The following is a 110,476-nucleotide window of genomic DNA, read 5'->3' as shown; positions in this document are numbered from 1 at the left end:
GCGGCGGCATCCTGGGCATCGGCGACAAGCTGTACGCCATTCCGTGGAGCGCGCTGACCTTGGATACCGACCGCAAGTGCTTCGTGCTGAATGTGGACAAGGACGTCCTCAAGAACGCGGAGGGGTTCGACAAGGACAATTGGCCCAGCATGGCGGACGAGACCTGGGCGCGCGGCATCCATCAGTACTACAACCAACCCCCGTACTGGTAAACCGAACAGCGAGGACGGGATGCTTCGCGAAGGCAGACTGGTCGCGGTTTCTTCCTGCTTCAACGACGCTGTCGTCAGTTGTGCGGGGCTGCTCGCCGCGCGTCCGGACAGCACCGTTCTGACGGTGTACTCCGGCTTGCCGTTGGTGGCCGACGCGATCAGCGCGGCGGACCGCGACTGCGGTGTCAAGAACGGCCGGCAGGCCGTTCTTGACCGCCGCGCCCGCAACGATCGCGCCTTGTCGCTGCTTGGCGTGCGGGGCGTGCAGATGGATTTGCTGCACGACGAGTATCTGGAAAGCAGCGAGGAGGGACGCCTGACGGGCGCGTTGGCCGCGGCGGTGTCCGCCCTGCGGCCGCGTGTCGTTCTGATGCCGCTTGGGCTGTGCAGTGCCGCGCACGTGCGCGTGTCCGAGGCTTGCCTGACCTTGCGCGCGCTGTTCCACCGCGTGGAGTGGGTGACCTACGAAGAGGTCGCGGAGGCCGAGCCGGGGGCCGTCCAGCAACGCCTGGCCGATTTGCTGGGCCGCAGGATCCTGGCCTCGCCGCTGGATGTCGGGCCGGAGGTTGACGTCGGCCGCGCCCGGCAACGCGCATTGGCCGCACGCAGCAGCCTGGCGCTTGATCCGCTCGACGTGCAGCCTGACATGTCGCTGGCAGGCGCGTCGGCCTTCCGTCCCGAACGCTACTGGCGCCTGTCGTGGCGGCGTGACAAGGTTTGAGGCGTAGAGCGGATTGAGGCATCCTTGCGCCGCAAACCGTCTCATCCTTATCGAGCATTGATGAACGATTGCGCATCCCGGACGATGGTCAGGTTGCGCCGGCCGCCGCGCCTCGCTATGGTGCGAGGCATGCGGCGGCTTTCGCGCCGACGTCCCCTACAACTTCGGAAACCATAATGAGTTCGAACGCAGCCGACGCGCGAGGCCGGTCACGCTGGGGCACCGCCCTGGCGATTTTGCTGTTGATTGGCGCGGTGGTCGCGGTACTGGCGCTGGCCGCCACCCGCGTGGTCGAGCAGCGCATCGCCAGCATTCTGGGTCCGCGCAGCCAGGTCGGCGACGTGCAGGTTGGCCTGCGTCAGGTGGTGCTGACCGACGTCGCCGTGCCGGGCGCGTCCGGGCAGCCTGGCGCGCGTGCCCGGCGCGTTGAACTTGATCCGGAATGGACCGCGTTCCTGCGCCGCGAGGCCGTGTTCAAGCGGATCATCGTCGATGGTTTCGACTTCGCCGTGGTGCGCAGCCCCGACGGCGACATGCAGATTTCCCCCGCGCTGCAGGCGGCGCTGCGCGCCGGCGACGGCGATGGCAAGACCCGGCGTAACGGTCCCATCCGCGTGGCCGAGCTCATCCTGCGCGGCGGCCGCCTGGATTATCTGGACGGCGCAGTGTCCAAGCCGCCGCATCGCATTCCGTTCAAGGACGTACAGGCTCACCTTCAGCCCGTCATGATACCTGGCGACGGCACGGCCAGCGACCTGGAGTTCACCGGCAAGGTCGAAGACAACCGCAACGGCGAAGCCACCGTGCGGGCAAAGGGCAAGCTGGTGGTGGGCGGTGCGGACGCCGACATCACGGTGGCGGTGCGCAACATGGATATCCGCCATGCGGCGCCCTATCTGGCCGATAACGGCGCGGGCTCGCTGTCCGGCGGCTCCATGGACCTGGACATGAAGACGGCCATCGCGCGCCGCGAACTCAAGGCGTCGGGCACCGTGGCGTTGCACAACCTGAAATTCAGCGGCGACGGCAGCCTGTTTTCTTTGCCGCGCAAGGCGGTGCTGGCGGCCATGAAGGACAAGAGCGGAGTCATCCGGTTTGAATTCGCACTGGCAGGCAGCCTCGACAACCCCAAGTTCTCGGTCACGCGCGGCTTTTCGGCTCAGGTGGCGCGCGGGTTCGGGCACGCCATCGGGGTAGGGGCAGAAGGCGCGGCGGAAGGGGTGGCGGGCGCCGTCAAGGAACTGGGCGACGCGCTGTCGGACATGCTGAGCCCGAAGCCCTGATCTGCCGTCGCCCGGCTTGCCGTTGCCGCCGGCCGCGGCTACGGCACAGGCCGCGCCCGGCCGACCCGCGCGCCCATCACCATCTCCGTCACCCAGTTCACCAGGATCGACGTATAGGCCTGCTGCGAGGCTTTGTCGGTCAGCGCATGGTCCGCGCCGTCCAGGATGCGGTGCGTCAGCGAATGCGACCTGCGAAACGCCGACCGGTAGTTCATGATCGTGGAGTGCGGGATATAGACATCGTGCTCAGCCTCCACGATCAGCACATCGCCCGTGAAGTTGGCGCAACACGACAGCGCGCGGTTGCTTTCGGGTTCGATGTGGGAGTTGCGGTAGGCGCGCAGGGTCTCGCGGTTGAGCTGGTTCTTGGGCAGCATCCATTCGTCGTCGCGGTACAGCGCGGGCACGTGCAGGCCCAGCCAGCGCACGCGGCGCAGCCCGGTCAGGATGGCGGCCAGGTAGCCGCCGTAGCTGCTGCCAACCACGGCCACCGAGCCGCTGTCCAGGGACGGATGCGCGGCCAGCCGGTCGTAGGCGGCCATCACGTCGCGCAGGTTGTCGTCGCGCGAGACCTGCATCTGCTGCGCCTGCGTGGCGGCATGGCCGCGCAGGTCGAACGTGAGGCAGACGCAGCCCAGCGCGGCGATGCCCTTGGCGCGGGCCAGGTCGAATTTCTGGTCGCCGCCCCAGCCGTGAATGAACAGCACGCCCGGAACCTTGCTTTCGGGCGTGAGAAAGGTGCCGGCCAGCCGCTGGTCCGCCACCTCGATATCGATTGGGTCGCTAAAGGCGGCCATTGTCGTCCTCCAGAATGCCCCCCGATTTGGTGATCATACCCACGGCGGAATCCTCGCCGCGATACACGTACTGCTCCGACGTGGGCGCCGGTTCGTCCGCGCCGTAGCGTTCGCGCGTAAAGGCGGACACCGACTTGAGCGACGGGGACAGCATGAACGCCTGCAATGCGGAAAGCTCCGCGATGCTGGCGCCGCCGGCTCGCCACGATTGCTCGAGCACGCCCGCGCGGGGCTCGCCGCGGGCATTCTGGCCGATCGCCACGTCGTAGTTGCGGCGCGACGCGAAAAAATCGGGATACGCGGTGGACACTGCCGTGTCGTAACGGCAGCTCAGGTCCACTGCCTGCCGTTCCTCGTCAGACAGGTTCAACGCCCGCAGTTCGTCGAACCCGCCGCGCGCGAATGTCAGCGCCGAGCCGCCGTACACCGGCTCGCCGTTGTTGTCCCGGGTGAGGCTTTGCGTGCCCACGTACGACGCTTCCAGCTTGCCCACGCGAATCCAGCCCACACTGTAGGTCGCGATCTGCGCCAGGTCTTCTTCCAGCACCAGCCCCAGCCGGCGCATGGTGGCGGCGTCCTGGCCGTTCAGCGCGGCGCGAAGTTCCTGCGCATTGCGCACGACGACCTGGCCGCGCCCGGCGTTGGCGTCGGCCGGCTTGAGCCGCAGCGCGCCCGCCTGCAGCAGGCGTTCGCCCGCGCGGTGCGCATCGTCCAGCGTGAACGCGGTGTACCCCCGCAACACGACCTCATCCAGCTCGCCGGCCAGGGGCCGCACCCAGCCCTGCGGCGCTTTTGCCTGCGCGTCGACGACGCCGTGGGTGATGGATTTGGTCGCCACGAAGGCGTGCGGCGTCACCCCGCCAAACAAGTCGGCCGCGCGCGTGATGCCCAGCTTGTTCGCGCGGGCCAGGCTGGTGATGCTGCGGTCGGGCACGTAGTAGGGCGGCGGCTCGCCACGATTGCGGGTCGGCCGGAAGTCCGGCACGAAGCGCCGGCCCAGCAATGCCGCGATCCGCAATGCCAGCGCCTCCTGCGATGCAATTTCATGCTCGGACGCGCCGGTTCGCCGGGGGTAGGCGGCGACGGTGCCTGCTGAGTCGGGTTGGGATCGATTCATGGCGGGCCTCATGGCAGATGGCGAGCCTGACCGGGGGGAGCGGCTTCTCCCTTGCGTTTGCGCATGCCCAGTTTCAGCTCGATCAAGGGATAGGCCACCAGCGCCAGGCACAACGGCGCCAGCGCATACACCGCGCGGTACGCCAGCGCCGCGCCGAGCACTTCGGTAGGCGGAATCTGGGATCCCAGCGCGGCCACGAAGATGGCCTCGGTGGTGCCCAGGCCGCCGGGCACGCGGGTGATGACTGACGCGAAGCTGGTGCACAACAGGATGCCGAGCACCGCGGGGTAGGTCGCCTTGCCCTGCAACAGCACAAAGCAGATGGCGCCCATCAGGGACCAGGACAGCGCGGCCACGGCGCATTGCGCCACCGCCATGCGGGCGCGCGGCAAGGTGATGTGGTGGCCCATCCAGGTGACGCTGCGGCGCTTGGCCCGCGCACATGTCACCACGTAGGCGATCCCCAGCGCCAGCAGGGCCAGGCCCAACAGACGCAACATCCCGGAGCCGATTTCCCAGCCTGCCGGCACCGGCACCACGCCCAAGGCGAACACGATGCCCGCCAGCCAGGCATAGCCGATCCAGTTCGATGCCGCCGCAAACAGGGCGACGCGCGTCGCCACGGACTTCCGGCAGCCCAGCCGGGTGTACAGCCGCAGACGGGCGCCCAAGCCGCCCACCAGCACGCCCAGGTTCAGGTTCAGCGCGTAGCTCAACATGGCCACGCCCAGCGCCTTGGGCGCGGGCAGGTGATGCCGCGTGTACTTTTTGCCGAGCAGGTCCAGGCTGCCATAGGCAAGGTAACCCGCCACCACCAGGCCGGCCGCAATGGCAATGGTCTGGCCGGGAATCTTGCGCATCGCCACCCACACCTGCGGCCAATCCACGGACCGCCCGAAGTAATAAAGCAGGCCGGCCACCACGATCAGGACCAGCACGGGCAGAATGCGCTTGATCCGCGGCCAGCGGCGCCGCAGGGCCCGCATGGGCGACGAGTGCAGGATCTTCATGCCGTCTCCCTGCCGGTGTCCGCCGTGACGGTCTGCAGGCGCGGCTTGTGCGCCGGGAGGCTGCCGGCCCATGCGGGAAAGCGCCGCAGAAAGTGGAACACCACCACCCCGAGCCACAGGCGGCGCAACCGGCGCCGCGAGTTCTTGGGCATTTCGACGGGGCGGCAGTCCTCTGCAATCAGCCGGTCCAGGCTCTTGCGCAGGGCCGCATTCAGCGACACGTCGCGCACCACGACGTTGGCTTCCAGATTGAGCGCAAGGCTCAGGGGGTCCAGATTGCTGGAGCCGATCGTCGACCAGTCCTCGTCCACGCACGCCACCTTGCCGTGCAGCGGCTGCTTGCAGTACTCGTGGATCTCCACGCCGTTGTCCATCAGGTAGTCGTAGAGCATCGAGGCGGCCAGCCGGGCGACCAGCACGTCGGGTTCGCCCTGCAGCAGCAGGCGCACGCGCACCCCGCGGCGGGCCGCCTTCACCAGATCGCGCAGCAGGTGGTAGCCAGGAAAGAAGTACGCATTGGCGATCAGCACGTCCGAGCGTGCCGAGCGCACGCCCGCGCGGTAGTAGCGTTCAATGTCGCTGCGATGACTGACGTTGTCGCGCACCACGAGCCGGCCCCCGCCGTCGCCGGCGGGCAGCGGATCCATGCGCGCGGGACGGCGCCGCAGCCCGCGCTTGCCCTTGCCGAGCGCCGCGCGCGCGTAGTCGGCAATGTCGGCCGCCAGCGGGCCTTCCACCAGAACGGCGTAGTCCTGTTTCGCTTCCGGTCCGTAATCGGGCAGGTGGTCTGCGGAAAAGTTGATGCCGCCGATGAAGGAGCGTTGCCGGTCGACGGCCACGATCTTGCGGTGCATGCGCCGGAACACGTTCGTGCGCACGCCCAGAAAGCGCGGACGCGGATCAAAGACGTGAAAGCGGACGCCGGCCTCGGTCATGGCGCCGATGAAGGCCTCGCTCAGTTCGTCGGAGCCGTAGCCATCGACCAGCAGGTCGACGCTGACGCCCCGGCGCGCCGCGCGGATGAGGGCCTGCTGGATCTCTTTGCCGACCACGTCGTCGAACAGGATGAAGGTTTCCACCAGCACTTCGCTGGCCGCCGAATCAATGGCCTCGACGACCGCGGGAAAGTACTCCGTGCCGTTTTCCAGCAGGGTGTATCGGTTGTTTTCGCGCCAGCCCAGGTTCATAGCGCAATCTCCGCGCAAATTGGCACATGATCGGAAAGGCGAGACCACACGCGGTACGCCAGCGGCACCGGCTGCCAGTCACGCACGCTGCGCACATAGATGCGGTCCAGCCGCAACAGCGGCCAGCGCGCGGGAAACGTCCGCGCGGGCCGGCCCAGGCGCGAGGTGAACACCTCCGACGTCCCACACTCGCGCATCAAAGCATCAGCGCGCAGCCGCCAGTCGTTGAAGTCGCCGGCAATCAGCAGCGGGTCGTCGGCCGGCACGTCGTTCGACACCAGCTTGCACAAGCGGCGCAGTTGCTCGCCGCGATGACGCTCGAGCAGGCCCAGATGCACGCATATCGCATGCACGGGCGAGGCGAGGGCAGGGGGCCGCAGCACGCAGTGCAGCAGACCGCGCCCCTCGTGGCCGTCCACGCTCACGTCGTGGTTGTGGTGACTTTCGATCGGGTAGCGCGACAGGATGGCATTGCCATGGTGACCTTCTGGATAAACGGCGTTCTGGCCGTAGGCAAAGTCCGTCCACAGCGTGTCGGCCAGGAACTCATACTGGGACTGCGCCGGCCATGACTCGTGGCGGCCGGCATGCGTCTGATGTTCACCCAGGACTTCCTGCAGGAACACCACGTCCGGCTTTGCGGTGCGCAATGCCTCCCGCAGGTCGTGCAGCATGAAGCGGCGGTTGAAACTGGTAAAGCCCTTGTGGGTATTGACCGTCAGCACCGTCAGCGTCGTGGTGTCGAGGGAATGCGAAGCGGGCATGAAAACTCCGGCAGATGCGATCTGGCGGAGGGAGCAAGCGGCGTGCCTGGCGCGTAACGAAACGTATAAGGACACGACTTGTTTTGATGGCGGCGGCGCGCGCAGACGCATGAGCAAATGAGAAATCAGCATTTCTCAAGCCCATCGGCGCGGCCCTACTATCCGCAGCTTCGATCCGGGCCGAACGCGAGCCCGGCTTGCGCATCACCCGTCGCGCGTTTCTGCCGATAAACATCATGACCGAACTGCTTCGCATCGAAAACCTTACCGTGGACCTGCCGGCCGGCGCCGACCGGCCGCATGCGCTCAAGGGCCTGACGCTGGCGGTCAACCTGGGCGAAATCGTCTGCGTCGTCGGGGAAAGCGGATCGGGCAAATCGCTGACGGCCGGCACGATTCTCGGCCTGCTGCCGCAAGGGGTGCACGCCAGCGCCGGCCGCGTGCTCTGGGAAGGGCAGGACTTGCTGAAGCTTGCGCCCGATGCGCTGCGCCGGCTGCGCGGCCAGCGCATCGGCATGATCTTCCAGGAACCGATGACCGCGCTCAATCCGCTGCGCACCATTGGCGACCAGATCGCCGAGGTGTTCCGCACGCACACGCGGCTGTCACGCGCCGTGATCCGTCAGCGCACGCTGGACCTGCTGGAATCCGTCCGGCTGCCCGACCCCGTGCAGGCGCTGGGCGCCTATCCGCACGAGCTGTCGGGCGGACAGCGGCAGCGCGCGATGATCGCCATGGCGCTGGCGCTGGAACCGGAGCTGCTGATTGCCGACGAACCGACAACCGCGCTGGACGTCACGACGCAGGCGCAGATCCTGCACCTGATCCACGACCTGCAGCGCCGCAAGGGTACGGCGGTCCTTTTCATTACGCACGATTTTGGCGTGGTGGCCGAGATTGCCGACCGCGTCGCCGTCATGCAGCGCGGCGAACTGGTGGAAAGCGGCACGGCCGATCAGGTGCTGGAACATCCGCGCCATCCGTACACCCGCGCGCTCATCGCCGCGGTGCCGCCGCTGGCGCCCGCGCCGGTCCGCGTCGACCTTCACGGGAACGCGCCTGCAATCCTGACCACGCAGGGGTTGTCCAAGACCTACCGCAAGCGCGGCTGGTTCGGCCGGCCCGGCCGTGTGACGCACGCGGTGGCCGACGTGACGCTGACGCTGCGGCGCGGCGGCACACTGGGCATCGTGGGCGAAAGCGGGTCAGGCAAGTCCACGCTGGCGCGCACGCTGCTGGGACTGCTGCCGCCCGATGGCGGCGACATTACGCTGGCCGGCGAGCCGCTGTCGTTCAAGGGCGCGCGCGCCCGCCGCGCCCATGCGCAGCGCGTGCAGATGGTGTTCCAGGATCCGTACGGATCGCTGAACCCGCGCCAGCGCGTCGGCGAGATCGTGGCGCAGGGCCCCATTGTGCATGGCACGCCGCGCCGCGAGGCGCTGGCCCGCGCGCAAGAACTCTTTGAACTGGTGGGCTTGTCGCCTGACGCCGTGCGGCGCTTTCCGCACGAGTTTTCGGGCGGCCAGCGCCAGCGCGTCGGCCTGGCGCGCGCGCTGGCGATGCGGCCGAAAGTGCTGATCGCCGATGAACCGGTGTCGGCATTGGATGTATCCGTGCAGGCGCAGGTGCTGGCGCTGCTGGCCCGGCTGCGCGAGCAACTGGGCCTGTCCATCGTCTTCATCACGCACGACCTGCGCGTGGCCGCACGGGTCTGCGACCACATCGCCGTCATGAAGTCGGGCCGCGTCGTGGAAGAGGGCGTGTGCGCCGACGTGTTCAGCAATCCCTCCCATCCCTACACGCAGGCGCTGCTGGCGGCCGTGCCGGGCCGCCGCTGGGATCCAGCCGCGGTCGTCACGCGGCTCGCCGCCTGAACCTGGCCTTCGTCGAAACCTAGGCCAGATGACAGGCGCGGCCCGGGTCAGTGTCCTGCAGACGCGCCCGGCTGCGCGTAGCGGCCGACCAGCGTCGCGCTGGCCTCGTTCAGCCCCACGACGTCGACCTGGCGGCCGGCCCGGCGCAGCTTGAGCGTCACCTTGTCCAGTTCGCCGACGGCCGAAATGTCCCAGAAGTGCGCGGCCGACAAGTCGATCACCACGCGGTCGACGTCCTCATGGAAGTCGATTGCCGCCGAGAACCGCGACGCCGAGGCGAAGAAGATCTGGCCGGCATAGCGGTAGGTGCGCGTGCGGCCGTCCTCGGACAGCGACGCGTCCACGTCGAGCAGTCCCTTCACCTTGCCGGCAAAGAACAGGCCGCTCAGCACCACGCCGACCAGCACGCCGCGCGCCAGGTCATGCGTCCAGACCACCACGGCCACGGTGGCCAGCATGACCACCGATGACTGCCACGGATGCGAGCCCAGGTTGCGCAGCGAGCGCCAGTTGAAGGTGCCGATGGACACCATGATCATCACGGCCACCAGCGCCGGCATCGGAATCTGCGCCACCAGCGGGCCCAGTGCCACGATCAGGAACAGCAGGAAGACGCCCGCCACGCAGGTCGACAGCCGCGTGCGGCCGCCGGCGCGCACGTTGATGACCGATTGGCCGATCATGGCGCAGCCGCCCATTCCACCCAGAAAGCCGGTGACGAGGTTGGCGATGCCCTGGCCCTTGCATTCGCGCCGCTTGTCGCTGGGCGTGTCGGTCATGTCGTCCACGATCTGCGCCGTCATCATCGATTCCAGCAGGCCCACCGCGGCCATCGTCAGCGAGTACGGCAGGATGATGCGCAGCGTCTCCAGCGTGAACGGCACGTCGGGTATCGCGAACGACGGCAGGGCCGACGGCAGCGTGCCCATGTCGCCCACCGTGTTGACGTCCAGGCCGGCAAAAATGGACACGGCCGTCATCACGATGATGGCGATCAGCGGCGACGGGACGGCGGTGGTCAGGCGCGGCAGCAGGTAGATGACGGCCAGCGCGACGGTCACCATGGCATAGGTCACCCACGTGACGCCGATCAGCTGCGGCAACTGTGCCATGAAGATCAGGATGGCGAGGGCGTTGACGAAGCCGGTCACGACCGACCGAGACACGTACTGCATCAGGAGGTCCAGCCGCAAAAAGCCGGCTGCGATCTGCACGACACCCATCAGTACCGTCGCGGCAAACAGGTAGCCGACGCCGTGATCGCGCACCAGCGGCGCAACCAGCACCGCGACGGCGGCCGTGGCGGCCGAGATCATGCCGGGTCGCCCGCCCATGAAAGAAATGATGAACGCGATGGAAAACGAGGCGTACAGGCCGACGCGAGGGTCGACACCGGCGATGATGGAAAAGCCGATGGCTTCGGGGATCAGGGCAAGGGCGACGAGCACGCCCGAGAGAATGTCCGCGCGCGGATTGGCCATCCAGTCGCAACGAAGCTTGGAAAGAACTGACATTGATTGGCTAAGCTGAATTGAACAAGCGCCAGGCGTGGGTCGCGTTGCCGGTGTGCGCGGCAGCGGAGTGCGGCAGCCGACTATGGCAAATGAGGGCGAACGCCCGTGGTGCTTGAGAGTTGTCCGAGGGATAGGCGCCCGGCCGAGCCACCCGGCAGGCCGGGTCCATCTGGGATCGCGACAGCGTCGCGGCCGCGCACCCATTGCGGGTGCGGCGGACGCGATTGTACTCCCTTGGAGCGTTATGCCGTCATGACGCCATCGACACTAGCGCGGCGCAGGCGCAGGCCCCGCATAGTACGCCGCCAGCGCCTGGATCTCGGCGTCGGTCAGGCGTTGCGAAAATGCCCGCATTACGCCCACGTCGTCGTTCTGGCGCGAGCCATTGCGAAACGCGTTCATCTGGTCGGTGAAATACTCGCGCGATTGACCGGCCAGACGCGGCAGCAGCGGTCCTTCGCCCATGCCGCGCAGTCCGTGGCAGTTGGCGCAGGCGGGCAGCGCGCGAGCGCCGTCGCCGTCAACGTCCAGCCGGCGGGCGGCCTCGCCGCCAAACTCGCCCACGTGTAGCGGCGGTCCGGCAAGCGTGCCGTAGTAGGCCGCCACCTGGCCGATCTCCTGTTCGGTCAACGCGCGGGCAATCGAATTCATCAGCGGCTGCACGCGCGTGCCCGAGCGGAAGTCGGCAAGCTGCTTGGCCAGGTATTCGCTGCGCAGGCCGGCCAGGTTGGGGAAGATGCCGCCGGTTGGCGTGATGCCGGCGGGGCCGTGGCAGGCCACACAGGCCTGCACCGCGGCGCCGGGTTTGCCGTTTGCGGCAAGCTGCTTGCCCGCTTCGGGATCGGCCTCGTTCAGCCATTTCTCCCAGTCGGGGCGCGACGCGGTGAAATCGGTGGCGCTGCGTCCGGGCACGGGTTTCATCGGGGCGGGAGCGGCGCCCGGAGCGGCAGGGGCGGCAGGCGTTGTGCCTGTTGCCGAAGGTGCTGCTGCCGGTGCGGCAGGCGCGGCGGCTTGGCCAGCCGCCACCTGCGGCGCCGGGCTGGCTGCCGGTGGCGGCGGCTGCGGCACGGCGGAAGCCCGGATCGCCTCGTCGCCACCGGCGCCCATCATCTGGACGCCGGTGGCGACCAGCGTGATGACCGGCACCGCGATCATCAGTCCGACGGTGAAAAAGATGCCTTTGCGATGTTCGCTCATGATGACACCAGCGGGCCCGGCGAACGCAGATAGTCCGCCTTGATTTTCTCTACGATCCAGTAGGCGGTGGCGCCCACGGTGCCGGTCGGGTTGTAGCCCGAGTTTTGCGGAAACAAAGCCGCGCCCGTGACGAACACGTTGGGCACGTCCCACGACTGTCCGTAGCGGTTGACGACGCTGGTGTTGGGATCATCGCCCATGGCCGCGCCGCCCGTCAGGTGGGTGGACTGGTAGGCCGTGGCCGAAAACGGCCGCTTGCGCGGGCCGGGCTCGGTGCGGGCGATGCCCTTCATGGCTCGTGCGATCTCATCGCCTTTCTCGGTCAGGAACGCCGACATGCGGATGTCGTTGTCGGGAAAGTCGTAGGTCACGCGCAACAGCGGCAGGCCCCAGGCGTCCTTGTACGTGGGATCCAGGCTCAGATAGCCGCCGCGCCACGGCTGCGCCGAGCCCGTGATGGTGATGTTCGCCGCATGGTTGTAGTGGCGCGCGACGGCCTTCTTCCATTCCGATCCCCACGACGGCGTGCCCTTGGGCGTCGGATGAAAGCCGATGGGCGCGCCGCTGACCACCTGGATCTGCAGATAGCCGCCGCCCACAAAGCCCACCGGCCCGTGGTCGAAGTTGTCGGCGCTGAAGTCGTCCATCGTCACCGCCACCGCGCCGGCCCCCATGAACGGGTTGATGTTGACCGACTCATCGAAAAACAGATTCACGCCCGAGGTGGTCTGGTGCGTGTAGTTGCGGCCCACGACGCCGGTGTTCGTGACCGGATCGAACGGCTTGCCGATGCCGGACAGCAGCAGCAGGCGCACATTGTTGATGCCGAATGCACAGAGGAAGACGATCTCCGCGGGCTGAAAGATTTCTTCGCCGGCCGCGTCCACGTACGTCACGCCGCGGGCGCGCTTCTTGTCCGGTGTCAGCTCCACGCGCAGCACGTGCGCGCCGGTGCGGATCTCGAAGTTCTCCATCTTCATCGCCACGGGCAGGATGCAGACCTGCGGCGAGGCCTTGGCAAAGTGCTCGCAGCCAAAGTTCGAACAGAACCCGCAGTACACGCACGCGCTCATGTGCAGGCCTTCGGAGTTCACGTACGGCCGCGTGCAGAGCGCGGACGGCTGCACGTAAGGGTGATAGCCCAGCTTGCGCGCGGCCTCGCCGAACAGCGCGGGCGCGTAGGGCACCTTCATGGGCGGGTTGGGGTAGGGGCGCGAGCGCCAAGGCTCGAACGGATTGCCGCCTTCCTGCTTTTCGCCCTTGATGTTGCCGGCCTGGCCCGACGCGCCGATCAGGTAGTCGAAGCGGTCGAAGTAGGGCTCGAGTTCGTCGTACGTCACGCCCCAGTCCTGACAGGTCAGCTCCTTGTCGAAGATGTCCTTGCCATAGCGTTCGTTGTAATGGCTGCGCATGACGAAGTCGGTCGGATCGAAGCGGTAGTAGGCGCCCGACCAGTGATTGCCCGCGCCGCCCAGATGCGTGCCGGGGTAGGCGAACTGCCAGCGCCGCATCGGCAGCGCCTTCTGGTCCGTGTTGTTGCGGAACGTGTAGGTTTCCGTCGCGGCGTCCTGGTGCAGTTCATGGCGCCGCGTGTACTTGAGTTCGTCGTGGACGTTGGGCCCCTGGAAATCGGGCGAGGGCCAGCGCGCCTCGCCCCGTTCCAGCACCACGATCCGCTGCTTGGCGGCCGCGAGTTCCTTGCCGATGATGGCGCCGGTCCACCCGCCGCCGATGATTGCCACGTCTACCGCAGGCAGCGTTTTAGCCATGCTTGCCTCCCGGCGTCATCTTGTGGCCCACGGCGTTGGCAATGGAGACCGGCTGGCCGGCCCAGATCACGCCGTGGCGTTCGATATCGTTGGAAAACGAGGCAAACGCGCCGGGAAAGCCCACGAGTTTCCAGCCCACCATGTCGGCATTGCCGCCGTACAGCGGGTCGGAAAAGAAGCCTTCGATCGTGCCTTCGAGCAGCGCTTGAAAAAACACGCCTGACGGCAACGGCGAAAAATCCGGTTTGCCTTCCTGCATGTCGCGCAGCCAGGCGTCCTGCCGCGTGGCGTCCAACTCGGCGAAAGGCTTGCCGTCCTGCTTGCGCGCGGCGGCGTCCAGCGCGGCAAGTCCGCGGCGGAACATCTCGGCCGGCGTGAACGACAGCTGGTAACCCTGTTCCGGCGTGCCTTGTTCGAACGGGCCTTGCCGGTAGAGCTGGCTGCCCGCACCCCAGGCGCCGGCCAACTGGCCGTCCAGAAAGAGCGTCACGCCGGCCTCCTTGGCGCCCGGCCCCAGGTCGTCGGCCGGAATCAGGCGCGCGGCGATGGCATCCATCGTCAAGGCTTCCTGCGCGTTGAAAAATTTGAGCGTTCGGTTGGCGGCGCCGCCCGTGGCGGCACCTTCTTGATGGGGAGTGGGGGAGGCAGGGTCCGGGGCGCTGATCGCGCGGGGCGCCCACGCTGCGCCGGGGACACCGACGGCCAGGGCTTTGAGCAGCCCCCGGCGGCCGGGTACAGGTTTATCACTCATGGTTTGCTCCATGGCGAGGCAGGCACGCGACTTGCCCCTGGATGAAAAGAGATCCCGCGTCAGCTCGTTGGCCTGGGGCTCAGTGTGTCACCGTTGTCGACGAAGGAGCAACCATGAAACAACCGATTCTGTATCTGTGCGCTACGGCGATGAGCGGCTTGCTTGCCACCAGCGTTTCCGCGCAGCGCATTGAAAAAACGCTAGTTGCCCAGGCGCAGACGACCACGCCTGACACCCGCACCGGCAGCCAGTCCCAGCCGGATCGCAAGGCGGGCACGCCGCAGACGCCGGCTCAGGAGAAGTCCATGCCGCACCAATCCAAACAAGGAGACAAGGGCGATCATGGAAAGCGCGATGCGTCGCGTGCCGGATCGAGTCCTCGGCAGGACGACGCCGGCACCGACACGCGCGGGGCGAAGGGGACGCCGGGCAGCAATACGGGGTCCACGGGACACGGCGGTATGCCGGGGTCGGGCGCGTCGTCGGGTTCTGGCGGCACGGCGGATCCGCGCGGCCAATGAAGGTGGTGACATCCCCTAGTCGCGCGGATTTCCGATTCAGGTAATATTCAGGGTCCTGTAAGAAAGAGAGCGCGGCGGATATTCCGACTTTTTGCTGCCCCGGCAGCCTGGAGCCATCCGCCATCTATGAACGAAGACCCTCCTCCTAGCAGGGCGCCGCGGATCTGCCGGCGCCCGTTATCTCCTCTCCACACTGCCGCGGCAAGGGTTGTCTCCCTGCGCGCCGCATTCCCCAGCGCCTCCGCGGCCACGCCGCGACTCGGCGGCCGCGCGCCGCCTCGCCAGGCCGTGCCCGTCGGCGCGCCTGTGCAGCCTCTGCGGCGCGCTCCTGACACTACGCCTTCCCGCCGACGCGCTTCGCTAGCGCGTCCGCTTACGTTTTCCGTGGAAACCTGATGATTTTCGACTGGATGTCCGACCCCACCGCCTGGCTTGGCCTGGCGACGCTGGTCGTGCTTGAAATTGTGCTGGGTATCGACAACCTGGTGTTCATTGCGATCCTGGCGGACAAGCTGCCGCCCGAGCAACGCAACCGCGCACGCCTGATCGGCCTGACGCTCGCGCTGGTGATGCGACTGGGCCTGCTGGCCAGTATTGCGTGGGTGGTCACGTTGACCGCGCCGTTGTTCACGGTGATGGGCGCCGAGATTTCCGGACGCGACCTGATATTGATCCTGGGCGGCCTGTTCCTGCTCTTCAAGGGGACGATGGAGCTGCACGAACGCGTCGAAGGCAGCGCCAGCCATGACCAGGCGCAGAAGCCGCAGCATGCGGTGTTCTGGCAGGTCATTTTGCAGATCGTGGTGCTGGATGCCGTGTTCTCGCTGGACTCGGTCATTACCGCCGTGGGCATGGTGCAGGACCTGAGCATCATGATGATTGCCGTGGTGGTCGCGATGGCCGTCATGATGCTGGCCAGCCGTCCGTTGATGGCCTTCGTGGGCCGCCACCCGACGGTCGTGATCCTGTGTCTGGGCCTGTTGCTGATGATCGGCTTCAGCCTGGTCGCCGAAGGCCTGGGCTTCCATGTTCCCAAGGGCTACCTGTACGCGGCCATCGGCTTCTCGATCCTGATCGAGCTGTGCAACCAGTTGGCGCGCCGCAACCGCGCGCGGGGCACGCATGCGCTGGGCCGCCGTCAACGCACGGCGCAGGCCGTGCTGCGCCTCTTGCGCGGCGGCCGTGCCGGCCAACCCGTGTCGCAAGCGGACGAAGTGGTGGCGCTGGTCGACGGCGCCGGCGACGAGCCGGCTTTTGCGCCCGAGGAAAGCTCGATGATCGAACGCGTGCTGTCCATCGGCGCGCGCGACATCCGCTCCATCATGGTCCCGCGCGGCGACATGATCTGGCTGGACGTTGCCGACACGCCGGACGTCATCGTGCGCAAGTTCGCTTCCGGCCACTCGCGCCTGCCGCTGTGCGCAGGCGACCCGGCCAACGTGCTGGGCGTGCAGCACTTCAAGGAAGTGCTGCCGCTGCTGCAGAACCCCGGCCCGATCGACCTGGTGGAACTGGCGCGCGAACCGCGCTACGTAATGGAAACCACGCCGGTGCTGAAGGTGCTGGACGAACTGCGCGCCTCGCGCGATCACATGCTGATCGTCGTGGACGAACACGGCGTGTGCGAAGGCCTGGTCACGCCGATGGACGTGCTGGAAGCGGTGGCGGGCGACATGCCGGAACACCAGGAAGACCAGCCCGAAGCCTTGCAGCTTTCCGACGGTTCGTGGTTGCTGGGCGGACGGCTGTCCGTGGACGAAGCGGCGCGCCTGCTGGAAGCGCCGGCGCTTGCCGACGATTACCCCGATGCGACGCTGGCCGGGTGCCTGCTGCGCGCGGGCGGACGGATCCCGGAAACGGGCGACACCGTGATGCTGCGCGACTGGGGCTTTGAGGTGACGCGTCGTGACGGGCTGCGCATCGACCAGGTGCATGCGCGGCCGCACCAGCCGCAGGCCAGCGCGGCCGATTGATCCAAGGGCGGGGCGGGCGACCGCCTCAGCTGCAGATGCGGCGCCACGGCGACCGGTTCACCGGGCAATAGCCCGGGCACCGCGTCGCTACCGCCAAGCCGCTGACGCACTGCTCGTTCGGCTCGGTAAAGCCGTATTCCATGCTGCCGTAGCATCCGCAAAGCTCCAGCACGGTGCCCGGCGGGTGCTTCTGCGGCTCGGTCGGCGCCTTGCCTGACGGTTTGGCGTCGCTGGCCGACGGCGCGGTGGCCGCCGTTGCCGCGGATCTCGTCGCGGCAGTTGCCGTGGATTTTGCTGCGGGTTTTTCGGCGGACTGCGCTGCAGAAGTCGCGGCGGATCCTGCCGCCGCCGCGCGCGTTTCCGCACGAGGCGTCGCGCGCGGCGCCACTGTTTCGGCGGGCGCGCGGTTGGCTTTCGCGTCGCCCGCTCCCAGCCTTTCCTTCACCGCCGCCGCGCTCATGCCACAGCGTTTGGCAATTGTGGTCACGCTGCGGCCCGCGTCGGACATCCCGCGCAAGGTCTTGTCGCTGCATGCGGCCAGCGCGCCGGCCGGCGCCAGTAAAGCCAGCATCAGCAACGCGCACGCGAATGCGCCAGGTCTGCTCAGCGTCATGACGCGCCTCCCGCACCTTGGTGCGCCAGGGCAGAACCACGCCCGGTTGGACCACGAGTGCGGGGTAGCGTAAAGCGCCTAAATCAAGGGTGTCAATGCGGCCCGATCGGATCGCCCGAAGGCATTGCGCCCTCGGCCGCCAGCGGGTCGGACAGGCGCCATCCGGATACCAGCCGGATGGCGCCGTGTGCGTCAGAAGTTCCAGCGCACGTTCAGGAAGCCCGCATCAAATAATGGAGTAAGCGTAAACAGCCTCAGATGGCCTCTTCGTCCACCGTTGCTGCATACCAGACGTCACTGACAGCGGATTCCGCACGCGCCCGGGCAACCTCCAGCCATTCCGGGCCTCGGGCCGTACCCTCGACCGCGACAAAGGTCAGCTGCGTCAATCCGATCGTCGCCAGCACGTGACGCAGGTACGGCGTCAGGAAGTCCGGCTGACGGGCCTCTTCACCGCTGAACGCGCCACCCGACGAGATCGCGACATACACCGGCCTGTCAGCGAGCAGGCCAACCTTGCCTTGGGGCGTGATGTGAAACGTGTGGCGGACCCGGACCACGTGGTCCAGCCACGCTTTCAGCGAGGAGGGCACGGTGAAGTTGTGCATCGGCGTCGCCAGCACGATGTGGCTGGCCTCGTCCAGCATCCGGATCAGATCGCCGGAAGCGAGCAGCGAGCCGTTTTCCAGTCCGTCGACTGCGGGTTCGTCTCGCGCCGCCAGCACAGCCGCGTAGTCGCCATCCGCATGGGTGAGGGTGGTGGCGTCGAACTCCACGACGTCCAGGCCGCCGGCCGGACCCGTCCGCGTCAGCCGGTCGATGATCTGCTGCGACAGGCGATAGCTTTCGGACTCGAGCCCCCGCGGGCTGCAGCGAATTCGAAGAATGCTCATTCGGAACTTCCTTTCAAGGGTTTGCTGAACCGGATGGCGCTGGTCAACAGGCCCTGCCGGAAATAGAAGCGTTGCGCCAGCGCGTTGCCCAGCCCGGTATCGAGCACAAACTTGTCGCAGTCCGCATCGCGAGCGAGTTGGTCCAGTTCGGCGATCAGCCGGGCGCCCCAGCGGCTGCCGCGCGCCGAGGGATCCACGACCAGGTCGTCCACGTACATGAAGCGCCCATAGATCAGGTTTTCCTGATAGCGGTATCCCGCCAGCGCCACCGCCTGGCCGTCACGCATGACGGCCAGCAGCCGGTAGTTCTCCTGGTGCATCCTGGCCAGGCGTTGGACGAAGTCGTCTGCCTGGGCCAGATGCGGACGCAGTTCGCGCATCAGCGGCAGGCAAGCCCGCCATTCTTCCGGCGTCTCCAGATGGCGCAGTGCCGGCTCAGTGGAGGATGTATGCATGGATCAGTCCCTCAGGGGTTGGGGCGCTGAACGTACGCCCACCGTGAGTACGAATCTTAAAAAGCGCATGCCATAATTTGAAGGGCCATAAATGCGCTTACGGACTATGCCATGATTCCTGCAACACCCGACGCTCTGCAAACCGTCGCCGGCGCCGCCGGCCTCCCGCTGTACCGGCAGGTCTACGAGCGTTTCCGTAGCGCCATCGCCGAAGGCGCCCTCAAACCAGGCGACCGCATCCCGTCGGCACGCGCGCTCGCCAAGGAAATCGGCGTGGCGCGCGGCACCATTGAAGTCGCTTACTCGCTGCTGGCGTCGGAAGGGTACATCCAGGCGCGCGGCCAGGCGGGCACCGTGGTCGCACCCAACCTGCAACCCGCCGCGCGTATAGCCTCGGTGGCCTCGGTGGCCCCGGCGGCCCGGGCCCGGCCCGCCGAGGTGGTCGAAGATCGCTGGCCGCGGCCGGCCGCGCCGCTTCCATTCCAGATGGGGCTGCCCGCGCTAGACGCCTTTCCGCGCAAGATCTGGGCGCGGCTGGGCGCGCGGCATCTGCGCAGCATGCAGCCGCCCGACCTCGGCTACCCGGATCCCGCCGGATTGCCTGGGCTGCGGACCGCCACGGCGGCTTACCTGAAGGTCGCGCGCGGCATCCAGTGCACGCCGCGCCAGGTGTTCATCACGTCGGGCTACAACAACACCATGCAGCTCATCATGCAGGCGCTCTTCAAGCCCGGCGATTCGGTCTGGGTGGAAGACCCCGGCTATCCGCCCACGCGGGTGCTGCTGGCGCAGGCCGGGATGCAGGCCGTGCCCGTGCGTGTGGACGCGGAAGGTTTGGTGGTGGAGGCGGGCATCGCGCAGGAGCCGCGGGCCCGGGCGGCCGTCGTGACGCCCGCGCATCAAAGTCCGCTGAGCCTGTCGCTGTCGCTGCCCCGGCGCCAGGCCTTGCTGGACTGGGCCGAACGCAACAGCGCGTGGATCGTGGAAGACGACTACGACGGCGAGTACCGCTACGTCGGCCGTCCGCTACCCGCGCTGAAAAGTCTGGACCGGCAGGGCCGGGTGCTGTATTCGGGCACCTTCAGCAAGGTGCTGTTCCCGGGTATGCGGCTTGCCTATCTGGTCGTGCCCGAAGAGCAGGTGCCGCGTCTCGAGCGCCTGTGCATGCTGCTGGCGGGCGGCGCGCCGGCGTTGACGCAGGCCGTGCTGACGTCATTCATCAACGAAGGCCATTTCGCGCGTCACATCCAGCGCATGCGCCGCCTGTACAGCGAACGGCGCCACGCCACGGCGGCAGCGTTGTCCGATGTGATGGGTTCCCGCTTGCGCATCGATTTGCAGCCGGGCGGCATGCACCTGGTGGCGCGCCTGGAAGGCCACCAGACCGATCGCGAGGTGGCGTCACGCATGCTGCAGCACGGCCTGTATGCGCAAGCCTTGTCGCACTGGTCGGCGGCGCCCGATGCGCGCTCGGGCTTGCTCATGAGTTTCACCAACATCGTGTCGGCCGAGCAGGCGGAGCAACTGGCCCGCCGGATCCTGCAGCTCATGTGAACCGCAGACGCAAAACGCCGTTCAGTTCAGGCCGGCCTTATCCAGGCCATAGGCCTTGTCGGCAGATCCCGGCACCGTGCGGAAGGCGACGTTAAGGCGGTTCCAGCCATTGATGCTGACCACCAGGAACGTCAGGTCCGACAGCTCGCTTTCCGAGAACTGCGCGCGCACCGACTCATAGATGTCGTCCGGCACGCCATGCGGGGGCAGGGTGGTCAGGGCCTCGGTCCATGCCAGCGCAGCGCGTTCACGCGGCGAAAAAAGCGGCGATTCGCGCCAGATGGCGACGTGGTGCAGGCGCAGTGCGCGCTCGCCCTTGATCGTGGCTTCCTTCACATGCATATCCAGGCAGAATCCGCAGCCGTTGATCTGCGAGGCGCGGATATCGACCAGGTATCCCAGCTCCTGGACGATGGCCGTCTTCTTGAGCGCCATGCTGACGTCCAGATATTTCTTGGACAGGACTTCGGACATCTGGAAGTAATTCAAACGTTGGCTCATGGACATACCTTTCTGATGCGATGGGGTTTGGGAAGTGACCTGCCAATGATGCGGCCGATTGGCCTAACGCTGAAGTGCCATGAATCCGCTTTTGGTATGGGCCATGATCCGCCGCGAGCAAGGCGCGGCAAGCGCCAATTCCTGACATTTATCCGATTGAATCCCGGCCGTGGCCCGGCTATAAGCTTGGAACTGGGGCCCGAAAGACATCGCCGCCCCGACTCCCAAGAAGCCCGAGCCGATGCCGCACCCATCCCCCCATGACGAACATGTCGACAGCAAGCCGGCCACCGGCGCACGCGCCCAGACAGGCCGCGGATCCTGCCTTGAAGTGTTTCTGGTGTTCCTGCGCCTGGGCTTGACGTCCTTTGGCGGACCGGTGGCGCACCTGGGTTATTTCCGCACTGAATTCGTCGACCGGCGACGCTGGCTCGATGACTACGCGTTTTCCGATCTGGTCGCGCTGTGCCAGTTTCTGCCAGGTCCCGCCAGCAGCCAGGTCGGCATGGCGATCGGCCTGCGCCGGGCCGGCTGGGCCGGCATGCTGGCCGCGTGGATCGCATTCACGCTGCCATCGGCGCTCGCCCTGATCGGCTTTGCCATGGGACTTGCTCACTATGGCTGGCTGTCCGAATCGGCCGCCATCCATGGCCTGAAGGTCGCGGCGGTCGCCATTGTGGCGCAGGCGGTCTGGGGCATGGGCAGATCGCTCTGTCCGGACAGGCCGCGCGCCGCGCTGGCTATCGCCGCCGCATTGCTCACTGTGGTGCTGCCCACGGCGCTGGCGCAGATCGGCGCCGTCGTGCTGGGCGCGGTGATCGGCGCGGCCTTCCTGCAATTGCCGCCCCGGCCCGTCCTGTCCAATGCATCGTCGGGCGTGCCGCGCGTGGCGGGTCTGGTGTCGCTAGGCCTGTTTGCCGCGTTGATGGCAGGGTTGCCATTGTGGGCGCTACTGTCGGACGGGGCGCTGGCCAGCCAGATCGCAGGCTTCTACCGCGCCGGCGCCCTGGTCTTCGGCGGCGGGCACGTGGTGCTGCCGCTGCTCGAAACCGCGTCCGTCTCTTCCGGGATGGTGTCCAACGCGCAATTCCTGGCCGGATACGGCGCGGCGCAGGCCATGCCCGGCCCGTTGTTCACCTTCGCGGCGTTCCTGGGCGCCATGTCGTCCGGCCCCTTGTCAGGCTGGGCGGGCGGCCTGACGCTGCTGTGCGTCATCTTCGTGCCGGGCGCCTTGCTGCTCGCCGCGGCGCTGCCATTCTGGGATACGTTGCGCCGCCGGCCCGGCGTGCGCAACATGGTGGCCGGCGTGAATGCCAGCGTCGTCGGCATCCTGCTCGGCGCGCTGTACGACCCCGTCTGGACAACCGCGATTCTCGGCAAGGCCGACTTTGGCCTGGCGTTGCTGCTGTTCGCGCTGCTGGTCTATGGCCGGTGGTCGCCGGTGTGGGTGGTGCTGCTGGCCGCCGTCAGCGGCTGGTCGCTGGGCTGGCTGGTCTAGCCATTGCGTGCATCAAGCCGCCGGCCCAGTGCCGGCGACAGCAGCAGCAACGGCGCCACAATCACCGCCCCGATCAACGCCATGGCGGCCTGCGGCGCCATCCCGCTATCGAGCAAGACGGTCGCGATTACGGCCGACCCGCTCATCTGGAACAGCCCGTAGACCGCTGCAGCGGTGCCCGCGCGGTCCGCGAACGGTTCCAGCGCCAGACTCAACCCCGATCCCAACGCCAGCGAGAACCCCACGGTCAGCACCGCCACCGGCAGCATGAAGTTCCAGGCGGAAAGCGGCGCCCACAGCCATGCCCCCAGATGCAACGCCGACGCCAGCAGCAACGCCGTCATGCCGACGCGCACCATGGTGTAGCGGCCATACCGAGCGATGAATGCAGGCGCCAGGAAGAAGGCGGCGATGTTGATGGCCGCATTGCCACCGAACCACGCCGAAAATCCCAGCTCTGAATAGCCGAGTTGCTGCACCAGCACGACCGGCGCGGCCGACACGAACACCAGGATCATGGCCATTCCCGCCATGCCGAAGCACGCGAAGTACAGGAACCTGCCGCTGGCAACGATGGGCGCATAGCGGGGCAGGCTGTACAGCGCGCCCGGGCGGTGGGCCGGCTTGGCCCGCGTCTCCTCGAAGCGCAGCGCGAGCAGCGCCGCCAACGCCAGCGCGAACACCGCCATGAACACGAACGTGCTGCGCCAGCCCGCATGGAGCGCCAGCATGCCGCCCACCATCGGCGCCAGCGCGGGCACCGTACACAGCGCACCGTTCAGATAGCTATAGACGCGCGCGCCGACGGCCGGGCTGAAGCAATCGCGGACGGCGGCAAACGCCACCAGCGACGCGGAACACGCGCCAAGTCCCTGCACAATGCGTGCGGCATAGAACACGTCGAGCGAAGTTGCCGCCGCGCCCAGCGCGGAGCCCGCCAGATACGCCAGCGCCCCGCACAGCGCCACGGGCCGCCGGCCATAGCGGTCGGCAAGCGGTCCGATCAAGACCTGACCCAGACCGACCGCAAAGATGAAAAGCGTGATGCTGGCCTGCAGCGCGCCGATGGGCTCGTCAAACGCGTGCGCCATGGCGGGCAGGGAGGGCAGGTAGATGTCGATGGCCATCGGCGTAAGCGTGACCAGTCCCATCAAAAGACCGATCAGCCAGCGCAGGCCTCGGGGCGTCAAGGCAGACTTCATTGCAGGCTCTGGGCCCATTGCAGACCCGGGAAAACCCGACATTATCCATGATCGCGCGTCGCTGGCCTGGCGTAGAATGCCTTTCCCATGAACCCGCCCGCCTTGCGCCCTCGCATCGTCATCCTCTACTGCACGCAGTGCCAGTGGCTGCTGCGCGCCGGCTGGATGGCGCAGGAACTGCTATCCACGTTTTCGACCGATCTGGGCGAAGTGGCGCTGCAGCCAGGTACAGGTGGCATCTTCCAGATCACCTACAACGGCGACCTGATCTGGGACCGCAAGCGCGACGGCGGTTTTCCCGACGCCAAGGTGCTGAAGCAGCGCGTGCGCGACCGCCTGGATCCGGGCCGCCCGCTTGGGCACATCGACGGTCATGGCGGCGGCGACGCGTCCGCACCCGAACGCTGAAAGGCCGCCTTCGGGAAAAGGTAGGCAATGCCGCCGGCCAGGAAGGGGCCCGGTCATCTTGGATCAGTCAATACGTCAATTCTTGGCCCTGTTGCACCGGCATGCGGCAGGGTAATGTTGCGGTCATCAACCACAGCAAAAGGAATTGGAATGACCCGCCTGAACTGGCAAGAAACCGCACCCGACGGCGCGAAGGCGCTCTTTGGTATCCATCACTACGTCACGCAGCGCACGGCGCTTCCCGCGGAACTCGTGCATCTCGTTTTTCTGCGCGTCTCGCAGATCAATGGCTGCGCACACTGCATCGACCTGCACACCCGTGACCTGCGCAAGACCATGTCGGTCGACAAGATCACGCTGGTGCCCGTGTGGGACGAAGTTCACCACCTGTTCTCGGACCAGGAACGCGCCGCGTTGGCGTGGGCAGAGGAAGTGACCCGCGTCAGCGAAACGCACGCCTCGGACGAAGCCTACGCTGCGGCCTCGGCCGCGTTCGCACCGAAGGACCTGGTCGACCTCACGATCGCGATTGCTGCCATGAACGCGTTCAATCGGTTGGGCGTTCCCTTCCGGGTTCCCGTCGCCGCCAAGGCATAAAAGCCCCACAACGCCAGCCAGACGTGCGCGGCGTTTGCGGTCAGCCAGCGATACGCAAAAAAAAGGCCGGTCCTTGCGAGACCGGCCAAAGCAGCACTACCCCGAAACTTGCCTTGCGGTTACGCAGCAGACTCCGCGTGCTTGAGCGCTTCGCGCGCCTTGCGTGCGCGCAGGGCCGACACCGCGAGCAACGCGATCAGTCCCACGCACGCCAGGATGAAGCCCAGGCTGATGGGCCGCGTCACGAAGATCGACAGCTCACCACGCGACAGCAGCAGGGCGCGGCGGAAGTTTTCTTCCACCATCGGCCCGAGCACAAAGCCCAGCAACAGCGGCGCCGGTTCAAACCGCAGCCGGATCAGCGCGTAACCCGCCGCGCCAAACAAGGTCACCATCCCCACGTCGAACAGGTTGTTGTTCGTGCTGTAGACCCCCACGCAGACAAAGAACAACGCGGCAGGGAACAGATAGCGGAAGGGAACGGTCAACAGGCGCACCCACATGCCGATCAGCGGCAGGTTCAAGAGCAGCAGCAGCACGTTGCCGACCCAGAAGCTGGCGATCAGCCCCCAGAACATATCGGCGTGCTCGATCATCATCTGCGGACCCGGCTGGATGCCGTGGATGATGAGCGCGCCCAGCATCAGCGCCATGACCGGGTCGCCAGGGATGCCCAGGCTCATGGTCGGGATGAAGCTGGTCTGCGTCGAGGCGCTGGTGGCCGCTTCCGGACCGGCGATGCCTTCGATGGCGCCGCGGCCGAAACGGCGCGGTTCCTTTGCAACCTTCTTTTCCGTTGCGTACGAGATGAACGACGCAATGGTCGGACCCGTGCCCGGCAGGATGCCGAACGCCGCGCCGATGGCCGTGCCGCGCACCAGCGCGCCGCGCGATTGCTTGATGTCGCCGGCTTCCGGACGCATGGACTTCAGGCTCACCTTCGCGGACGTGACCTTGCTGTCGCCGCCGATGCGATTGATGTTCTTCAGGAAGTCCGCCACGCCGAAGAGGCCCATGGCCAGCGCCACGATCTGCAGGCCATCGGACAGTTCCAGGATGCCGAAGTGAAAGCGCATCGTGCCCGTGTTGACGTCCGTGCCCACCACGCCCAGCAGCAGGCCGACCACGACCATCGCCACGCCCTTGATCGCCGATCCCTTGGCCAACGTGGCGCCAGCCAGCAGGCCCAGCATCATCATCGAGAAGTACTCGGCGGGACCGAACTTGAACGCGACGTCAACCAGCAGCGGCGAGAACAGGATCATCGCCAGGATGCCGACGGACGCGCCGCAGAACGACGAGAACATCAGCATGAAAAGCGCCGAGCCGGCCTTGCCGTTGCGCGCCAGCGGATTGCCGTCCAGACACGCCACCGCATGCGACGCGGTGCCCGGCAGGTTCAGCATGATCGACGTGATCCCGCCACCGTATTGCGAGCCGTAGTAGATGCCGGACAGCATCACCAACGCCGCGGTGGGCGTCATCGTGTAGGTCAGCGGCAGCAGGATCGAAATGGCGGCCAGCACGCCCATGCCCGGCAGCACGCCGATCAGGTTGCCCATGAACACGCCGAAGATGGCCCACATCAGGTTGTCCAGCGCGAACGCGACAGAGAACCCGTGCATCAGGTTATTGAAGATTTCCATGGATCAACCCCAGCGGAACAACGGAAACTGGAGCTGCAGGGCCCAGGAGAAAACCGCCACGCCAAGCACCGTGACACCGGCGGCAAGAATGGCTGCGCTGCGCCAGGTGTGCTGGCGATCGCCCATGGCAGAGATGAAGACCAGCACGAAGGTCGCCGGCACCAGGCCGCCGAACTTGCCGATCAGAATGAAGGACAGCAACCCGCCGATGATGCAGCCCCAGCCGCGCCACTCGGGCGGCGCCACTTCTTCGGCATCTTCCTCGGCAACCACGGGCGACGTCGCCGTCTTGGCAATGGCCAGCCCTAGAAGGACGAGCAGCACGCCCAGAATCGCGGGGAACATGCCAGGACCCATGCGATCAAGGCTTCCCAATGTGTAGGTTGACGCCTGCGCGATGGCGCCCAGGCCCAGCACGATCATCGTGCCCGCGGCCCACGCCTCGCGCCGTACGGCGCTGCTTTTTGATTGCATGGTCTTTTCCTCCCGTTGTTGTGCTTATGTCTGACTGCGGTCTGAACAAAAGCTGACACTGCAATGAATGCGGGAGTCTAAAAATCCAAACTTCCGTTCACCTTTCAAGGTTCGCGAAAGTTGCGCGCGGGTGTGCGTATCGCCACGAAACTGGGGGAAATCCCTAGGCCTTTTTCAACCGAAAAGCGGCCGTTGCGCGCATGCGGATCACATGCGCGCATGGGTGTTGATGGGTATTACAGGCCCAGTTCCGACAGCCCCGGATGATCGTCGGGACGGCGTCCCAGCGGCCAATGGAACTTGCGGTCCGCTTCCTTGATCGGCATGTCGTTGATGCACGCATAGCGGTTGAACATCAGGCCGTCTTCGTTGAACTCCCAGTTCTCGTTGCCATACGAACGGAACCAGTTGCCCGAATCGTCATGCCACTCGTAGGCATAGCGCACCGCGATGCGGTTGCCGTTGTAGGCCCACAGCTCCTTGATCAGGCGGTAGTCCAGCTCGCGCGCCCATTTGCGCGCCAGAAACGCACGCGCTTCCTCGCGGTTCGTTGCGAACTCGGCGCGGTTGCGCCAGTGCGTGTCCAGGCTGTAGGCCAGCGAAACCTTGTCGGGGTCGCGGCTGTTCCAGCCGTCTTCGGCCAGGCGCACTTTCTGGATGGCGCTTTCGTGCGTGAAGGGGGGAAGGGGCGGGCGGACTTCGGAGGGGGGCGTCATGGCAAAGGCCTCATGGACAGGGGGGTGAAAAAAGCAAGTGGAGGACGCGAACTCAGTGGTCCGCGTCTAGCAGCGCCTGCGCGGCGCGTTCGGCGCTGTCGGTGATGGACGCATCGCCCGTGACCATGGCCACGGCAATCGCGCCATCGATCAGCACGAGCAATTGCCGCGCGCGCTCATCGGCGTGCGGCAGGCCCGCGGCCTGCACCAGCGACAGCACGTGGGCAAGCAAACGTTCCTTGTGGCGCCGGGCTACCGCGCGGATCGGGCTGTCCGCGTCGCCGATTTCGCCGGCGGCATTGATGAACGCGCAGCCGCGAAAGCCGTCCGACGCAAACCATTCGCGCAGCGCATCGAAGATGGACAGAAGGCGCGCACGCGGCGAAGGCGCGCGGGTCGTGGCGTCGATGAACCACTGCATCCAACGGTCGTCGCGGGCCGTCAGTGCAGCGGCAACCAGGACTTCCTTCGTGCCGTAGTGGTTGTAGATGGTCTTGCGGGATACGCCAGAGGTCTTGACGATGAGGTCCATGCCGGTGGCATTGATGCCGCCGGCATAGATCAGATGTTCGGTGGCGCGCAGCAGCTTTTCATGCACGTCGGAAGCGGGGGTAAGGGCGGTGTCGGACATAAGGAGAATGATCGTTCTATCTGCGATGGGCAGATGGTAGAACGATCGTTCTCCGAAGTCAATCACTCGCAGTTTTGGGTCGTTGCCAGCACCGCTCGGCTTCGCATGGATGCCGCGATCAACCGGCATCTGGTACTCCTGCTTGCTATTTTTGTCAACTTTGGGCTAAAATCTTTTATCTATCGGCAAAAAAACAATAAAACTGCCGATACCTCTTCCCGGCGCCGCCTGCTTTCTGAATGCTCCCCCGCACCCGCGGCATTCATGGCCCGCCAGAATCTGTGCATGGTGCTCGGCGGGGGAAGCCATGTGCCTGTCCAGGAGCATGCTTATGACTCATCAATTGACTGCCAAGAAGGGAAGCTTCGAGATCCCCCCGCTGAATTGGAAAGCGCCCGAATCCAACAAGCAGTCCGACCGTCACGACGCGCCTTCCCGTAGCGCCGAGACCTCCAAGCAGGCCGACGTTTCACGCGTCAAGTCGTAATCCGGCAAGCGGGCAATCCGCTCTGCAGGTAGCAGTAGTCAGGTAATCCGCTGAGCGCATCGCCCATCGGCCCAGAAGTCGACCGGCCCAGCCGCCGTCAAGCTTCTGGGCCGTTTAGCTTCCGGGCCGCCAGAAACGGTGTCATCCCAGGGTGCGTTGCTGGACCTGATTGCGCCCATTCAATTTCGCCAGATACAAGAGTTCGTCAGCGGCCCGGAAAAGGCCGCTGACGGATTCCGCATGGCTCCAGGAAATGCATGCCACGCCGAAGCTGGCCGTCAGGCCAAACGTGGCGCCGCTTTCCGACGTGACGGTGCTCGCGCCGATGCTTGCACGCATCCGTTCCGCCATCTCCAGCGCCTGCTGCGCGCCGCGCGTGCGGCACAGCACGGCAAATTCCTCTCCGCCCACGCGCGCGACCACATCTGACTGACGCCAGACTGTGCGGCAAAGGTCGGCCACGGCCTTGAGCGCCAGGTCGCCGCTCGCATGGCCGTACGTGTCATTGATGGTCTTGAAGTGGTCGATATCGAACAGGATGAAGGCCAGCATCGGCTGGCTTTCATTCCAATGGGCGCACGCCGCCTCAAACCGCTTCTCGAAGGCGCGCCGGTTCAACAATCCCGTCAGGTAGTCCGTTTCGGCGGTATGCGCCAAGTCCGCAATCAGCCGGTCGCGCTCCGTCTCAAGGCGCTTGCGCGCCGCGGCGTTTTCCTTCAACACGCGCAGCGCATTAAAGACCTCCTCGACTTCGCCATGGTATTTGCCCGGTGGAATCTTGGCCGGCGTCGACCCGCTGGCGATTGATCCGATGATGCGCGTGGCCAGTGCAAAAGGCTGGATCACGCGCTTGCGGAATTGCACCAGCGCCACGGCCAGCGCCGCCACGAGCAGGGCGGTCGCCGCCAGGGTCACGGCAAGCAATCGGGCCGCTGACATGCGGTGCGCGTCGATGTGACGTTCCATCTCGTCCAGCAGCACGTCGCGGAACTCGGTGATGGCGCCCATCATCGGCACATAGGCCGCGGCCAGATCGCCAGTCGAGACAGAGGCTTCGTCCCACTGCCGCGATGCCTGCTCGCGCACATCGTCAAGGTAGGCCAGGCCTTCGCCAAAGTAGCGCGCTTCCATCCGCGCATACACCTCGCTCGCCCGCACATCCGGATGTGTCGCCATCCGAGCCCTGATCAGCGCGTGCAACTCGTCGATCCTGCCGAGCACGCGTTCGATACGGAACTGTTCCTCGTCGGTCAACTGCCGGCGCTGGCTTAAAGCGGGCGTGTAGGTGGAACCGAGCAGGCCGGCCTGTTCGCGCAGTTCGCTGGCCAGCAGTGCCAGCGTCAACAGGCTGGGCGCATTGGCTTCGCTGCGCATGACCAGCCCCGCGTTGGCGGCCAGGCTCGCCTGCCATTGCGGAATGATGCGCACCATGGCGCTGACCGCGTCCCACAGCATCTGGCCGGATCGCTGATCGCGCGGGGCGGCGATCAGTCGGTCAACGTCCTGGCGCGCTTCGGCTAGCGACAGGCGTATGCGTTGGATCTCGCCGCGCTTGGCATTGCCGTCGGCGCCGGCGTGCAGCGCCAGCAGCGCCTCGATCAAGCTGTCCGTGCGTGTCCGAGCCGCGGCCAGCGATGCCATGACCTCCGGCGGCACGGGCAGGGCAGATCCCAGCGCGGCGTTCATGGGGCCTCGTTCGGCGGAGGCTCGCTCCATGACGCGAATCGTCGCGCGCACCGTGGCAAATGCCTGCCGCGCCTGCGACGCCGCGCCGTACGACTGCCAGTTCTGGTACAGCAGGATGCCGGCAAGCACCGACACCAGCAACAGCACGCCTACAGCCAGCGCGATGAAATGACGTTCCAGGGATTTTGGCGCGACGGCGGGGCGCAACATCTCGGCGTGCAGGTCCAGGCAAAGTCGAAGCTGCGCAGAATACTGTAATTGCCCTTGCTGATATTGGGGTTTTGGCAGATTCCGCCGGATTTCAATTTATGCGGGCAAGAATATTTCGCTGGAATGCAGTTAATTGCGGTTTTCTGCGAAACCTTGCGGCGGCCGGTCTTCGTGTCATGTCTGCCCAGGCCTCTTGCTGGAACGCGCACTTGGATCCTGATTCCGAGCCGCTGCGGCTTGGCGGCGCCACGGCGAATTCACCTGCCGGGCTTCACGCCTCGTGCATGACGACGCGATTGCGCCCCTGCTGCTTGGCCACATACAACGCCGCGTCGGCCGCCCGGAACGTCTCATCCACGTCCGGCCCCGTCGACGGCCACTGGGCCACGCCCGCCGATACCGTCACGCGGTTGGCGCCGTGCAATGGCCGTTCTGCAATATGCGCCCGCAGCCGTTCGGCCACATTCACCGCCTCCCGCGCCGCCACGCCGGGCAACAGGATCAGGAACTCCTCACCGCCATTGCGGCACAGCACGTCCGACGGCCGCGAACACTCACGCATGATCTGCGCCATATCGCGAATCACCTCGTCGCCGACGTTGTGGCCGTAGGTATCGTTGATGCGCTTGAAGTGATCGATATCCAGCGCTACCACCGAAAACGGCGTGCTGCCGGCCTGCATCTGGTCCACCGCGTCCTGCGTGCCGCGTCGGTTGCGCAGCCCGGTCAGCGGGTCCGTGATGCTCGCCAGGTTCAGTTTGCCGATCTTGTCCTGCAGGCTCGCGAAGCTGGCCATCACGGCGCGCTTGAGCCGTTCGGCCTCGAAGTACCAGGCCTTCACCGACTGCACGCGCTGCATCGCCACGGATACGTCCTGATGCTCCACGTTCGTGGCCAGTTGCGACAGCGGCAGCGAAATCATGCGGGCGCACCACCAGATGGCCAGCAGGAAAGCCACCGCCAGCGGTGCGGCATAGCCCAGCAACGCCCAGATCAGGTCGTGGATCGGTTCCAGCGTGACCTGGGCGGGGCGCTGCGCCACCACGCCCCAGCCGCTGATGGGCACCGGCGCGTACCCGGCCAGCATGTCCACGCCCTTGGTATTGATGACGCGCATCGCGCCGGTATTGCCTTTGATCACCGAGGCGACCACCGGATTCGTCAGGACTATTTCGCCGACGCGCGCGGGATCGGTGTGATAGATAAGCTGTCCATCGCCATCCACCACATACAGATACGACCCGTCGTGGTAATGATGCTTGCCCAGCAGCTCGTTCAACGCGCTTTCATTACGCAGGTAGATCGTGCCCCCGACGTACCCCATGTAGACGCCGTCGTTCGAAAAGATCGGGTGCGTGACGTTGATCAGCAGATTGCCCGCGATGGACACGTACGGCTTGCTGATCATGGGCTGGCGTTTGCTCAAGGCGGCGCGGCTGCCGGGGCTGTCGACCTGCACGCCCAGAAAGTTGCGGAAAGACGCCGTGGTGGCCAGGATGGTGCCGTCCGCGCCCACCACGCCCACCGAGTTGAAGCTGTCCGTCTGTTGCTGCACGCGCATCACTTCGGCAGCCAGGCGATCCGGGGACGCCATCAGATCGGGCATGTGCCGGGCGCTGTATCCCAACTGCTGCTGCGCCGATCGCAGAAAACTGGCCGCGCCTTCGGCCAGCTTCGTCGCATAGACGCGGTTCGATTCGAGCGTGTTCTCGATCAATTGCTCCCGTTGCACGCGATAGCTTGCATACAGGGCATTGGCCGTGGCGGCGATGGCGCTGAAGACGGTAAGCGCAAGCACAAGCCCGCGGAGATTGATTTGCATGGGATCGGAACGGGCAGGGGACGAGCCAGGCGTCCGGGCGCTTACCGTTGATTCGAAGGATATCGGTCGGGACGAGGGCCGGAGCGCAAGGATTGTAAAGTCACCGCCTCCATTACGGCAGGTTGCGCGGATCCTGTAGGTCTGGGGGAGGCGGGTCGTCCAGCAGGCGCGCCGCGGGCGATTGCGCCGCCGCCCCGGCCCGGAAGTACCCCATCACCGTCGCCACGCTGGCGTGGCCGGTCATCGCCATGGTGTCGCCCAGCGGCACGTTGCGCCGGCCGGCTTCCGTCACAAAGCCCGAGCGCAGGCTGTGCGCCGAATACGCGCCGTCCAGCCCCGCCAGCCGGCTGCGTTCCAGGACGATGTCGCGCACGGCCGCGGCCGCCAGCGGCTCGCCCACGACATCGCCACGCCGGACCCGCCTGAAGATCGGCCCTTGCTGAACGCCGCTGGCTGCCAGCCAGTCGGCCAGCGCTTCAGCAGCCTTGCCCAGGATCGGCTTCTGGTCCTGCGCCCGGACGGCGCCCGTCTGGTTTGTTTTGGAATGCGCCATCGTAAAAAGATAGCCATCGCCCGTGCGGCGGGTGTTTTCCATCGTGGCGCGCACCACCTCCGAGCGGCGGCGGCCGCCGCTGGCCCAAGCGAACAGCAGCAGCGCGCGGTCCCGCTTGCCGCGCAACGAGTCGTCGCAGGTGTCCAGCAAGGCTTCAAGCGGTTCGCGCGTCAGCGCCTCTTTGCGGGCGGGCGCCACGCCGCGGCGGGCATAGGCCCGGCGGGTCTTGGACACCAGCTCTCGCACAGCAGCGCCGCGACAGGGGTTCGGGTGCCCCAGCAACTCATGCGCCTTGGACAGCACGGACAAGCGCTGCAGCAGCGTGTTCAGGCTCGGCGCGCCAAGCTTGCCTTTCGCCTTCAGCCGCACCAGTTCCCGGTCCAGAGCCAGCGGCAGCTCCCACTCCAGGCCGGTATCGGAAGACCGTTGCGCGTGGTCCACCACGAATTGAATGACCGCGGCCTCGGACACGGGCAAGGCGAAGGCCTTGCCATACCGCAACCCGAACCACGCGGACCAGTATCGGATCGCCGCGCGGTAGCTTGATGCCGTGTTGGCCGAACTGCCTTCGCGCAGCAGGTCGCGCACGGCGGCGTCGGCGTGGCTGTCGAGCGTGTCCGGATCCAGCGGCGCCAAGGCGGCTGTCAGCGCCGGGGCCATGCCAGGCAAATCATTCATGTTTCCGCGCCCACGGCAGTTGGCCGTCCCTTTGGTTTTGGTAATAAAACAGTCGAATAATCCCGTCATGTTAGCCGGTGAGCGTGGCGCTACCGGCGTCCGGCCGTTGCGCATGGCGCCGGGCGCGGTGCTACGATTTCCCGCACGCAAGTCAACTTCCGACGCTAGGGCAAACCGTAGCGGTAAGTGTCCCGGCGGCGTTCCCTCAAGGAGCAATCCATGGCCGCAACCGTCGCAGACTATCTTGTCAAAGTGCTTGCTGAAGTTGGCGTCCCCCGCATCTGGGGCGTGACAGGCGACAGTCTCAATGGACTGAACGACAGCCTTCGCAGGATGGGCCGGATCGAGTGGATGCACACCCGCCACGAAGAGACCGCGGCTTTCGCCGCCGGCGCAGAAGCTGCCATCACCGGCACGCTGGCGGTATGCGCCGGCAGTTGCGGACCCGGCAATCTGCACCTGATCAATGGCCTGTTCGACTGCCAGCGCAGCCGCGTCCCCGTGCTGGCCATCGCCGCCCACATTCCGTCGTCCGAGATCGGGTTGGGATATTTCCAGGAAACCCATCCCCAGGACCTGTTCAAGGAATGCTCCGACTTCGTCGAGCTTGTCTCCAACCCGGCGCAACTTCCGGGAATACTGGCCCGCGCCATCAATACGGCGGTCGGCAGGCAAGGCGTGTCCGTCCTGGTGATACCTGGCGACGTGGCGCTCGCTGCAGCGCCTTCGGACGTGCCGGACTCGTGGCCGCAGCCTCCGGCGCCTCCTCACATCCGCCCGGACGCGACAGCGGTGAAGGAGCTGGCCCAGCTGCTGAACGGGGCAGGGAAGGTGTCGATCCTGGCCGGTAGCGGCTGCGCCGGCAGCCACGATGCGGTGGTCGCGCTGGCCCAGCGGCTCAAGGCTCCTGTCATCCATGCGTTGCGCGGCAAAGAGCACGTCGAATGGGACAACCCTTGCGACGTCGGCATGACCGGCTTCATCGGCTTTTCTTCCGGCTATCACGCAATGGAGAACGCCGACCTGTTGCTGATGCTGGGCACGGATTTTCCGTACCGCCCGTTCTATCCCAAACACGCAAAGATCGTGCAGGTCGATCGGGATCCCAGCGCCCTGGGCCGGCGCGCGCCGCTGACGATGGGTATTGCTGGCGACGTGGGCGAGACCATCGCCGCGCTGCTCGAGCAACTGGAGGACCGCCAGGACAGCGCCTTCCTTGACGCCGCGCTTCGGCATTACCGGGATTCCCGCAAAGAGCTCGACAACCTGGCCGCTCCCGCGCCCGCCGGCCGGCCGCTGCATCCCCAGTATCTGGCCCGGCGCATCAACGAATTGGCCGATGACGACGCCATCTTCGCGGCGGAAGTCGGTTCGCCCACCGTATGGGCGGCAAGATATCTCACCATGAACGGCAAGCGCCGCTTGCTGGGTTCCTTCAACCACGGCTCCATGGCCAACGCGATGCTCCAGGCGATCGGTGCGCAGGCAGCGGCGCCGGGTCGGCAGGTGATTTCCATGTCCGGCGATGGTGGGTTCACGATGATGATGGGAGACTTTCTGTCGCTGTCGCAGTTGCAGCTTCCCGTGAAGATCGTCGTCTTCAACAACGGCTCGCTCGGCTTCGTCTCCATGGAAATGAAAGCGGCCGGGTTCCTGGATACCGGCACCGACCTGCAAAACCCCAATTTCGCCGCCATGGCCGAGGCCGTCGGCGTACGCGGCATCCGGGTTGAATCGTCCGAATTCCTGGATGCCGCGCTGCAGGAAGCGCTTGCCCATCCCGGCCCGGTGCTGGTCGATGTGTTGACCTCGTCGCAAGAGTTGATCGTTCCGCCCAAGATAAAGCTCGAACAGGCCAAGGGATTTGGGCTGTACATGCTGAAGGCAATCATGAATGGCAGGGGCGACGAGGTGATCGAATTGGCGAGGACAAATCTGGGGCGGTGAGGTGACCGGGCGGGCGGCATCCTGATGACGGGCGCATCATGCCGGCCGTCTGGGCTTTTTGCAAAGTCGTGAGGGAAGGGTGAGGCAGCCTCCTGCCCGCGCCTGTCTTGTGATTTGCTCAGCGATTAACCGAATTCCACCGAATATTTGCGGCGCGATCGTCTCGAAGTGCACGGACGGCCTGCTGACTTGCGCGCTAGCGGCATGCGCGCATATCTTTCGACCTAGATGTACGAAATCATACGTACGATGTAAGATATACAACATTAATTGCAGATAACTCGCGATAAGGTTCCATTATCGTGACTAATTCCCCGCCCAACTCGACAAAACATCATCATGGCCACTGGAATCACCGAATCGGATGTCTGGACCGCGGCAGACGCGCTGTTGCTGGAAGGCGCCCGGCCCACGATCGAGCGGGTACGGCAGAAGATCGGCCGGGGGTCCCCCAACACAGTTAGCCCGCATCTGGAAACCTGGTTTCGTGCACTCGGCGCGCGCATCCAGGATCCGGGCGCTTTCGCTGCACCGCCTGCCGTGCCGGATCCGATCGCACAAGCGGCGACGCATTTTTGGGAAGCGGCGCTGGCTGCGGCCAGGGCAGAACAGGCCCAGGCTTATCAGGAGCGCTGGGAAGAGCTGGCACGGGAAGGGGAACGGTTTGCGGCGCAAGCCGAGCAGCTGGAACAGCGCGAAGCGCAACTGTTTGAGCGCGAGCACGACCTGCAGGAAGCGTTGAAAGTCGCCACGGCCCAACTGGCAACCACCGAAGCCCGCCTGCAAGCGGCCGAAGCGCAATTGCGCCAGCGAGACAAGGCGCTGGCCGCCTCGCAGGACAGCCTGGAGGACGCACGCGGCGCCAACAAGGCGCTGCTGGCTGACGCCGAACAGGATCGCGACCGCCACGCGCAAGCCATTGCAGCTTTGGAAGCGCGCCACGCTGCCCACGAGCGGCGATGGCTCAACGAACTGGATGCGGAGCGAGGGAGCGTAAAGCGCCTGCAAACCCGCCTGGATGCATCGCTGTCCGCCGCCCAGCAACAGGCAGATCAACTGCGGGACGCGCTCGCGGCGTCCCAAGCGCAACTTCGCGCGTCGGAACAACAGGCGGCCGCCTTGCAGGCGCAGGGGTTGGCCGACCAGCGCCTGCAACAAACCGAAGCCGTCGCCGCGGCCAATGCGCTACAGGCCAGTCAGGCGCGAGAATCCGAACTGGCGCAGCGCCTGGCTACGGCATCCGCGCAGGTGAATGATCTGTTGGCGCAATTGAAGTCGCGAGACGCCCAGTTCGGTGATTTGGCGAGCCGCTTGCTGGCAATCCAGGAAACGCCGAGGCCGGCGCAGCTTTCGCAGCAAGCGGATCCGGTAGTGGCGGCGCGTGCTGAAGGACCGTGACTCACGGGTGGTGAATGCGCGGCCGATTTCGTATTTTTCGATGCGAGCAGCGTGCCGGGAAAGATCCGACAAAGATGCCCCGTAAGCCGAATCTTCCGGGGAACTGCCTTCTCAATCTTCAAGAAAAACCTTGCTCATCCGCGTACCGGAGCAGTTCGGCGTTGGTCTCGATGTTCAGCTTGCGCATCGCCGATTGTTTTTGCGTGCCGATGGTTGCCACTGAACGATGAAGGCGCCGCGCGATCTCGGTAACGGATAGGCCCTGCGCAAACATCCGCACCACCTCAAGCTCTTTCGGCGACAACCCCTTTCCCTTGCCGGCACGTCCCATGGTCACGTCGTTCTGGCTGAGCCGCTGGCTGATGCTGTGCGACAGTATCGGCCCGCTTTCGCTCAGCGCGCGCACGCAGATGGACACCAGCTCATCGATCGGCTCTTCCTTGCTGACGATTCCCGCCACGCCCACCTGGCGAAGCTGGTTCAGGATGCCGCTGTTGGACAACATCGTGAAGACCACGATGGGAATTTCCGGGAACAGGCGCTGCAACCGCTCAATCAGCCGCAAGCCGTCTTCGTCCGCGGACCGGGCGGCCATTGAAAAGTCGGTGACGATGAGATGGCAGGGATGGTCCTGCACGGCAGTGACGAGTTCGAGGCCTGATCGAGCCGTGGCCACCACCGTGAACCCGGGCACCTCGTTCAGGGAATCCGCGAGCGCGAGGGAGATGATGGGATGGTCGTCGGCGACGATGATCCGAACATCCTGATCGGACGAAAGCTTCATCATGGTCCCGCCATCGCGTTGATGTTCGACTGCGCCTGGTAATCCCGGGTGTCCTGATTGCGACACGGCTCGGGGAAGCCGGTCCGTGGCTGGCCCCGCCAGGCTGAGAGCGCCAGGAATTTCGGTACGTCCGTCGGTGACCATTTTATGTTCAAACTCCACTGAAAAGGCGAGGAGAAACGGTTGGGCTGCAGGCAGAAAACGCGCGAGGCAGGCGGCCAGGGCTACTGAGAAAGCCGCTGAATCTACCGCCCGATACCCATTCAATACATAGACAAGCTTCGAAAGCCAGTCGGCTTCGGCGCAATATCGGATTGTTCGGCGTCCGAATTTGAAGGCTAGACCTGGGCCAGCGTATCGCGCAGCAGCTCGACCACCGCATGGCTTTCCGCCAGGGCAGCCGCATTCAGCCCGGCGCTGCGCAACTGCTCCTCCAATGCTTCCAGGCGTTCCGTGATTGCGGTCATTTGCATGACGCTCAATGCGCCGCGCATCCGGTGCAGCGTGCGGCTCAAAAGGCGTTGGTCGTTCGTTTCGAGGGCCCGGACCATCTGTGCGATATCGGCTTCCATCGTATCGACGAACAATGCGCGGTACTTTTCCGGCACAGCCGGCGCGGGCTCGGCTTGGCGCGTTGCGCGCGGCGGGGCCGTGGCGTCCGCAATGTCAGCCGATGGCGCGCGGCTTCCCTGAAGATGCCGTCGCAGTGTGGACAGGCTGATCGGCTTGACCAGCCAGGAGGTCATGCCCGCCGCCAGACAGCGCTCTTCTTCTTCGCGCATGGCGTTGGCGGTGACGCCAATGACGGGAACGGTGGCGCCCTGGGCCCGCAATGCCTTCACGAGTTCATAGCCATTCATGCGCGGCATGTTCACGTCGGTCAGGACCACGTCGTAACGCGTAAGCCCCCACAACATCAGCGCTTCCGCGCCGTCGGACGCCAGGGTGACCTCGCAGCCGAGTTGTTCGAGTTGATGCTGCAGCGTCGCCTGATTGATCGGATTGTCCTCGGCGACGAGGATCGACAGGCCAAGCGGGGCTAAAGCGCTGATGTCGGATTCGGGATCCACGGTATGTTCTCCGCGAACCGCGGCCAGGATGCCGGCCGCAATGTGTTCGATGCTGGCAATGACCCGGACGGTGCGCGCGGTGGGTGGCTTGGCGCTTGCGCTGGCCAGCACGTGGTGGCCGGCCCAGTCGTGCAGGTTGCCGCTGCCCGGATTCAGGACATCCACAAGGATGTCGTCTGGCGTGCCCGCGGGCAGGGGAGCGGGCGCGGGAGCTGCCTTGGCGCCCCAGCGTTTCAGCCACTGGCTGATGTTTTCGGACAGTTCGTGATGCGGGCTTCGGACGTATACGGTCAGGCCGCTCAAGTCGGGCGGGCTGAATGGCTGGCCGGCTGCCACTTGTAGCGGCAAATCCAACGAAAAGCTGCTGCCCAGCCCGAGTTCGCTGGTGACATTGATGCTGGTGCCCATCAGTCCGGCCAGGCGTGCGCAGATGGATAATCCGATGCCAGCGCCGCGCACGGTATGCGAGCCGCTGTCGATCTGATAGAACGGCACAAAAAGCTGCGCCTGTCCTTCCTTGGGGATGCCAATCCCCGTGTCGACCACCTGCAGCCGCAGATGCGTGCGGTCGGCCAGCACTTGCGCCACTGTCAGCCGGACGATCACATGCCCGGAGTCGCTGAACTTGATGGCGTTGCTGAGCAGGTTGCTGAGGATCTGGTGGATACGCACGGGGTCGCCCGTCATCCATTCGGGCACGGCGACATCCACGCAGCAAAAGAGCAGCAGCCCCTTCTGTTCGGCCATCGCCGCGTAGGCGTTGGTGCATTCTTCGACCAGTTCGCGGGGGTTGAACTCCGAAAACTCCAGCGCGAGTTGCCCGGCTTCGATCTTGGTGATGTCCAGAACGTCGCTGATGAGCTGCAGCAGGATCGCCGACGAGCTTTGCATGCGCTCCAGGTGCTGACGCTGTTCGGCGTCCAGGGTGGTGAGGCTCATGAGTTGCAGCGTGCCCAGCACCCCGTAGAGAGGAGTTCGGATCTCGTGGCTCATCGTGGCCAGGAAGGTCGATTTTGCTTCGTTGGCCCTGTCTGCCTCGCGCTTGGCCTCCGTCAGGGCCTGCTCAACGACCGCGCGGGCGCTGATGTCCGAGAAGGCGCACAACACCACGTCCTGGTGGTTGTAGCGGGTAGGTGCATAGGCCACGTACAACGGACGTCCATCCGTGGCCTGAAAACTGGCGATCGTACCCGGACCGGCTGCGCCGAGCACCTGCCTCAGGAACAGGTTGGTCTGCGGCGAGTTGTCCAGTTCCCGGCCGGCCTCCGCGCCCAGCCATTGAAGCGCCAGGCTGTTGCCGAATACGACTTCACCGCCGGGCCGCGCCAATACGCACAGCGCCACGGGTGCGGTTTCGATCAATGTCCGGCTGAATTCTTCCTTTTCGACGATGTCGCGTTGCGCATTCGAGGCCGGGGCGATGACGTGGCGGCTGTACCATCGCGAAGACATGATGCCGGTCCCAAGGCTGAGCAGAATCAGCAGACCCGCGATGGCGGGCAGCCAAAGGTTGTCCTGGAAGAAGGCGCCATAACTGACGCGATAAGTGCCGGTCCATACTCCTGACGGGTCCGTGATGCGCAGCACGATCCCTTCCGCCGTGTATTCCAGGCCATCCTTGGTTCCGGTCGGTCCGGGCGGTTCTCCGAGAAGCAGCCCCTCGCTGCGGTGCGTCAGCCAGAACCCGCCATGCAGCGGCTTGCGCAGGGTCTTTTCGAAGATGTTGATCCGCTGATGATTGAATTGCGTGGCCGCGTAGACGGCAGACGTTCCATCCCGTGCCGTGGACCAGACAGATTGCGGCATGTCGGCGTACAGCAAACCCAGCATGCTGCCGGAAAGCGCTTCCAACCTGAACCAATGGACGCGGCCGGATCTGGGAGGGTCGCGATGCCCGGGAAGGTCTTGATCGATAAGGCGTTGGCGCACCGTCTGCAGGCGGCGCAACTCCGTTCTGATGGCGTCGGTGACTGTCAGGAAAGCGGCGGGACTCAGGCGCTCATACCCCGACACGGCGCCGACGGCGGGCACGCTCATGCTGATGCTGTCCGACTGGTTGACCAGGAAGATCGTGGAGGCGGGATAGTAGGACGCCGCCCAGTAACTTGAATAGAAGTCCGCCACGAACTCGCCCAGGTTCGCAAGGCGGCGACCTGCGGTGGGGCAATCAGAGGCCTGCTCGCACGCCAGCGAGAAAGCCATTTCCGCGTAGGAATGTTGACCTTCAAAGAGCTGCATGCCGAAACGCTCTGGCACGTCGGTCGCCTGCAGGGTGATTTCTGTCGAGAGGTTTTCGGTGGGCAGCGAGGGGCTGTGGGCGCGGAGCTTTCCCAGGAATTGCTCCTGGGCCTGGATGTAGCCGACCAGAATGGAGAAGTCGAGCTTCAGACGATCGCTCTCTTGCTCGACGATGCGGTTCAGTCCCCAATAAAGCGCGCCAACCAGGACGAGGGCAAAGGGCAGGATGCCGAAGAGGGCGAAATTCAGCCAGCGAGAGGTACGGGTGATCCGGGCAAACGGGGTATCGGGCTTTCGCATGGCCGGTTCTCACCGATACTCAGGATTTGCCGTCTGCCGCTCGCTGGCGAGCATCTGGCTGAAGCGGTCGGAGGTGACGGCGGGGGATATGAAATACCCCTGGACGCAGTCGCAGCCGATGCGGCGGAGGAACGCGAGATCGTGGGCGGTTTCCACGCCTTCGACGGTGACCTGCAAGCCCAATTGCCGCCCAAGCCGTACCGAAGACACCAGCGCCGCCGACCGGCTTTCGTCGTGTGCCGCGCCACTGACAAAGGCGCGGTCGATTTTCAGTTCGGTGAACGGCGTCGAAATCAGGCTGTACATGGAGCTGTATCCTCGGCCAAAGTCGTCCTGCGCCAACCCGAAACCCTTCAACCGCAATCGGCTGGCCCCCATATAGTATTGGCCTTGTATGGTCGGTGTCTCGTCCTCGAGTAGTTCGAAGGTGATTTCGGACGCCGCCACGCGCTTGGCCGCCACGATTTCCTCGAGGTCGTCGGGCAGATCCGGATCGTCCAGGCACTGGGTGGGCAAATTGACGGAGACGGGCACCCGAAAGCCCATCTGGCGCCAGTGCATGTGCGCGTTCAGCGCGGCTTCCAGGATATGCAGCAGCAGAGCCTTGTCCAGCCCGTGCCCCCGCACCGCGGCGAGGAATGCGTCTGGCGGCAGGCAGCCGAATGTTGGGTGCAGCCACCGCGCCAGCGCCTCAGCGCCGACGATCCGCCCGGTGGCAAGCGACTGTTTGGGCTGGAACCATGCTTGCAGGTGCCCCCGATGCAGCGCGTTATCGATCGCGGCACGGTCCAATACGGGGCCCGTCGTGCGGCGCACGAGTTGCGGTTCCGTGGGTTCCGTTGATTCAGGCGGATTGCGGCTGAGCAGGCTGGCCAGTTGGGCGGCGTGGTGCGGGGTAAACGGCTTGGAGAACGAGCCCAGCACGGCAAGTCCCTTTTCCTTGGCCATCATGGCGACGCTGTTGATGATGCCTTTGAGGCAGGCCGACACAATAGCCAGCGAGGGAGGTTGTTCCTGCCTGGACAGCCGGTCGATGAATTGCACGCCATCCATGCCGCCCATGTTCAGGTCGATCAGCACCAGGTGATACGGCTGCCGCGCGGTCTTGGCCAGGGCGGTCTCGGCGCAAGACGCCACATCCGCCCGGCCAAATCCGGCCGAAGCGAGCTGGTCGGCCAGGTGAACGCATTGAAATGGATGATCGTCCACGATCAGCACCCTGTACTCCGACAGCTTTCTCGTCATGCGGCTTCCTTGAACGGCATCAACGCCTGGCACAACGCGGCAATCGGCAGCGGTTTGAGCAGCACGGTGGTCATGCCGGCTTCCGAGCTGCGCCGCAGGTCTTCGGTGAACGCGCTGGCGGTGATTCCCACGATCGGGCGGGTGTAGCCCTGGCTTCTGAGCGCGCGGGTGAGGGCGTAGCCGTCCAGCTCTGGCATGTGCAGGTCGGTCAGGATGGCGTGGAACTCGGGGAGTTCGGGCAGTGCCAACGCGTCGTTGCCGTCTGCCGCCACAACCACCGTGCATCCCAGGTGTTCAAGCTGTTCGCGCAGGATTTGCCGGCTGACCGGATTGTCCTCGACGACCAGCAGGTGCATGTCGAGCGCGTCTCGCGACGGCTCCAGCGCGGGAAGCGTCTTGGTGGCGACGCTGTCCTGCGCCAGCCGGACGGCCGCGACGATACTTGCGAGGCTATGACTGTCGGCCGTCCAGGTGTTGCGAGCCGGCCGCGGCTGAACGCCCGGGGGTTGCGCAAAAACCCGAGCGCCGCTCCAGACGGCCGGCGTCAAATCGCGTGACCACGTTTCCACAAGGACGCTGCCCTCGCGCCGGCCATGGAGGGTGGTCTTATAGGGCATTGCCACGGCGCCGCAGTGACGCAACCACTGGCACAGATTCGCGACCACCTCGTTGTTGGCGCCCCGCACGAAGACCGGCCTGGAATCCAGCCGCACACCCAGGTCCGTGCGCACGCCGCCGACGCGCGGCAGGGTCAGGGTGAGCGACATGCTGGTGCCCAGGCCGGGTTCGCTGACGGCGCTGAGCGTTCCGTTCATCATCTCGGACAGGCGCCGGCATATGGCAAGCCCGAGGCCGGTGCCAGGGACATTCTGGTTATCACCGGATTCAGCGCGGAAGTAGGGTTCGAAGAGCCGCGCGTGGTGCTTTGCCGAGATGCCCATGCCGGTGTCCGCCACCTGGAATTTCAGGGTGGCGAAATGCGCGTCCTGGCTGAGTACCTGCAGGCGCAGCACCACCTGGCCGGAACTGGTGTACTTGATGGCGTTGTTGACGAGGTTGTTGAGGATTTGGCGGACGCGGGTCGAGTCGCCCAGAACTTGCGCCGGCGCGGCCACATCGGCCAGTGCGTACAGGTGCAGTCCCTTGGCGTCGGCGCGCGCCGCATAGGTGCCAATGACGCTGTCCAGCAACTGGACCGGCGAGAACTCCGAGGTTTCGAGCTTCAGGTAGCCGGCCTCGATGCGCGACAGGTCCAGCGTGTCGTTGATGGAGCTGAGCAGGGTTGCCGAGGACTGCTGCATCGTATGAAGGTATTGCTGCTGCTGGGCGTCCATGGCGGTCAGGCCAAGCAGTTCAAGCGTGCCAAGGATGCCGAACAGCGGTGTCCGGATCTCGTGGCTCATGGTGGTCAGGAACACCGTCTTGGCGTGGTTCGCGGCGTCGGCGTGCAACTTGGCCTGGGTGATGGAGTGCTCGACCCGTTTGAATGCAGTGATGTCGTTGATGCCGCAGAGGATGACTTCCTCGGCGCGATAGGTGATGGGCGCGAAGGTCAGGTACAGGCACCGTCCGTCGTCCAGCGGGTATTCGCGTTGGGCGCCATGACCGTCGTCGGCCAGCAGCCGGGCCAATAGTGCAGGGTCTTCCAGCAACCAATCCCTGGCGAGTTCGTTCGACAGCAGCGGCATGCCATCTGCCCGGCGCAAGAGACACAGGCCCACGGGCGCGACTTCGACCAGCCTTCGATTCAGGGACACGCTTTCTGCCAGCGCCTCGTACTGGCGCAGGGCGGGGGCGACGAGTTTCCGGCGGATGTGCCGAATGCCGACGATGACCGCAGCGCACAGCAGGAGTGCGCCGCCCAGCGTGGCCTGGATGGCGTAGGCGGCGTCATCCAGGATCCGGCTGATCGGCATGTAGTAGACCAACCGCCAGCCGTCTTCGCCGACGGACTTGCTGAGCACGACGTAGCGGGGTAGCAGGCCGGATCCCCACAAGCCGAATGAGTCCTCGCGTCCGGCGTAGCGGCTTAGCCCCGCCAGGGTTTGCGCGTCGTCCGGACTATGCAGGACGGGCGCGCCATCCTGGTCATGCAGGAGGTAGCTGCCGCCCTGCAGCGAAGACGGGTCGATGGCCGCGTTGATGTCGCCGAGTTCCAGGCCGATCCATCCGGCGCTCGGCGCGGAAGCATCGACAGGCGTGTACAGATACAGGGGCTTGGCGTTATTCAGCTGAGGCTTGAGCCAACTGATGGCGTTTTGCCCGCCGTGCGCAGCGTTTGGATTGGCGACGGCGAGCTTGCGCGCAAGCCAGGATTGCGCGGCGTGATCCGGACCGGCGGGTTGGCCGGGGCGGGGCGTGAGATAGGTGGTCTGCCCATTTCGAACGGAACTGAAGAGCAGTTGCGTCTGCGCGAACGCAATGTCGTTGAGATCGCGCGGGGTGAGAATCAACGCCCAGTCGTAGGCGTTGGGACCTTCGTGCAGGGGGAAGACGTTGATCTGCCCGGTGTTGCCAAAGTGACGCGGCGTTTCGGAGGCCGGCGCGGAATCGGTGTTGCGGACCAGGCTGGACGCCAGCGAGCGAAGCAGCGACTCCCGCTGATCGAAGAAGATCTGCGCGTTGTACGCGGCCGCGTTCATCTGGCGCCGGTAGGTGGAAACCGTGCCGGTGAAGGACCAGTAGAGCAGAAATGCAGCGGCCGCCGCGATGCAGGCGAGCAATGCGGCGGCGAAGAGATGCAAGAGCAGCGTGGGGGCTCGGGGGACTGGCTGGACGTCTGGCGAGAGGGTATTGGATTCCTTGACAGGCATGCGCCCATCGTAGGTATGGCCCCAAACGGCGGATATAAGAAAATTTTGAAAATGCGCCGATGACGCGGGCAAATGGCAACGCAAATCGTACTTTTACGATTGGTTTGTGAAATTGCGATCCATAAACTCGTCGCCTTATGAACGCTATCAACCAGGCCGAATCCGCCTCACTCGTCAGCGAGCCGTTACGAATCCAACCCGTGCTGGACGCCAAAGGGGTTGTCCGCGAAATGGCGCTGGTCGGCGGTCACAGCCGCCTTACTTCCGCGTTGCTCGCCAATGCCGCTTCGGCAGATGCCTTGCGCCGCGCCGGGCGGATCTTCCGAGCTGCGGGTTGCATGGCAACGCTGTCGATGGACCATCCGCTCAACGTCCACTCCGATATCCTGCTTCCGCAGCAGCTATGCCAGGATCTGCGCATTGGCGCCGTGGCTGGCGACCAATTGCGTGACACGCTGCAAGAAGCGCAGCTCAGCCAGCCCATCTATCCCTGCGCCAAAGTCACGTACAACGTCCCCCTCAGCGACCGCCTGGCGCAGGGCGCGACGCTTTTCCACAGCTACCAGGAACTGCAGCCTGCGTTACGCGTGCGGCTGCTGCCCTCGGCGCAAGTTCCATTCGGCACACTTCGCGCCACGGGCCTGCGGGTGGGCATCCCGGAAGGCATCTGTACCCGCCGCCCGCTGCAAGAGCGCTTCTTCAGCCTGCTGGGGCAAGCGTCACGCCAAGGCCTGAAGGTCTTGGCGCAAGACATCCGCAGAATCGACGACTTCAACTGGCTTCGCGCGCAGCCCGACGTCCTGTTTCAGGGCGAGGCCCTGTCAATCGCCTTGAGCCTTCAGTACGTCCAGGAGTGGCTGGCCAGCGCAGGCCCCAGCTGGCGCGCTTTTCAAATGGGGGCATAGAAAAAGGCCACACCGCGGATCCGATTAAAATCCGCGCATGCTTCCTACTCAAGTCATTTTGGCGCTGCTGGTGCTACAGCTTGCGCTGCTTATTCCCCTGGTCGCCGTGGGCATCCAGCTCATACGCTGGTTACATTGGTGCTTTCTTGCGTCCCCCCATACTCGGGGCGAGCGCCCTCGGTTCACCGGTCCGGTGCTGGCCTTGATTTTCAGCACGCTGGCGGCCACCGACTTCATCGGCTTTGAACCCTTCCCAACCCTGTCGCAAATGAATCCCGTGCCGGAGGGCGCACGCGCCTACTTCACAGTGGCGATGCTGGCCCTCGCGGTCTGGTGCTGGGCGTATTCCGGCGCGATCCGCAGCCGGATTCGCAAGATGCTGGGCATTTCGTAGCCCTCGCGCCCGACGGTAGCAACGTTCGGCCCATCGGCGGGTCAGCGTCCGGGGTAAGTTCCCTGGAACGGTTCGTTGTTGGGCTCGCCAAAATCGGACCGATGATAATTGGCGGGGTCGGAATGGGTTGCGCGCGCGGCGTGCGACCCGTCGGAGCGGTGAGAATCCATGTAACTGCAGCCGCTCAACACGATTGCCAGCAATACGCCGGCGAAAGCCATGTTTTTCATGGCACACCTCCACTGTTTGCCTGCGCCCCGGACCGGCGAACCCGGCCGGCCGCAGCGGCAAGCCGAGCAAGTAACGTTCCCATTCAGCTTCGCGCGGATTTCGGATACATTCGATTGATCGCGATGGCTGGCAGGGCGGGCGCCGCCAGTCCGCATCCACCGCAACCTGGGGCGAAAGCCCCGCCAGGAGCCGCGGGTGATACCACGCCAGTCCGTCGACATAGCCCGGGTTCTGCTTGTGATCGTCATGCTCTTGGCCTTGATGATCGGCAGCCTGTATGTCCTGCGTCCCTTTCTGCCCGGGCTGATCTGGGCCACGACCATCGTGGTCGCCACCTGGCCGGTGTTGCTCTCGATTCAGCGGCACTGCGGCGGGCGGCGCTGGCTGGCCACCGTGGCAATGCTGCTCATCCTGCTGTTCGTGATCGTGCTGCCGTTGTATCAGGCGATCTCCACGCTGGCGCTGCACGGCGGCGCCATCATGGCGGCGGTAAAGAGCCTGCCCGACTATGCACTGCTGGCGTCGCCGGCGTGGATCGGCAGCATTCCGCTGGCCGGCCCCCGCATCGCCCAGGAGTGGCAGACGTTGTCGGACGCGGGCGCTGGCGGGTTGCTGGCGCGGATTGAACCGTACCTGACCACCGCCGCGCACTGGCTGCTCGGTCACGCCGCCATCGTCGGCGTGTTCGTGATGCATATGCTGATCACCGTGATCATCGCTGGCATCCTCTACAGCAAAGGCGACATTGCGGCCGATTTTGCGCGGCGCTTTGCCAACCGGCTTGCGGGCCAGCGCGGCGTTGCCGCGATCAGGCTGGCCGCGTCTGCGATCCGCGCGGTGGCGCTAGGCATCGTTGTGACCGCCGTGGTGCAATCGGCGCTGGGCGGTATCGGGCTTTGGATTGCGGGCGTGCCGGCGGCGGGGATTCTGACCGCGCTCATGGTGATGCTGTGCCTGGCGCAGCTCGGCCCGTTTCTGCCCATGCTGGGCGGGGTCGCCTGGCTGTTCCAGAACGATATGAAGCTGGCGGCGGCCGTGCTGCTGGTCTGGGCCATTGTGGTGGGAACGCTGGACAACCTGCTGCGGCCACTGCTGATCAAGCGCGGGGTGAACCTGTCGATGCTGCTGATACTTTCCGGCGTGTTGGGCGGCATGTTCGCCTTCGGCATCGTCGGATTGTTCATTGGTCCGGTGATTCTGGCGGTGACGTCGACGCTGCTCAAGGCGTGGATCGATGAAGTGCCGCCGCCCGCAGACGTCTTCCCGGACGAAGCCGCCTTGAACGTGGACCCGCCCGACGGACCGCGGCAGAAAAGGGCGTAACATCCGTCTCAAGGTGCGGGCCATGTGGCCCGCTTTTCGCAATACCCGGCAACACCGATGACAATGCTTTTTCTCCTGGCGCCTGCAGGCGTACCTGACCTTTTCCTTCACCGTTTCAATCCGCTGCATCAGGAGGGGGGACGATGAGCAACACGATGCGGCCCACCAAGCCCGGCACGCTCACGCTGACCTCCCGTCCCGCCAAGCGCAGCGCGGCAAACCGCAGTGCACGTCCGGCGAGATCGGACGAGTCCGCTGCGACGAGCAAACCATTCCATCGTGCCCCGGCAGGCCAAAGCCCGGGCGGATCCAACGCCGGGAAGCCTGAGGCGTTTGAGCGCAAGGCCATTGAATCCAAGGGAACAGCACGTCGAGCCACCGGAGTGAAAAGTGGCGGGCCGAAAGCCACCGAACGCCAAAGCAGCGGACGCGCTGGAAGCGACCGCAAGCCCGGTGAACGCAAGCCCGATGACCGCAAGCCCGATGACCGCAAGCGTGGTGATCGCTATGGCGCTACATCGCAAGCGGGCGGCCCCAAAGCCAGCGCGAAGGGCGCCGCCGCCCGGCCCGTGCGCAATACCCCCGAACGCCGCGATCGCTCCAACCCCTCCGCACAAGCTGCCGCAAGCAACACCGATCGCCTGGCCAAGCGCCTGGCGGCCGAGCTGCCGTGTTCGCGCGGCGATGCCGAGCGCTACATCGAAGGCGGTTGGGTAACCGTCGACGGCAAAGTGCAGGAAGAGCCGGGGTTGCGAGTCGCGCCCTCTCAGGTTGTGAGCTTGCTGCCCGGCGCACGGCTCGAAGAAGGCCGTCCGGTCACCGTGCTGGTCCACAAGCCGGCCGGCATGTATGCCGACGACCAGCCCGGCTCGGCGCGCGACCTCATCCTGCCCGAGAACCTGATGCCGGGGGACCGGTCGGGCCAGCGTTACCTGAAACGTATGTTCAATGGGCTCAAGCTGGTGACGCCGCTGGAGCGCGCTGCGAGCGGCCTGGTCGTCTATTCCCAGGAGTACGCCGTGGCCCGCAAGCTGGTGGAGGAGGGCCGGCACGTGGAGCAGGAATATATCGCGCATGTCGAAGGCAAGCTCAGCGAAGCGGACCTGGCCCGCATGCAGCGCGGCATGGCCTATGAAGGCCGCGCCGCCACGCCGATGAAGGTCAGCTGGCAGAACGAAAACCACCTTCGCTTTGCGCTGAAGTCGCCCCCGCCGGGGTTCATTGAAACGTTGTGCGATGCGGCGGGCTTGCGCTTGCTGGCGTTGCGGCGTCTGCGGATCGGGCGTTTGCCGATGGCAGGCCTTGCCGCGGGACAATGGCGCTACCGGCTGGACTACGAGCGATTCTGATGGGCGGACCAACCAGCTCCCAGATTGCCGATTCTGTGTTCGCGGCGCATCCGCAGCCTACGCCGCGCGTTGATGGCGGCTCCCCGGACGCCGGACGTCGGCGGATGTTGTTCAATGCCGGCGCGCTTTGCCTGGCCGGCTTCGGCCTGGCAGGTTGCGCAGGCGGGCGGGAAGGTGCGCCGAATGCCGCATCCCAGTCTGCCCAGAATGCCGCCGCACGGCGCGACACCGCGCCGCCGCCTTCTCACGCGAAACCGGCGGCCGCCCCTGTGCCTGTCCTGCGGCCCGGCGCGAAGGTCGCGATCGTGGCGCCTGCGTCCGCGGCGCCAAACGCCAGCGATCTTGCCGCGGAATGGCTGGAAGACCGGGGCTTCGTGCCGGTGGTCATGCCGGCATCGCGCACGCGGCTCGACGCCCCCTATGAATACCTGGCCGGTACCGACGCCCAGCGCCTGGACGACTTGCATGCCGCGTTTGCCGCGCCGGATATCGGCGCGGTGTGGTGCCTGCAGGGCGGTTTCGGCTCATGGCGGCTGTTGGACAAGCTGGATTTCGCGTTGCTTCGCCAACATCCCAAGCCCTTCATCGGCTACAGCGACATCACGGCCCTGCATCTGGCCATGCAGCGCCACGCCGGTTTTGTGACGTTTCACGGGCCGATGCTGGCGCAGGATCTGGTCGCGGGCAAGCGCGAGCCCACTGAATCCCATCTGCTGGCCATGCTGGGCGGGCAGATCGGGCAGGGCGCCTGGATTCAGCCTCCCCCGGATACACGGGCGGTGGAACTGGTTGCGGGCACGGCAAGCGGACGACTGGTCGGCGGAAACCTGGCGCTCATCGCCGCATTGATCGGCTCCCGGCACGAGATCGATACCCGCGACGCCATTCTGTTTTTTGAAGACGTCAACGAGGCGCTGCCTCGCGTGGACCGGCTATTGAGTCAATTGGCCGCCGCAGGCAAGTTTGACGGTCTGAAGGGCGTGATCGTGGGCAATTTCACCCGCATCATCGGCACGAATCTGGAGGATGCGCAGGCGCAAAGCCTGCTGTATCCGCTGGTGACCGAACAGTTTGCCGCGCGCGGCATCCCGGTCCTGGCCGGTTGGCCCAGCGGACACGGCGAACCCAATCTGACCCTGCCGTTGGGCGCGCGCGTCACGCTGGACACCGGGCGGGCGGCGTTGCGGCTGGATCAGGCCGTGACGCGGTGAGGAATGCGCTGCGGGGCAGGGGTTTGCCTCATTAATGGCGCATTAGTTGCGTTTGTGCACTATAAAAGCGATTTCCCTGCGTGGGGAGTTTGACTTATTAATAGTGCATTAACGCGTTTAAAGCACTATTATTGCGTCATGAAAAAGAAGATCGAACCCGGTTTCGAGGCGGCCGAAGCTTTGGCTCGTCTAGGTGCGCGCATCCGCACCGCGCGCTTGCGCCGCAACGAAACAGAAGCGATGCTGGCCAGCCGAATGGGGGTTTCGCGAGCGACCATCAACCGGCTTGAGCGCGGCGATGGCGGCGTCTCCCTGGCGCTGGCATTTGAAGCGTTGCTGCAATACGGCTTTGGCGACCAGTTGTTCGCGCTGGGTGATCCTGACCTCGATGGCGTCGGCAAGCGGCTGGATGCCATGCGCCGGCCCGCCCGGGGCAGCGGCAAGGCGCAGCATTCGCATCGCGCCGATCCTTCCAGCCTGTAACGCGGCGGTCGCCATCGTGCCAGCCAAAAAGCATAAAACCGTCGAAAGCGAGCTTTTCGTCTACGTGGATATCCGGGGCGAGGCCGTGTTGGCCGGAATCCTGACCCTGGACGACACCGACGAGAACCATTTTTTTGCCGAGTTCACGTATGTGCAGTCCTACGTGAACGATCCGCGCGCGTTTTCGTTGGACCCGCTCAATCTGCCCCTCACCGATTCGACGACCACATTCCGCACCGAAAGCCGCTATCAAACACTGGGCGCCATTTTCGATGCCGCGCCGGATGCCTGGGGCCGCAATGTGATGCGCGTGGACAATGCGGGCGCCCGGGTGACCGAAAACGAAGTCCTGCTCAAGGGCCGCGGCATGGGCGTGGGAGCGCTTTTTTTCAGCGCCCGCCAGTTGACGCCCAACATGCGCAAGACCTACCGGCTGCCCGAAGTCAGCCAGCTCGAATCCCTGGCGGACCTGCTGACCGACATCGACCAGGGCATCAAGCCCAAGGGGCTGTATCGCGACATCCTGGGTAGTTCGTGGGATATCGGCGGCGCGCGTCCCAAAACGATCGTCCGGGATGCAGAAGGCGAGATGTGGATCGCGAAGTTTCCCCGCAAGGGCGAGTCCTACGACCGCCAGCGCGTGGAGTACGCCAACCTGCAGATGGCCCGCGCCATCGGGCTGAACGTGCCCGAGATCCGCCTGGCGCAGACCCATCTTGGCGCGGTGCTGCTGACGCACCGGTTCGACCGCGAGCTATTGCCGGTCCAGCAAGGGGCGGATCCAGTCATTGCGCGGCGGCACTTCCTGAGTGGCGCTTCCCTGATCAGCCCGTCGGTCCACATCGGCAAGCGCGAGCTGGACGGGCCGCGCGGTAAGGCCACGTATTCCTACGCGCGGCTGGCCGACGTGGCGCGCCGCATCTCGTCGAACCCCGTGCAGGATCTGCTGGAGCTGTATGCTCGGATGGTCCTGAACGTGGCCGTTCACAACACGGACGATCACCTGAAGAACGTCGGCTTCCTGAAGGACGAAGGCGCGCACACCTACCGGATGTCGCCGCTGTTTGATGTGGTGACCCAGGAAGGGTCGGCGCGGCATTACCTGCATATCGGCGCTGAGGGCCGTGACAGCACCTTTGCCAATTGCCTGACCGAGTACCGGCGTTTCGGACTCCGGTCGGAAGCTGCCGCCAGATCGATCATCGACCGCGTCCTGGACGTGGTGCGGGAGCGCCAGCGATTTTACGAAGAAGCCGGGATGTCGCAGGCCGAAATTGCTCACGTCGAAGCGTCGTTGATGGCGTGGCGTCAGCCGTGGAAGTAGGGGGCGATCACCCCTCGTGGATGGCCTGCGGATCAAATGCTTGCCCGCGTTCCACCATGCGCGCGTGAAAATCGCGGCTCAGGGCGGCCAGCGTGACTTTGCCGAGCCGATCCAGAAGCAGCCGCTGGGCCTCTTCAAACGCGTCGTCCAGCGACGCATTCACCGCCTCTTCCACCAGGCATCCCGGCGACTCGCTGCGATTGCCCATCGCAAAGATCTCCGGTGCGCCCAGGGCGTCGTAGATATCGCGCAGCGTCACTGCGTTGAAGTCACAGGAAATCGTCCATCCGCCGCCGTGGCCTTTTTCGGAGCGGACCAGACCCTGCTCTCGCAGGCCGGCCATGATGCGGCGGATCACCACGGGGTTGGTCTGCATGACGCGGCCCAGGTCGTCGGAGGTCATGGGACCGGGGTGTTCGGCCATATGCAGCAGAACGTGCAGGACGCCGGAAAGCTTGCTGTCTCTTCTCATGCAACAGATGCTATTGCATGACGCCGGGGACGGTCAACGCGACGCGGCCACACAAGGCCGCGCCGCGCGCCACGTCCAACGCACGAAGATCAGCTCCGCTTGGCCTGCCAGTTGCCCTTGCCGGCGGCGGTGCCGCTCATGGTGCGGCCGTTCACCACGCCCGCATAACGCACGCCGTCGGCGGTGAAAGTGATCGACGTGCCGTCCAGGCGGGCGTCCGAGATCGGCACGGATCCCAGCTTGCCGGACAGCACCTGATAGTGCTGATCCAGCTGCAGCGTCTGGCCGCCCAGATCCCATTTGCCTTGAACCTTGGCCGGCACGATCCACAACAGCGCCGTGCAATAGGTCTGGCAGTTCTCGGTGACGGTCTCGGAGGCGTCCGGCTCCCAGTCGCCCATGCGGAACGTATTGGACACGACGCGGGTGCCGGCCGGCAGTTCCAGCAGCTTTGGCCGCAGCTTCTCGTTGATGGTCGACAGCAGGAACATCGTGATCACATCCGCCTGCGACAGGTCTGTGGTGAAGAGATCCTGCGCCACAAAGGTGGCCCGGTCGGCCACGCCGGCGCGCTTGGCGTTCTGGCGCGACAGCTCGACCAGGTCGGGGTTGTACTCGATGCCTTGCGCGGTCAGGCCGCGCTGCGCGGCCGTGATGACCGTGCGGCCATCGCCCGATCCCAGGTCCATCAGCCGGTCCTTGGGCGTGACCTTGGCCATGTCGAGCATCTTGTCCACGAGACTTTGCGGCGTCGGGACCCAGATGACGTCCTTGCCTTCCTGGCCGACGTCGGGCACATAGGCCTTTTGTTCCCCGGCCTTGGCGGGCGCCGCGGCGGTCTGCGCCATGGCGGCGCTAGCGCCCACGAGCGCGAACGCCATTGCCGAGGCCAGCATTGCGAGACGCAGGCGCGGCGTGAACGTCTGAACCGCGGACTTGGAAGATGCGTTGAAGCGTACGTTGGAGCGTTGCATGGTGAGGGTTCCTTGGACGAAGAGGAGAGGGAAGAACCAGTTAGCCGATGGCCTGGGCGGGCTTGAGCAGTCGCATGAGCGGCACGCCGGCTGCCAGCACGGCCAGCCCGATCAGGGCGCCGGCGCCGGCATACATGGCGCTGGAAACCACCAGCCCGGCGCAGGTCAGCGCCAGCAGCAGGGGAGGCAGCGGAAAGAGCGGCACGCGGAAGGGCCGGGGGCGATCGGGATCCAGGCGGCGCAGGCGCCAGACGGACGCTGCCACCAGCATCATGAACAGCCAGAACACGGGCGCGGTGTACGCCACCATCGTTTGCACGCTGTTCTGGCTGAAGGCGCCCAGCGCCACCAGCGCCAGCGTGATCAGTCCCTGGGCCACCAACGCGCTGACCGGCGTTTCGTTGCGGTCGCTCCAGCCGGCCAGCGCCTGCAGCCGCGGCACGTCCCGGCCCAGCGCGTAATAAACCCGCGCGCCGGTGATGATGGTGCCGTTGATGGTGCTGAGCGCCGTGGCGCAGATGGTCAGGCTGAGCAGTGCCGCGGCATAGGGGCCGGCCGCAAGCTGCATGACCTCGGCGCCCAGCGCGGGCGTGTCGCGGAGCCCCTGCAAGCCAAAGATTTCCAGCAAGGCGATGTTGGTCAGCACATAGGCGCCGGTGACGACCGCCGTGCCGATCAGCAGCACCCGGCTCATATTCCGCCCGGGGTCGCGCAGTTCGCCACTGAGGTACGCGGCTTCGTTCCATCCGCCATAGGTCAGCAGCACGAACACCATGCCCATGCCCAGCAGGCCTGCGGTGTTGCCCGACAGCGGCGCGGGGTCCGGGGTCTTGAGCGCCTCGCCACCCGAAGCCGTCAGGCAGGCGATCAGCACCGCGGCAAGGGCGATCACCGTCAGCAGGGTAAAGACCCATTGCAGCCGCTTGGAATAACGCGTGCCGATCATGTTCAGGCCCGTCAGCACGACCACCGAGATGGCCGCGTGCACAGCCGGCCCCTGTGATCCCAATGGCAACAGCCGGTTGGCATAGTCGCCGTAAATGAACGCCACGACCGCAATCGCGCCAGTCTGGATGACGGAGCAGCGCGCCCAGGCAAACATCAGCCCAACGCGCGCACCCCAAGCCCGGGTCAGGTACAGGTATTCGCCCCCGGCGCCGGGATACGCCGAGCCAAGTTCGGCGTAGCAAAGGGCGCCCACCAGCATGACGAGCCCCCCCGCGCACCACAGGCCGATATACATGGCGTCTGAATGGGCATGCTGCGCGACAAGAGGTGGGAAACCGAAGATGCCGATGCCGATGACGACGCCGACCAGCACCATGGTTGCGTCCATGACCGACAGGCCGGTGGGCGCACGGTTGTTCACGGCGTCAGGAACGGCGCTCATGGTTGCACGCGGCGTGGACATGGATCGGCACGCAGCGAAAGGGCGTGGAGAGAAGGGAGATCAGGGGGGCGCGCGGTGGAAGTGGAGGGCAGATTCGCGGGGAAACGCGAGCGGAGCAATGACATGCAATTCTCCCGGGGGTGGACGCGCGGAAACAGCTTAAAGGCAAATGTCGGCATATGCTGACAATTTCCTGAACATAAAGCGACCGTTACCGAACAGGGAAAGTTCCGCAGGGTTTTCCTGGGTGAGCGCGGCAGATGCAAGCGGCGCGGGGCGCCATTTCAACTTCATGCGTTATCTCATTAATAGGCAGTAAGCTATTGATTAATCTGCAGATAATTAGAACTAAACAGCCGCAACCTAAAGTAAATTCTTAGAAGTGAATTCTCAGGATTCGCGCGCTGATTTATCGTCTCCCGACCGTCAAATAAATTCACACCCGTCTCAAGAGTCGGCTGCTATCCTGCTTTTTCGCGCTCACGCCTGCGCCTTCGCGCGGACGAACGGCAGCCACCGCACTTCAGGAGCATCGACATGAAGCTTTCCCATCGCGCGTTGATCGCCGCATTGGCGCTGTCTGCCATCGGCGGCGTCGTCCCCTCGGCCATGGCGCACCACGGCTGGTCGTGGGCAGAATCCGAACAAATGACATTGCAGGGCACGGTCGAACAGGTGCAGATCGCCCCGCCGCACCCCACGCTCAAGGTCCGGGCCAAGGACGGCGTGTGGACGGTGGAACTCGGCAACCCCAGCCAGACAAAGGAAGCCGGATTCGTGGAAGGTTCCGCCAAGCCCGGCGATGCGATCACCGCCGTCGGCAACCGTGACCAGGACGCGGCCGCTAAACGCATGAAGGCCGTCCAGGTGACCGTGGGCGGAAAGATCTACGACATTTACCCAAGCCGCATCAAGAAACCCTGAGCACCCGCGCCGGATGCCTGAACTGCTGCGGCTTGCGCTCGAACACCTTGAATCCGTTCCGCCGGCGCTGTGGTTGCGCCGGTCCGGCGTTGTCTATCTGCTGGTGAACGCCGCGCATATTGGCGCCATCGGCCTGTTGATCGGGTCTATCGTTCCGCTGGATCTGCGCCTGCTCGGCATCCTGAAGCCGAACGCGCTGGCCGTCCTGGCGCCGGTGCTGGCGCGCACAGCCGCAACGGGCCTTGCATTGGCGGTGCTGACGGGCGCGTTGCTGTTTTCGGTGCGTCCGCTTGAGTATCTGGAAAATCCCGCATTCCTGGTGAAGATGGCGCTACTGGCCGCCGGTGCGGTCAACGCCTGGCTCGTGCACCGGGGCCGCGCATGGGCCGGCGTCGAAAACGGCGGCCGCCCAATCGGGATGCTTCGGGCGCAGGCGAGTGCGTCGCTGGCGCTTTGGCTGGGATGCCTGATCGCGGGGCGCTGGATCGGGTTTCTGTAGGGGGCGGTTCAGCAGTAGGGGACGCCCTGCGCGTTCACATACAGCGCAAACAGGCATTGTCCGGTCACCATGAACAGCCGGTTGCGCCGCGCGCCGCCAAAGCACAGATTGGCGCAGCGGTCGGGCAGGGCGATGCGGCCGATGGCCGTGGCGTCGGGTGCAAAGACCATCACGCCGCTCAGTTCCGGACCCGGTCCCCAGCCGGCCCAAAGATTGCCCTCGGTATCGCAGCGGATGCCGTCCGGGATCGCCTCAAGGCTTGCCTCCACAAACGTGCGCCCTTCATCCAGCGTGCCGTCCTCTCCAACCCCGTAGACCAGGATGCGGTTAGGAGAAGAGCCGTTGTCCACGACATACAGCAGCCGTTCGTCCGGCGAAAAACACAGACCGTTGGGATTGTGGATGCCCCGGACCACGGCCTGCAACTCCCCAGTGCCGGGGTCCAGCCGATAGACGTGCGTCGGGAGTTCCGGGTCGGCCTTGAAGCCTTCGTAGTTGCTCAGAATGCCGAACACCGGATCGGAGAACCAGATCGATCCATCTCGCCGCACAACCACGTCGTTCGGCGCATTCAGGCGTTTGCCCTCGAACCGGTCGGCCAGCACCGTCACTGAGCCGTCGTACTCGGTCCGCACCACGCGCCGCTCGCCATGTTCGCAACTGACGAGCCGGCCCTGGCGGTCGCGCGTGTTGCCGTTCGTGTACCCGGAAGGCTGACGGTGCACCGATACCGCACCCGTTTCCTCGTCCCATCTCAAGAGGCGGTTGTTGGGGATGTCGCTCCAGATCAGGCACCTGCCGTCTCCGAACCAGACCGGGCCCTCGCCATAGCGGACTCCAGTCGCCAGGCGTTCGATGCCCGCGTTATTGAGCCGGATGTTGCGGAATCGGGGATCCAGTACCTCAATGGCCGGATCGGGATAGCGTTCACTGGGTTCCCACATGGGACCTCCTGTAGCCAGGTCGCAAGCTGGCAGGCGGCTAGCTTGCCGGGATGGAATTGCCGCGTCCATCCGCCTGTAGCAGCAAGCCGCCTGCCCGGACGGGTCCCGCGTCCGTGCGGTTCATCCAAATCAGGTGAACCGCGGCGTGCCGGCGTCAGTTTCCAGTGGGCAGGGAAAGCTTGAAGCCGTCCTTCGCCAGACTGTCGCGGATGTACTGGAACCGCTCGTACCCGGACAAGCTCAGCGGTCCGTCATAGCCTTCGCTTTGCATCTTGCGGGGCGGGTAGTCGATGTACGTCTTCATCAGCGGCGCGACGGCGTCGTTGATCATGACCATCGTCCAGGTTCGCTCCGTGACGTTGCTCATGAAGATGTCGTAACGCTCCTGCGGGTCGGCCCACAGGTCGAACACCTGGGGCACCGTCGCAACATAGGACTCCGCGCCTTTCCAGCCCAGGTTCGTGTCCACGGCAAGCCCGCCCGTCACCGCGCCATCGTCGCCGCGCAGGTTGAACACCGCCTTGTAGTTGGCGACGCGCACGGCGCCCGGCGACAGCTCGTTCTCGGTGAAGTAGAACCACGACTTGCGGTCGCACTTGCCGGTGCCAAAAAGGACGGGCGACATGTCATCGCTGTCGAACATGATCGGCTTGTCTTCGCGGTCGTTCGTGGGCAGCTTCACGCCGGCAACCGCGGCAAACGTCGCCATCAGATCCAGGCCACCCACCAGGCTGTGATCTTTGGCGCCCGCGGCGATCTTGCCGGGCATCCACGCGATCGCGGGAACCCGGTTGCCGCCTTCGCGCACCGTTCCCTTTGTGCCGCGCAACGGGGTGTAGCCCGCATCGGGGTAGACGTCCTGCCAGGCGCCATTGTCCGTCGTGTAGAACACCAGCGTGTTCTTGTCCAGGCCCAGCTCGCAGATCTTGTCCATGATGCGGCTGATCCGTGCGTCCAGTTCCACGACCGAATCCGCGTACTTGCTCTTGGACATGGACTTATGGATGTAGTCGGGGTCCGGCATGTTGGGCTGGTGCACCTTCATGAAGTTGATGCTCATGAAGAACGGCTGCTCGGACTTGGCGTTGCGGTCCAGATAGTCCAGCGAGGCCTTTTCGACATACCGGTCAAAGAACGGAATGCCGACGACGCCTTCGCGGCCGTTGACCATGGGCGTGTCGACGTATTGACCGTTGATCTTGAACTCCTCGCGCGGCTTTTCGCCGGCGTTGCCGGACAATGCGCCCTTGGTGACGCGCTGGAACATCTCGCGCACGTCCGCGGGCATGTCCGGGAACCACGTGGGATCCGCGTAGGTGTAGGCGTTCAGGTGATAGAGGCCCGCATACTTCATCTCGTCGTAGCCCTGGGCATTGGGCAAGGCGTAGTCCGCTTCGCCCAGATGTCATTTGCCCGTGAAGAACGTCTTGTAGCCGGCGGTCTTCAGCACCGACCCGAGTGTCCATTCGGCCGCCGGCAGGCCGCCGCCCTGGCCTTGAAAGGCCACGGTGGTCATGCCGCTGCGATTGGGGATGCGGCCGGTCTGCATGGCTGCGCGGCCGGGGGTGCAGCTGGGTTGCGCGTAGAACGAGAAGAAGGTCATGCCTTCGGAAGAGAGCCGGTCGATGTTGGGCGTCGGCATGCCGCGGCCGATGCCGCCGCCATACGGACCGAGATCGCCGAGGCCGGTGTCGTCGGAGACAAGCAGGATGATGTTGGGTTTGCGCTGATCCTGCGCGGAGGCGGGGGCACAGATTGCCGCTCCCGCCATGAGAAGTGCTGCGGCACCGCAAGTGAGCGTTCGTTTGGTCGCCATTTTCAACTCCGTCGTGTGAGAGTGAAATCAACCGCACGAAGCTGCAAACCGTGCGGTTCACATTGGCCTACGTACTTGGGGGTGTTCAATCCGGGACGCGGAGTCCGGGACGCGGAGTCCGGGACTTGCAATCCGACATGCATCGTCCGCGGGATTTGAACTGCAATAATTTTCATCTTCCTTTCCCGCCTGTCAACGAGATTCTCCGATGCGCTTGCATGCGTGCGCCGCATTGGTCAACACGGACCGGCACGGCTGTATCACGCGTTGGCTGCGCTTGCGCGATTGCCAGCCCGCGCGCGTTGCTCTTATCGTTGATGCGTTCCGGACGCGCCAGCGTACCGCTCGCACGTTCCTCCGGGAATTGCACACGCGAGGTTCCCATGGACTACTCGTTTCTCCTGGCAGGCTTGGCGGCGGCGTTCTTTGTGGCGCTGTTTGGCGCCATCGCATTGGGCAAGCGATTGGGCAGAAAACTTGAGGAGAACGGCGGGGCAGGGGTGGCAGCGATCGAGGCATCGGTGTTTGCGCTGCTGGGGCTGCTGGTCGCGTTTACGTTCTCGGGCGCGGCGCAGCGTATGTCGGACCGGCGCGATCTCTTGATCCAGGAAGTCAACGCCATCGGCACGGCATGGCTGCGGGTTGATCTGCTGCCTCCCGCTGCGCAGCCGGCGCTGCGGGCGCAATTTCGCCACTACGTCGATCAACGGATCCTTTATGAACGCCATGTCGCCGATCTGGATGCGCGGACGGGGATTGCGGCCAAGGCCAGCGCGCTGCAAATGGACATCTGGCGGGCCTCCGTCGGGGCGGCGCGGGACGATGTTGCGCCGCCGCTGGCGGCCTCGTACGTGCAGGCAGTGAATGACATGTTCGATGCGGCGACCGCGCTTGTCGCCGCCCAGAAGGTGCATCCGCCCATGGCGGCCTACGTTTTCCTGGGGTTTCTTGCGCTGATCTGCGCCGGGCTGGTGGGCGTGAAGCTGGCCGCAACGCAGCGGGGGACGCTACTGCACGAGCTGATCTACGCGCTGGTCATGACCGCGGCGCTGTACATCATCATCGACTTTGAGTTTCCACGAATCGGCACGATACGCATCGACCAGAGCGACGCGTTGCTGGTGTCCCAACGCCAGGCCATGGTTGATCCGCCGTCTTCCCGCCCGTGACGCCGCGGCTGCCGTGAGCGCGGGCGTATGCCCATACCCTCGAATCCGGTGCAGTCGCACTAGCGCAGTTGCGTTTTGCCGGCGCACGGCATCCGTGCTTATATTTCCGAAGCCCGTCGCGGGCCGGCCCTTTGGGAGATCACCATGGCGCTGAGCGATGTGCGGGGCAATCCCGTTTCCAGCGATGAACCGGCGTCGATGGCCGCATACGAACAGGCGCAAAGCTTGTTCCACGGCTATTACGGCGATCCCTTGGGCATCATCGACGGGGCGCTTTCCGAAGACCCCGTCTTCGTCATGGGCCACCTGCTGCGCGCAGGCATGATGATTACCGCCAGCGACAAGTGCGTCGAACCGCTGCTACGCGAAAGCGTTGAGGCTGCCGAAGCACTCGTCGATATCGCCAATGATCGGGAACGTCGTCATACGGCGGCGGCGCGCGCCTGGCTCGACGGCAATTTCTCTACCGCGTTGCGGCGCTACGCCGACATCCTTGCGGATTACCCGCACGACACCCTGGCGCTGCAGGTGGGCCACATCGGCGACTTCCTGCTTGGCCGCTCGGCCATGTTGCGCGACCGCGTGGCCGGCATTCTACCCGCGTGGAACTGCAAGATGCCCGACTACGGCTACGTGCTGGGCATGCACGCCTTCGGGCTGGAAGAGACCAATCTCTATGCCGCAGCGGAAGCCCAGGGCCGCCGCGCGCTGGACCTGAACCCCCGCGATCCGTGGGCCGTGCACGCGGTGGCTCATGTGCTGGAAATGCAGGGCAGGGTGGATGAGGGCATTGCCTGGCTGAACGGCCGGCGCGACGACTGGGCCAGTGACAACATGCTGTCCATCCACAACTGGTGGCACCTGGCCCTGTTACACCTCGACCGCGACGACATCGCCGAAGTGCTTGCCATGTACGACGACCGGCTGCGCGAAACATCCACCGGGCAGGTGCTTGACCTGATCGACGCGTCGGCCATGCTGTGGCGCCTGTTGCTGCGAGGGATCGATGTCGATTGGCGGTGGCGGCAGCTTGCCGAAGTCTGGCAGGCGCGCGGCGGCACGGGCTACTACGCCTTCAACGATGTGCATGCCCTGATGGCCTACCTGGGCGCCGGCGACTGGGCAGCGGCGCAGTCGCTGATCGACTCCATGGAAGCCGCCGCGCAGGGCGCCGGGACCAACGCGATGATGACGCGCGACGTGGGACTGCCGGTGGCGCACGCGCTGGTGGCCTTCACGCGCGAAGACTACGCATTGGCCGCGGATCTGTTGCGCGACGTGCGCCTGATTGCGCACCGGTTCGGCGGCAGCCACGCCCAACGCGACGTGCTGGCGCTGACGCTGGTCGAGGCGGCGCTGCGGGGTGGCGCGCGGTCGCTCGCGAAGGTGCTGACCGCCGAACGCATGAGTCTCAAGCCCAACAGCGAGGGCAACCGCAAGCTGGCCTCACGGGCTGCGGCGCTGTAACGGCATCAAAAGATACGCCTGCATTGCGTAAGGATTCTCTTCAAGGAGAACGCGCATGAAAAAGCACGCGAAGATCGGGTTGGCGTTGGTGGCAATATTGGGCGCGACAGGCGCGATCGGCGCGTATGTCGTGGTCTCCGCGCCACCGGCGGGCAATGGACGTCGGACGGGTATCGCGCGGATGCCTTCAAGTTTCAGGCGCAGTACCGCCAGCCGCCGCAGGACCCGGCCGGACCCGCCGACAGCTTTGATCCCGACGACGGCGGCACGCCCGTGTCGGCGCCCAAACGCGTGACCCGCGGCGGATCCTTTCTTTGCAGCGACACGTATTGCATCAGCTACCGCGCCAGCGCGCGGCGCGGCACGGATCCGCTCAACCCCATGTCGCATATCGGTTTTCGCACCGTCATGACGCCGCAGCAGTGGAAGGCGGCGCAGGCGTCTCAAGGCAGCATCGCCAGCCGTTGACCTGTTCGCCGTGCGGGGCGCGGACAGGGGGAAATCGTTCAAAGGATGTCACCACCGCGCCATGCGCGCGCTCGGGAGATCGTCATGCAAGCTTCGATTCAATATCGCTCCATGCGGCGGCTGGCCTGGATGTGGCTCTGCATCGTGTACCTGCTGGCCGGCTGCGCCGCGTCCGACCGCCAGAAGCAGGCGGAGCTGGCGTCCTGGACCGACGGGCCATCCCGTGTGGCCATCGTCGCGTTCGTGAAGGCAGTCACCGAACCGGGCAGCCCGGACTTCGTGCCCGAGGAAGATCGTATCGCCGTGTTCGACAACGACGGCACGCTGTGGAGCGAAAAGCCGATCTACTTCCAGGTGATGTTCTCGATGGACGAGGTCCACGCGCTGGCGCCATCGCATCCGGACTGGGCCACGCGTCAGCCGTTCATGGCGGTGCTGCAGAACGATCATGCCGCGGTGGCCAAGTCCGGCGAGCGCGGCATGATGGAAATCGTGTTGGCGACCAACACCGGCATGCCCGTCGCGCAGTACACGCAGCGCGTCGATCAGTGGCTGCAAACCGCGCGCCATCCGCGCACCAAACTGCCGTACGACAGCATGACGTACGTGCCGATGCGGGAGCTGCTGGATTACCTGCGCGCGCGCGGCTTCAAGACCTACATCGTGTCGGGCGGCGAAACCGAGTTCATGCGAGCCTGGACGCAGAAGGCCTACGGCATCCCGCCGGAACAGGTCATCGGCACGGCGTTCGGCAGCGAATTCGTGGCAAGCGGCAACGGGTACGCGCTGATGCGGTTGCCGAAGCTGGACTTCAACGACGACGGCCCCGGCAAACCGGTGGCCATCCAGCGTCACATCGGCAAGCGTCCCATACTGGCCTTCGGCAACTCGGACGGCGACCTGCAGATGCTGCAATGGACCACCGCCGGGCCGGGCAAGCGCTTTGGCGGCATCGTTCACCACACCGACGCCAAGCGCGAATGGGCCTACGACCGGGATTCGAGCGTCGGCCGTCTGGACAAGGCCCTGGACGCCGCGCGGGCCAATGGATGGACGGTCGTCGATATGGAGAAGGAGTGGAAGCGGATTTATGCGCAGGATTGGCAATGATGCGCACCGGAGAGCGGCGCCGCCTATCGTCCGGGCTAGAAGATGGTGGGGGCTTCGCCGCTGTTGCGAATGAGCGCAAGGACTTTTCGGGAGGTTCCGCAAGCAGGGTTGTGATTGATCGTGATCGAACTCATGGCATGTCCAATGGCCATCGCAGCGTCAGTTGCGCGCGGCGCCGGCCTCGTACCAGCCCTTGCTCTGATTCACGATCCGCACGACGAGCAGCATGACGGGAACTTCGATCAGCACGCCGACCACCGTTGCCAGCGCCGCCCCGGACTGAAAGCCAAACAGGCTGATCGCAGCCGCGACCGCGAGTTCGAAGAAGTTGGACGCGCCGATCAGCGCGGACGGGCACGCGATGCTGTGCTTTTCACCGACGCGCCGGTTGAGCCAGTACGCCAGGCCGGAATTGAAGAACACCTGGATCAGAATGGGCACCGCCAACATCGCTATCACCAAGGGCTGCCCGATGATGGCTTCGCCCTGAAACGCGAACAGCAGCACCAGCGTCAGCAGCAGGGCGGCCATCGAGAACGGACCGATCCGCGCCAACGCGGCATCGAAAGCCGCCTGGCTGCGCCGCAGCAACGCGCGGCGCCACACCTGCGCCAAAATGACCGGCACCACGATGTACAGCCCCACGGAAACGAGCAACGTGTCCCACGGCACGCTGATGGCCGACAGGCCGAGCAGCAGTCCGACTACGGGCGCGAAGGCAAACACCATGATGGTGTCGTTCAGCGCCACCTGAGACAGCGTGAAAACCGGGTCCCCGCCCGTCAGCCGGCTCCAGACGAACACCATTGCCGTGCACGGGGCGGCGGCGAGCAGGATCAGACCCGCGATGTAGCTGTCGAGCTGGTCGGCCGGCAGCCAGGCGGCGAAAACGTGGCGGATGAACAGCCAGCCCAGAAAGGCCATGGAGAACGGCTTGACTCCCCAATTGATGAACAGCGTCACGCCGATACCACGCCAGTGCTGCTTGACCTGACCCAGCGCGCCAAAGTCCACCTTGAGCAGCATCGGGACGATCATCACCCAGATCAGAATGCCGACCGGCAAATTGACCTGGGCGACTTCCATGCGACCGATGGCCTGGAATACGCCGGGGGCCGCCTGGCCCAATGTCACGCCCAGGACGATGCAGAGAACGACCCACAAGGTGAGATAGCGCTCGAAGACGTTCATGGAAGGGCGCTGGGGCGCCGGACGTGCGGCGGTTGCGGTGGAGTGCATGGGCTGCAGGAGAGAAGGGCGGTAGGTAGGGGGGCTGGGTCAGCAGGATTCGCACGCGCCGCGATCGGTGACTGCGCAAGGCGCACCCGCGCAGCAGTGCTCGGTCAAATAGCCCAGCAGGCCGTTCATGCGGGAAAAGTCGGCGCGGTAGATCAGGTTGCGGCCTTGCTGTTCGATGGAGACCAGTCCCGCATGCGCCAGCTCTTTCAGATGGAATGACAACGTGTTGCGCGCCACGGCAAGTTGGTCGGCAAGCACGCTGGGGGTCAGGCCTTCTTGACCGGCGACGACCAGGGCGCGGAATACGCGCAGGCGTTGGGCATGGGCCAAGGCGGCGAGGGCGAGCACGGCATGTTCTTCGTTCATGCGCTGGATAATACAACGTTTGTTGAACTGTTGAATAGTGGTGAACACGGATGCGGCCCGGTTGAGATCAACGCGGGAATTCACCCCCCGCGCTCTCATCCAGCAACCAATCCCGAAACGCCGCCACTGCCGGAATGGCCAACTTGTCTGGCGACGCCAGGAAAAAGTATCCCGCGCCCGTGCTGAATTCCTCATCCAATGCCGGCGCCAGCACGCCTTGCCGTAACTCATCCTCCACCAGGAAGGTCGGCAACAGCCCCACGCCCAAGCCCGACGCCACCGCCTGGATCAGGTGCGTGGTCAGTTCAAACTGCGCGCCCCAGCGCATCGAGCGCACGGGCAGGCCGTGGGCTTCGAACCAGCGTTGCCACACGGCCGGCCGGGCCGCGACTTGCAGCAGAACGTGCTGGATGAGGTCTGCGGGCCTGCGGATGGTCTGGCGCGCGGCGATGTCGGGGCTGATGACCGGGATGACGTGTTCATTCATCAGCCGATGCGGGACCAGTCCCGGCCAGTCGCCATCGCCCACGGCAATGACGGCGTCGATGCCGGCCAGATCCAGGTCGAAGCGCGTCACGCGTGAATGCAGGTGAACCAGAATGCCGGGATGGCGCGCATAGAAGCGGTGCAGCCTGGGCATCAGCCACTTCGCCGTAAACGTGGGCAACGCGGCCAGGTGGAAGGCGCCTCGGCCGGTGCGGTGTGAAATGGCCTGAAGCGATGCGCTGCGGATGCGCTGCAGGGCGGCGGCCAGTTCTTTCTGGTATCCCGTGCCCGCCTCGGTCAGCACAATCCGCCGCTTTTCCCGGCGAAAAAGCGCGACTTCCAGCAGATCCTCCAGCGCCTGCACCTGCCGGCTGACGGCGCTTTGCGTCAGCGCAAGCTCGGTAGCCGCTCGCGTAAAGCTTAGATGGCGGGCGCTGGCTTCAAAGGCCAACAGCAGGGACATGGAGGGGGTGAGGCGGCGCGGGTTCATTCAATTCGTGCATGAAAATGGTGGCCCCAATATAGCGGAATTGCCCGCGTCGACAGTTTTCACGCTGGGAGACGCATACCTTGCAACTGCCAAATCATTCATAAACCGAATGATCTATCCAACAATTTTCCGTTTTTCCGCAACGCGCTTTGGCAAGAGAATGAGATCTACAGGGTGCACCTTGCGATCCATCAGGAGCAGGGTGGCGCGACGCGGTCAAGATAGGCCGGCCAGCGCTCAGCGCTGACTGATCACGCTTTTTTCGTACGGAGGTAAAGATGGATTTGGGTATCAAAGACAAGACGGCGCTGGTATTGGGCGGCGGTGGTGGCCTGGGCAGCGCCATTGCACAGTCGCTGGCGCGCGAAGGCGCCAAGGTGGTCGTCGCCGATCTGAACCTTGACGCCGCAACGGCCACCGCCGACGGCATCAAGGCCCAGGGCCTGTCTGCCTTTGCCCTGCAATGGGATCTGCGTGCATTGGACGCCTTTGACAGCCAGGTGGCGTGGATCGAGGCCAATGTGGGTCCTGTCGATATCCTGGTCAACAACACCGGTGGCCCGCCGCCCACGCCGTCTTTCGGACAGCAGGCCGATCTTTGGCGCGAGCATTTTGAAGGCATGGTGCTGTCTGTCATCAAGCTGACTGATCGCATCCTGCCGGGCATGCGGGAACGGCAGTGGGGCCGCATCATCACCAGCACCTCGTCGGGCGTGATTGCGCCGATTCCGAATCTGGGCATCTCCAACGCGCTGCGCATGTCGCTGGTGGGGTGGTCCAAGACGCTGGCGCGCGAAGTGGGCAAGGACGGCATCACGTCGAACATCGTGCTGCCGGGCCGCATTGCGACGGCGCGCATCTCTTTTCTGGACGAAGCCCGGGCCAAGCGCGAAGGGCGCAGCGTAGAGGACGTCAGCCGCGAAAGCACCAGCGCCATTCCGGTGGGCCGTTATGGTGACCCGCAGGAATACGGCGATGCGGTTGCGTTCCTGGCCAGCGCGCGGGCCAGCTACATCACCGGATCGACGATCCGGGTGGACGGCGGCCTCATCGCAAGCATCTAAGGCCTGACGCCTGACTCAAACAACTTCTTGAAGAAACAGACCATGAAACTGACTGCTGACGCGAAAGGCGTATATCCCATCGCCCCGACGCCGTTCTTTGACGATGGTTCCGTCGACCACGCCTCGATCGACCGCATGATGGAGTTCTATCTGGCTTGCGGCTCGACCGGCCTGACCGTATTGGGCCAACTGGGCGAAGCGCCCAAACTGGACTTCGCGGAATCCCTGGAAATCGCCTCGCAGGTGATCGGCAAATCGCAGGGCATTCCCATCGTGGTGGGCGTGTCGGCGCCCGGCTTCGCCTCCATGCGTTCGCTCACGCACGAGGTGATGGACCGCGGCGCGGCCGGCGTCATGATCGCGCCGCCCAACACCTTGCGCACCGACGATCAGATCGTCAACTACTACCACCAGGCGGTGGAGGCCATTGGCGACGACGTTCCGTTTGTGCTGCAGGACTATCCGCTGACGTTCTCGGTGCAGATGGCGCCCACGGTCATCCGGCGGATCGTGACCGATCTGGCTTCGTGCGTCATGCTCAAGCACGAAGACTGGCCGGGCCTGGAGAAGATCTCGGCGCTGCGCCGCTTTGAAGCCGAAGGCGCCATGCGGCATATCTCGATCCTGTGCGGCAACAACGGCCTGTTCCTGGACTACGAAATGGCGCGCGGCGCCGACGGCGCCAACACCGGATACTGCTTTCCGGACATGCTGTGCGACTTCGTCAAATGGGTGGGCGAGGGCAGGACCGAAGAGGCGCATGATCTTTTCGATGCGCATCTGCCTTTGCTGCGCTACGAACAGCAGCCGGGTGTCGGCCTGGCCGTGCGCAAATACGTGATGATGCGCCGGGGCATCCTGACCAGTGCGGCGCAACGCCGTCCGGGTGCTGCGCTGACCAACCAGGCGCGGACCGAGGTCGATCATCTGTTGGCGCGCCTGGGCAAGCGCGACGCGCGCGCGCGGGATCTGGTTTAAGGCATCTGCCGCATCGAGCTCGGGCGCGCTGAGCGCCCATTCTGATTTCACAGGGAGAAAAACCCATGACCGTATCGGACGAGGTTCATTTCAAGGCGCTGTCCGGCGTCACGACGGCAACACTGACCACGATTCTGCTCAAGAAAGGGCTGCGCAACGTCTGGATCCGCGGCGCCTTCCCGTTGGCGCAAGGCCTCGAACGCATCGTCGGCCGCGCGTTCACGGTGCGCTTCGTGCCGGCCCGCGAAGACCTGGCCACGCCAGAATCATGGTCGTCGCCGAAGTCCAGCCGCGGCGCGATCGAGCAGATGCCCTCGGGCTGCATCGCGGTTGTCGACGCCATGGGCGTGAAAGACGCCGGCATCTGGGGCGACATCCTGTGCGCCCGCATGGCCAAGCGCGGCGTTGCAGGCCTGGTGACCGACGGCGTCGTGCGCGACCTGGCCGGTGTGCTGGGCACCAGGCTGCCCGTCTGGGCGAGCGGTGCTGCCGCGCCTCCCTCGGTGGCCGGCCTGACGTTCGTGGATTGGCAGCAGCCCGTCGCCTGCGGCGGCGTGGCCGTTTTTCCCGATGACGTGATCGTTGCCGACCAGGATGGCGCCGTCGTCATCCCGGCCGCGCTGCTGGCCGACGTGGTTGACGCCGCCGTCGAGCAGGAACGTTTTGAAGGCTGGATCATGGACGAGGTCAACAATGGTGCCGTGCTGCCGGGCCTGTACCCGCCGAACGAAGCCAACAAGGCGAAATACGAGGCGTCCAAGAAGCGCTGACCCTCGATGAAAGCTAAAAGGCGATGCCGGGAAACCTGGCATCGCCTTTTTTGTTCGGGCCGGCGTCGATCAGGTCCGCGCGCGCTCGCCGATGGTGGCCACAAATGCGCGGGCGATCCGCGCGCCGGCTTCGTCGGCGTCGGCGGCAAAGCGGGCCCGGTCCTCGGCCGCCTGGGTCTCCAGCCAGCCCGGCGCAATGCGATTGACCCGGTCGGGATTGGCGCGCGTCCAGTCGTGAACCACGTCGCCACTGGCTTCAAAGTGGAACTGCATCCCGTAAGTTGCCCGCCCCACGCGAAAACACTGATTCTGGACCATTTCGGATCGGGCCAGAAGGAGGGCGGACGGGGGCAGGGTGTAGGTGTCGACGTGCCACTGGAAACTGATGAAGCCGTCCTGCAATTCGGCAAACAGCGGATCGGCGCGCCCATCGTCCGTCACGGTCAGCGGCGTCCAGGAAAATTCCCGCGCCACCCCCAACAGGTTGTCGGCGCCGTAAGCGCGGGCCAGCACCTGCGCACCTAAGCAGATGCCCAGCACGGACTTGCCGGCGTCGCCAAATGTGCGCATCAGCGCGACCAGTTTGGGCAGGTAAGGATAAAGATCATCGTCCTGCGCGCTCGGCCAGCCGCCGGGAACGATCAGGGCGTCGAAGTCGTCAAGGGCAACGTCGCCAAGACCGTCGCGATAGACGCGGAACCAGGTGATGTCGGCCTGGGCTTCATTCAGCGCGCTCAGCAGAAGGCCGAGCTGCGTGTTCTCCATGGTTTCGATGATGGCGACGCGCGGGGTCATGGGGTCTGGACGGGGATGGGTTGGGAGGCTTGGCGCGCATCTTATCTGATGGCTGCCTGGTGACGGGACAAAAACGGCCATTTCGTACTTTACATAATACACATTATGCGTAATTTACCGATGCGAGCGGAGGCTTCTTCCACCCCAAGCCGCAAACGAATAAAACCGACCGCCAAATGCGCCCAGTCGGCTACGCAACTTCACACGGCGCAGCCAACTATCTAGTCCGCACGCCCCGTAAACGTCACGCAGGAGTTCAGGCGCACTAAGCCCTTCAGGCATTCCCGGCCTCTCGCTTTCACCAGTAAGATCAGCGACTTATCCGGCATCTGACTGGGTCAACTCCAACAGAACCCGCACCCAGTGCGCCATTCGTTGAGGCTCCGTATATGACCACAACCTACTTCGGTCTGCCCGTCGTGAAAGACCGCCTGGTACGCCTCGAGGACATTCGACGGCTCCCTTTTTTCTCGTTCTGGCAGGAAAGCAGCCGGGGGTCGGCGTTATGCGAAGGCGACGACGGAGAGCTTTTCGTATACCTGCAGGACTGGGAAAGCTTCTCGGACATGTTCATCAAGACTGGCAAGCATCGCCACAGCGGGTAAGTCTTCGGCGCAACGCCCCTGTTCCGAAGTCGTAGATGCAACAAAGCCGCAAACGCAACGAAGCCGCCCCTGGAGGGCGGCTTCGTGCCATCTGGCGTGGGCTCGGGCAGGTGGTACACCGCCCTTCCCCTCTACGCTATCGCAAGGCTCAGACCTTGCCCGGCAACGCGTACGCGATCACGTAATCACCACGATCAGGCGAGTTGCGCGCGCCGCCGGCCGAGATGACGATGTACTGCTTGCCATCGGCGGTCGACTTGTAGCTGATGGGCGTGCCCTGGCTGCCGACCGGCAGGCGGACCTTCCACACTTCCTTGCCCGTGCCGGCATCGTACGCGCGCAGGTAGTAGTCCTGCGTGGCGGCGATGAACACCAGGCCGCCCTGCGTGGCGAGCGTGCCGCCGATGGTGGGCATGCCGATCGGAATCGGCAGACCCAGCTTGACGCCGAAGGGACCGGTGTCCTGCACAGTGCCGACCGGTACTTGCCAGACCATCTTCTGCGTCTTCAGGTCCACGGCGGTCAGCGTGCCGAACGGCGGCGCCTGGCACGGGATCTCCAGCGGCGACATGAAACGCACCTTGGCGTTGATCGCGTAGGGCGTGCCCGACAGCGCCACGGGGCCCTGGATGGCGGCGGCTTCATTGCCGTCGCTCTTCTTGGCGTTGGCGCCCGCTTCGACCAGTTGCACTTCCAGGCCGACGCGCATGTCGTTGATGAACAGGTAGCCGTTCACCGGGTCGATCGAGATGCCGCCCCAGTTCATGCCGCCCAGCGAGCCGGGCAGGTTCAACGACGGATCCGTGCCAGGCGGCGTGAACAGGCCCGTGTAGCGCTTGGACTTGAAGTGGATGCGGCACAGCAGCTGATCGAACGGCGTGGCGCCCCACATGTCCGATTCCTTCATGTCGTTCGCGCCGATCGAAGGCATGCCGACGGAGAACGGCTGGGTCGGCGAATAGGTTTCGCCGGGGATGTTGCCGGCCGGCACCTTGCGTTCTTCGACGCGGGTGAGCGGCTTGCCGGTCTGACGATCCAGCACGAAGATCTGGCCGGCCTTGGTGCCGAACACCAGCGCGGGCACGGTCTTGCCGTCGACGGGGAAGTCGGCAAAGGACGGCTGCATCGGGACGTCGAAGTCCCACAGGTCGTCATGCACGGTCTGGTAGACCCACTTCTCGCGGCCGGTGCTGGCATCGACGGCCAGCACGGAGGCGCCGTACTTGCGGTCGAGCGCGGTGTGCTTCACGCCCCACAGGTCCACCGCGGCGCTACCAACCGGCATGAAGACGGTGTTCGATTGGGCGTCATACGACATCGGCGCCCACACGTTCGGGGTCGAGCGTACGTAGGTCTGGCCGTCGGCGGGCGCGGCCTGGTCTTCCGGGTTGCCCGGATCGAAGGCCCAGCGCAGCTCGCCGGTCACCACGTCGAAACCGCGCACCACGCCGCCAGGCATGTCGGTGCTGACGTTGTCCGCCACGCGGCCGCCGATGACGATGGTCGTGCCGGCCAGCGTCGGGGCCGAGGTCGGGTAATACTCGCCCTTGTCGGCGCCCTTGCCCATGCCGGCGCGCAGGTCCACGCGGCCTTGGTTGCCGAAGTCGGCGCAGAAGGCGCCGGTGTCGGCGTCCAGCGCGATCAGCTCGGGCGTCACGCTGTTCATCAGGATGCGGCGGCGGCAGGCGGCGCCGGCGGCGAGGCTCACGGCCTTGACCGGCGTCGCGCCTTCGACGGTCGGCTGCTCAAGCGGCGCATCGATATCGAAATAGGCCAGGCCGCGGCAACGCATCCACTTCTTCTGCTTGGCGTTGATCTCGACCTTCCAGAGTTCCTTGCCCGTGGTGGCGTCCAGCGCAATCACGTTGTTGTGCGGGGTGCACAGGAACACGCGGTTGCCGATCTGCAGCGGGGTCTGCTGGTCTTCGGCGCCGCCGCCACCGGGGCTGACGGGGGTGTCGCCCGTGCGGTAGGTCCAGGCAACCTCAAGGTCCTTCACGTTGTCGCGCGTGATCTGGTCCAGCGCCGCAAAGCGGGTGCCGCCGGCGGTGTTGCCGTAGTGCGCCCAGTCCTTCTGTTCCTGGCCGGGTGCGACGGGCTTGAGCGCCAGGGTCTCGCCCTGCGACACGGGCGCGTGGGGCACGAACATGCCGGCCACGGTTCCGATAAAGGCCAGCGCCAGCACGGCGGCCGCAATGCGGGACGGCGCCGGGTTGGCCGGCAGCTTCTGTGCCCGGCGCAGCAGCGGCTGCGACAGCGCGACCAGGATGCCGAAGCCCACGAACACCAGCACGCGGGAGACGAGCGGCCAGAATTGCAGGCCCACGTCGATGACCGCCCAGATCGCGGTGCCGACCAGCGCCAACGCGAAAAGCAGGCCGCCATTGGGGCGGCGGCGGGCGATCTGGATGCCGGAGACGGCAAGCACGACGCCGCACACCACGAAATACCAGCTTCCATTCAGGGCCACCAGGCGAGCGCCGTGGTAACCGAAAAAGAGCCCGGCGGCCAGAATGCACGCGCCCAGCACAAACAGCCACGCTTTTGCGAGCGCGGACAGGTCTTTATGTTGTTGATTCATAGGGAATTCCAAAACACGATACGGCCATGCAGCCGGCAATGCGGCCCATCGACCGGCCCAGAGTATAAGGGTTTGTCCTTACATTCGGGAAAAGCAAAGCCGCCCCGGGGGGCGGCTAGCGGACTTGCGGGCCATCACTCCTCGGTCTGGCCGAGCTCGATCCGATGCTGCGTGCGCAGCGCCTTGGCCAGCAGATAGCCCTTGTTGTGTTCGTTCGGATAAACCCCTGTCAGGCGGCAACCGCTGACCCGGATGCCCATGCGTTCCAACTGCGTGCGCTTGTCGGGATTGTTGGTCAGCAGTTCCAGATCATCGACGCCCAGCGCCCGCAGCATCTGCGCCGCCGGCGTGTAGTCGCGGTCGTCCAGGCCGTGGCCCAGTTCCAGATTGGCGGTGTAGGTGTCATAGCCCAATTCCTGCAGCCGGTACGCGTCGATCTTGGAATACAGGCCGATGCCCCGCCCTTCCTGGCGCAGGTACAGCAGGTAACCGCCCTCCTGGCTCATAAGACGCAACGCTTCCTGCAGTTGCGGGCCGCAGTCGCAGCGCAACGAGCCGAAGACGTCGCCGGTCATGCACTCGGAATGCAGGCGGACAAGCGGCTGCGGCCCGGGTTGCCCGAATTTGAGGGCGAGATGGTCGCGAGCGTCGGCCAGGCCGTGAAAGCTGTACGCCAACGCCTGTGCCTCGGAGCCGTCGGCAAGACGGATGGGCAACCGGACGGTGGCGCGGATGGTGGCTTCGGGCAGCTGGACCGCGGCGGGGGGCGTTACGGGGTTCACGACAAACAGGTACGGGTATCGACTTGAGGCCGACAGAATACCGTATGCGCCCGCCGCACGCTCTTTACATCACGCGGACGCTGTCCACATCGAACTCGACGTTGTTGCGATCGCGGTCCAGTTCGCCGCGCAGCTCGACCTGAGTCTTGTCGTCGATCTTCTGGCCGGCGGGGAAGTCGTCGTTGTCGATTTCGACGCGGATCTGACCCGTGCCGTCGTCAAAGGTATAGTGATCGTCGCCGTCGTGCGAGACGATCCGGCCACGCAGGATGGCGTTCTGGTCATCGCGGCCGTTGGCCAGCAATTCCTTGACCGTGGTGACGGCCACCGTGCTGGGGCCGCTATAGCCCTGCGCCGCAGGCTTGCCGGTGCTGGGGCCCGTGTAGCCCTGCGCGTGCGCCACGCCTGCCACGGCGGCGCCGGCCAGCACGGTGCTGGCCAGGAAGGTGCGGATGAACGTGGAACGACGGGTAGTCTGGGTCATGGTGCAGCTCCTTGCGCGGATTGCGCTTCGTTGTTGAACATGGCGCCATTTGACGCCCCGAAGATGAAGCAGACCTTAGCTCTAGGCACGGATGCGACCGTGATGTCGTCACGCCTTCGTATCGATGGGCACAAGTAGCGTCACACCCAGCCCCCGGCCGTCCAGCCCCGGCCCGAACTGCAATTGCCCGCGGTGCATGTCTGCCACGCGCGCGACGATGGACAGGCCAAGGCCATTTCCCGGCACATTGGTGCCCAGCACGCGATAGAAGCGCTGCGTCAAGCGCTCGAGATCGGCCGGGGCCACGCCCGGGCCGTCGTCCTTCACACTGAGCGCGACGTATTGACCCGCGCGTTCGGCAGCGACCCGCACCTGGCCGCCTTGGCGGCCGTAGGACACCGCGTTATGGATCAGGTTGCGCAAGGCCGTAAAAAGCGCATCGCGGTTGCCGGGCAGTGCCGTCTCGCGCGCATCGATCATTATCGTAGTGCCCTGCGCCGCCGCCGTGGGCGCGCAAGCGTCGGCGGCGTCCTGCAGCAGGCTGGGCACATCAACGCGCTCGCGGGGCATGGCATCGGCGGATTGCGGGTCCAGGCGCGCCAGCTGCAGCAGGTTTTCGACCAGGCTGGTCGTGCGCATCATGTCGGCGCGCAGGCGCTGCAACTGGGCGGCAAGCGCCGGCGCCTGTTCGGCGGGATGGCTGCGTTGCAGCACCTGGATCCGCGACGCCAGCGCCGCGAGGGGCGTGCGCAGTTCGTGCGCGGCATCCGCGGTGAAGCGCCGCTCGGCTTCCAGCGCATGATCCAGCCGGCCCAGCAGACGGTTCAGCGCCGCCGTGATCGACTGGACTTCATACGCCCTGCTCTCCTCGGCCACGGGCGACAGGTCCGTCGGCGACTTGCCCTCGATGCCGCGCGTCATGCGCGCAAGCGGCTTGAGCAGCCGCCAGATCAGAAACCAGTTGATCAGCCCCAACAGGACCCACAGGCCGACCAGGGGCCAGGCCAGCGATTCGAGCATGTCCCAGATCAGATCGGTGCGTTCGTCCATCTCTTGACCGACCTGTGCCGAAAACCCCAGCGTGTCGTGATGGCGGACATACACGCGCCAGTCCTCGCCGTCGGCGCGCACGTCGTAATAGCGGTCGCCGCGCCGCTCGGGGTCCACGAACGGCCGCTTGGGCGCGTCTTCGCCGCGCAACAGCACTTCTCCCGTGCGCGACACCAGCTGGTAGTCCAGACGCAGCGCGGGTTGCGTGTCCGCCGGGGAGCGCTCGCCGGCCACGCGGCCGATGCTGCCTTCGCCCAGCGCCAGCACCAGCCGCGCGCCCTCTTCCAGCCAGTCGTCGTAGGCGTCGTTGACCTCCTTGCGAGCGATGGCCAGCACGATGAGGGTGCTGACCAGTCCGACCAGGATGCTGGAGCCGAGTGTCGTGCCGATCAGGCGCCGCCGCAGCGAATAGCCGCGCGGGGCCTTCGACGCGGCGTTGGATCGAGTCCTGGATGTCTTCTTGCGCCAGCGCATGTCAGTCGGCCAGGCGATAACCCTGGCGCCGCACCGTCTTGATAAGGTCGGCCGCCAGCTTGCGCCGCAGGTTGTAGATGTGCACTTCGATCGTGTTGCTTTCGACTTCGTCGCCCCAGCCGTACAGGGCTTCTTCGAGTTGCGCGCGGGACACGATGTGGCCGGGATGGCGGATGAGCGCGTGCAGGATGGCGAACTCCCGCGCCGTCAGCTCCACTTGCGCGCCGTGGTAACGGACCTGCTTGGCGGCTACGTCGAGCGAGACACCGCCGTGTTCCAGCGCCGGCGTGGCGTTGCCGTCGCGGCGGCGCAAGGCGGCGCGGATGCGGGCGGACAGCTCCTCCAGATCGAACGGTTTGACCAGATAGTCGTCCGCACCCAGATCCAGGCCTTCGATGCGGTCGGGCACCGCGTCGCGCGCGGTGATCATGATGGCCGGCACGTTGTCGCGCCGAGCGCGCAACCGCCGAAGCAGGTCGTCACCCGTCATGCCGGGCAGCCCGCGGTCGATCAGCACGCAGTGATAGTCGTGCGTGGCAAGCGCGGTCTCGGCAAGATCGCCGCGCGTCACACGGTCGACGACGTAGCCGTCCAGCTCCAGCCACGATTCGATCGACTCGCCCAGGGATACATCGTCTTCGGCCAGTAGGATACGCATGCGCTGACTATACGCGACAGGATGAAGCGAATCTTAAGCCTGGCGGCGGGACGTCATTCCGGTAATTCGTAGCTCGTGCTGCGTCCGCCCGCGGCCGCTTTGCGGAGCATGTTCCGATTCAGGAGATCGGTGATGTCGCGCAGTGCCGTATCGGGCGAACATTTGGCGATGGCGGCCCATTTGGTGGTGGTGAGCTTGCCTTCAAATCCGTCCAACAGCCTGTTCAGCACCTTGGACTGGCGCTCGTTCAGCGGTTCCGCCCCCCAACGCCGCCAATACTGGGTCTTGGCCAGCACCTTATCCAGCACCTCATGAGCCTGATTCACCGCCCGATGCAGCGTCGCCAGAAACCAGGCCAGCCACGGCGTGACATCCATGGAGTCCTTCTGCGTGTTCTCGAGAATCGCGTAGTAAGCGTTGCGCTCGCGTTGGATCTGGGCCGACAGACTGTAGAAGCGTTGCGGACTGCCATCGGCGCGCGCCAGCAGCAGATCCCCGATGGCGCGGGCGATGCGGCCGTTGCCGTCGTCGAACGGATGCACTGTGACGAACCACAGATGCGCCAATCCCGCCTTCAGCAACGCAGGCATCACCGGACCGCCCGCGGCATGCGCGGGCGCATTCACCCAGTTCAGGAATGCGTGCATGTCGGCGTCCACCCGTGCTGCCGTGGGGGCTTCAAAGTGCACCCGCTGGCGGCCCATGGGACCGGACACGACCTGCATCGGGCCATCGGTATCGGTGCGCCAAGTCCCCACGTTGATGCGCGACATGCCCGAGTAATTCGTCGGGAACAATGCCGCATGCCAGCCGAACAGTCGCTCTCGCGTGACGGGCGCATGGCAGTTGCCCGTGGCGTCCAGCACCATTTCCACGACGCCCTCGACATGACGGTCCACCGGGGCGAGTGCACCGATATCTACGCCGATGCGTCGCGCGATAGAGGACCGGACCGACGCGACGTTAAGCACCTCTCCTTCAATTGCGCTGGTCTTGACGACCTCGTCCGTCAGGACGCCGAGGCTCGCCTGATCCCGCAGCGGCATGCCGACGTCCCGCAGGCGCCCCATCAAAGCGCCCTGCGCGCGGCTGACGTCAGCCAACGGCTCGGCCAGCGCATTGAGGTCAAAGCGCCACTGCGGCCAATCGGGGGCTTGCCAGATATAAAGATAATCTCCGCATTTCATGCGGAGATTATGGTCCCTATTCGCCGCACGTGCAATTTATTCTCCGCAAAATTTGCGGAGAATAGGCGGCCTAATCTCCGCATCCAGTCGAAATCGCGGCTTTCAAGGCGCTACATCGACATCAAATCCCGCCCACGCGGCTCACGCCGCCCTGCGTCACGATCTGGACGCGTTGGCCGGTCGAAATCGGCACGTCCGCTTCCTGCGTAATGACGCGTACGTCGCCCGAATCCAGGCGCACGGTGATTTCCAGCCCTGCCCGGCGGGCGCTGGCGTTTTCGATGGCGTTGCCCGCCATGGCGCCGCCGACCGCGCCGCCGACGGTGGTGATGCGGCGTCCCGAGCCGCCACCCACGGCGTTGCCCGCGACGGCGCCCAGCGCGCCGCCGGCGATGACGCCCAGGCCCGAGGTCTGGGCGGCCTGGATGGTGACGGGCCGCACGCCGATGACGTAGCCAAGGGTGACGGTCTGGGCGCGCTGCGCCTGGTCGAAGGTGTAGACACGGGACGACGCGGACGGGTTGGCGCAACCGGCAAGGACGGTTGCCAGGCCAAGAATGGCGCTTGCGGCGATAAGGGTCAGGGGGCGACGCGGGGCGGCCTGCTGAGACTTTTGCATGGTGGGTTCTCCGGAACGGCGCAATGGGGAATGCCGAGGCCTAGCGCGGCTGCGCCGGCGAGGGTGCGGGCGCGGGCGCGGCCGCTGCTGGCGGCTGGGCGCTCGTGCGCATGAACTTCCCATTCGCATCGAAACCGCCTATCGCGCGGCCATTGAAGAACACGACGCGCCGTGCGGTCCACTGCGGCTGCTCGGGGCCGGGCTGGTCGTAGCCGGCGACTTCAAAGTCGTACTGCCAGGCGGATACCGGTTTGCCGTCCTCTGCTATGACCGTGGTCTTTTTCACGGATTCCGCGTACCCCTTGTCGCGATAACTGACATACCGGGTCGGCGGCATGATGTCGCGCAGCGACGACATGTACTGGTACAGGTCGTCGTCGCTGGGTGGCGTGCCGTACTTTGCCAGGTCGTTCTTCGTTGCGACCGTGCCGGCGCAGCCGGCCAGCACGCACGTGGTCAGGACAAGGAATAGCCTTTTCATCGGGATTGCTCCTAAGTACGCGTTCGCGCCCTGACTGCGGACGCACGGCGGCAAGCCGGGTGGCGCTTGGGGAATCGTCAGGGGGTGGGCCCGGCGGGACGGCCGGTTGCCCCTCTGAAGGCGGAACGCAGCAGGCTGAGCAGAAAGCCGCCTGTGAGCATGCCCAGGATATAGACGCCGATGACGAGAACCGACGCCGGCAAAGTGAAGGTGGAGGTCCAGAGGGTCAGCGTGACGGATTCGAAGTTCTGGATCTTGAACGACAAAACCATTGCCGTGAGCAACACGATCAATACGATGTACAGGTAACGCATGAGGCACCTTTCGTATTCGTTGTCGAACCGCCCCGAAGCCACCCTGGGGCCCGTCGTGCGAAAAACTATGCCACTCATCCGGCGCGAAAACAAGAAAAACAGGGCCGCGTGCAGCCGTCATTGTTCGCCGCCGCAAACAGGAACAGAATGTCTCTCGCCGCAAAAACGGCATGTGTGGCCGGCCCATCATCGAATAGCCGCGTCCCGCGGTCTATCGTTGTGGGCTGCTTATAGGGGACACCTCATGGAAGCGATCAAGGATTGTTGCATGGCTGGGCACCCTCTGGACCTGGGACGGCGCGGCTGGTTGAAGGCCAGCGTTGGCGCGGCGGCGATGGCTGGCCTGGCGTTTGCGCCCGGCGACGCGCCAGCCGCATCACTGACGCAGGCGCAGCGTGACGCGATGACGCCGGACCAGGTGATTGACATGATGAAACGGGGCAATGCGCGCTTTCGGGCGGGCGAGCCTCAGAAGCACGACTATCTTGCGCAGAAGCGTTCCAGCGCCCTTGGCCAGTTCCCTGCGGCGGTGATCCTGAGCTGCATCGACTCGCGCGCCCCCGCCGAGATCATCCTGGACACGGGAATCGGCGAAACCTTCAACGGGCGCATCGCCGGCAACATCTCCAACAACGATCTGCTGGGCAGCATGGAGTTCGCCTGCGCGGCGGCGGGCGCCAAGGTGATTCTGGTGATGGGGCACACGGCATGCGGCGCAGTGGCCGGGGCGATCGACAACGTTCAGCTAGGCCATCTGACCGCCCTGCTGGACGTCATCAAACCGGCGGTCGAGGCGACGAAGTACACCGGAGACCGAAACGGCAAAAATGGCCAGTTCGTGGACGCCGTGGCGCGGACGAATGTGTTGCACACCGTCGAGGCCATCCGCAAGAACAGCCCGATTCTTGCCGGGCTGGAAAAGGAAGGAAAGATCAAGATCGTCGGGTCGATGTACGACTTGAGCAACGGCATGCTGACCTTCCTGGCATAGCGGACCCCGCCCGAATACGGCCCGTCGGGCGCGCAAACCGATCCTCGATCGCGGCGCGCCCGCCCTGCCCTCAGGGCAACCGGCTCAGGCTGTATACCGAGGCCGGCGGCAGGTTCATCGGAACAAAGCGCACCCGCCGCGCGTACAGGCCGCAATCCTCAAGCACCCTTGCCGAGATCGGGCACTTCACGCCATAGGTGAAAAAGTGCATGGACCCGCCCGGCGGCATCGCCTCGAACACGGCGGTCAGCAGCTTATGGTGATGCGCGCCGCTCATGTTCCGTAGTGGCAGACCGCAGATGGCCGCGCTGATGCCGTGAAGCTCCGGATGGCTGTCCCGGGACAGCTCCTGCGCCGGCACCTGAAGGACGGCTGCCTCCGGAAACTGGCTGCGCAGGCTGGAACTCATTTCGGAGTCCTGCTCCACCAGGACCAGGCTGGACGGCGCAATCCCCTTGCGCAGCATCTCCCGAGTGAAGACGCCGGTTCCGCAGCCCAGTTCGAGGACCTTACCGGCTCGGGGCTGAATCGATTCCGTGATGGCGGCGGCCAGCGCCGCGCTCGAAGGGGCCACTGCCCCGACCGCCGCCGGGTTGGACAGCAGCGCCTTGACGAACTGCTTGCGTTCCTTCAGCCAGTTCATGGCCGGGCCAGCGTGGGACTTGTGCCGGGCAAGGGTCTTGAGGGGCGACATGGAAAACATCGAAACGTCTATCTCCGGGGCGACATGGTCAGGGAGACCTTACCTGCGGGCGGCGGGCGCGACCGGCAACGGTGCGTAAGCGACCCTGTCAAATGAAGAACGGCGAAAGGATCGAAAGATCGCAACGCGCGAGGCGCCGGATGGTGCAGCGCCGATTCTGCGGCATGCGGGCGACCGCGCCAATCGCCCAGACGAGAGACATCCAAAGGATGGCCGCCGAAAAGAAAGCCGGCTCAAAACCCGAATCAACGGCACAAATGAAAAGGCCGTAACCGGTTGTGTCCCGGATACGGCCTGTTTCTAGTCAGGCTGGGTCTGACGCGGGCTTAGACGCCCACGACCGAGACGGCCTTGGTGACCAGGTACGCCTCGAGCGCCTCGGGACCGCCCTCGGAACCGTAGCCGGAATCCTTCACGCCGCCGAACGGCAGCTCAGCCGAAGGCGTCGCGGGCTGGTTGACCCAGAGCATGCCCACTTCAAGGCGGCCCGACAGCTCGTGCACGGTCTTGATCGAGCGGGTGAAGCCATAGGCGGCCAGGCCGAACGGCAGGCGGTTGGCTTCGCGGATGGCTTCGTCCAGGTTTTCGAAGCTGCGGACGGCCGCGATGGGACCAAACGGCTCTTCGTTGAAAATATCGGCCTCGAGCGGCACGTCGGTCAGGATGGTCGGGGCAAAGAAATTGCCCGCGGTGCCCACGCGCTGACCACCGGTAGCCACACGCGCGCCCTTCTCGGCCGCGTTCTTGACGATCTTGTCCATGGCGGCCAGACGGCGGTCGTTGGCCAGCGGGCCGAGCGTCGTGCCTTCGGTCAGGCCATCGCCCAGCTTGAGCTTTTCGGCATGGGCCACGAAGGCCTGCTCGAAGGCGGCCTTGACGTTCTTGTGCACCAGGAAGCGGGTCGGCGAGATGCAGACCTGACCGGCATTGCGGAACTTGGCGCCGCCCGACGCCTTGACCGCCAGTTCGACATCGGCGTCTTCCGCCACGATCACCGGGGCGTGACCGCCCAGCTCCATCGTGACGCGCTTCATGTGGCGGCCGGCCAATGCGGCCAGTTCCTTGCCGACCGGCGTGGAACCCGTGAAGGTGACCTTGCGGATGATCGGGTGCGGGATCAGGTAGCTGGAAATCTCGGCCGGCGAGCCAAACACCAGACCCAGAACGCCCTTCGGGATGCCGGCGTCGACAAAGCAGTTGAGCAGCGCGGCCGGCGAGGCCGGGGTTTCCTCAGGCGCCTTCACCAGGAAGGAGCAGCCCGTGGCAAGCGCGGCGCCCAGCTTGCGAACAATCTGGTTGACCGGGAAGTTCCACGGCGTGAACGCGGCGACGGGGCCGACCGGTTCCTTGATGACCAATTGCTGGGCGGCGGGATTACGCGACGGCACGATGCGGCCGTAGACGCGCAGCGCTTCGTTGGCGAACCAGTCGATGATGTCCGCACCGGCCAGCACTTCGCCACGCGCTTCGGCGAGCGGCTTGCCCTGTTCCTGCGTCAGCAGGCGCGCCACGTCGTCCGCGCGCTCGCGCAGCAGGACGGCGGCCTTGCGCATGACCGCGCAACGCTCGTGGGCGGAGGTATCGCGCCACGTCTCGAAGCCGCGTTGCGCTGCCGCCAGCGCCGCGTCCAGGTCCTCGCGGGAGGCGCTGGCCACCTGGCCGATCTTCTGGCCGGTGGCGGGATTGACGACGTCGATGCGCGCGCCGCCGCGGGCCTCGCGCCATTCGTTGTCGATCAGGAGAAGAGTATCTGGGTAACCGTTCATGAATGCTCCGTGGTTGAAATGCGGCCGTCACGTGTCAGTCGATTCGGGCAAGCGCGGCGGAAAACGCCCGGCGCCTGCCGTATCGTAAGTGTTTTGGGCAGGAGACGGGAAGTGGGCCGTGATCGGACCGTCCGGCTGACGGGCAAGGGTTGGGCACGCAGCTTGCTGTAGGGGTTTCGCCTTTCGTTACCCAACCCCATTGCGGAGGCTTCCCATGAGCTCACCGGAACCCGTTCTGACGCCGACTCCCGCCGGCACCCGCCTTGTCTCCCTGGGCATTGCACCCGTTGCCCGCACCGCGGACGCCGTGGCCCGCCCTGGCTTCAGCCCCAAAGCCGCCAATGAAGAAGTCCTGCCGTCGCCGCAATCGGCCCTGCCGGCAGACGCTGACGCGCCGGCGCGCGTGCCGCTGAGCGCCTGGCTGTCGCTGGCGTTCTACGCCATCGGCACGGCGCTGCTCTTCAGCTTGGGCGTGGCTTACCGTCTTTTCGCGTGACCGGCTGCGGTCAGGCAACCTGGGCGAGCGCCTCGCGCGCCACCTGTACCAGTTTTCGGTCGGAAAGACGATAGGCCGTCAGCGGGCCGCCCGTCACACAGCCCGTGTCCAGGCACACGGCGTCCGACCGCACCAGCAGGCCCAGCGTCGCCCAGTGGCCGAACACGATGGTCTTGTCGGCGCCCGCGCGTCGCGGCAGGTTGAACCAAGGCAGGGTCTCGCGGGGCCAGCGCCCCGGCGTGGACTTGGCGCCGGGCGCCAACGCCCCGTTGCGAGTGCATAGGCGCATGCGGGTGAACGCGCTGACGATGAAGCGCAGACGCAGTTGCGTTTCCAGCTTGGCGTTCCAGGCGAGTGGCGCTGCTCCCAAGAGGATTCGCATGTGACGGCGCCAGTCATTGTCCCGAAGCATGGCCTCGACCTCCCCGGCGTGCGCCATGGCCTGCAGCACGTCCCAACCGGGATACAGCCCCGCGTGCACCAGGACGTGACGGTCCTGCACATGGATCAGGGGCTGCGCGCGCAGCCAGTCGAGCAGGACATCTGCATCCGGCGCGTCGAACAGATCGTTGAGGGTGTCGCGAGCGTCCGGCCGCAAACATCCCGCTGCAACGCCCAGGGCGCGCAGGTCGTGATTGCCCAGCACCACCGTCGCGCGGTCGCCCAGTGACATGACCCGGCGCAGCGTCTCCGCGTTCGAAGGCCCCCGATTGACGAGGTCGCCGACGAACCAGAACCTGCAGTTGGGGTCGCCCGCGATCTCCGGACTTGCCAGCAGTGCGTCCAGCGACTGGCAGCAGCCATGCACGTCGCCGATCGCCCAGATGGCGGGCCGCGGTGCTTCGGGTGCGTCGTCCGCCAAAGGCGAATCGTCGGCAAAGCCCGTTGCGGGGGTGATGGAATATCGGCGGATTGGCTGTCTTACCCGTCTGCGTAGCATGTTCTGTCCTTCTCGCTGGCCATTTCCTGGCACGAATCAATGGTTTCGTGCCGGCAGGACAGCAAGCCCCATGCCCATGTAAATATTTGCATCCGGGGACTAACCCTCCTTCTTGCGGCGCCCCCACACGGATTCCTGCCGATAGGAATCCGCCTGGCACAGCGTGCGGTAGAACATGGCGCCGGCGCCGATGAAGTTGCCCAATTCCTTTTCAGACAGCTTGGGCGCGACGCCTTCCAGGTATCCCGCGTAGATGGATAGCACCCGGTCCCACTCGTCCAGACGGGGTGCGGGTGCGGAAACTGAGATCATCAGTGCCAAGAGCTCATCGCGCTGCATGATTCCCTCCTGTGACCGCCGCCGCGCCGGCCGTCATCCCTTGGTCATGTGAGTCAAGACCCGCCGTCCATCCGCCCTGCGGTGCACGAAGGCCATCGTGATGTGGCCCACGGCCAGCGCCAGCAACGTCCAGCCCAACAGCCCATGCCAGGCGTTGCCAAGTTCGACCAGGGCTTCGATCTCCTGGTCGCGGGGGCTGAAGATCTGGATGCCAAAGGCAGAATATCCCCTGCCCCGCCCGTAGGCGCGCAACAGCGCCAGCGTGGGGATGGCGATCATCATCAGGTACAGGACAAGATGCCCGAAGCCCGCCAGCAGGCCGCTGTCCGGCCGCTTGCCCCAGTTGGCGATGGCCCAGGCGCCGCGTACAAGCACCAGGATCAGCAGCAACAGGCCAAGCGAGGTATGCGAGGCCCAGAAGAAATCCTCGATCGGGGTGTCCGGCAGAAACTGCCGCGACGCCGCGCTGGTGAACTGCCACGCCAGCAGCACGGCCATGAGCCAATGCAGGACGCGGCTGACGATTCCATACCCGTCCGGGTGGTCCATCACGCTTGAGGCGGCGACGCGGGGTGGCATAGGGAGGCTCCTTCGGAGATCCATGCTGCGCAAGGGAAAACCTGCTCCGGGCATTGTGCCAACGCGCCCGGCGCGGAGTGCAACCAGTTGCAATGGCGGCTGGCCGACAGGACGGCTGTGGACGCGTTCTGATCATGGTTCGAACTCCATCGCCGACATGGCGGCCGTCAGCGACTGCGGCGCGTAGTCGTCCCACGGCGTGTTGCCCGCATCCAGCCGGGAATGCACGTCCTGAATGGTCCAGTGCGCGCCGCTGGTGAGCTTGTCCAGCTCGTCCCACGTCACCGGCACCGAAATGCCCAGACCGGGCCGCGCCCGCGCGGACCACGCGCATACCGTCGTCGCCCCGAACCCGTTGCGCAGGTAATCCGCAAAGATCTTGCCGACGCGGTTCTTCGGGCCGCTCTTGGCCACGAAGAGTTGCGGCAGCGTCCGGGCCAGATGCTGCACGATCGCCTGGGAAAACCGCTTTACCGTGTCCCAGTCGTATTGCTTGCGTAGCGGCACAACCACGTGCAGCCCTTTGCCGCCGCTGGTCTTTAGCCAGGCCCGCAGGCCGATCTCCTGCAGCAGCACGCGCACCAGATTGGCGGCCTGTTGCATGGTCGGCCATGGCACGCCCTCGCCCGGGTCCAGGTCGAACATCATGCGATCCGGTTTGTCGATGGACGTCTTGACGGCGTTCCAGGTGTGGAATTCGACGACGTTCATCTGCACGGCGGACATGATGGCCTCTGCGGTCGGGACTTCGAGCAGCGGCGGATGATCCGGATCGAGCTTGGCGGGCAACGGTCTGACGCCGGGCATCGCGGCTTCCAGATGCTTCTGAAAGAAGAATTCGCCCTGGATGCCGGCGGGCGCTCGCAGGAATGACACGGGCCGGCCCTTCAGATGCTCCAGCATCAGCGGCGCGATCAGGCCGTAATAGCGCGCGAGATCCAGCTTGGTGAGCTTGGTGGACGGGTCGATGACCCGGTCCGGATTGGTGAGCTTGCCGCCCTTGGCGCGGCTGGTTTTGCCGGCGGGCGGGGCTTTGGCATCGGAGGCGGGTGCGGGCGCCTTTGAAGATGTCTTTGAAGACGTGCCGGCAGATGCCGTGGCAGATCTGGCTGCGGATCTGGCCGCAGGCGCCGCCTTCGAGTTGCCCTTGTCGCCGTCTACGTCCTCGACCGGCACCGCCTTCTCCCTGGAAATCGCCTTCACCGGCTTGTCCTGGCGCAGGCCCCGGAATACGGAATGACGGATGTGGCCGCCGCTCGTCCATTCGCCGAACGACACTTCGGCGATCAGTTCGGGTTTGACCCAGCGAACGCCCCCCGCTGCGGGTGCATTCGTGACCGGCTTCTTGTCCGTCTCGATGGCCGCCAGACGCTTCTGCAGGGACACCAGACTTGCATCGTCGAACCCCGTGCCAACCTTGCCGGCATAGCGCAGGCTGCCGTCCTGCTCGGTAACCGCGAGCAGCAGCGCACCCAGCCCGGCCCGGCTACCCTTGGGCGCCGTGTAGCCGACGATGGCAAACTCCTGACGCCGGGCGCACTTGACCTTGACCCAGGTGTCGCTGCGCCGGGACACGTACGGTGACGACAGGCGCTTGGCCATGATGCCCTCAAGCCCCATCCTGCACGCGGTTGCCACCAGATCTGACGGCGCGGCCTCAAGGGCCTCGCTGAATCGCAGCTGGTCGTCTTCGGCGGCGTCCATCAGTTGCTGCAACAGCGCCCGCCGCACGCCCAGCGGCTCCTGGCGCAGGTCCCGCATCCCGATGAACGGCAGATCGAAGGCGTAGAACACGATGTCCTGTGTCCGATCGTTGTCGAAGGCGTTTTGCAGCGACTGGAAGTTTGGAATGCCTTCGCGGTCCAGCATCACGATTTCGCCGTCGATCCACGCCCATTTGGCGGGCAATGCGCGCATGGCCTCGACCAGATGCGGCATTTTGGCGCTCCAGTCGTGGCCGTTGCGCGTAAACAGCCGCACATCGTCGCCTTCGATCCGGACGACGAGCCGGTAGCCGTCGAATTTCATCTCGTACAGCCAGTCCGGCGCATGCTGAGGCACGCCGTCCACCAGCGTGGCGAGCTGGGGTTTCAGTTGCGCGGGCAAGTCAGCGGCTACACCGGGCAACGCGGACTGATCGTCGGCGGTGTTGTCGCCCTGATCCTGGGATTGGTCGTCAGCCGCCGCCTCCGCGGGAGCTTTGGATTTGGCGCGAGATTTCGCTGCGGAACGCGACGTCTTGGCTGCGGAATTCGCCTTGGCTGTCGCCTCGCCGCCCTTGCCTGCCGGCTTGGCCTTCGCAGGTTTGCGCAGCGGCACCACGCTATCCGGCATTTCGTCCACCACACTGAATTCCCGCTCCGGCCGCGCGAAATCGTCTCGGTCCTTGATAAGCAGCCAGGGCGGCTGCTTCTCCGACTCTTTGCCCTTCAGCCGGATCAGCGCCCAGCGGCCCTGCATCTTCACGCCCTGCAAGTCGAACTTCAGGTGGCCGTCGCGATAGCCCTTGCGCGGATCGCCTACCGGCATCCACTTGCCTTCGTCCCAGATGATGACCTTGCCGGCGCCGTACTGCCCTTCGGGAATTTGCCCCTCGAACTGGTTGTAGGCAATGGGGTGATCCTCGACCTGGACCGCCATGCGCTTGACCGCCGGGTCGTAGCACGGCCCCTTGGGCACCGCCCAGCTCTTCATGGCCCCGTCCAGTTCCAGACGGAAGTCGTAGTGCAGCCGGCTGGCCCAGTGCTTCTGGATGACGAAGGCGCGGGCGTCCTCATTGGCCTCACCACCCTCGGCGGGTTCCGACGTGATCTCGAAGTTGCGCTTTTCGCGGTACTTCTTCAGCGTGTCAGCCATGGTCAGGCCGCCTTGCGCGTTTTGCTCGTTGTCTTGCCGGTGGTCTTGTCACTCGACTTGCTGGCGGTCTTACCCGTCGCCTTGCTCGCCGACTTGCTGGCCGTCTTGCTTGCGCTCTTGGCCGACTTGGCCGCCGTCTTCTTGGCCGGCGCCTTGGCTGCCTTCTTGTCATCGCCTTCGTCGGACTTGGCCGCCTTGGACCCGCCCTTGCCCCCCTTCAGGCTGCGTTGCAGCAGCTCGGTCAGGTCAATGACGTTGTCCGCATAGGCGGGCGACGCTTCCTGCGGCTCGATGACGGTCTCGGTCTCGCCGGCACGCGCCTTCTGCTCCACCAGCTCCATCACGGCGGCCTTGAACTCGTCCTTGTACTGTTCGGGGTCCCATTCGCCGGACATGTCGTCGACCAGCATCTTCGCCATCTTCATTTCGCTGGCGCTGGGCGTCATGTTCTTGGCGCCGGCCTTGGGCAGATCCAGCCCTTCCACTGACTTCACCTCGTCGCCCCAGCGCATCAGGTTCAGCACCAGCGCGTCGCCTGACGGAATCAGCGCCGCCAGGTGCTGCTTGGTCTGGATCACGACCTTGGCGATGCCGATCTTTCCTGTCTTGACCAGCGTGTCCCGGAGCAAAGCGTACACCTTGTGGCCCTTGTTGATGGGCGCGACGTAGTAGGGTCGCTCCAGATAAACAAACGAGACGCCCCCGGCGTCCACGAACTGCTGGATCTCGATGGTCTGCGTGGTGCGAGGATAGGCCTCGGCTATTTCCTCGGGCGACACGATGACGTACTTGCCGTCCTCGTACGCCACGCCCTTCACGATGTTGTCCTTGTCGATTTCCTTGCCGGTGCGCTTGTTGATGCGCTTGTAGCCAACCGGGTCCATCGAGCGCTTGTCCAGCCAGTCGAAGTCCACGCCGGACTCCGTCGTGGCCGTGTGCAAGCCCACGGGAATGTGAACCAGCCCGAAGGAAATCGCTCCTTTCCATATCGTTCTTGCTGCCATGACGGTCTCCTGCGCGTGATCAGCCCAGGCGCTTGACGATACGGGCGACGCGGGCAATGCCGCCCGTCCCGCTTGCCGCGCGGCCGATCAAGGCGGTCCCGGCGGCGGTGACCAGGGTGCGCCGCAACAGCGTGCGGCTGCGCATGCCGGACAGCATCAGCAGCACGCCCACGCCAAACACGATGATGTGTTCGCCTGGAAAATCCGGCCTGCGGGCGTCGATGTCCTTGATCTGCGCAACCAATGAAGAACGCGAGGGCGATTCGTAACGGCGGGGTTCGTCGACGGGTTCGATCTGCATGTGGCCTCCTGCGGGCGTGGATCAGGCATGGGGTGCGGAGCGTGCTGCCCCGCGCCGGTTTACTTGGCGTACTTGAATTCGGGCAGCGCCTTGAGCGTGTCCTTCGTGGCGTCCGGCAGCTGGAACTGGTCGCCGGCGACCTGCATCTTCGACAGCGGAACCGTCACAAGATGATTGCCGACGCCAAGCAGCCCGCCCACCGACAACACCGCATACGGCGCCCAGTCGGGCGGGCCGAGGATCAGGTCATCCACGGTGCCGATCTTTTCCTTCTTGCCGTTGTAGACGGTCGCTCCGATGATCTTCGAGGCGCGGTAGCCGGCCTCGACCTTGGCGACATCGACTCGCACTTCGGTCACGGACTGCGGCGCACCCTGCGCCCAGCCGGTGGACACGGCGCCAGCGGCGCCCAGCATGGCAACCACGCCCAGCATTGCAGTCTTTACGATCATGATCGGATCTCCTCGGGGGTCTCTTGTGTTCAGGACGTGCGTTGCGAGTCGGCGGGATCGGGATTAGATTCGGAGGCGTCCGATGGCTCCATGTCCTCGTTGCTGACTTCGTTGCCCTGCGTGTTCTCACTGGCATCCGACGGCTTGACCGGCGGCGCACTGCCCGTAGTCGGCGAGCCTGCGCCAGGCCGCACCGGCAGATCGTCGGGCGTTGAGGTCGCCTCTACGGCGTTGTCCTGGGAAGATGTCTGCCCAACGGAATGGTCTGGTTCCATTTTCGTCACCTCAGGTTCGCTGCGGCCAGCGGAAACGTGGCCGTGGACCCGGACAGCAAATAACGTTCCCGAAACATTCGTCGGGTGACCAGCGCCCAATGGCGCGGCGGACTGCGGCACCATAATTCCATTGGTAACGCGCTCCCAAACCGCCTTGAATCGGCAATATATTCAGATCACATGTGGCGCCGGCGTGCGCCGTTCATTCGTGGCAGGAAGACTTCCGGAGCGCGACGATGGGCGACAAGAAAAAGCAGAAGGACAATCCCGAGACCGCCGAGGCGGGCAAGCTTTCCAATAAGCAGTACGAAAGGGAACTGGCCCAGCTGCATGTGGAACTGGTCAAGCTGCAGCAATGGGTCGTCGATACGGGCGCCAAGGTCTGCATCGTGTTCGAAGGGCGCGACGGCGCCGGCAAAGGCGGCACGATCAAGGCTTTGACCGACCGTGTCAGCCCCCGTGTCTTTCGCGTCGTGGCCTTGCCCGCCCCCACCGAGCGCGAAAAATCCCAGATGTACATGCAGCGCTACCTGCCACACCTGCCCGCGGCGGGCGAAGTCGTGATCTTCGACCGCAGCTGGTACAACCGGGCTGGCGTTGAGCGCGTGATGGGGTTTTGCAGCCAGGCGCAGGTCGACGCCTTTCTGAAAGCCGTGCCGCTGGTGGAACGCGTGATGATCGACTCCGGCATCCTGCTCTTCAAATACTGGCTGGAAGTCACCGAGGCGGAACAGACACGCCGCCTGCAGTCGCGCATCAACGATGCGCGCAAGACCTGGAAGCTGACGAAGATGGACCTGGATTCGTACAGCCGCTGGTACGACTACTCGCGCGCCCGGGACGAGATGTTCCGGGCGTCGGATACCGCGATCTCGCCCTGGTACGTGGGGCGTTCCGACGACAAGAAGCGGATCCGGCTGAACATCATTACCCACCTGCTGGAACACATTCCCTATACCGTCAGCGCCAGGGAAAAAATCACCTTGCCCAAGCGGCAGAAAGCCAAGGGTTACGTGCAGCCGGAACACCCCTTCCGGTATGTGCCCGAAAAATTCTGATCATCGGAGGTTCCCCATGGCTGCGCTGCTCATCAATCAGGTCGAAGACACCACGAGTGACGAAGACATTCACACATTTCTGGTGAAGTACGGTTTTCCTGCGCCGGACGGCGTGAAGCGCGTGCCCAGCGAGGGGGATCGCCCGGCAGTGCTGGTCACGTTCAACGGTGTGACAGAGCCGGAGCTGCAGGCCCTGCTGCCCCGGATCCATCAGATATTCTGGAAAAATCACACCATCTCGACGCTGGTGATGCGGGCGCCGATCGCGTGACAGGCGCCGTCAGCGCGCGGCGCCCCGCCCTGGCGCCTTTACCAAGCCGTGCGCGGCCGGTAGGTATCTTTTACATATTTGGCCAATTCGGCTTCGACCGTCGACATCAGGACGGCCGGCGGACGATCCGGGTGCAAAAGTTGCTGCGCCGCAGCAAGCGTTCGCATCGCGCAACGTTCGCCATTGGTCATCGGCTGGGGGGTGGACAAGGTGGGCGTGTACTTGAACTCTTCCATGTTGCTTCTCCATAAGACAAGGAATGACCCTCACCCCCCTTTTAGCAAGTAGCGTGCCCAACCCCGTTTCGGTCAGTATCGGACGCTGACCCGAGCCCAGACGCTGCGGCCGGGTTCGTTCACCGCCGTGCCCGCCGGATAGCCAAATCCGGCGTTCCCCGCCAGGTTCAGGTGTTCGCTGTATGTCTTGTCGAACACGTTGTCCACGCCTAGCGACAACCGAACCTGCTTGTTCACGACGTATCCCGCATTAAGGGAAAACACGCCAAATCCGGCGCTGGGACCGAAATCTTTGCCCACAACGTTGCCTTCGTTCAGCGCGTAGCGATTTTGCGGGGCGACGATGCGCCACAAGGCGCCCGCCGACCAGGTGCCGTCGTCATAGGCGGCGGTGAGCTTGGCCTCCAGCGGCGGAATCTGCGGCAGCGCGCGGCCGTCACTGCGGTTCTGGCCCCAGGCGTAGGCCAATGTGGCGCCCACCTTCCAGCTCGGCGTCACGGCATAGGACGCGCCAAACTCCCCGCCAAATATCCGGGCGTCCACGTTCGTCGCCTGCGAGGTGGCCCCCATCATCCCGCCGGACGTGTAATTGAAAAGAATGAAATCGTCCACGTAGCCCGCATACCCCGAGAACCACGCATCCAGCGTTTCCGTCTTGTACTGGGCGCCAAAATCAAGCTGGGTCGTCTTTTCCGGCTTGACGCCCTGGAAGGCGTTGACCGAGCCGGCCGGACCGCCCTTGGGCGAGAACAGTTCCCAGTAGTCCGGGAACCGCTCCACATGACCCAGCCCAATGTAGAGCGTGGCGGGCAGCGATTCCAGATCCTTTTCATAGCGCAGGAATCCGCTGGGGAGCGTGTCGTTGCGCCGTTCGCCCGCCGTGGGGTTGGGCATGACCATCATCATGCCGCCGGTGGTCTGCCGGAAATCCTTGACGGACGCCCAGTCGACGCGGGCGCCGCCGATCACGCGGCTGTCCGGTGCGGCGCGCCAGGTCAATTCGCCAAAGACACCCGTATTTGAAAAATCGGCGTCCTTGACCCACGGCTGGCTGCGATAGGACATGGTGTCCGAGCCGCTGCGGGCGCGGTGACGGCTTTGCTGGAAGTCCATCCCTGCCTCCAGGCTGGTGTCTTGCGACAGATTCCAGGTGCTGGCGACACGTCCGCCCCAGGTTGCGCGGTCCACGTCCGAGGCCATCGCCATTGCCATGGAGCTGGACGGGTCCGGCGCGCGCAGCGTGTAGTTGTCCATGACGTGGTCCGCGTAGTTGTAATAGAGCTGTGCCTCGACCTGACTCAGGACGGGCCCGAGGTTACGTTTTTCAAAGCGCAGTCCAAAACTTTCCCGCTTGAATTGCGAGCCGTCCATGCCGCGCCCGGCATACCGCGCCTCGCCGTCGCCCGTGCCGGCGGTCAGTTCATATAGCGTGTCCGCATCGGGCGTGAAGCCCAACGTGACATCCGCGTTCCATTTGTCCCAGCGCGACGGCACGGTGTTGCCGTCGCCGTCCTTGTAGTCCTGCGAATGCGAGTGGTTGGCGGTGATTCGGGTATGGACCTTTTCGTTGCCGATGGCCAGGTCCGCCGTCTGGTCGTTGCGCCCGAACGAGCCGCCGGTCAGGCTGCCGTCAAAACGCACGCCCGGCTCGGTGAACTGGGGTGTGTCGCGGTCGAAGCGGACGGTGCCGGCGGACGCGCCCGGCCCCCACAGCACTGTCTGCGGTCCCTTGATGACGGTGAGCTGGTCGAAATTCTCGGGCGAAATATAGGAACTGGGCGCGTCCATCCGCGACGGGCAGGCGCCGGGCATGGAGGTGCCGTTGGTCAAAATGTTCAGGCGGGAACCGAACATGCCGCGCAGCACCGGGTCGCCGTTGGTGCCGCCGTTCCGGATGGCCGAAAAGCCGGGAATGGTTTTCAGGTAGTCGGTGCCGTCGCTGGCTGGCAGCGGCTGGCGCGGCAGCTTCGGATCGGTCGTGAAGGTCAGCGGCGCGCTGGGCGCCACGCCCATGATGACGACGGGTTCGAGCGTGGTTACGCCGTCCTGGATGGGCTGCGCGGCGGCGGAGAATGTGGCGGCCACGGCGGCGGCCAGGCAGGTCATGCGGACGAATTGCGGTTGCTTGCGCATAGGGAATCTGGATCAACTTGGAATCTGAGTCGGAATCTGCAATCGGGGCGTTGACCCCCGCGCGGACAGGCCATGCATGGGCGCGCCTCGGCGCCCGGACCCTCAAACGGATCCGTGCCAAAAGCGGCGATATGAGCAGGCGCTAACCGGCGGCGCGCCCGTCAACCGTGGGCGCCGCGATGCAAACCGGTGATGCTGAGAGAAATGCCGTCAGGCGATGGGTGGCGGCGCGCGCGGCTGCTGCTGCAGCCGGGCGTGCGCACTGGAGAAGTAAGGAACGTCGGCGGCCGGCGCCGTAGCAGGCTGCGCCAGCGTAGGCAGCAGCCAGGCAAGCAGCCACAGTCCGGGCAGCGTGGCGCCGCCCAACATGGCGCAGCCGGCAACGCAGCAATGCGGCATGGCGCCGCTGTGCTGCTCGACGCCTTGCGTGGTGCCTTCGATGCCGATGGTGACGACGCGCGGCCCGCTGGCCGTGCAGATGATGGTGGTGGCGCCGGCGGCGCCCGACATACCGGCGGGACTTGGTGCGGCGAGTGCTGCAGAGGCAATCAGCGCCTGAAAGACGAACAGGGCCGCCGCGAACAGCGAAACCCATCGTCTGGCAGCAGTGGCGCTTGTGTACATCAAATCCCCTTGACGCCGCAGATGGTAGCGCGGTTCCGGCCCCGAATCCGGTCTGCCCGCGCCCATCTGCACTGCCCGTTGACGCATATCAAGCGCGTCTGGCGGCTACCTAGCGCAACACATCAATGACCAGGAATACGGCCAGGCTCACGCCCATCACCGGCAGGCTCCATCCCAGCGCCAGCGCGATCGCCGCCACGCCGATCCGTCCGGGCCATGACAGCTCGCGCCAGGCGTGAGTCAGCGTCTGCCCTGTCGCGCCCGCGGCCGGACGGCGCAGCCACCACATCCGGTAGCCCAGCACGATCATCGTCGTCAGGGCGATGCCAATGGCGGCCATCAGGAGTTGATTGGGCCAGCCGAACAGGATGCCCATGTGCATGTCCACGCCCCAGCGGATCAGCTTGGCGATGAGCGGAAAGGTGTCGAAGTCGGCACGGCTGGTGATGGCGTAGGTGGTCGGATCCACGGCGATGGTGTCGACCTGGGTGGGCCAGGACCGGTCCACCTCGCGCACCATCCACGCCTGGCCAGCGCCGCGCGGCGGCCGGATTTCAAGCTGGCTGCTGTCGATGCCGCCCTGGCGCGCGGCCTGCAACACCCGGTCAAAGGCCGCCGGCACGGTGTCCGGCGCCGGCGACATGGCGGCGTGGTCATGCTGGCCGCCATGATGATGGGCATGCTCGCCGCCCTCGGGCATGGCTGCCATGGCGGACATCCCGGCGTCGGGCAGTTTCAACGACACCGCCGGCGTGATCCACCCCAACTGCGCGCGCAATTGATCCACGCGCGCACCGGCCCAGTTGGACCAGGTCAGCCCGGTGGCCGAGAAGAACACCAGGCCGATGCCGATCCACAACCCCAGCAGTCCATGCCAGCGCCGGGCGCGCAGGCGCGGGCTGCGGGCTTCCAACGTCTTGTCGCGCCCGCGCCGGGCAAACCACAGCACCAGACCGCCCAGCGTCGAAATCCAGAGCCACGACGCCGCCAGTTCGCTGTAGTTGCGGCCCAGGTCGCCCAGCATCAGGTTGCGGTGCAGGTAGTCCAGCTTGGTCCGGAAGGGCAGCGTGCCGCTGGTGCCGTAGACGACCATGTCGCCCTGGATCTTCAGCGTGACGGGGTCCACAAACAGCGCGCGGGCTTCGGAATCGCCCATGCCGGGCTGCGTAAACATCACGCGCGTGGTTTCGCCGGGGCCGGGCGCGGGCCGGACGGCGAACAGGCGCGGACCCGGTCCGACTTGGCTTTGCGCTGCCTGAACCTGCGCCGCGAGGGGTTGCGCCGCGCCAGTGGAAGTGGTGCGCAACTGGTCGGCGTAGATGAGGTTTTCCAGTTGCGGGGTCAGCACGAACAGCGTGCCGGTTACCGCCGCGACCAGGATGAAGGGGCCGACGAACAGCCCTATATAGAAATGCAGCCGGGTGATCAGCGCGAGCAACGCGCTGCCGCTTGCCGACCTCGGCCGCGCGGAGGCGGCCGGACTAACCAGGGTCTCAGTGGACATGATGATCTCGAAAACAACGGACGCCGCCTGCAGCAGGCGGCAATCGTGCGCTTGGCGCGCACGGCGACGGATGTCATCCGGCGATTCGAGGGGGAGCGCGCTGTCCCAGCGGCGGCCCGGCGGCCGGCATGGGCGGGCGCGGACTGTCGGTCAGTCGGGGCGCTTGCACCCACCAGCCGAGCAAGGCGGGAACCAGCGCGACGGTGGGCGGCACGAGCAGCGCCGGGTGTGCGCTCAGCCCAAACGGACATTCCTGGCCGGCGCCCACGTGCTGGGACGAATCGTGGTGCTCATGATGGCCATGGGAGGAATCGGCGTGGGCGGCGTGCGCATCGGCCCTACCCGACATGCCGGGAAACACCCCGCCGCCCGCGGCACAGAAGCCCAGTTCCAGGCGCCCCTGCTTCAGCGCCTGCGCGTCCGGCATGTATCCGACCGGCACGAACGCCCGCACCACCAGCAGAAGCAGCAGCAACAGCCGCACGAGGGTGGCGGCGCAGACTGGACGTGAGGACGGACAGGACGATCGGGTGGGCATGCGGGATTTCCGGGCGGCGGCCGATTCCGTCGCCAAGGCGGCATTTTAAACATCGGGCCGCCAATTCCGGATGCTTTGCGCCGGCGCGGCCCGCCGGATCAAAGGGTCGTCTAAGACAATTGAGAACTATTATTGCTAGAATTCCGCCTGACGCCTCCCTTAAATGGGGACCAAGCAACCCTCTTTGTCTACCGGATAGCTTTTGAATGGCCAAGCCATCGCGCTCCAAATTATGGTTTCTCGTCCACAGTTGGCTGGCCTTGCCGATCTGGATTTTCCTTTTCTTTATCTGTGCGACCGGGACCATCGCCGTCATCAGCCAGGAAATCGTCTGGCTCATCAACCCCGCCGTTCGCGCCCAGGCGCCCGATGCCGATACGCCCCGCATGGGCTACCAGGCCCTGATGGACTCCATCGCCAAACAGGAACCCGAAGCGTCGGTGCAGCGCCTGTCCTGGCCTGAGGAATCGCAGTTCGCCCTGACGGCCGCCGTGGGTTATCCGGGCGCACGCTTCACCTCGATTTACGTCAACCCGTACACCGGCCACGTGCAAGGTCCGGCCTTGAACTTCGACCTACGCCAATTCATGCGCGCGCTGCACGGCTGGCTGCTGATCCCGTTCAACAATGGCTATAGCTGGGGCTGGTATCTGGTCTCGCTGTTGTCGATTCCGATGCTGCTGTCGCTGATCACCGGCCTGGTGGTCTACAAGCGGTTCTGGCGCGCCTATTTCCAGAAGCCGCGTCTGCGCGTCGGCCAGGGCGCTCGCATTTTCTGGGGCGACTTCCACCGCCTGTCGGGTCTTTGGTCGGTTTGGTTCATCCTGCTGATTTCGGTCAGCGCGATCTGGTTCCTGGCGCAGGCGATCCTGTCCGATACGGCGACCACCATTTCGACCCAGGGCGTGCCGGCTGTCGTAGCCCGCGATCAGGTGCCCACCGTCGCCGCCGGCGAAACCGTCAAGCGCCTGCCGCTCGACGAGATCGTTGCCATTGCCGAGCGCGAACTGCCCGGCCTGGAAACGCAGCACGTCTTCTTCCCCGGCAACGCATATGACCCGATCACCATCTCGGGCCGCGGCGCGTACCCGCTGATGTTCCAGTACGCCAAGATCAATCCGTACAACGGCGCGGTCGAGGAAGTGCGCCGCCTGTCCGACCGCAACGGCCTGGAATTCTTCACTGAATCCATGCGGCCGCTGCATACCGGCGACTTCGGCGGCTTCTGGCTGAAGCTGGTGTGGTTCCTGTTTGGCCTCCTGCTGACCATGATGTCGCTCAGCGGCCTTCTGATCTGGACCAAGCGCACCGCGCAAGCCACTGCCAAAGCCCTGCGCCCTGCCCGCGCAGACCGTACCGCCGCTCGCGAGGTGACCGAATGAGCAAGACCGCCACCCTGGACGCCGCCGCGGCCAAACCCAGTTTCTGGCGCCGCTGGCGTTTCCACCTGAGCGCCCTGCTGCTCATCCTGCCCATCATTTATGTCCCGAAGTATTTCGACAACCTGGCGCTGTCGCGCGGGCTGATGGGGCTGGGACAGCGCCCTGCGGGCGAGCTGGACGTGGGTCCCTGGAAGCTGAAGTTTGCCGAGTGGAAGGTCGAGCCGCCCCAGTCCGACCCCGCCGGCATGGTCAAGACCTTCACCATGGCCCAGTGCGAAGGCTGCAAGGATCAGATCCGCGCGGTCTACGTGCGCGTGGGCAAACCGCGCAGCCTGCGTGCCGCAGGTTCGATTTTCTTTGGCAGCCCGCACCGGGCCTTTGCCACCGTGCCGATCCCGCCGCGCACCGCCCCGGACGCCGAGCTGTGGGTCACCGCGGAAGGCTGGGACGGCTCGGTGCACCAGGCGGCCTGGCCGCTTGCCATGGCCTCCCCCGCCACCGTCGAGTGGCTGAAGAAACAAGGAGCATCCCGATGAATGCAATTTTCGCTAACGGCCTGCGCGCTGCCCTGCTGGGCGCGCTGCTGAGCGCCAGCGCCACCGCCCTGGCGCACAACCCCATGGCCGAATGCAAGGCCGATGGCAAGGAACAGATCCAGTGCACCGGCGGATTCTCCGACGGCAGCGGCGCCGCCGGCGTCACCATGGACGTGATCTCGTACGACGAACAGATCATCGTGCCGGGCAAGCTGGATGCCGATTCCAAGATGTCGTTCAAGCGGCCCAACGGCGAGTTCTACGTGCTGTTCGACGCGGGCCCCGGCCACGTCGTTGAAATCGACCACGTCGACATCCAGTAAGCCCCGGCCCTTCGCAGCATGCATACACAAGTCATCCGACCCGCGGGCGCCGGACACGAAACGCTGGCGGTGCTGGGCGCCTGCCTGGTCATCGTCGCGGCCGCCGCGGGTTACATCGGCCTGCGTGAAGCGCCGCCCGAAAGCGCGCCGCTCGCCGCCACCCAGATCGATGCGCGGCGCGACCTGACGCCCGCCGAACAAGGCATTTACGCCGACCTGCGCGTCGCCTACGAGGAAATCGGCTTCGCGCTGCAGGCCGGCGAGCCGCTGCCTTCGGTTGAAGAACTGGCCGCGCAGGGGCTGCCGCCGTTTGTGGCGGACAACAGCACCGCCGTGCGCGGTGGACACGCCTGGCGGCTCCAACGCCAGAGCGGTAAGGCGCTATACGTGGGCCAGACGGCCGACGTTGCACTGGCCGGATCATTCCTGCTGCGTACCGAAGACGGCCACGCCAAGGACGGCCATGGTCATGACCATGGCGCGGACGCCCAGGCCGATGTCTGGCTGGCCCGCGATGCCGCGGCCCGCGTGCCCGCTGCCACCGACGATGCCGCACTGGCCGCCGCGGGCTGGCGTCAGGTCGTCGCTCAGTTCGACGCCGGCGTGACCCGCCAGAACAAGCCCTGACCGGGCCCCTCTCCCTTCGTCTTCCGACACGAGCCTACGGATTTATGTCTGCCTTTTCGTCTTTCTCACAGCTCCTGCGCCGCTGCGCCGCGCCGATCGCCGCGCTGGCGCTGCTGGCCGGCGCCTTCGCCGCGCCCGTCCACGCCGAAGAGGCCAAGCGCCTGAAGATCGGCGTGACGCTGCATCCCTATTACAGCTACGTCGCCAACATCGTGGGCGACAAGGCCGAGGTCGTGCCGCTGATTCCGGTGGGCTTCAATCCGCACGCCTACGAGCCGCGTGCCGAAGACATCAAGCGCATCGGCACCCTGGATGTCGTGGTGCTCAACGGCATCGGCCATGACGACTTTGCGGACCGCATGATCGCCGCCAGCGAAACGCCGAAGATCCCCGTGATCGAAGCGAACGCGCAGGTGCCGCTGCTGGCGGCCGTGGGCATGGCCGCACGCGGCGGCGGCGATTCCGGCAAGGTCGTGAATCCGCACACGTTCCTGTCGATCACCGCCTCGATCGCCCAGATCAACACCATTGCACGCGAACTGGGCCGTATCGACCCGGCCAACGCGCAGACCTACACCGCCAATGCACGCGCCTATGGCCAGCGTCTGCGCAAGCTGCGCGCCGACGCCCTTGGCCAGCTGGCAAAAGCGCCCAACGCGGACCTGCGCGTGGCCACGATCCATGGCGCCTACGACTACCTCTTGCGTGAGTTCGGCCTGGAAGTCACTGCGGTTGTCGAACCGGCGCACGGCATCGAGCCCAGCCCCGCGCAGCTCAAGGGCACCATCGAGCAATTGCGCGCGGCGGACGTCAAGGTGATCTTCTCCGAGCTGAACTTCCCGTCCGCGTACGTCGAGACGATCCAGCGCGAGACCGGCGTGAAGCTTTATGCGCTGTCGCACATCTCGTATGGCGAATACAGCCCCGAGCAGTTCGAAAAAGAAATGAAGCAGAACCTGGCCACCGTGGTGCGCGCCATCGAAGAGGCCGGCGCGTGACCGGCCCCGTGACAGCCCACCCGAGCGGCGCACTGGGTCCCACACTGACCTTCGACCACGTCTCCCTGACGCTTGGCCGTACCGACATCCTCAGCGACGTCGCCTTTACCGTTGCGGCCGGCAGCGTGCATGCGCTGGTCGGCCCCAACGGCGGCGGCAAGAGTTCACTGGTCAAGACGCTGCTGGGCCAGATGCCGCATCGCGGCAAGCTCAGCGTGGCGTGGCCGGGCGAGCGGGCCGGCGTCATCGGCTATATCCCGCAGGCGCTGGAATTCGATCGTGGCCTGCCCATGACCGTCAACGATTTCATGGCCGCGATGTGCCAGCGCAAGCCCGCGTTTCTTGGCCTGTCGCGCGCGAAGTCGAAGGAAATCGGCGACGCCCTGGAACGCGTTGGCATGCAGGACAAACGCAACCGCCGCATGGGCGCGCTGTCGGGCGGCGAGCGCCAGCGCGTGCTGCTGGCCCAGGGCCTGGTGCCCAGCCCGTCGATGGTAGTGCTGGACGAACCCATGTCGGCGCTGGACGAAGCCGGCGTGCGCGTGTTTGAAGAATTGCTGGACAGCTGGCGCGCGCAGCGCGTGACCGTGCTGTGGATCGAGCATGACCTGGAGGCCGTTGGCCGCCTGGCCGATCGCGTGACCGGCCTGAACCGCCAGGTGCTTTGCGACGGCCCGCCCGCGCAGGTGCTGACGCCCGACCGGCTGCTTGCGCTCTTTTCAACCCGGCCGCGCGTTGGCAATCAGCCGCAGGAGCGCGCCGCATGAACGCCTTTTTCGACAACTTGCGCCAGCTCATTCAGAACGCGGCGGAGTCCGGCGTGCTGCCCGAATCGCTGGCCTTCGGCTTCGTCACCAACGCCCTGCTTGCGGGCCTGATCATCGGACCGGTGTTGGGCGGCCTGGGCACGCTGGTCGTGGTCAAGCGCTTTGCGTTCTTCTCGGAAGCCGTGGGCCATGCCGCGCTGACCGGCGTCGCTATCGGGATCCTGCTGGGCGAGCCCTACACCGGCCCGTATGGCAGCCTGTTCAGCTATTGCCTCATCTTCGGCATCCTGCTCAACTTCCTCAGCAATCGCACGCGCCTCACGCCCGACACGCTGATTGGCGTGTTCCTGTCGGTGTCGCTGGCGCTGGGCGCAAGCCTGTTGCTCGTGCTGTCAGGCCGCATCAACATCCACATCCTGGAAAACGTGCTGTTCGGCTCGGTGCTCACCGTCAACAGCAACGACCTGTCGGTTCTGACGTGCGTGGCGATCCTGGCGCTGGCGCTGGCCCTGCCGAACTACAACCGGCTGATGCTGGCCAGCTTCAATCCGCAGCTGGCCGCCGTGCGCGGCGTGCCCGTCAAGGCCATGGACTACCTGTTCGTGATCCTGGTGACGCTTGTCACGGTGGCCTCGGTCAAGGTGATCGGCGCCATTCTGGTCGGCGCACTGCTGGTGATTCCGGCGGCCGCGGCGCGGATGCTGGCGCAGTCGCTCAAGGGCTTTTTCACGATGTCGGTGCTGTTCGCGCTGTTCAGCACACTGGCCGGCATCATGTTGCCCATCGAACTGGAACTGCCGATCCCATCCGGCGCGGCCATCATTCTGGTCGCGGGTGTTTTGTTTGCGATCTCGGCCCTGGCACGCGGCCTGGTCCCCGGTCTGAAAGGAAATGCAGCATGAGTTTGAAGTCAGTCACCCTGCGCCGCGCCGCTCTGGCCGTGGCATTGGCATCCGCGCTGGGCGCCGCCGTCACGGCGCAAGCCCAGGAAGCGGCCAAATCCGGCCGCGCCGCGCGCGCCGCGCAGCCGGAAGCCACGGCCGCCGCCACGGGCAGCGTCACCGTGCTGGCCGCGCATCCCGTCGTGTTTGCGCTGACCGACAGCCTGGCCAAAGGCAGCACCATCCGTGTGGAGCGCGCCGCGCCCGCCAACCTGCCCGCCACCCGCCTCACGTCGTATTTCAGCGGGCGCGGCGGCGCTGCGCTGCAAAAGGCCGCCGCATCGGCGGACGCCGCGGTCGGCCTGCGCTCCATCTGGCCAGACGATCCGCTCTACGCCAACGCGCGGCGCACCAACATCCGCATCGTCGAAATCGACGCCGCCCGTCCGCTCGATGGTGCGCTGAACGGCATTGCTCTGCAAAGCGACACGCGCCCCGGCGGACAGTTTGCCGCCTACCCGTGGCTCAGCATCGTCAACCTGGGACGCATGGCCGACATCGTCGCCGCCGATCTGGGGCGCCTGTCCCCGTCCGACGACAAGCGCATCGCCGATAACCTGGCGCAGATCAAACGCACGCTGGTCGAATTGAACGCCAGCAGCCAGGCCGGATTGGCGCAGGCCGAGAACGTGGCCGTCGTCAGCCTGTCCGAGCGCCTGCCCTACCTGATTGCCGAGTTCAATCTGGATTTGATCGACACGAACGCGCGTGACGACAAGGACTGGACACCTGAGACGCTGGCGGCGCTGACCGCCACACTCAAGGACAACGGTGCGGCCGCCGCGCTGCTGCACCGCGAGCCCACGCCGGAACTGCGCCAGGCCATCGAAGCCGGCGGCGCCAAGGCCGTCGTGCTGGCCACCGACGGGGCCGACCCTGTTGCCGATCTGCAGGCGAACGCCAAGCTGCTCCTGCAGGCGCTGGCGCCCGCCGCGGCACAGACCACCGCCGCGAAGTAGATCCCTTTGCGAGAACGGCGCCGGGCTAACCGGCGCCGCTTGCCGCATCGGCAATCAGTGCCGTTGCCGCGTCCTTCAGGCATTCGATCAGTTGCGCGCTGGTCGCGGGCAACCGGGCTTCCCGCAAGGTGATGATGCCGACCGGCGGCAATGCCAGGTCCAACGGCACGTCCAGGATCCGGCACAGGCCCTGGCGCTCGAAACTGCGGGCGGCCGATTTCGCCAGAAATCCCACCGCATTGCGCTCACGAATGAAGGTCAGCGTGGACAGGTAGGACGACGTTTCCATCAGATCTGACGACGGTTGCAGGCCACGATGATGGAACTGCTGCTCCAGCTTGACCCGCAACGACGCCCACGGCGGCGGCATCACGCAGGGCAACGCCGCCAGATCCGCCCACCCCGGCGCGCTGCGGCCTGCCACGTCGCTGCCGGGCGCCGCCACCACCACCATCGGCTCCTCGAACAACGCTTCGGCATGCAGATCGGGCGCGGCGTAGCCTGGCTCCAGCCTTCCCACGAACAGATCCAGTTCGCCCAGCCGCAGCTTGGGCAGCAGATGGGTCAGGTCGCCCTCTTCGATCAGGACGGTCGCGCGCGCCGACCGCAGCTTCAAGGCATGCACGGCCCGCGCCAGCAGCACCGGCAGCGCGACCGCCATCGCCCCCACCCGCGTCTTGCCGGCCGCGCCGCTTGCGGCGGCGTCGATCTCATCACGCGTGCGCTCGTACTGCGCCAGCACGCCGCGCGCAAAGCGCACCACTGCAGCGCCCGCGTCGGTGGGCTCCGTGCCGCGCACGGACCGCGCAAAGAGCGCGAGACCCAGCATGGACTCGACCTCCGACAACATGCGCGACACGGCCGGCTGGCTGACCGCCATGAACTCGGCGGTGCGCCCCAAATGCCGGAACTCGTCCAGCGCCACCACCAATTGGAGGTGACGCAGCTTCAGGTTTGAGCGGAACACGCGGTCCAGGTGCGCCATGCCAGCTTCCTTACATATCAGAATTGTTATCTATCGATGCGGCAATTCTATTGGATAGTTATATATAAGCTCACGAGAATAGATCCGGGCGGCCTTGTAGCCTTGAGGGTGCTCACAAAAAAAATCACATCGGAGACAAACCATGAGGCACATCCCCACCCCTGACCGGGACCGGCGCAGGTTTCTGGCCGGCGCCGCCTGTCTGGGCGCCATGGCTGGCGCTGGCGCGGCCGGCCTGCTGGCCCCCGGCCTGGCCCGCGCCGCGGACTATCCGCAGCGCCCCATCACCTTCATCTGCCCCTGGCCCGTGGGCGGCACCGCGGACCAGTCCATGCGCGCGCTCTGCCAAGTGGCGTCGGGCGTGCTGGGCCAGTCCATCGTGGTGGAGAACCGCGCGGGCGCCTCGGGCATGATCGGCACGAAGTCGCTGTCGCAAGCGCAGCCCGACGGCTACACCATCGGCCAGATTCCCATTTCGGTGGCGCGTTTCTCGCAATTGGGACTGTTGCAGCTTGATCCGCGCAGCGAGCTGACCTATTTGGCGCGTACGTCGGGCCAGACCTTCGGCATCGCAGTGCTTGCCAGCTCGCCGTTCAAGACGTTGCAGGAGGTCGTGGCTTACGCAAAGGCCAATCCCGGCAAGCTGACATACGGCCACGCCGGCATTGGCGGCGCGACGCATGTGGGCATGGAAGAGTTCGCCATGACGGCCGGCGTGCGTTTCAATGCGATTGCCTACAAGGGCGGCGCGGCCGCCTTGCAGGATGTGCTGGGCGGGCAGATCGATCTGCTGGCGGATTCAAGCTCGTGGGCGCCGCATGTCGAGGCAGGCAAGCTGCGGCTTCTGGCGACCTGGGGCGAGTCGCGCGCCTCGCGCTTCAAGGAGGCGCCCACCCTGAAAGAACTGGGCTACGACGTCGTGGTCGAGGCCCCTAACGGCATCGGCGCGCCCAAGGGCCTGGACCCCGCCGTCGAGCGCAAGCTGCGCGAGGCCTTCCGCACCGCGGTCAAGAGCGACGCCTTCAAGCAGGTGGCCGACCGCATCGATGCGCCGGTGATGTACCTGGACGGGCCGGATTACCAGGCTTATGTGGCGTCGGTCTATGCGCAGGAGACCGCGCTGATCGCGCGCCTGAAACTGAAAGAAATGCTGCAGAAAGGCTGATCCCCGGTGACTTCCAATCCCTTGATCCGGCTGCACGCCAACGACAATGTGCTGGTCGCCCGGGAGGCCCTGGCCTTGGGCATGCCTATCCCGGCGCTGGGCCTGCGGGTACGCGCGCAGGTGCCGGGCGGCCACAAGATTGCGGCGTGCCGGATTCCGGCAGGCACGCCGGTGCGCAAGTACGACGCCATCATCGGCGTGGCCGCGCGCGACATCGAAGCCGGCGAGCACGTGCATGCCCACAATCTTGCGCTCGCCGACTTCGAGCGGGATCCGGGCTTCTGCCGCGATGTGCGGCCGGTCGACATCCTGCCCGAGGCCGAACGCGCGACGTTTCAGGGCTACGTTCGGGGGGATGGCCGGGTGGGCACGCGCAATTTCATCGGCATCCTCGCGTCGGTGAACTGTTCCGCGACGGTCATCCACCACATCGCGCAGCACTTCACGCCCGAACGCCTTGCCGCGTTTCCCAACGTGGACGGTGTAGTGGCGTTCGCGCAGACGAGCGGTTGCGGCATGTCGTCGCCCAGCGAGCATTTCGATGTCCTGCGACGCACGCTGGCCGGCTACGCGCGGCATTCGAACCTGGCCGGCGTGCTGATCGTCGGGCTTGGCTGCGAACGCAATCAGGTGTCGGCGCTGATCGAATCGCAGGATCTGGCCGGGGACGCGCGGGTGCGTACGCTCGTGATGCAGGACACGGGCGGCACCCGGGCCACGATCGAGGCCGGCATCCGGGCCATCGACGAGATGCTGCCGATGGCCGATGCCGCGCGCCGCAGCCCCGTGCCGGCAAGCCACCTCAAGATCGGCCTGGAATGCGGCGGATCGGACGGCTACTCCGCCATCACGGCCAATCCCGCGCTGGGGGCAGCCATGGACATCCTGGTGCGGCACGGCGGCACGGCGATCCTGTCCGAAACCCCGGAGATCCACGGGGTGGAATATCTGCTGACGCGCCGCGCGGTCACGCCGGAAGTGGGCCAGAAACTGCTGGACCGGCTGGCCTGGTGGGAAAGGTACACGGCCGGACACAACGCGCAGTTCAACGGCGTAGTCGGCCACGGCAACCAGCAAGGCGGCTTGGCCAACATCTTCGAGAAATCGCTGGGGTCCGCCATGAAAGGCGGCACGACGCCGCTGCAGGCCGTGTATGAATATGCCGAACCCATCGACCGCGCCGGCCTGGTTTTCATGGATTCGCCCGGCTACGACCCCGTCGCGGTCACCGGCCAGATCGCCAGCGGCGCCAACCTGATCTGCTTCACGACGGGCCGCGGTTCGATGTTCGGCTCCAAGCCCGCACCCACGCTCAAGCTTGCCAGCAACAGCAGTATGTATGCGCGCCTTGTCGAGGACATGGACATCAATTGCGGCGCGGTGCTCGATGGCGAGGTGGACATCGGGCAGATGGGACAACGCATCTTCGACCATATCCTGCGCGCGGCCTCGGGCACGCCGACCAAGAGCGAAGCGCTGGGCCTGGGCAACCATGAATTCGTGCCCTGGCATCTGGGCATCGTCAGCTGACCCGTCATTTCAGGAACCTATAGGCATGCCCGCACACAACCCCTTCAAGACGGCCCTCGCCGCGCGCCAAGCCCAGGTCGGCCTGTGGCTCTCGATGGCCGACCCTTATCTGGCCGAGGTCTCCGCCACGGCAGGCTTCGATTGGCTGCTCATCGACGGCGAGCACGCACCGAACGACCTGCGCGGCACCCTGGCCGCCTTGCAGAGCGTTGCGCCCTACCGCGCCCAGCCCGTGGTGCGCGTGGTGGCCGGAGACACCGCACTCATCAAGCAGATGCTGGACATCGGCGCGAAGAATCTGCTGGTGCCGATGGTCGACACCGCCGAGCAGGCCCGTGCCCTGGTGGCCGCGACCCGCTATCCACCGCAAGGCATACGCGGCGTGGGCAGCGCCGTGGGGCGCGCATCTCGCTGGAGCGCCCGTCAGGACTACCTGGAAATCGCCGACGACGAGATCTGCCTGCTGGTGCAGGCGGAAACGGTGCAGGCGCTATCGAACCTGGAGGCGATCTGCGAGGTGCCCGGCGTGGATGGCGTGTTCATCGGGCCGGCCGATCTGGCCGCGTCCATGGGGTATCGCGGGCGGCCCGGGCATCCGGACGTGCAAGCCGCCATCGAGCGCGCCATGCAAGTCATCATCGAACACGGCAAAGCAGCCGGAACCTTGACATCGGACCCCGCGCTGGCGCGCCGTTACCTGGATCTGGGCTGCACCTTCGTGGCGGCAGGCGTTGACGTGCTGCTATACGCAAATAGCGCCCGCCGGCTGGCGGCAAGCTTCTCTTGCGCGGACCCGAACGCCGCGGCGCCCGCCCCGTCCGCCGCCTATTGACCATCCAGAAGCGGCCGATCCGTCCTGTAATCCGGTCTTGCATGACCACGCATTCAGGCATAAATTGATCGGTACCGCTTTTCGATCGGCCATCTCGATCCCCCCGCCCGAATCGCGCGCGAAGGTTGTTTTCTATCTTTTGTTCCCCCAACAGGAGCGATGCGATGCGAGTAAAACACCTGCTTGGCCCAGCGACCGTAGCCCTCTCGATGCTCTTCGGGTCGGCTGTCATGGCCGCCCCCTCGGACCCCGCCCCGATCATCACCGGCAAGCACTGGACCGATTCCGACGCCAACCTCAAGAAGGCCTATCTGCTGGGCGTGGCCAATGCGCTTGAGGTTGAACGCGCCTATCAGCAACGCCGGGCCGTGCCGGATACCCAGACGCTGGTGCCCAAGTTCTCCGCGGGCCTTCAGAACCAGACGCTGGACTCGGTGCGCGAGACCATCGACCGCTGGTATGCCGCCAATCCGGGCCAATTGGATCGCCCCGTCATGGAGACGATCTGGTTTGAGATCGTCGTGCCTGCCACCAAGACGAAACGCACCCCCTACGAGCCGCCATGAAGACTATCCGCACGATAGGCCTGGCCATTGCGATGGCATCGCTGGCCGCATGCACCAACATGACCAAGGAACAGCAAGGCACCGTCACGGGTGGCTTGATGGGCGCCGCGGCGGGCGCCGGCATTGCCGCCATCGCGGGGGGCAGCGCCTGGACGGGGGCCGCCATTGGCGGTGCAGCCGGCGGTATCGCCGGCAACATCCGCGGCGCGAACCAGTAAACAACGCCAGTAGACAACGCAATACCGACCTGACCCGTCACCCCCGAACGCCGGCTCGCGTGCAAACGCCAGCCGGCGTTCTTGCGTCTGGGGTCTGCGTGCACGCCCGCGTCCCTGCCCGCACCCCGCCCGCCGCCTTCGTCGCCCACCTTCGTCCTGCCCATCGCCACGGCTACCCGCTGCGGCCATAGACTGATACGCTTTGCGCCGCGACTTCACCCGGGCGATGCGGATGATTCTTTCATGATGTACCTGCTGTGGTCCCTGCCGGCGCTGACCGTGATCGCCGCCATCGCGAGCGGGCGCGTCAACACGACCATCGCCGCCGCGCTGGGCCTGCTGGCGGCGCTGCCCATCGCCTTGCTCGCCGCGCCCGCGCCGTTCGCGCTGGCGCAAATGGCCGTTGCCCTGGAACGCGGACTCTGGATCGGCTGGATCATCACCCCCTACATCCTCGGCGGCCTGCTGTTCTGGCAGATGGCGGCGCAAGGCGGCATGAGCAAGGGCGCGGCAGGCAATCCGCCGGACGCCATGCGTCTCGAACCCCTCGCACGGCGCCGGCTGCTTTTCTTCGCCTGTTTCCTGGTCGGTCCGTTTGCCGAGTCCGCCACGGGCTTCGGCGTGGGCATGCTGGGAACCGTAATGCTGATCCGCCCGCTGGGCCTGAAGCCGCGCGAGATCATGGTGTTCGCGCTGCTCAGCCAGACGCTGATCCCGTGGGGCGCGATGGGAAGCGGCACGTTGCTGGCCTCGGCCTACGCGCGGGTGCCGGCCACGCAGCTTGCTCTTTACAGCATGGTGCCCGTGGCGCTGCTGATGGGGGTGTGGCTGGCGTTGTACTGGCGCACTGCCGCACGCGCGGCGCTGTCCGCGCCTGCGGCCGAACTGGGGCGTGAAGCGGGCTGGATGGCCGCGAGCCTGGCCTTGCTGACGGCAGCGACCGCACTGCTGGGACCGGAAACGGCGCTGCTGGCAGCCTACGGTCCGCTGATCGTGCTGCGCTTCCTGGCGGACCGCAGGCCTGATCGCGGCCAAGCGCTGGACGCCGCACGCCGCGCCCTGCCCTACATCGCCCTCATCGCCTGGCTGGTGGCTACGCGGCTCGTCCCCCGCCTGAATCGCGGCCTTGCCGGCGTGGCCGATTTCAAGCCTTATGCGGACCTGCCGGCCTGGATGCCTTTTCTGCACGCCGGAAGCTGGCTGATCGCGGGCGCGGTAGCCATGGCCGCCTGGCAACGCCACCCGGGCGCGCTGCGGACTCAGGCACGCGCCGCGTGGATGACAGGACGTCATGCCGTCATGTCCGTCTTTCTGTTTGCAATGATGGCCGAGGTGCTGGCGGGCGCGGGCATTTCCCGGGCGTATGCCGATGGATTATTCTCGAGCCTGCGCGACTGGACTATCCTGATCACGCCGCTTCTGGCCGGCGCGTTCGGCATTCTGGCCAACAGCGGCAATGCGCCGAACAGCCTGTTCATGTCTTCCCAGCTATCATTAGCGCTTCAGGCCGGTCTGAACGTGCCCGCGGCCGCCGCGCTGCTGCACGTCTCGGGCACGTCGATGGGGATTTTTTCGCCGGTCCGGATGTCGATTGCGGCCGGTTTGGCGCATGGACGGGGGCAAGAACGCGGCGTGTATGTTCTACTACTGCCGTTTGCCCTGGCCGCGTTCGGCATCCTGCTGTCGCTGGCGCTGCTCGTGGTCATCTCCGGGTAGAAGTTTTCAGGGCTGCTGAAAGGCCGACAACTGGCGGCGCAGCGGATTCGCTCGCCGCCTCAACCTTTTTTTTGTGTAGCACATGGGACTAGAACAATTAGCCGCGATCCGGGAATTGCTTATCAAGCAGTCGCCTGACAAGGCAGGCTCGAAGAACGAATCGCGACCGCAAGGCACGGACAAGCCGCGCCGCCCGCAAGGCGCCGGCAAGGGTCCGCGTCCGCAAGGCGGCGACAAGGCAAAGCGCGCGCAAGGCGGCGACAAGGGCCAGCGTGCGCCGCGTCCCGAAAAGCGCGAGACGCCGGTCGATCCCGTGGTCGTCGCCATTTCGCGCCTGCAACGTCACTTTCCCAAGGCTTTCCCCAAGAACCCCGCGCCCAAGCTGCCCCTCAAGCTGGGCGTGCTGGCGGACCTGGTGCAACACGCCGAACAACTGCAGCTCGACGAGGCGCAGATCAAGGAAGCCGTCAAGACCTGGTGCGATGGCCGCCGCTACTGGGCCAGCATGGTCGAGGACGCGCCGCGCGTGGACCTGAACGGCGAACCCGCCGGCGCCGTGACCGCCAACGAAGCGCGTCACGCCAAGCGCATGGCATCTCGCAACGCGTCGCGCAACGCCGCCCGCGCACGGGCCGAGAAAAAGGCGCAGACGGCTGCTGAGCAGACCCCGGCGCCGGCTGCTGACGCCGCCCCTGACGCGCAACCAGCCGACGTGCCGTCGGCTGATGTGAAAGCGGCAGACGCCAAAGCCGTCGACACGAAAGCCGCCGACGCGAAAGCCACGGTTGAGACGTCTGCAGACGTCACGCCCACTGACGTCAAGCCCCAGTCGTCCGAGTAAGCCAGCCTTAAGCGATTCAGGCCTGGGCCAGGCCGGGAA

Annotated in this window: 110 protein-coding genes, 2 pseudogenes and 1 other annotated feature (1 of these 113 only partly in view); of the genes and pseudogenes, 49 read left to right on the top strand and 63 right to left on the bottom strand. The window is 65.5% G+C overall.

Features of this window, described 5'->3' with window-relative positions; genetic code table 11:
* The 3 genes from B3098_RS11990 to B3098_RS11980 all read left to right on the top strand — a co-directional run.
* Positions 1 to 212 carry the 3' portion of a PRC-barrel domain-containing protein gene (locus B3098_RS11990; RefSeq protein ID WP_279974055.1) on the top strand. 217 nt of this gene lie to the left of the window's left edge, so the window shows 212 of its 429 coding nt (coding positions 218–429); the start codon falls outside the window, past its left edge; it ends in the stop codon at positions 210 to 212.
* Between the two features lie 19 nt (positions 213 to 231).
* Entirely contained in the window at positions 232 to 933 is a 702-nt protein-coding gene (locus tag B3098_RS11985) for a PIG-L family deacetylase (RefSeq protein WP_286896370.1), read from the top strand.
* Positions 934 to 1,109: 176 nt separating this feature from the next.
* Positions 1,110 to 2,216: a DUF748 domain-containing protein gene (locus tag B3098_RS11980; protein ID WP_286896368.1), complete on the top strand. Its 1,107-nt coding sequence runs from the start codon at positions 1,110 to 1,112 to the stop codon at positions 2,214 to 2,216.
* Between the two features lie 38 nt (positions 2,217 to 2,254).
* On the opposite strand, the gene B3098_RS11975 is transcribed toward B3098_RS11980, so the two are convergent.
* The 5 genes from B3098_RS11975 to B3098_RS11955 are packed head-to-tail and all read right to left on the bottom strand — an operon-like array spanning position 2,255 to position 7,091.
* Positions 2,255 to 3,013 carry an alpha/beta hydrolase family protein gene (locus B3098_RS11975; protein ID WP_175121571.1) on the bottom strand — a complete coding sequence of 253 codons (759 nt, stop codon included), beginning with the start codon at positions 3,011 to 3,013 and terminating at the stop codon, positions 2,255 to 2,257.
* Positions 3,000 to 4,130: a DUF3182 family protein gene (locus B3098_RS11970; RefSeq protein WP_286896365.1), complete on the bottom strand. Its 1,131-nt coding sequence runs from the start codon at positions 4,128 to 4,130 to the stop codon at positions 3,000 to 3,002. The genes B3098_RS11975 and B3098_RS11970 overlap by 14 nt, the downstream gene beginning before the upstream one ends.
* A gap of 8 nt (positions 4,131 to 4,138) precedes the next feature.
* Positions 4,139 to 5,140, bottom strand: coding sequence for a lysylphosphatidylglycerol synthase domain-containing protein (locus B3098_RS11965; protein WP_286896362.1), 1,002 nt, complete (start codon positions 5,138 to 5,140; stop codon positions 4,139 to 4,141).
* Entirely contained in the window at positions 5,137 to 6,327 is a 1,191-nt protein-coding gene (clsB, locus tag B3098_RS11960; protein WP_286896360.1) for a cardiolipin synthase ClsB, read from the bottom strand. Before clsB ends, B3098_RS11965 begins: the two co-directional genes overlap by 4 nt.
* Positions 6,324 to 7,091 (bottom strand): endonuclease/exonuclease/phosphatase family protein, encoded by a 768-nt coding sequence (locus tag B3098_RS11955; RefSeq protein WP_286896358.1) that lies wholly within the window; start codon positions 7,089 to 7,091, stop codon positions 6,324 to 6,326. The genes clsB and B3098_RS11955 overlap by 4 nt, the downstream gene beginning before the upstream one ends.
* Before the next feature lie 236 nt (positions 7,092 to 7,327).
* Between B3098_RS11955 and B3098_RS11950 the strand changes: the two genes are divergently transcribed.
* A complete protein-coding gene (locus tag B3098_RS11950) occupies positions 7,328 to 8,965 on the top strand; it encodes an ABC transporter ATP-binding protein (protein WP_286896355.1) in 1,638 nt (545 codons plus the stop codon).
* A 47-nt stretch (positions 8,966 to 9,012) separates the two neighbouring features.
* Here B3098_RS11950 and B3098_RS11945 read toward each other — a convergent pair whose 3' ends face one another.
* The 4 genes from B3098_RS11945 to B3098_RS11930 all read right to left on the bottom strand — a co-directional run bounded on the left by B3098_RS11945 (position 9,013) and on the right by B3098_RS11930 (position 14,196).
* Positions 9,013 to 10,479: a SulP family inorganic anion transporter gene (locus B3098_RS11945; RefSeq protein WP_286896352.1), complete on the bottom strand. Its 1,467-nt coding sequence runs from the start codon at positions 10,477 to 10,479 to the stop codon at positions 9,013 to 9,015.
* A gap of 117 nt (positions 10,480 to 10,596) precedes the next feature.
* Positions 10,597 to 10,649 (bottom strand) — a sequence feature (sul1 is cis-regulatory element that is thought to sense ions involved in sulfur or methionine metabolism; They are found in Alphaproteobacteria).
* A 97-nt stretch (positions 10,650 to 10,746) separates the two neighbouring features.
* Positions 10,747 to 11,676, bottom strand: a complete 930-nt coding sequence (locus B3098_RS11940) for a c-type cytochrome (RefSeq protein WP_286896350.1) — start codon at positions 11,674 to 11,676, stop codon at positions 10,747 to 10,749.
* On the bottom strand, positions 11,673 to 13,445 hold the full coding sequence (locus B3098_RS11935) for a GMC family oxidoreductase (protein WP_286896347.1): 1,773 nt from the start codon (positions 13,443 to 13,445) through the stop codon (positions 11,673 to 11,675). Before B3098_RS11935 ends, B3098_RS11940 begins: the two co-directional genes overlap by 4 nt.
* The gene (locus tag B3098_RS11930; RefSeq protein ID WP_286896346.1) at positions 13,438 to 14,196 is read right to left on the bottom strand and encodes a gluconate 2-dehydrogenase subunit 3 family protein; all 759 of its coding nucleotides are present in this window, start codon (positions 14,194 to 14,196) and stop codon (positions 13,438 to 13,440) included. The genes B3098_RS11935 and B3098_RS11930 overlap by 8 nt, the downstream gene beginning before the upstream one ends.
* Before the next feature lie 113 nt (positions 14,197 to 14,309).
* Here B3098_RS11930 and B3098_RS11925 point away from each other — a divergent pair, with 113 nt between their 5' ends.
* Together B3098_RS11925 and B3098_RS11920 are read left to right on the top strand one after the other, a co-directional pair.
* Positions 14,310 to 14,717 carry a hypothetical protein gene (locus B3098_RS11925; protein WP_286896344.1) on the top strand — a complete coding sequence of 136 codons (408 nt, stop codon included), beginning with the start codon at positions 14,310 to 14,312 and terminating at the stop codon, positions 14,715 to 14,717.
* 395 nt (positions 14,718 to 15,112) lie between these two features.
* Positions 15,113 to 16,690 (top strand): TerC family protein, encoded by a 1,578-nt coding sequence (locus B3098_RS11920; RefSeq protein ID WP_286896342.1) that lies wholly within the window; start codon positions 15,113 to 15,115, stop codon positions 16,688 to 16,690.
* Between the two features lie 25 nt (positions 16,691 to 16,715).
* On the opposite strand, the gene B3098_RS11915 is transcribed toward B3098_RS11920, so the two are convergent.
* The 3 genes from B3098_RS11915 to B3098_RS11905 form a co-directional block, all read right to left on the bottom strand.
* Positions 16,716 to 17,267 (bottom strand): hypothetical protein, encoded by a 552-nt coding sequence (locus tag B3098_RS11915; protein WP_286896340.1) that lies wholly within the window; start codon positions 17,265 to 17,267, stop codon positions 16,716 to 16,718.
* 290 nt (positions 17,268 to 17,557) lie between these two features.
* A complete protein-coding gene (locus tag B3098_RS11910; RefSeq protein WP_286896337.1) occupies positions 17,558 to 18,196 on the bottom strand; it encodes an FMN-dependent NADH-azoreductase in 639 nt (212 codons plus the stop codon).
* A complete protein-coding gene (locus B3098_RS11905) occupies positions 18,193 to 18,651 on the bottom strand; it encodes a GNAT family N-acetyltransferase (RefSeq protein ID WP_175121554.1) in 459 nt (152 codons plus the stop codon). The genes B3098_RS11910 and B3098_RS11905 overlap by 4 nt, the downstream gene beginning before the upstream one ends.
* A gap of 111 nt (positions 18,652 to 18,762) precedes the next feature.
* Between B3098_RS11905 and B3098_RS11900 the strand changes: the two genes are divergently transcribed.
* Positions 18,763 to 20,205, top strand: a complete 1,443-nt coding sequence (locus B3098_RS11900) for a PLP-dependent aminotransferase family protein (RefSeq protein WP_286896334.1) — start codon at positions 18,763 to 18,765, stop codon at positions 20,203 to 20,205.
* A 21-nt stretch (positions 20,206 to 20,226) separates the two neighbouring features.
* Here the strand turns inward: B3098_RS11900 and B3098_RS11895 are convergent, their stop codons facing one another.
* Positions 20,227 to 20,706: a carboxymuconolactone decarboxylase family protein gene (locus B3098_RS11895; protein WP_191577135.1), complete on the bottom strand. Its 480-nt coding sequence runs from the start codon at positions 20,704 to 20,706 to the stop codon at positions 20,227 to 20,229.
* A 241-nt stretch (positions 20,707 to 20,947) separates the two neighbouring features.
* Here B3098_RS11895 and chrA point away from each other — a divergent pair, with 241 nt between their 5' ends.
* A complete protein-coding gene (gene chrA / locus B3098_RS11890) occupies positions 20,948 to 22,204 on the top strand; it encodes a chromate efflux transporter (protein ID WP_286896331.1) in 1,257 nt (418 codons plus the stop codon).
* On the opposite strand, the gene B3098_RS11885 is transcribed toward chrA, so the two are convergent.
* Positions 22,201 to 23,406 carry a multidrug effflux MFS transporter gene (locus tag B3098_RS11885; RefSeq protein WP_286896328.1) on the bottom strand — a complete coding sequence of 402 codons (1,206 nt, stop codon included), beginning with the start codon at positions 23,404 to 23,406 and terminating at the stop codon, positions 22,201 to 22,203. The genes chrA and B3098_RS11885 overlap by 4 nt on opposite strands.
* A gap of 87 nt (positions 23,407 to 23,493) precedes the next feature.
* On the opposite strand from B3098_RS11885, the gene B3098_RS11880 reads away from it, so the two are divergent.
* Both B3098_RS11880 and B3098_RS11875 read left to right on the top strand, forming a co-directional pair.
* Complete coding sequence (locus B3098_RS11880; protein ID WP_279974083.1) at positions 23,494 to 23,814, top strand: SelT/SelW/SelH family protein; 321 nt, start codon at positions 23,494 to 23,496, stop codon at positions 23,812 to 23,814.
* A 150-nt stretch (positions 23,815 to 23,964) separates the two neighbouring features.
* Entirely contained in the window at positions 23,965 to 24,411 is a 447-nt protein-coding gene (locus tag B3098_RS11875; RefSeq protein ID WP_175121548.1) for a carboxymuconolactone decarboxylase family protein, read from the top strand.
* Between the two features lie 119 nt (positions 24,412 to 24,530).
* Here B3098_RS11875 and B3098_RS11870 read toward each other — a convergent pair whose 3' ends face one another.
* The 4 genes from B3098_RS11870 to B3098_RS11855 all read right to left on the bottom strand — a co-directional run bounded on the left by B3098_RS11870 (position 24,531) and on the right by B3098_RS11855 (position 27,878).
* On the bottom strand, positions 24,531 to 26,057 hold the full coding sequence (locus B3098_RS11870) for a tripartite tricarboxylate transporter permease (protein ID WP_175121547.1): 1,527 nt from the start codon (positions 26,055 to 26,057) through the stop codon (positions 24,531 to 24,533).
* Between the two features lie 3 nt (positions 26,058 to 26,060).
* The gene (locus B3098_RS11865) at positions 26,061 to 26,531 is read right to left on the bottom strand and encodes a tripartite tricarboxylate transporter TctB family protein (protein ID WP_175121546.1); all 471 of its coding nucleotides are present in this window, start codon (positions 26,529 to 26,531) and stop codon (positions 26,061 to 26,063) included.
* Between the two features lie 236 nt (positions 26,532 to 26,767).
* Complete coding sequence (locus tag B3098_RS11860; protein WP_286896321.1) at positions 26,768 to 27,247, bottom strand: DUF1348 family protein; 480 nt, start codon at positions 27,245 to 27,247, stop codon at positions 26,768 to 26,770.
* A 52-nt stretch (positions 27,248 to 27,299) separates the two neighbouring features.
* Positions 27,300 to 27,878, bottom strand: a complete 579-nt coding sequence (locus B3098_RS11855) for a TetR/AcrR family transcriptional regulator (RefSeq protein WP_286896319.1) — start codon at positions 27,876 to 27,878, stop codon at positions 27,300 to 27,302.
* Between the two features lie 331 nt (positions 27,879 to 28,209).
* On the opposite strand from B3098_RS11855, the gene B3098_RS11850 reads away from it, so the two are divergent.
* A complete protein-coding gene (locus B3098_RS11850; RefSeq protein WP_175121543.1) occupies positions 28,210 to 28,365 on the top strand; it encodes a hypothetical protein in 156 nt (51 codons plus the stop codon).
* Between the two features lie 141 nt (positions 28,366 to 28,506).
* Here the strand turns inward: B3098_RS11850 and B3098_RS11845 are convergent, their stop codons facing one another.
* The 3 genes from B3098_RS11845 to B3098_RS11835 form a co-directional block, all read right to left on the bottom strand.
* Entirely contained in the window at positions 28,507 to 30,261 is a 1,755-nt protein-coding gene (locus B3098_RS11845; RefSeq protein WP_286896316.1) for a GGDEF domain-containing protein, read from the bottom strand.
* A gap of 271 nt (positions 30,262 to 30,532) precedes the next feature.
* Complete coding sequence (locus B3098_RS11840; protein ID WP_286896314.1) at positions 30,533 to 32,083, bottom strand: sensor domain-containing diguanylate cyclase; 1,551 nt, start codon at positions 32,081 to 32,083, stop codon at positions 30,533 to 30,535.
* A 112-nt stretch (positions 32,084 to 32,195) separates the two neighbouring features.
* Entirely contained in the window at positions 32,196 to 33,314 is a 1,119-nt protein-coding gene (locus B3098_RS11835; RefSeq protein WP_414631272.1) for a site-specific integrase, read from the bottom strand.
* Between the two features lie 219 nt (positions 33,315 to 33,533).
* Between B3098_RS11835 and poxB the strand changes: the two genes are divergently transcribed.
* Positions 33,534 to 35,261, top strand: a complete 1,728-nt coding sequence (gene poxB, locus B3098_RS11830) for a ubiquinone-dependent pyruvate dehydrogenase (protein WP_286896312.1) — start codon at positions 33,534 to 33,536, stop codon at positions 35,259 to 35,261.
* A 339-nt stretch (positions 35,262 to 35,600) separates the two neighbouring features.
* Positions 35,601 to 36,659, top strand: a complete 1,059-nt coding sequence (locus B3098_RS11825) for a DNA-binding protein (RefSeq protein ID WP_286896311.1) — start codon at positions 35,601 to 35,603, stop codon at positions 36,657 to 36,659.
* 118 nt (positions 36,660 to 36,777) lie between these two features.
* Here B3098_RS11825 and B3098_RS11820 read toward each other — a convergent pair whose 3' ends face one another.
* The 4 genes from B3098_RS11820 to B3098_RS11805 form a co-directional block, all read right to left on the bottom strand.
* On the bottom strand, positions 36,778 to 37,446 hold the full coding sequence (locus B3098_RS11820) for a response regulator transcription factor (RefSeq protein ID WP_224776799.1): 669 nt from the start codon (positions 37,444 to 37,446) through the stop codon (positions 36,778 to 36,780).
* 335 nt (positions 37,447 to 37,781) lie between these two features.
* Complete coding sequence (locus B3098_RS11815; protein ID WP_286896307.1) at positions 37,782 to 41,051, bottom strand: hybrid sensor histidine kinase/response regulator; 3,270 nt, start codon at positions 41,049 to 41,051, stop codon at positions 37,782 to 37,784.
* A 9-nt stretch (positions 41,052 to 41,060) separates the two neighbouring features.
* Entirely contained in the window at positions 41,061 to 42,296 is a 1,236-nt protein-coding gene (locus B3098_RS11810) for an EAL domain-containing response regulator (RefSeq protein WP_279970957.1), read from the bottom strand.
* Complete coding sequence (locus B3098_RS11805; protein WP_286896301.1) at positions 42,293 to 45,109, bottom strand: ATP-binding protein; 2,817 nt, start codon at positions 45,107 to 45,109, stop codon at positions 42,293 to 42,295. The genes B3098_RS11810 and B3098_RS11805 overlap by 4 nt, the downstream gene beginning before the upstream one ends.
* A 230-nt stretch (positions 45,110 to 45,339) precedes the next feature.
* On the opposite strand from B3098_RS11805, the gene B3098_RS11800 reads away from it, so the two are divergent.
* Both B3098_RS11800 and B3098_RS11795 read left to right on the top strand, forming a co-directional pair.
* A complete protein-coding gene (locus tag B3098_RS11800; protein ID WP_279970959.1) occupies positions 45,340 to 46,014 on the top strand; it encodes a hypothetical protein in 675 nt (224 codons plus the stop codon).
* A gap of 37 nt (positions 46,015 to 46,051) precedes the next feature.
* Positions 46,052 to 46,408, top strand: a complete 357-nt coding sequence (locus tag B3098_RS11795; RefSeq protein ID WP_279970960.1) for a hypothetical protein — start codon at positions 46,052 to 46,054, stop codon at positions 46,406 to 46,408.
* Positions 46,409 to 46,449: 41 nt separating this feature from the next.
* Here the strand turns inward: B3098_RS11795 and B3098_RS11790 are convergent, their stop codons facing one another.
* The gene (locus B3098_RS11790) at positions 46,450 to 46,638 is read right to left on the bottom strand and encodes a hypothetical protein (protein WP_279970961.1); all 189 of its coding nucleotides are present in this window, start codon (positions 46,636 to 46,638) and stop codon (positions 46,450 to 46,452) included.
* A gap of 247 nt (positions 46,639 to 46,885) precedes the next feature.
* Between B3098_RS11790 and ydiK the strand changes: the two genes are divergently transcribed.
* From ydiK to B3098_RS11765, 5 genes are all read left to right on the top strand, one after another.
* Positions 46,886 to 47,962 carry an AI-2E family transporter YdiK gene (gene ydiK, locus B3098_RS11785; protein WP_414631271.1) on the top strand — a complete coding sequence of 359 codons (1,077 nt, stop codon included), beginning with the start codon at positions 46,886 to 46,888 and terminating at the stop codon, positions 47,960 to 47,962.
* Between the two features lie 641 nt (positions 47,963 to 48,603).
* Complete coding sequence (locus B3098_RS11780; RefSeq protein ID WP_286896484.1) at positions 48,604 to 49,311, top strand: RNA pseudouridine synthase; 708 nt, start codon at positions 48,604 to 48,606, stop codon at positions 49,309 to 49,311.
* Positions 49,312 to 49,580: 269 nt separating this feature from the next.
* The gene (locus B3098_RS11775; protein WP_286896295.1) at positions 49,581 to 50,522 is read left to right on the top strand and encodes a S66 peptidase family protein; all 942 of its coding nucleotides are present in this window, start codon (positions 49,581 to 49,583) and stop codon (positions 50,520 to 50,522) included.
* Between the two features lie 138 nt (positions 50,523 to 50,660).
* Entirely contained in the window at positions 50,661 to 51,005 is a 345-nt protein-coding gene (locus tag B3098_RS11770; RefSeq protein ID WP_286896292.1) for a helix-turn-helix transcriptional regulator, read from the top strand.
* Positions 51,006 to 51,021: 16 nt separating this feature from the next.
* Positions 51,022 to 52,329 carry a type II toxin-antitoxin system HipA family toxin gene (locus tag B3098_RS11765; protein ID WP_286896289.1) on the top strand — a complete coding sequence of 436 codons (1,308 nt, stop codon included), beginning with the start codon at positions 51,022 to 51,024 and terminating at the stop codon, positions 52,327 to 52,329.
* 7 nt (positions 52,330 to 52,336) lie between these two features.
* Here B3098_RS11765 and B3098_RS11760 read toward each other — a convergent pair whose 3' ends face one another.
* From B3098_RS11760 to B3098_RS11745, 4 genes are all read right to left on the bottom strand, one after another.
* The gene (locus tag B3098_RS11760) at positions 52,337 to 52,801 is read right to left on the bottom strand and encodes an Rrf2 family transcriptional regulator (RefSeq protein ID WP_286896287.1); all 465 of its coding nucleotides are present in this window, start codon (positions 52,799 to 52,801) and stop codon (positions 52,337 to 52,339) included.
* An 89-nt stretch (positions 52,802 to 52,890) separates the two neighbouring features.
* Positions 52,891 to 53,775, bottom strand: coding sequence for an SAM-dependent methyltransferase (locus B3098_RS11755; protein ID WP_286896285.1), 885 nt, complete (start codon positions 53,773 to 53,775; stop codon positions 52,891 to 52,893).
* Positions 53,776 to 53,815: 40 nt separating this feature from the next.
* Positions 53,816 to 55,165 (bottom strand): APC family permease, encoded by a 1,350-nt coding sequence (locus B3098_RS11750; protein WP_175121528.1) that lies wholly within the window; start codon positions 55,163 to 55,165, stop codon positions 53,816 to 53,818.
* A gap of 159 nt (positions 55,166 to 55,324) precedes the next feature.
* Entirely contained in the window at positions 55,325 to 55,459 is a 135-nt protein-coding gene (locus B3098_RS11745) for a hypothetical protein (RefSeq protein WP_286896281.1), read from the bottom strand.
* A 243-nt stretch (positions 55,460 to 55,702) separates the two neighbouring features.
* Between B3098_RS11745 and B3098_RS11740 the strand changes: the two genes are divergently transcribed.
* Together B3098_RS11740 and B3098_RS11735 are read left to right on the top strand one after the other, a co-directional pair.
* Entirely contained in the window at positions 55,703 to 56,089 is a 387-nt protein-coding gene (locus B3098_RS11740; RefSeq protein ID WP_286896279.1) for a DUF6152 family protein, read from the top strand.
* Between the two features lie 13 nt (positions 56,090 to 56,102).
* Positions 56,103 to 56,588 carry a DUF6644 family protein gene (locus tag B3098_RS11735; RefSeq protein ID WP_286896276.1) on the top strand — a complete coding sequence of 162 codons (486 nt, stop codon included), beginning with the start codon at positions 56,103 to 56,105 and terminating at the stop codon, positions 56,586 to 56,588.
* Between the two features lie 8 nt (positions 56,589 to 56,596).
* Here B3098_RS11735 and B3098_RS11730 read toward each other — a convergent pair whose 3' ends face one another.
* The 3 genes from B3098_RS11730 to B3098_RS11720 form a co-directional block, all read right to left on the bottom strand.
* On the bottom strand, positions 56,597 to 57,532 hold the full coding sequence (locus tag B3098_RS11730) for an SMP-30/gluconolactonase/LRE family protein (protein WP_175136495.1): 936 nt from the start codon (positions 57,530 to 57,532) through the stop codon (positions 56,597 to 56,599).
* A gap of 154 nt (positions 57,533 to 57,686) precedes the next feature.
* Positions 57,687 to 58,913: a sulfatase-like hydrolase/transferase gene (locus B3098_RS11725; protein ID WP_286896275.1), complete on the bottom strand. Its 1,227-nt coding sequence runs from the start codon at positions 58,911 to 58,913 to the stop codon at positions 57,687 to 57,689.
* Between the two features lie 24 nt (positions 58,914 to 58,937).
* On the bottom strand, positions 58,938 to 59,348 hold the full coding sequence (locus B3098_RS11720) for a sulfatase-like hydrolase/transferase (protein WP_286896274.1): 411 nt from the start codon (positions 59,346 to 59,348) through the stop codon (positions 58,938 to 58,940).
* A gap of 125 nt (positions 59,349 to 59,473) precedes the next feature.
* On the opposite strand from B3098_RS11720, the gene B3098_RS11715 reads away from it, so the two are divergent.
* The 4 genes and pseudogenes from B3098_RS11715 (at position 59,474) to B3098_RS11700 (ending at position 63,562) form a co-directional block, all read left to right on the top strand.
* On the top strand, positions 59,474 to 60,517 hold the full coding sequence (locus B3098_RS11715) for a hypothetical protein (RefSeq protein ID WP_349677744.1): 1,044 nt from the start codon (positions 59,474 to 59,476) through the stop codon (positions 60,515 to 60,517).
* A 144-nt stretch (positions 60,518 to 60,661) separates the two neighbouring features.
* On the top strand, positions 60,662 to 61,984 hold the full coding sequence (locus B3098_RS11710) for a tetratricopeptide repeat protein (protein WP_286896272.1): 1,323 nt from the start codon (positions 60,662 to 60,664) through the stop codon (positions 61,982 to 61,984).
* Between the two features lie 153 nt (positions 61,985 to 62,137).
* Positions 62,138 to 62,452, top strand: a pseudogene (locus B3098_RS11705) (SUMF1/EgtB/PvdO family nonheme iron enzyme); the annotation flags it as partial.
* A 111-nt stretch (positions 62,453 to 62,563) separates the two neighbouring features.
* A complete protein-coding gene (locus B3098_RS11700; protein ID WP_286896481.1) occupies positions 62,564 to 63,562 on the top strand; it encodes an HAD family hydrolase in 999 nt (332 codons plus the stop codon).
* A gap of 41 nt (positions 63,563 to 63,603) precedes the next feature.
* On the opposite strand, the pseudogene B3098_RS11695 reads toward B3098_RS11700, so the two are convergent.
* From B3098_RS11695 to B3098_RS11680, 4 genes and pseudogenes are all read right to left on the bottom strand, one after another.
* A pseudogene (locus B3098_RS11695) lies at positions 63,604 to 63,696 on the bottom strand (arsenate reductase); the annotation flags it as partial.
* A 25-nt stretch (positions 63,697 to 63,721) separates the two neighbouring features.
* Complete coding sequence (gene arsB, locus B3098_RS11690; RefSeq protein ID WP_286896270.1) at positions 63,722 to 64,801, bottom strand: ACR3 family arsenite efflux transporter; 1,080 nt, start codon at positions 64,799 to 64,801, stop codon at positions 63,722 to 63,724.
* Positions 64,802 to 64,840: 39 nt separating this feature from the next.
* A complete protein-coding gene (locus B3098_RS11685) occupies positions 64,841 to 65,167 on the bottom strand; it encodes an ArsR/SmtB family transcription factor (RefSeq protein ID WP_175136491.1) in 327 nt (108 codons plus the stop codon).
* 67 nt (positions 65,168 to 65,234) lie between these two features.
* Positions 65,235 to 66,143 (bottom strand): LysR substrate-binding domain-containing protein, encoded by a 909-nt coding sequence (locus B3098_RS11680; RefSeq protein ID WP_286896269.1) that lies wholly within the window; start codon positions 66,141 to 66,143, stop codon positions 65,235 to 65,237.
* 278 nt (positions 66,144 to 66,421) lie between these two features.
* On the opposite strand from B3098_RS11680, the gene B3098_RS11675 reads away from it, so the two are divergent.
* The 3 genes from B3098_RS11675 (at position 66,422) to B3098_RS11665 (ending at position 68,955) form a co-directional block, all read left to right on the top strand.
* Positions 66,422 to 67,207 carry an SDR family oxidoreductase gene (locus tag B3098_RS11675; RefSeq protein ID WP_286896267.1) on the top strand — a complete coding sequence of 262 codons (786 nt, stop codon included), beginning with the start codon at positions 66,422 to 66,424 and terminating at the stop codon, positions 67,205 to 67,207.
* A 42-nt stretch (positions 67,208 to 67,249) separates the two neighbouring features.
* Positions 67,250 to 68,185 carry a dihydrodipicolinate synthase family protein gene (locus B3098_RS11670; RefSeq protein ID WP_286896265.1) on the top strand — a complete coding sequence of 312 codons (936 nt, stop codon included), beginning with the start codon at positions 67,250 to 67,252 and terminating at the stop codon, positions 68,183 to 68,185.
* A gap of 65 nt (positions 68,186 to 68,250) precedes the next feature.
* The gene (locus B3098_RS11665) at positions 68,251 to 68,955 is read left to right on the top strand and encodes a ribonuclease activity regulator RraA (protein WP_279970978.1); all 705 of its coding nucleotides are present in this window, start codon (positions 68,251 to 68,253) and stop codon (positions 68,953 to 68,955) included.
* Between the two features lie 69 nt (positions 68,956 to 69,024).
* On the opposite strand, the gene B3098_RS11660 is transcribed toward B3098_RS11665, so the two are convergent.
* Positions 69,025 to 69,720: a type 1 glutamine amidotransferase gene (locus B3098_RS11660; RefSeq protein WP_286896263.1), complete on the bottom strand. Its 696-nt coding sequence runs from the start codon at positions 69,718 to 69,720 to the stop codon at positions 69,025 to 69,027.
* A gap of 419 nt (positions 69,721 to 70,139) precedes the next feature.
* Here B3098_RS11660 and B3098_RS11655 point away from each other — a divergent pair, with 419 nt between their 5' ends.
* Positions 70,140 to 70,355: a hypothetical protein gene (locus B3098_RS11655; RefSeq protein ID WP_286896261.1), complete on the top strand. Its 216-nt coding sequence runs from the start codon at positions 70,140 to 70,142 to the stop codon at positions 70,353 to 70,355.
* A gap of 148 nt (positions 70,356 to 70,503) precedes the next feature.
* Here the strand turns inward: B3098_RS11655 and B3098_RS11650 are convergent, their stop codons facing one another.
* From B3098_RS11650 to B3098_RS11610, 9 genes are all read right to left on the bottom strand, one after another.
* Positions 70,504 to 72,936, bottom strand: a complete 2,433-nt coding sequence (locus tag B3098_RS11650) for a membrane-bound PQQ-dependent dehydrogenase, glucose/quinate/shikimate family (RefSeq protein WP_286896259.1) — start codon at positions 72,934 to 72,936, stop codon at positions 70,504 to 70,506.
* 134 nt (positions 72,937 to 73,070) lie between these two features.
* A complete protein-coding gene (gene ribA / locus B3098_RS11645; RefSeq protein WP_255809482.1) occupies positions 73,071 to 73,652 on the bottom strand; it encodes a GTP cyclohydrolase II RibA in 582 nt (193 codons plus the stop codon).
* 130 nt (positions 73,653 to 73,782) lie between these two features.
* Positions 73,783 to 74,202: a YgiW/YdeI family stress tolerance OB fold protein gene (locus B3098_RS11640; RefSeq protein ID WP_218343900.1), complete on the bottom strand. Its 420-nt coding sequence runs from the start codon at positions 74,200 to 74,202 to the stop codon at positions 73,783 to 73,785.
* Positions 74,203 to 74,310: 108 nt separating this feature from the next.
* Positions 74,311 to 75,726: an ATP-binding protein gene (locus B3098_RS11635; protein WP_286896256.1), complete on the bottom strand. Its 1,416-nt coding sequence runs from the start codon at positions 75,724 to 75,726 to the stop codon at positions 74,311 to 74,313.
* Between the two features lies 1 nt (position 75,727).
* Positions 75,728 to 76,384, bottom strand: coding sequence for a response regulator transcription factor (locus B3098_RS11630; protein WP_191577181.1), 657 nt, complete (start codon positions 76,382 to 76,384; stop codon positions 75,728 to 75,730).
* 53 nt (positions 76,385 to 76,437) lie between these two features.
* Complete coding sequence (locus B3098_RS11625; protein WP_286896252.1) at positions 76,438 to 77,571, bottom strand: Fic family protein; 1,134 nt, start codon at positions 77,569 to 77,571, stop codon at positions 76,438 to 76,440.
* Between the two features lie 121 nt (positions 77,572 to 77,692).
* On the bottom strand, positions 77,693 to 78,190 hold the full coding sequence (locus tag B3098_RS11620) for a glycine zipper 2TM domain-containing protein (RefSeq protein ID WP_191577183.1): 498 nt from the start codon (positions 78,188 to 78,190) through the stop codon (positions 77,693 to 77,695).
* Positions 78,191 to 78,230: 40 nt separating this feature from the next.
* A complete protein-coding gene (locus B3098_RS11615; protein ID WP_286896249.1) occupies positions 78,231 to 78,671 on the bottom strand; it encodes a hypothetical protein in 441 nt (146 codons plus the stop codon).
* 77 nt (positions 78,672 to 78,748) lie between these two features.
* Positions 78,749 to 78,985 (bottom strand): lipopolysaccharide assembly protein LapA domain-containing protein, encoded by a 237-nt coding sequence (locus B3098_RS11610; protein WP_175121496.1) that lies wholly within the window; start codon positions 78,983 to 78,985, stop codon positions 78,749 to 78,751.
* 268 nt (positions 78,986 to 79,253) lie between these two features.
* On the opposite strand from B3098_RS11610, the gene B3098_RS11605 reads away from it, so the two are divergent.
* Complete coding sequence (locus B3098_RS11605; protein WP_286896244.1) at positions 79,254 to 79,976, top strand: carbonic anhydrase family protein; 723 nt, start codon at positions 79,254 to 79,256, stop codon at positions 79,974 to 79,976.
* A gap of 70 nt (positions 79,977 to 80,046) precedes the next feature.
* On the opposite strand, the gene B3098_RS11600 is transcribed toward B3098_RS11605, so the two are convergent.
* Positions 80,047 to 80,619: a class I SAM-dependent methyltransferase gene (locus B3098_RS11600; RefSeq protein WP_239213682.1), complete on the bottom strand. Its 573-nt coding sequence runs from the start codon at positions 80,617 to 80,619 to the stop codon at positions 80,047 to 80,049.
* A gap of 386 nt (positions 80,620 to 81,005) precedes the next feature.
* A complete protein-coding gene (locus B3098_RS11595) occupies positions 81,006 to 82,445 on the bottom strand; it encodes an NAD-dependent succinate-semialdehyde dehydrogenase (protein ID WP_286896241.1) in 1,440 nt (479 codons plus the stop codon).
* Between the two features lie 214 nt (positions 82,446 to 82,659).
* Between B3098_RS11595 and B3098_RS11590 the strand changes: the two genes are divergently transcribed.
* Entirely contained in the window at positions 82,660 to 82,941 is a 282-nt protein-coding gene (locus B3098_RS11590; protein ID WP_175136475.1) for a hypothetical protein, read from the top strand.
* Between the two features lie 10 nt (positions 82,942 to 82,951).
* Here the strand turns inward: B3098_RS11590 and B3098_RS11585 are convergent, their stop codons facing one another.
* From B3098_RS11585 to B3098_RS11550, 8 genes are all read right to left on the bottom strand, one after another.
* Entirely contained in the window at positions 82,952 to 83,803 is an 852-nt protein-coding gene (locus tag B3098_RS11585; protein ID WP_286896238.1) for a symmetrical bis(5'-nucleosyl)-tetraphosphatase, read from the bottom strand.
* A gap of 177 nt (positions 83,804 to 83,980) precedes the next feature.
* The gene (locus B3098_RS11580; protein ID WP_062839450.1) at positions 83,981 to 84,220 is read right to left on the bottom strand and encodes a hypothetical protein; all 240 of its coding nucleotides are present in this window, start codon (positions 84,218 to 84,220) and stop codon (positions 83,981 to 83,983) included.
* A gap of 33 nt (positions 84,221 to 84,253) precedes the next feature.
* A complete protein-coding gene (locus tag B3098_RS11575) occupies positions 84,254 to 84,799 on the bottom strand; it encodes a cytochrome b (protein WP_224776810.1) in 546 nt (181 codons plus the stop codon).
* A 132-nt stretch (positions 84,800 to 84,931) separates the two neighbouring features.
* Entirely contained in the window at positions 84,932 to 87,655 is a 2,724-nt protein-coding gene (ligD, locus tag B3098_RS11570; protein WP_286896231.1) for a DNA ligase D, read from the bottom strand.
* A gap of 2 nt (positions 87,656 to 87,657) precedes the next feature.
* Positions 87,658 to 88,659, bottom strand: coding sequence for a Ku protein (locus B3098_RS11565; protein WP_286896228.1), 1,002 nt, complete (start codon positions 88,657 to 88,659; stop codon positions 87,658 to 87,660).
* A gap of 19 nt (positions 88,660 to 88,678) precedes the next feature.
* Entirely contained in the window at positions 88,679 to 88,960 is a 282-nt protein-coding gene (locus B3098_RS11560) for a hypothetical protein (protein WP_239213693.1), read from the bottom strand.
* A 59-nt stretch (positions 88,961 to 89,019) separates the two neighbouring features.
* A complete protein-coding gene (locus tag B3098_RS11555; RefSeq protein WP_175121488.1) occupies positions 89,020 to 89,412 on the bottom strand; it encodes a PRC-barrel domain-containing protein in 393 nt (130 codons plus the stop codon).
* A 29-nt stretch (positions 89,413 to 89,441) separates the two neighbouring features.
* Positions 89,442 to 89,687 carry a hypothetical protein gene (locus B3098_RS11550; protein ID WP_218343923.1) on the bottom strand — a complete coding sequence of 82 codons (246 nt, stop codon included), beginning with the start codon at positions 89,685 to 89,687 and terminating at the stop codon, positions 89,442 to 89,444.
* Between the two features lie 236 nt (positions 89,688 to 89,923).
* Between B3098_RS11550 and ppk2 the strand changes: the two genes are divergently transcribed.
* Both ppk2 and B3098_RS11540 read left to right on the top strand, forming a co-directional pair.
* Positions 89,924 to 90,745 carry a polyphosphate kinase 2 gene (gene ppk2, locus B3098_RS11545; protein ID WP_286896222.1) on the top strand — a complete coding sequence of 274 codons (822 nt, stop codon included), beginning with the start codon at positions 89,924 to 89,926 and terminating at the stop codon, positions 90,743 to 90,745.
* Positions 90,746 to 90,761: 16 nt separating this feature from the next.
* Positions 90,762 to 91,016 (top strand): RNA-binding protein, encoded by a 255-nt coding sequence (locus tag B3098_RS11540; protein WP_286896220.1) that lies wholly within the window; start codon positions 90,762 to 90,764, stop codon positions 91,014 to 91,016.
* Between the two features lie 38 nt (positions 91,017 to 91,054).
* Here the strand turns inward: B3098_RS11540 and B3098_RS11535 are convergent, their stop codons facing one another.
* From B3098_RS11535 to B3098_RS11515, 5 genes are all read right to left on the bottom strand, one after another.
* Positions 91,055 to 91,252, bottom strand: coding sequence for a hypothetical protein (locus tag B3098_RS11535; RefSeq protein WP_175136469.1), 198 nt, complete (start codon positions 91,250 to 91,252; stop codon positions 91,055 to 91,057).
* 72 nt (positions 91,253 to 91,324) lie between these two features.
* Complete coding sequence (locus B3098_RS11530; protein ID WP_286896217.1) at positions 91,325 to 93,385, bottom strand: TonB-dependent copper receptor; 2,061 nt, start codon at positions 93,383 to 93,385, stop codon at positions 91,325 to 91,327.
* A gap of 210 nt (positions 93,386 to 93,595) precedes the next feature.
* Positions 93,596 to 94,009, bottom strand: coding sequence for a DUF2946 family protein (locus B3098_RS11525; RefSeq protein ID WP_286896214.1), 414 nt, complete (start codon positions 94,007 to 94,009; stop codon positions 93,596 to 93,598).
* 109 nt (positions 94,010 to 94,118) lie between these two features.
* Entirely contained in the window at positions 94,119 to 95,513 is a 1,395-nt protein-coding gene (locus B3098_RS11520; protein ID WP_286896212.1) for a PepSY-associated TM helix domain-containing protein, read from the bottom strand.
* Positions 95,514 to 95,586: 73 nt separating this feature from the next.
* Entirely contained in the window at positions 95,587 to 96,051 is a 465-nt protein-coding gene (locus B3098_RS11515; protein WP_279971003.1) for a DUF2946 family protein, read from the bottom strand.
* 206 nt (positions 96,052 to 96,257) lie between these two features.
* Between B3098_RS11515 and B3098_RS11510 the strand changes: the two genes are divergently transcribed.
* Genes B3098_RS11510 through B3098_RS11475 form a run of 8 tightly spaced genes read left to right on the top strand, consistent with a single transcriptional unit; the run spans position 96,258 to position 102,584 of the window.
* Positions 96,258 to 97,433, top strand: a complete 1,176-nt coding sequence (locus tag B3098_RS11510; RefSeq protein ID WP_175121479.1) for a PepSY-associated TM helix domain-containing protein — start codon at positions 96,258 to 96,260, stop codon at positions 97,431 to 97,433.
* Entirely contained in the window at positions 97,430 to 97,969 is a 540-nt protein-coding gene (locus B3098_RS11505) for a thiamine pyrophosphate-binding protein (RefSeq protein WP_175121478.1), read from the top strand. The genes B3098_RS11510 and B3098_RS11505 overlap by 4 nt, the downstream gene beginning before the upstream one ends.
* Positions 97,966 to 98,292, top strand: a complete 327-nt coding sequence (locus tag B3098_RS11500; protein ID WP_175121477.1) for a hypothetical protein — start codon at positions 97,966 to 97,968, stop codon at positions 98,290 to 98,292. Before B3098_RS11505 ends, B3098_RS11500 begins: the two co-directional genes overlap by 4 nt.
* A gap of 18 nt (positions 98,293 to 98,310) precedes the next feature.
* Positions 98,311 to 98,919, top strand: coding sequence for a DUF6162 family protein (locus tag B3098_RS11495; RefSeq protein WP_175121476.1), 609 nt, complete (start codon positions 98,311 to 98,313; stop codon positions 98,917 to 98,919).
* A 44-nt stretch (positions 98,920 to 98,963) separates the two neighbouring features.
* A complete protein-coding gene (locus B3098_RS11490) occupies positions 98,964 to 99,917 on the top strand; it encodes a metal ABC transporter substrate-binding protein (RefSeq protein WP_218343945.1) in 954 nt (317 codons plus the stop codon).
* Positions 99,914 to 100,684, top strand: a complete 771-nt coding sequence (locus B3098_RS11485) for a metal ABC transporter ATP-binding protein (protein WP_286896204.1) — start codon at positions 99,914 to 99,916, stop codon at positions 100,682 to 100,684. Before B3098_RS11490 ends, B3098_RS11485 begins: the two co-directional genes overlap by 4 nt.
* Entirely contained in the window at positions 100,681 to 101,586 is a 906-nt protein-coding gene (locus B3098_RS11480) for a metal ABC transporter permease (RefSeq protein ID WP_286896202.1), read from the top strand. The genes B3098_RS11485 and B3098_RS11480 overlap by 4 nt, the downstream gene beginning before the upstream one ends.
* Positions 101,583 to 102,584, top strand: a complete 1,002-nt coding sequence (locus B3098_RS11475) for a metal ABC transporter solute-binding protein, Zn/Mn family (RefSeq protein ID WP_286896200.1) — start codon at positions 101,583 to 101,585, stop codon at positions 102,582 to 102,584. The genes B3098_RS11480 and B3098_RS11475 overlap by 4 nt, the downstream gene beginning before the upstream one ends.
* 25 nt (positions 102,585 to 102,609) lie before the next feature.
* Here the strand turns inward: B3098_RS11475 and B3098_RS11470 are convergent, their stop codons facing one another.
* Positions 102,610 to 103,569 (bottom strand): LysR substrate-binding domain-containing protein, encoded by a 960-nt coding sequence (locus tag B3098_RS11470; protein ID WP_279971006.1) that lies wholly within the window; start codon positions 103,567 to 103,569, stop codon positions 102,610 to 102,612.
* Between the two features lie 142 nt (positions 103,570 to 103,711).
* Here B3098_RS11470 and B3098_RS11465 point away from each other — a divergent pair, with 142 nt between their 5' ends.
* The 7 genes from B3098_RS11465 to B3098_RS11435 all read left to right on the top strand — a co-directional run bounded on the left by B3098_RS11465 (position 103,712) and on the right by B3098_RS11435 (position 110,437).
* Complete coding sequence (locus B3098_RS11465; protein WP_414631270.1) at positions 103,712 to 104,734, top strand: tripartite tricarboxylate transporter substrate binding protein; 1,023 nt, start codon at positions 103,712 to 103,714, stop codon at positions 104,732 to 104,734.
* A 6-nt stretch (positions 104,735 to 104,740) separates the two neighbouring features.
* Entirely contained in the window at positions 104,741 to 106,264 is a 1,524-nt protein-coding gene (locus tag B3098_RS11460; protein ID WP_286896196.1) for a UxaA family hydrolase, read from the top strand.
* A gap of 25 nt (positions 106,265 to 106,289) precedes the next feature.
* Positions 106,290 to 107,096, top strand: a complete 807-nt coding sequence (hpaI, locus tag B3098_RS11455; RefSeq protein ID WP_286896194.1) for a 4-hydroxy-2-oxoheptanedioate aldolase — start codon at positions 106,290 to 106,292, stop codon at positions 107,094 to 107,096.
* 230 nt (positions 107,097 to 107,326) lie between these two features.
* A complete protein-coding gene (locus B3098_RS11450) occupies positions 107,327 to 107,662 on the top strand; it encodes a hypothetical protein (RefSeq protein WP_286896191.1) in 336 nt (111 codons plus the stop codon).
* A complete protein-coding gene (locus B3098_RS11445) occupies positions 107,659 to 107,880 on the top strand; it encodes a hypothetical protein (RefSeq protein ID WP_056318016.1) in 222 nt (73 codons plus the stop codon). The genes B3098_RS11450 and B3098_RS11445 overlap by 4 nt, the downstream gene beginning before the upstream one ends.
* Before the next feature lie 243 nt (positions 107,881 to 108,123).
* Complete coding sequence (locus B3098_RS11440) at positions 108,124 to 109,596, top strand: hypothetical protein (protein ID WP_286896181.1); 1,473 nt, start codon at positions 108,124 to 108,126, stop codon at positions 109,594 to 109,596.
* Positions 109,597 to 109,678: 82 nt separating this feature from the next.
* The gene (locus B3098_RS11435; protein ID WP_279971010.1) at positions 109,679 to 110,437 is read left to right on the top strand and encodes a ProQ/FinO family protein; all 759 of its coding nucleotides are present in this window, start codon (positions 109,679 to 109,681) and stop codon (positions 110,435 to 110,437) included.
* Positions 110,438 to 110,476: the final 39 nt, after the last annotated feature.

This window comes from Achromobacter sp. UBA2119 (assembly GCF_002331005.1).
In the GTDB taxonomy this organism is placed as follows: Bacteria; Pseudomonadota; Gammaproteobacteria; order Burkholderiales; family Burkholderiaceae_B; genus Achromobacter; species Achromobacter animicus.
Note: the sequence above shows the minus strand (reverse complement) of the source record. Positions and strands in the feature narration are given on the sequence as shown.

Excerpts from the sequence above, each read along its gene's own strand:
- B3098_RS11855 (WP_286896319.1), bottom strand. The coding sequence starts at position 27,878 with ATGTCCGACACCGCCCTTACCCCCGCTTCCGACGTGCATGAAAAGCTG.
- B3098_RS11555 (WP_175121488.1), bottom strand. The coding sequence starts at position 89,412 with ATGATCGTAAAGACTGCAATGCTGGGCGTGGTTGCCATGCTGGGCGCC.
- B3098_RS11635 (WP_286896256.1), bottom strand. The coding sequence starts at position 75,726 with ATGCGCTGGCGCAAGAAGACATCCAGGACTCGATCCAACGCCGCGTCG.
- B3098_RS11510 (WP_175121479.1), top strand. The coding sequence starts at position 96,258 with ATGGCCAAGCCATCGCGCTCCAAATTATGGTTTCTCGTCCACAGTTGG.
- B3098_RS11755 (WP_286896285.1), bottom strand. The coding sequence starts at position 53,775 with ATGCAACGCTCCAACGTACGCTTCAACGCATCTTCCAAGTCCGCGGTT.
- chrA (WP_286896331.1), top strand. The coding sequence starts at position 20,948 with ATGCCGCACCCATCCCCCCATGACGAACATGTCGACAGCAAGCCGGCC.
- B3098_RS11790 (WP_279970961.1), bottom strand. The coding sequence starts at position 46,638 with ATGAAAAACATGGCTTTCGCCGGCGTATTGCTGGCAATCGTGTTGAGC.
- B3098_RS11810 (WP_279970957.1), bottom strand. The coding sequence starts at position 42,296 with ATGACGAGAAAGCTGTCGGAGTACAGGGTGCTGATCGTGGACGATCAT.
- B3098_RS11735 (WP_286896276.1), top strand. The coding sequence starts at position 56,103 with ATGCCTGAACTGCTGCGGCTTGCGCTCGAACACCTTGAATCCGTTCCG.
- B3098_RS11730 (WP_175136495.1), bottom strand. The coding sequence starts at position 57,532 with ATGTGGGAACCCAGTGAACGCTATCCCGATCCGGCCATTGAGGTACTG.
- B3098_RS11975 (WP_175121571.1), bottom strand. The coding sequence starts at position 3,013 with ATGGCCGCCTTTAGCGACCCAATCGATATCGAGGTGGCGGACCAGCGG.
- B3098_RS11605 (WP_286896244.1), top strand. The coding sequence starts at position 79,254 with ATGGCTGGGCACCCTCTGGACCTGGGACGGCGCGGCTGGTTGAAGGCC.
- B3098_RS11930 (WP_286896346.1), bottom strand. The coding sequence starts at position 14,196 with ATGAGTGATAAACCTGTACCCGGCCGCCGGGGGCTGCTCAAAGCCCTG.
- B3098_RS11970 (WP_286896365.1), bottom strand. The coding sequence starts at position 4,130 with ATGAATCGATCCCAACCCGACTCAGCAGGCACCGTCGCCGCCTACCCC.
- clsB (WP_286896360.1), bottom strand. The coding sequence starts at position 6,327 with ATGAACCTGGGCTGGCGCGAAAACAACCGATACACCCTGCTGGAAAAC.
- B3098_RS11470 (WP_279971006.1), bottom strand. The coding sequence starts at position 103,569 with ATGGCGCACCTGGACCGCGTGTTCCGCTCAAACCTGAAGCTGCGTCAC.
- ppk2 (WP_286896222.1), top strand. The coding sequence starts at position 89,924 with ATGGGCGACAAGAAAAAGCAGAAGGACAATCCCGAGACCGCCGAGGCG.
- ligD (WP_286896231.1), bottom strand. The coding sequence starts at position 87,655 with ATGGCTGACACGCTGAAGAAGTACCGCGAAAAGCGCAACTTCGAGATC.
- B3098_RS11825 (WP_286896311.1), top strand. The coding sequence starts at position 35,601 with ATGGCCACTGGAATCACCGAATCGGATGTCTGGACCGCGGCAGACGCG.
- B3098_RS11675 (WP_286896267.1), top strand. The coding sequence starts at position 66,422 with ATGGATTTGGGTATCAAAGACAAGACGGCGCTGGTATTGGGCGGCGGT.
- B3098_RS11880 (WP_279974083.1), top strand. The coding sequence starts at position 23,494 with ATGAACCCGCCCGCCTTGCGCCCTCGCATCGTCATCCTCTACTGCACG.
- B3098_RS11495 (WP_175121476.1), top strand. The coding sequence starts at position 98,311 with ATGCATACACAAGTCATCCGACCCGCGGGCGCCGGACACGAAACGCTG.
- B3098_RS11895 (WP_191577135.1), bottom strand. The coding sequence starts at position 20,706 with ATGAGCCAACGTTTGAATTACTTCCAGATGTCCGAAGTCCTGTCCAAG.
- B3098_RS11525 (WP_286896214.1), bottom strand. The coding sequence starts at position 94,009 with ATGTACACAAGCGCCACTGCTGCCAGACGATGGGTTTCGCTGTTCGCG.
- B3098_RS11840 (WP_286896314.1), bottom strand. The coding sequence starts at position 32,083 with ATGCAAATCAATCTCCGCGGGCTTGTGCTTGCGCTTACCGTCTTCAGC.
- B3098_RS11575 (WP_224776810.1), bottom strand. The coding sequence starts at position 84,799 with ATGCCACCCCGCGTCGCCGCCTCAAGCGTGATGGACCACCCGGACGGG.
- B3098_RS11770 (WP_286896292.1), top strand. The coding sequence starts at position 50,661 with ATGAAAAAGAAGATCGAACCCGGTTTCGAGGCGGCCGAAGCTTTGGCT.
- B3098_RS11640 (WP_218343900.1), bottom strand. The coding sequence starts at position 74,202 with ATGACCCAGACTACCCGTCGTTCCACGTTCATCCGCACCTTCCTGGCC.
- B3098_RS11535 (WP_175136469.1), bottom strand. The coding sequence starts at position 91,252 with ATGGAAGAGTTCAAGTACACGCCCACCTTGTCCACCCCCCAGCCGATG.
- B3098_RS11965 (WP_286896362.1), bottom strand. The coding sequence starts at position 5,140 with ATGAAGATCCTGCACTCGTCGCCCATGCGGGCCCTGCGGCGCCGCTGG.
- B3098_RS11540 (WP_286896220.1), top strand. The coding sequence starts at position 90,762 with ATGGCTGCGCTGCTCATCAATCAGGTCGAAGACACCACGAGTGACGAA.
- arsB (WP_286896270.1), bottom strand. The coding sequence starts at position 64,801 with ATGCACTCCACCGCAACCGCCGCACGTCCGGCGCCCCAGCGCCCTTCC.
- B3098_RS11865 (WP_175121546.1), bottom strand. The coding sequence starts at position 26,531 with ATGCAATCAAAAAGCAGCGCCGTACGGCGCGAGGCGTGGGCCGCGGGC.
- B3098_RS11590 (WP_175136475.1), top strand. The coding sequence starts at position 82,660 with ATGAGCTCACCGGAACCCGTTCTGACGCCGACTCCCGCCGGCACCCGC.
- B3098_RS11940 (WP_286896350.1), bottom strand. The coding sequence starts at position 11,676 with ATGAGCGAACATCGCAAAGGCATCTTTTTCACCGTCGGACTGATGATC.
- B3098_RS11875 (WP_175121548.1), top strand. The coding sequence starts at position 23,965 with ATGACCCGCCTGAACTGGCAAGAAACCGCACCCGACGGCGCGAAGGCG.
- ydiK (WP_414631271.1), top strand. The coding sequence starts at position 46,886 with ATGCTCTTGGCCTTGATGATCGGCAGCCTGTATGTCCTGCGTCCCTTT.
- B3098_RS11900 (WP_286896334.1), top strand. The coding sequence starts at position 18,763 with ATGATTCCTGCAACACCCGACGCTCTGCAAACCGTCGCCGGCGCCGCC.
- B3098_RS11600 (WP_239213682.1), bottom strand. The coding sequence starts at position 80,619 with ATGAACTGGCTGAAGGAACGCAAGCAGTTCGTCAAGGCGCTGCTGTCC.
- B3098_RS11835 (WP_414631272.1), bottom strand. The coding sequence starts at position 33,314 with ATGAATGATTTGCCTGGCATGGCCCCGGCGCTGACAGCCGCCTTGGCG.
- B3098_RS11745 (WP_286896281.1), bottom strand. The coding sequence starts at position 55,459 with ATGAAGTTGAAATGGCGCCCCGCGCCGCTTGCATCTGCCGCGCTCACC.
- B3098_RS11670 (WP_286896265.1), top strand. The coding sequence starts at position 67,250 with ATGAAACTGACTGCTGACGCGAAAGGCGTATATCCCATCGCCCCGACG.
- B3098_RS11660 (WP_286896263.1), bottom strand. The coding sequence starts at position 69,720 with ATGGAGAACACGCAGCTCGGCCTTCTGCTGAGCGCGCTGAATGAAGCC.
- B3098_RS11655 (WP_286896261.1), top strand. The coding sequence starts at position 70,140 with ATGACCACAACCTACTTCGGTCTGCCCGTCGTGAAAGACCGCCTGGTA.
- B3098_RS11980 (WP_286896368.1), top strand. The coding sequence starts at position 1,110 with ATGAGTTCGAACGCAGCCGACGCGCGAGGCCGGTCACGCTGGGGCACC.
- B3098_RS11685 (WP_175136491.1), bottom strand. The coding sequence starts at position 65,167 with ATGAACGAAGAACATGCCGTGCTCGCCCTCGCCGCCTTGGCCCATGCC.
- B3098_RS11550 (WP_218343923.1), bottom strand. The coding sequence starts at position 89,687 with ATGGAACCAGACCATTCCGTTGGGCAGACATCTTCCCAGGACAACGCC.
- B3098_RS11435 (WP_279971010.1), top strand. The coding sequence starts at position 109,679 with ATGGGACTAGAACAATTAGCCGCGATCCGGGAATTGCTTATCAAGCAG.
- B3098_RS11500 (WP_175121477.1), top strand. The coding sequence starts at position 97,966 with ATGAATGCAATTTTCGCTAACGGCCTGCGCGCTGCCCTGCTGGGCGCG.
- B3098_RS11945 (WP_286896352.1), bottom strand. The coding sequence starts at position 10,479 with ATGTCAGTTCTTTCCAAGCTTCGTTGCGACTGGATGGCCAATCCGCGC.
- B3098_RS11665 (WP_279970978.1), top strand. The coding sequence starts at position 68,251 with ATGACCGTATCGGACGAGGTTCATTTCAAGGCGCTGTCCGGCGTCACG.
- B3098_RS11740 (WP_286896279.1), top strand. The coding sequence starts at position 55,703 with ATGAAGCTTTCCCATCGCGCGTTGATCGCCGCATTGGCGCTGTCTGCC.
- B3098_RS11985 (WP_286896370.1), top strand. The coding sequence starts at position 232 with ATGCTTCGCGAAGGCAGACTGGTCGCGGTTTCTTCCTGCTTCAACGAC.
- poxB (WP_286896312.1), top strand. The coding sequence starts at position 33,534 with ATGGCCGCAACCGTCGCAGACTATCTTGTCAAAGTGCTTGCTGAAGTT.
- B3098_RS11465 (WP_414631270.1), top strand. The coding sequence starts at position 103,712 with ATGAGGCACATCCCCACCCCTGACCGGGACCGGCGCAGGTTTCTGGCC.
- B3098_RS11955 (WP_286896358.1), bottom strand. The coding sequence starts at position 7,091 with ATGCCCGCTTCGCATTCCCTCGACACCACGACGCTGACGGTGCTGACG.
- B3098_RS11680 (WP_286896269.1), bottom strand. The coding sequence starts at position 66,143 with ATGAACCCGCGCCGCCTCACCCCCTCCATGTCCCTGCTGTTGGCCTTT.
- B3098_RS11805 (WP_286896301.1), bottom strand. The coding sequence starts at position 45,109 with ATGCCTGTCAAGGAATCCAATACCCTCTCGCCAGACGTCCAGCCAGTC.
- B3098_RS11490 (WP_218343945.1), top strand. The coding sequence starts at position 98,964 with ATGTCTGCCTTTTCGTCTTTCTCACAGCTCCTGCGCCGCTGCGCCGCG.
- B3098_RS11920 (WP_286896342.1), top strand. The coding sequence starts at position 15,113 with ATGATTTTCGACTGGATGTCCGACCCCACCGCCTGGCTTGGCCTGGCG.
- B3098_RS11750 (WP_175121528.1), bottom strand. The coding sequence starts at position 55,165 with ATGAGCGCCGTTCCTGACGCCGTGAACAACCGTGCGCCCACCGGCCTG.
- B3098_RS11440 (WP_286896181.1), top strand. The coding sequence starts at position 108,124 with ATGATGTACCTGCTGTGGTCCCTGCCGGCGCTGACCGTGATCGCCGCC.
- B3098_RS11625 (WP_286896252.1), bottom strand. The coding sequence starts at position 77,571 with ATGAAATGCGGAGATTATCTTTATATCTGGCAAGCCCCCGATTGGCCG.
- B3098_RS11720 (WP_286896274.1), bottom strand. The coding sequence starts at position 59,348 with ATGGCGACCAAACGAACGCTCACTTGCGGTGCCGCAGCACTTCTCATG.
- B3098_RS11925 (WP_286896344.1), top strand. The coding sequence starts at position 14,310 with ATGAAACAACCGATTCTGTATCTGTGCGCTACGGCGATGAGCGGCTTG.
- B3098_RS11870 (WP_175121547.1), bottom strand. The coding sequence starts at position 26,057 with ATGGAAATCTTCAATAACCTGATGCACGGGTTCTCTGTCGCGTTCGCG.
- B3098_RS11950 (WP_286896355.1), top strand. The coding sequence starts at position 7,328 with ATGACCGAACTGCTTCGCATCGAAAACCTTACCGTGGACCTGCCGGCC.
- B3098_RS11795 (WP_279970960.1), top strand. The coding sequence starts at position 46,052 with ATGCTTCCTACTCAAGTCATTTTGGCGCTGCTGGTGCTACAGCTTGCG.
- B3098_RS11815 (WP_286896307.1), bottom strand. The coding sequence starts at position 41,051 with ATGCGAAAGCCCGATACCCCGTTTGCCCGGATCACCCGTACCTCTCGC.
- B3098_RS11595 (WP_286896241.1), bottom strand. The coding sequence starts at position 82,445 with ATGAACGGTTACCCAGATACTCTTCTCCTGATCGACAACGAATGGCGC.
- B3098_RS11615 (WP_286896249.1), bottom strand. The coding sequence starts at position 78,671 with ATGAAAAGGCTATTCCTTGTCCTGACCACGTGCGTGCTGGCCGGCTGC.
- B3098_RS11905 (WP_175121554.1), bottom strand. The coding sequence starts at position 18,651 with ATGCATACATCCTCCACTGAGCCGGCACTGCGCCATCTGGAGACGCCG.
- B3098_RS11700 (WP_286896481.1), top strand. The coding sequence starts at position 62,564 with ATGCGGCGGCTGGCCTGGATGTGGCTCTGCATCGTGTACCTGCTGGCC.
- B3098_RS11450 (WP_286896191.1), top strand. The coding sequence starts at position 107,327 with ATGGCCGCCCCCTCGGACCCCGCCCCGATCATCACCGGCAAGCACTGG.
- B3098_RS11560 (WP_239213693.1), bottom strand. The coding sequence starts at position 88,960 with ATGCAGATCGAACCCGTCGACGAACCCCGCCGTTACGAATCGCCCTCG.
- B3098_RS11620 (WP_191577183.1), bottom strand. The coding sequence starts at position 78,190 with ATGCAAAAGTCTCAGCAGGCCGCCCCGCGTCGCCCCCTGACCCTTATC.
- B3098_RS11885 (WP_286896328.1), bottom strand. The coding sequence starts at position 23,406 with ATGAAGTCTGCCTTGACGCCCCGAGGCCTGCGCTGGCTGATCGGTCTT.
- B3098_RS11630 (WP_191577181.1), bottom strand. The coding sequence starts at position 76,384 with ATGCGTATCCTACTGGCCGAAGACGATGTATCCCTGGGCGAGTCGATC.
- B3098_RS11475 (WP_286896200.1), top strand. The coding sequence starts at position 101,583 with ATGAGTTTGAAGTCAGTCACCCTGCGCCGCGCCGCTCTGGCCGTGGCA.
- B3098_RS11480 (WP_286896202.1), top strand. The coding sequence starts at position 100,681 with ATGAACGCCTTTTTCGACAACTTGCGCCAGCTCATTCAGAACGCGGCG.
- B3098_RS11515 (WP_279971003.1), bottom strand. The coding sequence starts at position 96,051 with ATGCCCACCCGATCGTCCTGTCCGTCCTCACGTCCAGTCTGCGCCGCC.
- B3098_RS11935 (WP_286896347.1), bottom strand. The coding sequence starts at position 13,445 with ATGGCTAAAACGCTGCCTGCGGTAGACGTGGCAATCATCGGCGGCGGG.
- B3098_RS11760 (WP_286896287.1), bottom strand. The coding sequence starts at position 52,801 with ATGAGAAGAGACAGCAAGCTTTCCGGCGTCCTGCACGTTCTGCTGCAT.
- B3098_RS11860 (WP_286896321.1), bottom strand. The coding sequence starts at position 27,247 with ATGACGCCCCCCTCCGAAGTCCGCCCGCCCCTTCCCCCCTTCACGCAC.
- B3098_RS11610 (WP_175121496.1), bottom strand. The coding sequence starts at position 78,985 with ATGCGTTACCTGTACATCGTATTGATCGTGTTGCTCACGGCAATGGTT.
- B3098_RS11910 (WP_286896337.1), bottom strand. The coding sequence starts at position 18,196 with ATGAGCATTCTTCGAATTCGCTGCAGCCCGCGGGGGCTCGAGTCCGAA.
- B3098_RS11565 (WP_286896228.1), bottom strand. The coding sequence starts at position 88,659 with ATGGCAGCAAGAACGATATGGAAAGGAGCGATTTCCTTCGGGCTGGTT.
- B3098_RS11505 (WP_175121478.1), top strand. The coding sequence starts at position 97,430 with ATGAGCAAGACCGCCACCCTGGACGCCGCCGCGGCCAAACCCAGTTTC.
- B3098_RS11530 (WP_286896217.1), bottom strand. The coding sequence starts at position 93,385 with ATGCGCAAGCAACCGCAATTCGTCCGCATGACCTGCCTGGCCGCCGCC.
- B3098_RS11820 (WP_224776799.1), bottom strand. The coding sequence starts at position 37,446 with ATGATGAAGCTTTCGTCCGATCAGGATGTTCGGATCATCGTCGCCGAC.
- B3098_RS11710 (WP_286896272.1), top strand. The coding sequence starts at position 60,662 with ATGGCGCTGAGCGATGTGCGGGGCAATCCCGTTTCCAGCGATGAACCG.
- B3098_RS11850 (WP_175121543.1), top strand. The coding sequence starts at position 28,210 with ATGACTCATCAATTGACTGCCAAGAAGGGAAGCTTCGAGATCCCCCCG.
- B3098_RS11520 (WP_286896212.1), bottom strand. The coding sequence starts at position 95,513 with ATGTCCACTGAGACCCTGGTTAGTCCGGCCGCCTCCGCGCGGCCGAGG.
- B3098_RS11650 (WP_286896259.1), bottom strand. The coding sequence starts at position 72,936 with ATGAATCAACAACATAAAGACCTGTCCGCGCTCGCAAAAGCGTGGCTG.
- B3098_RS11445 (WP_056318016.1), top strand. The coding sequence starts at position 107,659 with ATGAAGACTATCCGCACGATAGGCCTGGCCATTGCGATGGCATCGCTG.
- hpaI (WP_286896194.1), top strand. The coding sequence starts at position 106,290 with ATGCCCGCACACAACCCCTTCAAGACGGCCCTCGCCGCGCGCCAAGCC.
- B3098_RS11580 (WP_062839450.1), bottom strand. The coding sequence starts at position 84,220 with ATGCAGCGCGATGAGCTCTTGGCACTGATGATCTCAGTTTCCGCACCC.
- B3098_RS11800 (WP_279970959.1), top strand. The coding sequence starts at position 45,340 with ATGGCGCTGGTCGGCGGTCACAGCCGCCTTACTTCCGCGTTGCTCGCC.
- B3098_RS11845 (WP_286896316.1), bottom strand. The coding sequence starts at position 30,261 with ATGTTGCGCCCCGCCGTCGCGCCAAAATCCCTGGAACGTCATTTCATC.